Annotated in this window: 108 protein-coding genes and 1 pseudogene (2 of these 109 only partly in view); 78 read left to right on the forward strand and 31 right to left on the reverse strand. The window is 48.7% G+C overall.

All coding sequences use genetic code 11. The features are described from left to right. From BK126_RS19960 to BK126_RS19975, 4 genes are all read left to right on the forward strand, one after another. Positions 1-1,255 carry the 3' portion of a sensor histidine kinase gene (locus BK126_RS19960; protein WP_076314311.1) on the forward strand. Its footprint begins 122 nt before the window's first position, so the window shows 1,255 of its 1,377 coding nt (coding positions 123-1,377); the start codon falls outside the window, past its left edge; the stop codon is at positions 1,253-1,255. 75 nt (positions 1,256-1,330) lie between these two features. Continuing rightward, entirely contained in the window at positions 1,331-2,110 is a 780-nt protein-coding gene (locus BK126_RS19965; protein ID WP_076314312.1) for a PepSY domain-containing protein, read from the forward strand. 179 nt (positions 2,111-2,289) lie between these two features. Further along, positions 2,290-2,649 (forward strand): PepSY domain-containing protein, encoded by a 360-nt coding sequence (locus tag BK126_RS19970; protein WP_076314313.1) that lies wholly within the window; start codon positions 2,290-2,292, stop codon positions 2,647-2,649. A 236-nt stretch (positions 2,650-2,885) separates the two neighbouring features. Continuing rightward, positions 2,886-4,499 carry an alkaline phosphatase family protein gene (locus BK126_RS19975; RefSeq protein WP_076314314.1) on the forward strand — a complete coding sequence of 538 codons (1,614 nt, stop codon included), beginning with the start codon at positions 2,886-2,888 and terminating at the stop codon, positions 4,497-4,499. A gap of 1 nt (position 4,500) precedes the next feature. Here the strand turns inward: BK126_RS19975 and BK126_RS19980 are convergent, their stop codons facing one another. Next, positions 4,501-5,535 (reverse strand): Leu/Phe/Val dehydrogenase, encoded by a 1,035-nt coding sequence (locus tag BK126_RS19980; protein WP_076314315.1) that lies wholly within the window; start codon positions 5,533-5,535, stop codon positions 4,501-4,503. 242 nt (positions 5,536-5,777) lie between these two features. Between BK126_RS19980 and BK126_RS19985 the strand changes: the two genes are divergently transcribed. Both BK126_RS19985 and BK126_RS19990 read left to right on the forward strand, forming a co-directional pair. Beyond that, a complete protein-coding gene (locus BK126_RS19985; protein ID WP_076314316.1) occupies positions 5,778-6,293 on the forward strand; it encodes a DUF2179 domain-containing protein in 516 nt (171 codons plus the stop codon). Positions 6,294-6,591: 298 nt separating this feature from the next. After that, positions 6,592-8,025 (forward strand): pectate lyase family protein, encoded by a 1,434-nt coding sequence (locus tag BK126_RS19990; protein WP_076314317.1) that lies wholly within the window; start codon positions 6,592-6,594, stop codon positions 8,023-8,025. 127 nt (positions 8,026-8,152) lie between these two features. Here BK126_RS19990 and BK126_RS19995 read toward each other — a convergent pair whose 3' ends face one another. Beyond that, positions 8,153-8,842 (reverse strand): GAP family protein, encoded by a 690-nt coding sequence (locus BK126_RS19995; RefSeq protein ID WP_179085577.1) that lies wholly within the window; start codon positions 8,840-8,842, stop codon positions 8,153-8,155. A 176-nt stretch (positions 8,843-9,018) separates the two neighbouring features. Here BK126_RS19995 and BK126_RS20000 point away from each other — a divergent pair, with 176 nt between their 5' ends. The 7 genes and pseudogenes from BK126_RS20000 to BK126_RS20025 form a co-directional block, all read left to right on the forward strand. Beyond that, the gene (locus tag BK126_RS20000; protein ID WP_076314319.1) at positions 9,019-9,564 is read left to right on the forward strand and encodes a TetR/AcrR family transcriptional regulator; all 546 of its coding nucleotides are present in this window, start codon (positions 9,019-9,021) and stop codon (positions 9,562-9,564) included. Positions 9,565-9,875: 311 nt separating this feature from the next. Beyond that, on the forward strand, positions 9,876-10,643 hold the full coding sequence (locus BK126_RS20005) for a glycerophosphodiester phosphodiesterase family protein (RefSeq protein WP_076314320.1): 768 nt from the start codon (positions 9,876-9,878) through the stop codon (positions 10,641-10,643). A 322-nt stretch (positions 10,644-10,965) separates the two neighbouring features. Next, positions 10,966-11,169, forward strand: a complete 204-nt coding sequence (locus BK126_RS20010) for a cold-shock protein (protein WP_047912726.1) — start codon at positions 10,966-10,968, stop codon at positions 11,167-11,169. Between the two features lie 124 nt (positions 11,170-11,293). Continuing rightward, positions 11,294-11,509 (forward strand): cold-shock protein, encoded by a 216-nt coding sequence (locus tag BK126_RS20015; RefSeq protein WP_076314321.1) that lies wholly within the window; start codon positions 11,294-11,296, stop codon positions 11,507-11,509. Positions 11,510-11,658: 149 nt separating this feature from the next. After that, positions 11,659-12,657 (forward strand): glycosyltransferase, encoded by a 999-nt coding sequence (locus BK126_RS20020; protein WP_076314322.1) that lies wholly within the window; start codon positions 11,659-11,661, stop codon positions 12,655-12,657. 110 nt (positions 12,658-12,767) lie between these two features. Then, a complete protein-coding gene (locus BK126_RS29505; protein ID WP_177178727.1) occupies positions 12,768-12,908 on the forward strand; it encodes a hypothetical protein in 141 nt (46 codons plus the stop codon). 114 nt (positions 12,909-13,022) lie between these two features. Further along, positions 13,023-14,660: pseudogene (locus tag BK126_RS20025) on the forward strand (ABC-F family ATP-binding cassette domain-containing protein); the annotation flags it as partial. Between the two features lie 148 nt (positions 14,661-14,808). On the opposite strand, the gene BK126_RS20030 reads toward BK126_RS20025, so the two are convergent. Continuing rightward, positions 14,809-15,714 (reverse strand): DUF6612 family protein, encoded by a 906-nt coding sequence (locus BK126_RS20030; RefSeq protein WP_076314324.1) that lies wholly within the window; start codon positions 15,712-15,714, stop codon positions 14,809-14,811. A 128-nt stretch (positions 15,715-15,842) separates the two neighbouring features. Beyond that, positions 15,843-16,292, reverse strand: a complete 450-nt coding sequence (locus BK126_RS20035) for a DinB family protein (protein ID WP_076314325.1) — start codon at positions 16,290-16,292, stop codon at positions 15,843-15,845. Between the two features lie 200 nt (positions 16,293-16,492). Here BK126_RS20035 and BK126_RS20040 point away from each other — a divergent pair, with 200 nt between their 5' ends. From BK126_RS20040 to BK126_RS20050, 3 genes are all read left to right on the forward strand, one after another. Further along, positions 16,493-17,440, forward strand: a complete 948-nt coding sequence (locus BK126_RS20040; RefSeq protein WP_076314326.1) for a nucleoside hydrolase — start codon at positions 16,493-16,495, stop codon at positions 17,438-17,440. Positions 17,441-17,699: 259 nt separating this feature from the next. Further along, positions 17,700-18,167, forward strand: coding sequence for a signal peptidase II (gene lspA / locus BK126_RS20045; RefSeq protein ID WP_076314327.1), 468 nt, complete (start codon positions 17,700-17,702; stop codon positions 18,165-18,167). A 467-nt stretch (positions 18,168-18,634) separates the two neighbouring features. Further along, complete coding sequence (locus tag BK126_RS20050) at positions 18,635-19,552, forward strand: prenyltransferase (protein ID WP_076314328.1); 918 nt, start codon at positions 18,635-18,637, stop codon at positions 19,550-19,552. An 86-nt stretch (positions 19,553-19,638) separates the two neighbouring features. Here BK126_RS20050 and BK126_RS20055 read toward each other — a convergent pair whose 3' ends face one another. Continuing rightward, complete coding sequence (locus tag BK126_RS20055) at positions 19,639-20,166, reverse strand: nucleoside 2-deoxyribosyltransferase (protein WP_076314329.1); 528 nt, start codon at positions 20,164-20,166, stop codon at positions 19,639-19,641. Between the two features lie 130 nt (positions 20,167-20,296). On the opposite strand from BK126_RS20055, the gene BK126_RS20060 reads away from it, so the two are divergent. The 10 genes from BK126_RS20060 to BK126_RS29510 all read left to right on the forward strand — a co-directional run bounded on the left by BK126_RS20060 (position 20,297) and on the right by BK126_RS29510 (position 29,801). Then, positions 20,297-21,268 (forward strand): quinone oxidoreductase family protein, encoded by a 972-nt coding sequence (locus BK126_RS20060; protein WP_076314330.1) that lies wholly within the window; start codon positions 20,297-20,299, stop codon positions 21,266-21,268. Positions 21,269-21,575: 307 nt separating this feature from the next. Continuing rightward, complete coding sequence (locus tag BK126_RS20065; protein ID WP_379265235.1) at positions 21,576-22,784, forward strand: ABC transporter substrate-binding protein; 1,209 nt, start codon at positions 21,576-21,578, stop codon at positions 22,782-22,784. Positions 22,785-22,803: 19 nt separating this feature from the next. Next, on the forward strand, positions 22,804-23,670 hold the full coding sequence (locus tag BK126_RS20070) for a carbohydrate ABC transporter permease (protein ID WP_076314332.1): 867 nt from the start codon (positions 22,804-22,806) through the stop codon (positions 23,668-23,670). Continuing rightward, on the forward strand, positions 23,670-24,500 hold the full coding sequence (locus BK126_RS20075) for a carbohydrate ABC transporter permease (protein ID WP_076314333.1): 831 nt from the start codon (positions 23,670-23,672) through the stop codon (positions 24,498-24,500). The genes BK126_RS20070 and BK126_RS20075 overlap by 1 nt, the downstream gene beginning before the upstream one ends. Before the next feature lie 320 nt (positions 24,501-24,820). Continuing rightward, positions 24,821-25,714, forward strand: a complete 894-nt coding sequence (gene trhO / locus BK126_RS20080) for an oxygen-dependent tRNA uridine(34) hydroxylase TrhO (RefSeq protein WP_076314334.1) — start codon at positions 24,821-24,823, stop codon at positions 25,712-25,714. Positions 25,715-25,755: 41 nt separating this feature from the next. Further along, positions 25,756-26,388, forward strand: coding sequence for a helix-turn-helix transcriptional regulator (locus BK126_RS20085; RefSeq protein WP_076314335.1), 633 nt, complete (start codon positions 25,756-25,758; stop codon positions 26,386-26,388). 286 nt (positions 26,389-26,674) lie between these two features. Further along, positions 26,675-27,721 carry an ABC transporter substrate-binding protein gene (locus BK126_RS20090; protein WP_076314336.1) on the forward strand — a complete coding sequence of 349 codons (1,047 nt, stop codon included), beginning with the start codon at positions 26,675-26,677 and terminating at the stop codon, positions 27,719-27,721. 96 nt (positions 27,722-27,817) lie between these two features. After that, positions 27,818-28,741 carry an ABC transporter permease gene (locus BK126_RS20095; RefSeq protein ID WP_076314592.1) on the forward strand — a complete coding sequence of 308 codons (924 nt, stop codon included), beginning with the start codon at positions 27,818-27,820 and terminating at the stop codon, positions 28,739-28,741. Beyond that, positions 28,741-29,535 (forward strand): ABC transporter ATP-binding protein, encoded by a 795-nt coding sequence (locus tag BK126_RS20100; RefSeq protein ID WP_076314337.1) that lies wholly within the window; start codon positions 28,741-28,743, stop codon positions 29,533-29,535. Before BK126_RS20095 ends, BK126_RS20100 begins: the two co-directional genes overlap by 1 nt. A gap of 92 nt (positions 29,536-29,627) precedes the next feature. Further along, positions 29,628-29,801: a hypothetical protein gene (locus tag BK126_RS29510; protein WP_179085578.1), complete on the forward strand. Its 174-nt coding sequence runs from the start codon at positions 29,628-29,630 to the stop codon at positions 29,799-29,801. 3 nt (positions 29,802-29,804) lie between these two features. Here the strand turns inward: BK126_RS29510 and BK126_RS20105 are convergent, their stop codons facing one another. Both BK126_RS20105 and BK126_RS20110 read right to left on the reverse strand, forming a co-directional pair. Next, complete coding sequence (locus BK126_RS20105) at positions 29,805-30,386, reverse strand: hypothetical protein (protein ID WP_076314338.1); 582 nt, start codon at positions 30,384-30,386, stop codon at positions 29,805-29,807. A gap of 31 nt (positions 30,387-30,417) precedes the next feature. Then, entirely contained in the window at positions 30,418-30,951 is a 534-nt protein-coding gene (locus tag BK126_RS20110) for a hypothetical protein (protein WP_076314339.1), read from the reverse strand. Positions 30,952-31,249: 298 nt separating this feature from the next. Between BK126_RS20110 and BK126_RS29990 the strand changes: the two genes are divergently transcribed. The 4 genes from BK126_RS29990 (at position 31,250) to BK126_RS20130 (ending at position 39,023) form a co-directional block, all read left to right on the forward strand. Then, a complete protein-coding gene (locus BK126_RS29990; RefSeq protein WP_256702953.1) occupies positions 31,250-32,950 on the forward strand; it encodes a DUF6385 domain-containing protein in 1,701 nt (566 codons plus the stop codon). An 86-nt stretch (positions 32,951-33,036) separates the two neighbouring features. Beyond that, positions 33,037-35,208, forward strand: a complete 2,172-nt coding sequence (locus BK126_RS20120; protein WP_076314340.1) for a glycosyltransferase family 2 protein — start codon at positions 33,037-33,039, stop codon at positions 35,206-35,208. Continuing rightward, entirely contained in the window at positions 35,201-37,021 is a 1,821-nt protein-coding gene (locus BK126_RS20125; protein WP_076314341.1) for a glycosyltransferase, read from the forward strand. The genes BK126_RS20120 and BK126_RS20125 overlap by 8 nt, the downstream gene beginning before the upstream one ends. A gap of 19 nt (positions 37,022-37,040) precedes the next feature. After that, positions 37,041-39,023 carry a glycosyltransferase family 2 protein gene (locus BK126_RS20130; RefSeq protein WP_076314342.1) on the forward strand — a complete coding sequence of 661 codons (1,983 nt, stop codon included), beginning with the start codon at positions 37,041-37,043 and terminating at the stop codon, positions 39,021-39,023. A 26-nt stretch (positions 39,024-39,049) separates the two neighbouring features. Here BK126_RS20130 and BK126_RS20135 read toward each other — a convergent pair whose 3' ends face one another. The 5 genes from BK126_RS20135 to BK126_RS20155 form a co-directional block, all read right to left on the reverse strand. Further along, a complete protein-coding gene (locus BK126_RS20135) occupies positions 39,050-39,712 on the reverse strand; it encodes a class I SAM-dependent methyltransferase (protein WP_076314343.1) in 663 nt (220 codons plus the stop codon). Further along, on the reverse strand, positions 39,709-41,052 hold the full coding sequence (locus BK126_RS20140) for a glycosyltransferase family 4 protein (RefSeq protein WP_076314344.1): 1,344 nt from the start codon (positions 41,050-41,052) through the stop codon (positions 39,709-39,711). The genes BK126_RS20135 and BK126_RS20140 overlap by 4 nt, the downstream gene beginning before the upstream one ends. Positions 41,053-41,054: 2 nt before the next feature. Further along, positions 41,055-41,804 carry a glycosyltransferase gene (locus tag BK126_RS20145; RefSeq protein ID WP_076314345.1) on the reverse strand — a complete coding sequence of 250 codons (750 nt, stop codon included), beginning with the start codon at positions 41,802-41,804 and terminating at the stop codon, positions 41,055-41,057. 11 nt (positions 41,805-41,815) lie between these two features. Further along, positions 41,816-42,994 carry a hypothetical protein gene (locus tag BK126_RS20150; RefSeq protein WP_076314346.1) on the reverse strand — a complete coding sequence of 393 codons (1,179 nt, stop codon included), beginning with the start codon at positions 42,992-42,994 and terminating at the stop codon, positions 41,816-41,818. Between the two features lie 203 nt (positions 42,995-43,197). Further along, entirely contained in the window at positions 43,198-44,157 is a 960-nt protein-coding gene (locus tag BK126_RS20155) for an MraY family glycosyltransferase (protein WP_083656002.1), read from the reverse strand. 329 nt (positions 44,158-44,486) lie between these two features. Here BK126_RS20155 and BK126_RS20160 point away from each other — a divergent pair, with 329 nt between their 5' ends. From BK126_RS20160 to BK126_RS20190, 7 genes are all read left to right on the forward strand, one after another. Then, positions 44,487-45,806 (forward strand): ABC transporter substrate-binding protein, encoded by a 1,320-nt coding sequence (locus tag BK126_RS20160; RefSeq protein ID WP_076314347.1) that lies wholly within the window; start codon positions 44,487-44,489, stop codon positions 45,804-45,806. A 90-nt stretch (positions 45,807-45,896) separates the two neighbouring features. Beyond that, positions 45,897-46,775 (forward strand): carbohydrate ABC transporter permease, encoded by an 879-nt coding sequence (locus BK126_RS20165; protein WP_076314348.1) that lies wholly within the window; start codon positions 45,897-45,899, stop codon positions 46,773-46,775. An 80-nt stretch (positions 46,776-46,855) separates the two neighbouring features. After that, positions 46,856-47,656: a carbohydrate ABC transporter permease gene (locus tag BK126_RS20170; RefSeq protein ID WP_371264556.1), complete on the forward strand. Its 801-nt coding sequence runs from the start codon at positions 46,856-46,858 to the stop codon at positions 47,654-47,656. 260 nt (positions 47,657-47,916) lie between these two features. Beyond that, the gene (locus BK126_RS20175; protein WP_445321905.1) at positions 47,917-49,434 is read left to right on the forward strand and encodes a DUF4127 family protein; all 1,518 of its coding nucleotides are present in this window, start codon (positions 47,917-47,919) and stop codon (positions 49,432-49,434) included. Between the two features lie 30 nt (positions 49,435-49,464). Continuing rightward, positions 49,465-50,184 (forward strand): N-acetylmannosamine-6-phosphate 2-epimerase, encoded by a 720-nt coding sequence (locus BK126_RS20180; RefSeq protein WP_076314351.1) that lies wholly within the window; start codon positions 49,465-49,467, stop codon positions 50,182-50,184. Beyond that, positions 50,162-50,986 (forward strand): MurR/RpiR family transcriptional regulator, encoded by an 825-nt coding sequence (locus BK126_RS20185; RefSeq protein ID WP_076314352.1) that lies wholly within the window; start codon positions 50,162-50,164, stop codon positions 50,984-50,986. The genes BK126_RS20180 and BK126_RS20185 overlap by 23 nt, the downstream gene beginning before the upstream one ends. Positions 50,987-51,021: 35 nt before the next feature. Next, positions 51,022-52,608, forward strand: coding sequence for an FAD-dependent oxidoreductase (locus BK126_RS20190; RefSeq protein ID WP_076314353.1), 1,587 nt, complete (start codon positions 51,022-51,024; stop codon positions 52,606-52,608). Between the two features lie 122 nt (positions 52,609-52,730). On the opposite strand, the gene BK126_RS20195 is transcribed toward BK126_RS20190, so the two are convergent. From BK126_RS20195 to BK126_RS20205, 3 genes are read right to left on the reverse strand one after another with little or no spacing between them, the layout of a single operon-like run. Then, positions 52,731-53,558: a carbohydrate ABC transporter permease gene (locus tag BK126_RS20195; RefSeq protein ID WP_076314354.1), complete on the reverse strand. Its 828-nt coding sequence runs from the start codon at positions 53,556-53,558 to the stop codon at positions 52,731-52,733. Between the two features lie 15 nt (positions 53,559-53,573). Next, a complete protein-coding gene (locus BK126_RS20200) occupies positions 53,574-54,515 on the reverse strand; it encodes a carbohydrate ABC transporter permease (protein ID WP_076314355.1) in 942 nt (313 codons plus the stop codon). A 40-nt stretch (positions 54,516-54,555) separates the two neighbouring features. Then, a complete protein-coding gene (locus tag BK126_RS20205) occupies positions 54,556-55,815 on the reverse strand; it encodes an ABC transporter substrate-binding protein (protein ID WP_076314356.1) in 1,260 nt (419 codons plus the stop codon). A 358-nt stretch (positions 55,816-56,173) separates the two neighbouring features. On the opposite strand from BK126_RS20205, the gene BK126_RS20210 reads away from it, so the two are divergent. Next, positions 56,174-56,932: a GTP cyclohydrolase II gene (locus BK126_RS20210; RefSeq protein WP_076314357.1), complete on the forward strand. Its 759-nt coding sequence runs from the start codon at positions 56,174-56,176 to the stop codon at positions 56,930-56,932. Between the two features lie 78 nt (positions 56,933-57,010). Here the strand turns inward: BK126_RS20210 and nagE are convergent, their stop codons facing one another. Further along, complete coding sequence (gene nagE / locus BK126_RS20215) at positions 57,011-58,486, reverse strand: N-acetylglucosamine-specific PTS transporter subunit IIBC (RefSeq protein WP_076314358.1); 1,476 nt, start codon at positions 58,484-58,486, stop codon at positions 57,011-57,013. A gap of 332 nt (positions 58,487-58,818) precedes the next feature. On the opposite strand from nagE, the gene BK126_RS20220 reads away from it, so the two are divergent. The 5 genes from BK126_RS20220 (at position 58,819) to BK126_RS20230 (ending at position 61,947) form a co-directional block, all read left to right on the forward strand. Next, the gene (locus tag BK126_RS20220; protein ID WP_076314359.1) at positions 58,819-59,376 is read left to right on the forward strand and encodes a glycerol-3-phosphate responsive antiterminator; all 558 of its coding nucleotides are present in this window, start codon (positions 58,819-58,821) and stop codon (positions 59,374-59,376) included. Positions 59,377-59,401: 25 nt separating this feature from the next. Next, positions 59,402-60,895, forward strand: coding sequence for a glycerol kinase GlpK (glpK, locus tag BK126_RS20225; protein ID WP_076314360.1), 1,494 nt, complete (start codon positions 59,402-59,404; stop codon positions 60,893-60,895). Between the two features lie 95 nt (positions 60,896-60,990). Continuing rightward, positions 60,991-61,146, forward strand: a complete 156-nt coding sequence (locus BK126_RS29515; protein WP_177178723.1) for a hypothetical protein — start codon at positions 60,991-60,993, stop codon at positions 61,144-61,146. Between the two features lie 311 nt (positions 61,147-61,457). Further along, the gene (locus BK126_RS29995; RefSeq protein WP_256702954.1) at positions 61,458-61,589 is read left to right on the forward strand and encodes a hypothetical protein; all 132 of its coding nucleotides are present in this window, start codon (positions 61,458-61,460) and stop codon (positions 61,587-61,589) included. Position 61,590: 1 nt separating this feature from the next. Then, positions 61,591-61,947, forward strand: coding sequence for a hypothetical protein (locus BK126_RS20230; protein ID WP_076314361.1), 357 nt, complete (start codon positions 61,591-61,593; stop codon positions 61,945-61,947). Between the two features lie 242 nt (positions 61,948-62,189). Here BK126_RS20230 and BK126_RS20235 read toward each other — a convergent pair whose 3' ends face one another. From BK126_RS20235 to BK126_RS20255, 5 genes are all read right to left on the reverse strand, one after another. Beyond that, positions 62,190-63,197 carry a tyrosine-protein phosphatase gene (locus BK126_RS20235; RefSeq protein WP_076314362.1) on the reverse strand — a complete coding sequence of 336 codons (1,008 nt, stop codon included), beginning with the start codon at positions 63,195-63,197 and terminating at the stop codon, positions 62,190-62,192. A 147-nt stretch (positions 63,198-63,344) separates the two neighbouring features. Next, positions 63,345-64,184: a phosphonate ABC transporter, permease protein PhnE gene (gene phnE / locus BK126_RS20240; RefSeq protein WP_076314363.1), complete on the reverse strand. Its 840-nt coding sequence runs from the start codon at positions 64,182-64,184 to the stop codon at positions 63,345-63,347. Beyond that, complete coding sequence (phnE, locus tag BK126_RS20245; protein ID WP_076314364.1) at positions 64,181-64,972, reverse strand: phosphonate ABC transporter, permease protein PhnE; 792 nt, start codon at positions 64,970-64,972, stop codon at positions 64,181-64,183. Before phnE (BK126_RS20245) ends, phnE (BK126_RS20240) begins: the two co-directional genes overlap by 4 nt. A gap of 1 nt (position 64,973) precedes the next feature. After that, positions 64,974-65,741, reverse strand: a complete 768-nt coding sequence (gene phnC / locus BK126_RS20250; RefSeq protein WP_076314365.1) for a phosphonate ABC transporter ATP-binding protein — start codon at positions 65,739-65,741, stop codon at positions 64,974-64,976. A 77-nt stretch (positions 65,742-65,818) separates the two neighbouring features. Continuing rightward, entirely contained in the window at positions 65,819-66,748 is a 930-nt protein-coding gene (locus BK126_RS20255) for a phosphate/phosphite/phosphonate ABC transporter substrate-binding protein (RefSeq protein ID WP_076314366.1), read from the reverse strand. Between the two features lie 237 nt (positions 66,749-66,985). Between BK126_RS20255 and BK126_RS20260 the strand changes: the two genes are divergently transcribed. The 3 genes from BK126_RS20260 (at position 66,986) to BK126_RS20270 (ending at position 70,711) form a co-directional block, all read left to right on the forward strand. Continuing rightward, positions 66,986-67,642, forward strand: coding sequence for a GntR family transcriptional regulator (locus BK126_RS20260; protein ID WP_083656004.1), 657 nt, complete (start codon positions 66,986-66,988; stop codon positions 67,640-67,642). Between the two features lie 243 nt (positions 67,643-67,885). Beyond that, positions 67,886-69,541, forward strand: coding sequence for a glycerol-3-phosphate dehydrogenase/oxidase (locus BK126_RS20265; protein ID WP_076314367.1), 1,656 nt, complete (start codon positions 67,886-67,888; stop codon positions 69,539-69,541). 189 nt (positions 69,542-69,730) lie between these two features. Further along, positions 69,731-70,711, forward strand: coding sequence for a Gfo/Idh/MocA family protein (locus BK126_RS20270; protein WP_076314368.1), 981 nt, complete (start codon positions 69,731-69,733; stop codon positions 70,709-70,711). 86 nt (positions 70,712-70,797) lie between these two features. Here the strand turns inward: BK126_RS20270 and BK126_RS20275 are convergent, their stop codons facing one another. From BK126_RS20275 to BK126_RS20290, 4 genes are all read right to left on the reverse strand, one after another. Then, positions 70,798-71,109 carry a winged helix-turn-helix transcriptional regulator gene (locus BK126_RS20275; RefSeq protein ID WP_076314369.1) on the reverse strand — a complete coding sequence of 104 codons (312 nt, stop codon included), beginning with the start codon at positions 71,107-71,109 and terminating at the stop codon, positions 70,798-70,800. A gap of 153 nt (positions 71,110-71,262) precedes the next feature. After that, positions 71,263-71,799, reverse strand: coding sequence for an AbrB/MazE/SpoVT family DNA-binding domain-containing protein (locus BK126_RS20280; RefSeq protein WP_076314370.1), 537 nt, complete (start codon positions 71,797-71,799; stop codon positions 71,263-71,265). A 111-nt stretch (positions 71,800-71,910) separates the two neighbouring features. Further along, a complete protein-coding gene (locus BK126_RS20285; RefSeq protein ID WP_076314371.1) occupies positions 71,911-72,585 on the reverse strand; it encodes a CidB/LrgB family autolysis modulator in 675 nt (224 codons plus the stop codon). Beyond that, complete coding sequence (locus BK126_RS20290; RefSeq protein WP_076314372.1) at positions 72,521-72,952, reverse strand: CidA/LrgA family protein; 432 nt, start codon at positions 72,950-72,952, stop codon at positions 72,521-72,523. Before BK126_RS20290 ends, BK126_RS20285 begins: the two co-directional genes overlap by 65 nt. Before the next feature lie 164 nt (positions 72,953-73,116). Between BK126_RS20290 and cidR the strand changes: the two genes are divergently transcribed. From cidR to BK126_RS20310, 4 genes are all read left to right on the forward strand, one after another. Beyond that, a complete protein-coding gene (cidR, locus tag BK126_RS20295) occupies positions 73,117-74,004 on the forward strand; it encodes a cidABC operon transcriptional activator CidR (protein WP_076314373.1) in 888 nt (295 codons plus the stop codon). 100 nt (positions 74,005-74,104) lie between these two features. Continuing rightward, the gene (locus BK126_RS20300; protein WP_076314374.1) at positions 74,105-74,959 is read left to right on the forward strand and encodes a carbon-nitrogen hydrolase family protein; all 855 of its coding nucleotides are present in this window, start codon (positions 74,105-74,107) and stop codon (positions 74,957-74,959) included. A gap of 21 nt (positions 74,960-74,980) precedes the next feature. Then, positions 74,981-75,643, forward strand: coding sequence for a GNAT family N-acetyltransferase (locus BK126_RS20305; protein ID WP_256702955.1), 663 nt, complete (start codon positions 74,981-74,983; stop codon positions 75,641-75,643). 73 nt (positions 75,644-75,716) lie between these two features. After that, positions 75,717-76,388: a GNAT family N-acetyltransferase gene (locus tag BK126_RS20310; protein ID WP_076314375.1), complete on the forward strand. Its 672-nt coding sequence runs from the start codon at positions 75,717-75,719 to the stop codon at positions 76,386-76,388. A gap of 154 nt (positions 76,389-76,542) precedes the next feature. Here BK126_RS20310 and BK126_RS20315 read toward each other — a convergent pair whose 3' ends face one another. Further along, positions 76,543-78,441, reverse strand: coding sequence for an LTA synthase family protein (locus tag BK126_RS20315; RefSeq protein ID WP_083656057.1), 1,899 nt, complete (start codon positions 78,439-78,441; stop codon positions 76,543-76,545). 297 nt (positions 78,442-78,738) lie between these two features. Then, complete coding sequence (locus BK126_RS20320; protein WP_076314377.1) at positions 78,739-79,227, reverse strand: antibiotic biosynthesis monooxygenase family protein; 489 nt, start codon at positions 79,225-79,227, stop codon at positions 78,739-78,741. 232 nt (positions 79,228-79,459) lie between these two features. Here BK126_RS20320 and BK126_RS20325 point away from each other — a divergent pair, with 232 nt between their 5' ends. Together BK126_RS20325 and BK126_RS20330 are read left to right on the forward strand one after the other, a co-directional pair. Continuing rightward, positions 79,460-80,287 (forward strand): glycerophosphodiester phosphodiesterase, encoded by an 828-nt coding sequence (locus BK126_RS20325; protein ID WP_076314378.1) that lies wholly within the window; start codon positions 79,460-79,462, stop codon positions 80,285-80,287. Between the two features lie 187 nt (positions 80,288-80,474). Next, the gene (locus BK126_RS20330; protein WP_076314379.1) at positions 80,475-82,796 is read left to right on the forward strand and encodes an ATP-dependent DNA helicase; all 2,322 of its coding nucleotides are present in this window, start codon (positions 80,475-80,477) and stop codon (positions 82,794-82,796) included. Here BK126_RS20330 and BK126_RS20335 read toward each other — a convergent pair. Continuing rightward, the gene (locus BK126_RS20335; RefSeq protein ID WP_076314380.1) at positions 82,777-83,049 is read right to left on the reverse strand and encodes a hypothetical protein; all 273 of its coding nucleotides are present in this window, start codon (positions 83,047-83,049) and stop codon (positions 82,777-82,779) included. The genes BK126_RS20330 and BK126_RS20335 overlap by 20 nt on opposite strands. Beyond that, positions 83,039-83,788 (reverse strand): MBL fold metallo-hydrolase, encoded by a 750-nt coding sequence (locus BK126_RS20340; RefSeq protein ID WP_076314381.1) that lies wholly within the window; start codon positions 83,786-83,788, stop codon positions 83,039-83,041. Before BK126_RS20340 ends, BK126_RS20335 begins: the two co-directional genes overlap by 11 nt. A 398-nt stretch (positions 83,789-84,186) precedes the next feature. Here BK126_RS20340 and uxaC point away from each other — a divergent pair, with 398 nt between their 5' ends. From uxaC to BK126_RS20360, 4 genes are all read left to right on the forward strand, one after another. Beyond that, entirely contained in the window at positions 84,187-85,614 is a 1,428-nt protein-coding gene (gene uxaC / locus BK126_RS20345; RefSeq protein WP_076314382.1) for a glucuronate isomerase, read from the forward strand. Between the two features lie 316 nt (positions 85,615-85,930). Further along, complete coding sequence (locus BK126_RS20350) at positions 85,931-86,506, forward strand: MarR family winged helix-turn-helix transcriptional regulator (RefSeq protein ID WP_090724799.1); 576 nt, start codon at positions 85,931-85,933, stop codon at positions 86,504-86,506. After that, positions 86,503-88,230 carry an ABC transporter ATP-binding protein gene (locus BK126_RS20355; protein WP_076314384.1) on the forward strand — a complete coding sequence of 576 codons (1,728 nt, stop codon included), beginning with the start codon at positions 86,503-86,505 and terminating at the stop codon, positions 88,228-88,230. The genes BK126_RS20350 and BK126_RS20355 overlap by 4 nt, the downstream gene beginning before the upstream one ends. Further along, positions 88,227-90,080, forward strand: a complete 1,854-nt coding sequence (locus BK126_RS20360; RefSeq protein ID WP_083656008.1) for an ABC transporter ATP-binding protein — start codon at positions 88,227-88,229, stop codon at positions 90,078-90,080. Before BK126_RS20355 ends, BK126_RS20360 begins: the two co-directional genes overlap by 4 nt. Positions 90,081-90,245: 165 nt before the next feature. Here the strand turns inward: BK126_RS20360 and BK126_RS20365 are convergent, their stop codons facing one another. Further along, positions 90,246-90,770, reverse strand: coding sequence for a hypothetical protein (locus BK126_RS20365; protein ID WP_047911309.1), 525 nt, complete (start codon positions 90,768-90,770; stop codon positions 90,246-90,248). A gap of 153 nt (positions 90,771-90,923) precedes the next feature. On the opposite strand from BK126_RS20365, the gene BK126_RS20370 reads away from it, so the two are divergent. Beyond that, positions 90,924-92,231: a serpin family protein gene (locus tag BK126_RS20370; protein WP_179085579.1), complete on the forward strand. Its 1,308-nt coding sequence runs from the start codon at positions 90,924-90,926 to the stop codon at positions 92,229-92,231. A 101-nt stretch (positions 92,232-92,332) separates the two neighbouring features. Further along, a complete protein-coding gene (locus BK126_RS20375) occupies positions 92,333-93,124 on the forward strand; it encodes a diacylglycerol/lipid kinase family protein (protein ID WP_305954048.1) in 792 nt (263 codons plus the stop codon). 118 nt (positions 93,125-93,242) lie between these two features. Here the strand turns inward: BK126_RS20375 and BK126_RS20380 are convergent, their stop codons facing one another. Continuing rightward, a complete protein-coding gene (locus BK126_RS20380) occupies positions 93,243-93,860 on the reverse strand; it encodes a TetR/AcrR family transcriptional regulator (protein WP_076314385.1) in 618 nt (205 codons plus the stop codon). A 185-nt stretch (positions 93,861-94,045) separates the two neighbouring features. Between BK126_RS20380 and BK126_RS20385 the strand changes: the two genes are divergently transcribed. The 20 genes from BK126_RS20385 to BK126_RS20480 form a co-directional block, all read left to right on the forward strand. Beyond that, entirely contained in the window at positions 94,046-96,277 is a 2,232-nt protein-coding gene (locus tag BK126_RS20385) for an MMPL family transporter (protein WP_076314386.1), read from the forward strand. 177 nt (positions 96,278-96,454) lie between these two features. Next, positions 96,455-97,408, forward strand: a complete 954-nt coding sequence (locus tag BK126_RS20390) for a nucleoside hydrolase (protein ID WP_076314387.1) — start codon at positions 96,455-96,457, stop codon at positions 97,406-97,408. Positions 97,409-97,647: 239 nt separating this feature from the next. Beyond that, complete coding sequence (locus BK126_RS20395) at positions 97,648-98,370, forward strand: hypothetical protein (protein WP_076314388.1); 723 nt, start codon at positions 97,648-97,650, stop codon at positions 98,368-98,370. Positions 98,371-98,664: 294 nt separating this feature from the next. Continuing rightward, positions 98,665-99,009: a DUF2294 domain-containing protein gene (locus BK126_RS20400; protein ID WP_076314389.1), complete on the forward strand. Its 345-nt coding sequence runs from the start codon at positions 98,665-98,667 to the stop codon at positions 99,007-99,009. A gap of 225 nt (positions 99,010-99,234) precedes the next feature. Then, positions 99,235-100,275, forward strand: coding sequence for an ABC transporter substrate-binding protein (locus tag BK126_RS20405; protein WP_076314390.1), 1,041 nt, complete (start codon positions 99,235-99,237; stop codon positions 100,273-100,275). A gap of 11 nt (positions 100,276-100,286) precedes the next feature. After that, the gene (locus BK126_RS20410) at positions 100,287-101,228 is read left to right on the forward strand and encodes a nucleoside hydrolase (RefSeq protein ID WP_076314391.1); all 942 of its coding nucleotides are present in this window, start codon (positions 100,287-100,289) and stop codon (positions 101,226-101,228) included. After that, complete coding sequence (locus tag BK126_RS20415; protein ID WP_076314392.1) at positions 101,229-102,050, forward strand: ABC transporter permease; 822 nt, start codon at positions 101,229-101,231, stop codon at positions 102,048-102,050. It begins immediately after the preceding gene. A 5-nt stretch (positions 102,051-102,055) separates the two neighbouring features. Beyond that, entirely contained in the window at positions 102,056-102,844 is a 789-nt protein-coding gene (locus tag BK126_RS20420; RefSeq protein ID WP_076314393.1) for an ABC transporter permease, read from the forward strand. A gap of 21 nt (positions 102,845-102,865) precedes the next feature. Next, a complete protein-coding gene (locus tag BK126_RS20425; RefSeq protein WP_076314394.1) occupies positions 102,866-103,927 on the forward strand; it encodes an ABC transporter ATP-binding protein in 1,062 nt (353 codons plus the stop codon). A 200-nt stretch (positions 103,928-104,127) separates the two neighbouring features. Further along, positions 104,128-104,565: a hypothetical protein gene (locus BK126_RS20430; RefSeq protein WP_143757774.1), complete on the forward strand. Its 438-nt coding sequence runs from the start codon at positions 104,128-104,130 to the stop codon at positions 104,563-104,565. Positions 104,566-104,681: 116 nt separating this feature from the next. Continuing rightward, complete coding sequence (locus BK126_RS20435; protein ID WP_076314599.1) at positions 104,682-106,388, forward strand: adenine deaminase; 1,707 nt, start codon at positions 104,682-104,684, stop codon at positions 106,386-106,388. Between the two features lie 254 nt (positions 106,389-106,642). After that, positions 106,643-107,395 carry an HAD family hydrolase gene (locus tag BK126_RS20440; RefSeq protein ID WP_076314396.1) on the forward strand — a complete coding sequence of 251 codons (753 nt, stop codon included), beginning with the start codon at positions 106,643-106,645 and terminating at the stop codon, positions 107,393-107,395. A gap of 387 nt (positions 107,396-107,782) precedes the next feature. Next, on the forward strand, positions 107,783-108,262 hold the full coding sequence (locus tag BK126_RS20445) for a Dps family protein (protein WP_076314397.1): 480 nt from the start codon (positions 107,783-107,785) through the stop codon (positions 108,260-108,262). 173 nt (positions 108,263-108,435) lie between these two features. After that, entirely contained in the window at positions 108,436-109,602 is a 1,167-nt protein-coding gene (locus BK126_RS20450) for a nitric oxide synthase oxygenase (protein ID WP_076314398.1), read from the forward strand. A gap of 163 nt (positions 109,603-109,765) precedes the next feature. Then, a complete protein-coding gene (gene rocF, locus BK126_RS20455) occupies positions 109,766-110,680 on the forward strand; it encodes an arginase (RefSeq protein WP_076314399.1) in 915 nt (304 codons plus the stop codon). A 254-nt stretch (positions 110,681-110,934) separates the two neighbouring features. After that, positions 110,935-112,071, forward strand: coding sequence for an ABC transporter ATP-binding protein (locus tag BK126_RS20460; RefSeq protein WP_076314400.1), 1,137 nt, complete (start codon positions 110,935-110,937; stop codon positions 112,069-112,071). Next, entirely contained in the window at positions 112,061-112,882 is an 822-nt protein-coding gene (locus BK126_RS20465) for an ABC transporter permease (protein ID WP_076314401.1), read from the forward strand. Before BK126_RS20460 ends, BK126_RS20465 begins: the two co-directional genes overlap by 11 nt. Further along, the gene (locus BK126_RS20470; protein WP_076314402.1) at positions 112,869-113,672 is read left to right on the forward strand and encodes an ABC transporter permease; all 804 of its coding nucleotides are present in this window, start codon (positions 112,869-112,871) and stop codon (positions 113,670-113,672) included. Before BK126_RS20465 ends, BK126_RS20470 begins: the two co-directional genes overlap by 14 nt. Further along, positions 113,669-114,739 (forward strand): ABC transporter substrate-binding protein, encoded by a 1,071-nt coding sequence (locus tag BK126_RS20475; protein WP_076314403.1) that lies wholly within the window; start codon positions 113,669-113,671, stop codon positions 114,737-114,739. Before BK126_RS20470 ends, BK126_RS20475 begins: the two co-directional genes overlap by 4 nt. 342 nt (positions 114,740-115,081) lie before the next feature. Then, positions 115,082-115,343, forward strand: the start of a protein-coding gene (locus BK126_RS20480; protein WP_076314404.1) for a nitroreductase family protein. Its footprint extends 356 nt past the window's final position; the window shows 262 of its 618 coding nt (coding positions 1-262); it begins with the start codon at positions 115,082-115,084; the stop codon falls past the right edge of the window.

Genomic DNA, 115,343 nt, shown 5'->3' on the forward strand with positions numbered 1-115,343 from the left:
TGCAGAGGCTGAAGCAAGTGCCGTTGTGGAAGGAATAAAGAACGCAGCGGTGAGCGTTGCTCCGGATGATCTCCTTCGCGCTTTTGTTCCGGCCGATGGCATGCTCCGTCTGGTACGGATGTCGGGCGAGGGACCTGTCGTAGCGTCTCCAAACCAGCAGCATCTGGGTCGCCTTGCAGTGACATACCATCCAAACAAGCTATCACAGGTCATTGAGGTCGAAGGAGCGAGGTATGTATTTGTATCGATGCCGATTATCTGGGTAGACGGTGAGGTCGTAAATATACAAATTACTGAAAGTCTGGCGAGCGCAGATAACAATCTGCGTGTATTGCGTAACGTATTATTTTCCGTCACAGTAGCCGCACTGATTGCGGTCATTATTTCCAGCCGTCTGCTTAGCGGAATTATTATCAAGCCGATATCAAGAATGATTGATACGATGAAAAATATTGAACAGGGCGGCGGATTTAAATCCATTGATCTAGAGAAGAAATCCAAGGATGAGCTCTTTGAGATGGGTAACACCTTTAATCGCATGATGGACAGGCTGGAGATGAATTATGAGAAGCAGGAGCAATTTGTATCCAATGCCTCTCATGAGCTCAAGACACCACTAACGGTCATTGAGAGCTATGCGAGTCTGCTTAAACGCAGAGGAGCAGAGCGGCCTGATCTGTTCAATGAGTCTGTTGAGGCCATTCATTCTGAGGCGGTAAGGATGCGCGAGATGACAGAGCAGCTGCTGCTCATGGCAAGACAGACTGAATCTGCAGGAGTGAAGCTGGAATCCTGTAATATTGCCGACATGACGCAGGACACAGCCCGGTCCTATCAGACGGCCTATCGCAGAGAGGTGAATGTGCATATCGAAGCCGCTGAAGCTGATGAGCAGATGTTCGCGATTACGGATCTTAATAAAGCCAAGCAGCTCCTTATTCTGTTCCTCGATAACGCGAGGAAATATAGTGAAGAGCACATTGATATCTATGTCGAGAAGGAAGAAGGTCATATTAAAGTATCGATTCGAGATTACGGTATTGGCATGTCGGACAGTGAGCTTGCCAAAGTATATGACCGCTTCTATCGTGTGGATCAGGCCAGAACACGTAAGCAAGGGGGATCAGGACTCGGGCTGTCGCTGGCCAAAGAGATCGCCGGCCATATTCAGGCAGAGATTGAGCTGAAGAGCCGTCCTGGAGAAGGTACAACGGCGATATTACGCTTCCCCTCCTTTCTCAGCAAATTCTCATAAAGCTCCGCTATAATGGCATACATAAGCCATATATGGCTGTGTTGTGATATGAAACTTAAGAGGGGTGTTCTCCTAATGAACGTTAAAAAGTGGGGTTTATATGGCGGTGTGGCTGCAATTCTGGTGTTAGCGATAGGTCTTTATTATTTTCAGCCATGGAATAAATCAGATATTTTATCAGCGGAGGCTGTATCCGAGAGTGTGACTCAGCAGTATCCAGGAACGATAGAGGAAAACAAGCTGCAGGGTGACGAGTATCACCTGCGTCTCGTTACGAAGACGGGTGACGAATACCGCCTAACGGTAGATGCGGAGAGTGGAAGCATACAAACCATTGAGCAGATTTCAGAGGGGGAAGTGGATACACCGGTACCTCAGAGCAGAGAAGCTATCAAGAAGGCTGTCCTGGCCGATACTCCAGGAAAGCTGCTGTTACTGGAGCTTGTCTCTGATTCCCCTGAAGGAAAATATTACAAAGCTGAGGTACAGACGAAAGATCAGATCGTAGAACTAAGGCTTGATCCGTACAGCGGGGAGGTTCTCTCCCGATCTGAAACAAAGCCTCAGAATCCCGATTCAGACAATAAACAGCCAGCTGAAACACAGGAACCGATCCGTCTGATCAGTGAACAGGATGCAATCGATATCGCGCTAGCCGAGGTGAAGGGAGAATTCGAAGACATCGAGCTGCGTGCCAGAGAATCGGATATTCCTTATTATTTGGTTGAAATTGAGAATGTGAGCGGTGAGGAGATGATCGTTCAAGTGCTTGCCATTACGGGTACGGTCAAATCTGTTGAGCATGAGGATGATTTTGATGACAATGACGATGATCAAGATGATGAGAACCAATAATCCTTTCTTTAGTACTCAGTTAACTAATCATTAGAGACGATTTCATGTAGCTGAGAAATCACTTCATTTTCTCATCAAATTCTAATCTTACTCTTTCTTTGCTCTCATTTTGCAGGGGTAAGATGGTGTTGTAAGGGAGAAACGAACAACCCAATAACACGAAATGGAGCTGATGAGTAATGAAGAAACAAGTCGTATTGAGCGGAGTTTTGGCAGTAGGTTTGATCGCTGGAGGGACGGCAATCTTCGCCGCAAGTAATACGGGAACAGGAACTGCAAGTACAACGGGAAATAGCGGGGTATCCTCATCCTCCTTCAACCCGGACACGATGATAAACTTCGGTGAGGCGAAGAAAGCAGCGCTGAAGGCAGCTGGGAATAAAGGTCATATCGATGATATCGATTTGGAGAGATATAATAACAAAGCCTTCTATGATGTAGAAATCGAGCAAGGCGACAAAGATGTTACCGTTCATATCGATGCTTACACGGGCGGCAAGGTGCTGTCTGTAGACAAGGACGAGCGTGACGACGATTAATCGAGAGTGAGTTGGTTAACAATTACAGCCTTATTAGATGTAGATGCATGATGGAAGGCCCTCACGAGTGAGGGCCTTTTTTTGATTTGAATAGCTAGATTAACTTAACAAAATATCCCTAGTAAGTTTCTTTATGCTGTGGCGAACGATAACAATGATGAATGATGCAAATGTTGAAGTTTATGCTAATTCATACGTTATACGTGAATCGACGGATAGAGGGGGTAAAGTGATACATGAGAGATCTACTGTGCAAGGTAATGATCATGGTTCTTATTCTAAGCTTGGCAACAGGGTGCCAGCATCAAAGCTCGCAATCCGAGGATCAAGATCTGCTGCACGTGAAGTCGGCGGACAGAGTTCAATCCAAGAAGGTTATATTTCTGCTGGTCGATTCGTTAATGGCAGAAGCCATTGATCAGGGTATCCGGCAGGGTGAGCTGCCAAGCTTCAAATACTTAATCGATCACGGCCAATATTACAGGGATATGGTTACCTCCTTTCCTACGATGTCGGTTTCTATTGACAGTTCTTTGCTGACGGGTACCTATCCTGATGAGCATCAAGTTCCAGGACTCGTGTGGTATTCCGAACAGGAGAAGAGATTGATCAACTATGGATCAGGTCCTGCGGAGATCTGGAATCATGGCATCAACAGAACACTAGCGGATGCTCTGATACATCTAAACGACAAGCATCTGAGCTCGCAGCATTCCACAATCTATGAGGATTTGGCACGTAAACATCTAAAATCCGGTTCAATAAACGGGTTGATCTACCGAGGGATGTCGGATCATACACTTCAGCTTCCCGCTTGGGTGTATGGACCGTCTTCATTGCCGCAGCAAATCCAGGTCAAGGGCCCGGATCTGCTATCTTTGGGGTCGATCGCCAATCCATTAGAGAAATCGTCCGGGGATACAACTGCGCATAATTTGCCCGATGGTCTCCCTGATCGGATGGGTCTTACGAACAAATACTCTGTAGAAGCAGTAAAATATTTGGTGAAGCAAAACAAGCTGCCTGATTTTCTATTTGCCTATCTTCCCGATTTGGATCAAAAAATACATAAGAGCGGCCCGCCTGGACTAAAGGGAGTCAAAGAAGTAGACAAGCAGCTTGACGGAATCCTGCAGGCTTTTGGATCGCGCGAGACAGCGATGGATAAGTCAATTATTATCATTGCGGGAGACAGCGGAATGACGAGACTGCTGCCGAAGGATCAGAAATCGGTGATTGATCTGCCCGATCTGTTCACAGGTTATCAAGTTCTTCGTGCCGGTAAGGAAGTCAATGACGAGACAGATATCATTCTCGCTGTGAATGAAACGATGGCTTATGTATATCCAAACCTTGCTGTGAAGTCCTATGAAGAATGGGCTCGTCTGATGACGATAGACCCTCGTATCGATTTTGTATCATGGCAGGAGGGTGAATGGATTCATGTACGCCAAGGGGGAACGAACAAGGAGCTTATGTATCGAGCTGGCGGGAGCCTTGCCGATCCCTACCAGCAGAATTGGACGATTAAAGAGGCGGGGAATGTACTGGATTTGAGCATAGATGAGGGGCGTGGATCGTTAAAATATGGTGACTATCCTGATGTGCTCCGGCGATTGTCTAGTGCACTTCACTCCCATCCAGGAGATTTCATGGTCGTCACAGCCAAGCCGGGATATGAATTGGCGGATCGCAGCTCACCGACACATGAAGGTGGCGGCGGGCATGGTTCCATCCGCAAGGACGAGTCACTCATCCCTCTAATTATATACGGAACGGATCAGAAGCCGCCTGAACATGTAAGGATTATTGATTTGAAAGGATTTGTGCTGCAGCTGCTCGCGGACTGAATTAAGCAAACTTGGCTTCGGCAATGGAATCGGCTGCAGCAGCCGTTGTAATGCCGTTCTTGCGAGCATAATCGTACAGATACTTAAGGGTATGGGGTATCTTCTCTACGGCTGCAGCCGCCCCCCGTGCCCCGGTTCCGGCAAGCTCTGCGCCGGTACTAAGGATTCCTCCTGCATTAATGGCATAATCAGGAGCATACAGAATATTTCGCTGCTCCAGCATATCGCACAGCTGTTCATCAGCCAGCTGGTTGTTAGCTGCACCGGCAATAATCCCGCAGGACAGCTGGGGAATGCTCAGATGAGTAAGTGTTCCGCCCATCGCGCAGGGAGCATAGACCTCACAGCTATGCAGATGAATATCGTCAGGTGAGACGGCTAATGCTTTGAATTCACGAACAGCTTGACTCATTTTTCCTGAATCAATATCAGATACGATCAGCTGAGCCCCGGCCTGATGAAGGCGCCTTGCCAAGGCATATCCGACTTTGCCCAGTCCTTGGAGCGCGACGCGGACTCCATTCATATCACTCAGTCCATATTTATGGGTCAGTGAAGTCTGAATGCCAAGAAATACACCATAGGCAGTCATTTCGGCAGTGAAGTTTCCGGTTGCTCCGAGCGTTCCGCTCTGATCGGTCACATGCCTCGTTTCACGATGGATCTGGTCCATATCGTGTGGAGTCGTGCCAAGATCAACCCCGGTAATGTACTCTCCGTGTAGTCTCTCTATGAATCGGCCGAGTGCAGCAAATGCTTCATCCCGCCTCATCCCAGCATGCTCCATGACTACGGCCTTGCCTCCGCCGTAGGGCAATCCGGAAATAGCCGCCTTATAGGTCATGCCTCTGGCGAGCTTCATGGCATCCTGGGCTGCCTCCTGCTCCGAAGCATACGACCATAAACGGCAGCCGCCTAGTGCCGGTCCCAGCTTGGTGCTGTGCAAGGCGATAACGGCTTTGAGACCACTCTTCTGATCCTGACAAAATACGAGCTGCTCCATCCCGCGGTCCTGCATTGCCTTCCAGAGATCCATGGCTGATGCGCCTCCTCCGTTGTTCTATCTGCACCTTATATTTGTCTAATATATTCGCATCGTCTCTTGAAAGCGCATGGACAGATGTACCGATTATTGGTGCTTCGCAGGAAACGGCTTGATTCAGTATAATGATACAGGTGTAATACAATTGGATATGCTGTATTTAGGAACATCGGATAAGGCACCGAATAAGAAGAGCGTATTGGGGCTTACAGCTTGGCAGACAGGAGTGTGATGACATGGGCACAACGTTGCTTTTTATTTTTGCAATCCAGATTGTATACGTATCGGCTTATACGCTGAGGATGATTCTGACGCTGAAGGGCCAGAAGTATATCGCGGCGCTCATCAGTATGGTCGAGATCGTTATTTATGTACTCGGATTAAATCTGGTGCTTAGTTACTTGGATCAGATTGCCGCCTTGGTCGTATATGCGGTTGGCTACGGTCTGGGTATCTTGATCGGGGCCTGGATTGAGGAGAAGATCGCTCTTGGCTATGTGACAGTCAAAGTGATCTGTGACCAGGCAAGAGGAACGATTGTAACCACGCTTAGAGAAAAAGGCTACGGGGTTACCTCGTGGCTCGGCAATGGACGGGACGGAGACCGGCTCGTGATGGAAATACTGGCGAAGCGTAAAAATCAGAAGAGGCTCTACCAGTCCATTCTGGAGCTGGATCCCAAGGCGTTTATTATTACGGTGGAGCCCAAGCAGTTCCATGGAGGATTTTGGACAAGATCTATTAAGCGATAACAGACTGAACTCATCTCAAAATGAGGATACCAAAAACAATGAGCTAAAGATTGCATGAGTATAAAGAGACTAAAAGCTTGTAAAGTCCAAGAAGTCCAATGAATCTAAAGCCTAAGAGCCTGGCGAGCACCATAGCGGTGTGAGCAGGCTCTTTTTCTATTACAGCGCATGTGAAGAAATGATTATTTTCCTGCTGAAGGAGTGCATTATCTAGCCCACAGCTGTTCTGCTGATTATTGTTGTAATCGCTTTCAGACGTTAAATTGAGAGCAATTCGAAACAGAGGAGGCAAGAAATAATGAAAAGAAAGCACAAACCTTGGAGGACGCTGTTTGCAGCGGTCATTAGTCTCGCGCTGGTCATAACGGTTGTTCCTCTACAACAGACGGCTGCAGCAGGAATTACAGATTATAACCTGACAGGCTTCTCGGCCGGGAATACGGGAGGGGGGATTGTCAGCGAGACCGACACAGCAAAATATCGAAAAGTTTATAATGCCACAGAACTGGCGGCCGCATTAAAGAAAGGATCAGGTGTCAAGGTAGTGGAGATTATGAACGACCTTAATCTAGGCTGGAACGAGCTTCCTGCTGCGGCTCAAACGTCGCCTTTTGCCGAGCATAATGATGCCTTGACTCACCCTGTGCTGAAACAGACGGGTGTCAGCAAGCTGACCATTGACGGATTTAATGGACTTACGATCTTCTCTGCAAATGGAGCTACAATCAAGCATGCAGCGATCAGCGTGAAGCGCAGCCAGAATGTGATCATTCGAAATCTAGAGTTCGATGAGCTATGGGAGTGGGATGAATCCTCTAAGGGGGATTATGACAAGAATGACTGGGATTACATTACCCTTGAGGAGACCAGCAAAGTGTGGATCGACCACTGTACGTTTCATAAAGCCTATGACGGGCTGGTCGATTCGAAAAAAGGAACAAATGGTGTCACGATCTCGTGGTCAGTATTCAAGGGTGATGACAGAAGCGCAAACAGCTGGGTTACACAGCAGATCAATGAACTGGAAGCAAACCGCTCCTCCTATCCAATGTACAATGATCTGCGCAGCACCGCGGTAGGTCTGAGCAAGGACGATATTATTGCCATCGCAGCCTCTCAGAAAAAAGGACATCTCGTCGGCTCGACTTCATTTGACTCCGGAAATCCAAGTCTATCGATAACATTGCATCATAATTACTACAAGGATATTCAAGATCGCTTGCCGCGCCTCCGGGGCGGAAACGCACATGCCTATAACATCGTTATGGACAGTGGAGATGCGAGGCTGGCCAAGCAGCGAATTACACCGGCGATGGCTGCTGCCATCTCATCCAAAGGATATAAGTTTGATGTAACGAGCAATGGAGCTATCTCAACCGAGGGAGGCGCTGTGCTCGTTGAGAAATCAAGCATCATCGGCATCCAGTATCCAATGCGCAACAACCAGACGGACCCATCCGATGCTTCGTACACAGGTAAAATTCGCGCCGTTGACACGATGTATTCACTTGATGGCTCCTCCTTCCGGGGCAGCAGTGATACAGCTGGCAGCCCGCTCGCACCTGTGCCTGCCCCAATTGTTCCGTTCAGCTGGAGCGGGATAACCTCGCTGCCTTACAGCTACACGATGGATGATCCTTCGACGCTCCAATCGAGACTCACGGGAGCGGCAGGAGCGGGAGCAGGCAAGCTGAGCTGGAGCAAGGACAATTGGCTGAAGACGGCTTATTAACTCTTGCACCAAGCTGGATGTTCCGTAAGCGTTTTGGCTTTAGCTGCACGCAACTGTTCCAGCTCAACTTCGTCCTTTTGTTTCATCCAGAAGTAATGGTTTGTCGTTACTCGTAGCGAAGAGACTCCTAGATATAGTGCAATAATCTTCTTAAACAGTCGGTCAACAACCAACTTGAGAAACCTATTAGTAAAAGCGGCATTGCAATGGCTATTGTCGCGTTCATCACACGTTTGAATTTCACTTCGAATAATTGGTATCGGCTATTGTCCAGTTTAACAAACACAATATAGACAAGGATCATAGGTAAAATATATAGAAAGCTGTATATCAGAAGAAACAAAGGCTCTATTGTCGTCTGGTTCTCCAGTGTTGCGAGCGTGGCAATAAATGCACCGTACGGTAACGCAGTAGGCAGGTCGACTAAGGTTGACCCAGCCGCAAGGAGAAGTAACGACACGGGATTTACAAAGCGTGCTGACCGCCCGACCCAATCTGGCAGCGGAACTTTTCGTTTCCACCTCATCCACGACCGCCATGCTAAGGTAATGCCGAAACCCAGCATAAGAACGGCTGCTGCCAATTCCAGCCAGCCAATGAAGGGTTCCACTTTAACCATAATGCTCATTATAAGAGGCGCAACAAATCGTTCCGCTCCCCAGAGAGACAGAAGGCCAAACAAGAAATAAATGAAAAAAGTAGCTCCGATATAATACCAGGCATGCTGTCGCCTCGTTACCAGCGGCATGAGAAGTATCATAGTGGCGATCGTAGACGGATTCAGACTATCCAGCAGCCCCCATCCAATCATCGACATGATAATTGTCACCATTGTTCCATCTCCAAGTCGTAAGTGAAGTTTTGATGATGAAAAAATAATACCGTCCAGACGGTCTTTTTGTCAAATTCAGCCCTCCTTTTCCTATTTTGACCTCTTTAGGGTTTCATGCTATAGTATGGGCACAATTATGGAGAGTCGGGGGCTTAAAGAGAATGGGGCGTTCCTTAGAAACACAGCAAAAGCTGATTCGCGCAGCACATGTTGTTATACGGGAGAAGGGGATCGGCGGGTTTACGTTAGAAGCGGTTGCCAAGCAGGCAGGCGTCAGCAAAGGTGGGCTGCTTCATCATTTCCCGTCCAAGGATGCCTTGATTGAAGGCATCCTTGAGGAGGAAATGAATCAGTTCGAGCGACAATTGCAACAGCGTTACGAGCTTACAGAGAAGAAACGCGGTGATTTGCTTCGCGCCTATATTTCATTGTCGAGTGAGCCATTGGATGCGCAATTCGGCTATTTTGGCCTAATGGCAGCTGTTGGTATTAATCCGACTCTACTGGATCTGGTGAAACGTAAGCAGAACGAGTTAAACGAGCGCCTCGTGCAAGATGCCAACGGGAGTGCCGAAGCGGACCTCATCCTTATGACGCTCGATGGTTTGCTGTTTAACGATCTCTTTCAATTAAACACGCTAAATTCGCAGCGCAGAAGCAGAATGTTGCGTTTGTTGTATGCATTGGAGAACATGAAACTTACTTAATTTGCTGGGACATTAAAGTCTTTCTCAAGTGTACCAATCCCAATGGCTGCTTCGTTTGCAGAGAGTTTCAAGGCAGCTCTTACGATGTGCTAATCAGTCATACGCGATATTATTCTCGCGCATATATTCTCCTGCCTTCTGATCCACCTTATTTATTGAGATCACACAGCCTGGTGAGCATCGCAGTACAGAGCTCGCTGGGCTTTTTCTATTAAGTTATACATGCTCTTCATTTTCAGATAATCGTCTCTTAATAAATCTTCGTAAGATGTATTTAGAGGTTAGATGTTGATAAGGAGGCTGTATAGAAAATGATTGAGCAACTGGAATCCGCAGCAGGCATGGTCGTCGCAGGACATCGGGGGTATAAATCAGCTTACCCCGAGAATACACTGCTATCCTTCAAGCGTGCTATTGAAGTAGGTTGTCACATGGTGGAGTTTGACCTGCGTATGTCAAAGGACCGTGAAGTCGTCGTTATTCATGATGCAACAGTGGACCGCACGACGAATGGGAGCGGTGAAGTGAGGGAGCAGACCCTCGCGGAGCTGAAGAAACTGGATGCGGGAGGCTGGTTCGCTCCGGAGTTCGAAGGCCTTAAAATCCCTACATTTCAAGAGCTGTGCCAGCTGCTTGCCGGATATCCGGACATCTTGCTGAACGTGGAGATCAAATCCAGCCCGGATGCGAAGGATACCGCCGATGCTGCAATAGAGCTGCTTCATGCATATGAACTGTATGAGAGATGTGTCTTCACCTGCTTTGATGCTGAAATTATCGCTTACCTCTATGATCACTATGGGGCCAAGACTCAGGGGTTCAAGGCGGAGGTCATGCGTAATTTTGTGCATGGGGAGAACGGCACATACTCCAAAATGTGGGTTATCGGGATAGAGATGTCGCTTCTTCATCGGGAGGATGTACAAGCATTTCGGAATAGGGGTCTGCAGGTGTGGAGCTACTGTCCGGACACAACTGACAGCGTCCTCTATGCGGTCGGCTGCGGAACACCGATCATGACCTGTAATGACCCGCTTCCTGCGCTGCGCATTAAACAGCAGCTCGAGGGTACGGTTTAAAAAAATGCCAATTGCTGTGGTATGATAAAGCCTGATCTGGGGAATGAATGAAGAGGCGGCGAAATGGCAGAGTCATGCCACAGCTTACTTTTTTAAGCGAGTGCACTACGTCAAGAAATCAACAAACGCAATCTAGTTTGGTAAATAAAGTAATTTTTTCTTAATTTCTATTGCGTTATTGATTTGAATATGGTAATGTATACGAAACGGTGTAATTCACATTTTGGAAAGAGCTTCATTTCGAAATGGCACTTTTTCCAATATGTGAATTTTTTTTATGAAAATAACCATATTAATATAAGAGTAAAGGAGAATGACCCTAATGCAAACAGGTACAGTTAAATGGTTTAACGCAGAGAAAGGCTTCGGTTTCATCGAAGTTGAAGGCGGAAGCGACGTTTTCGTACATTTCAGCGCAATCACTGGCGAAGGTTTCAAAACCCTCGACGAAGGACAACGCGTTGAATTCAACGTGGTAGAAGGAAACCGCGGACCACAAGCAGAGAACGTAGTAAAAGTATACTAAGCCGACCTGCTAAACTGCCTTTAACTGACAAGTTGAAGGCAGTTCTTGTTTTCACTCCAAAATAGCGAATGCGGGATAGACGGAAATGAGCCGTTTATTTGCGTAGATAGGAGGGGAAGTATTCATGTACAGACGTCAAGTAACAGAGGAAATCCCCGAGGAAAACACAAAAGTGTGGTCATGCACCAATGATGACTGCAAAGGCTGGATGCGGGACGACTTTACGTTCGAGAGCGAACCAAGCTGCAGTCTATGTTCCTCGCCAATGGAGCGGCAGATGAGAATGCTGCCTGTACTCTCCAACGCAACCAGTGATTTGAAAGCAATGAAAAAAGGTTAGTTTTTTTGTATGTATGTTGATGCAAAATGGAATACAAGAAATAGCATAGCTCTGTAAGTGTACCGCGATAAGGTAAGGTTACTCCTTCCCCTATGGCGGTTTTTTCATGCTATATTTATCGATAAGACAACGATAGGGGGAGAAGGCTATTGGATAAGGTTGGACTTGTAATGCGCAAAATTCAGTTTGCCGAAGCACAAGGACCTCGGGTTTTTGCAGACAGGCTGCAGAGCATCGGACGGGAGCTGGGTGTCGAGATCGTATTTATATCGCCGGAGCGGCATGTCAGCGGATATGACTGGGTGCAAGGCTATGAGCATGAAAAGGGAGATCTGGTCAATTATGATATCGTGCTGGATCAGCTCTATTCTCAAAACATAGAGCATGTGATTTATACGGTATCCGGCTTTACTTTTCTGAAGATGTTTCTCGATAAGAGCGTGCTGTTCCCGCACAGCTTCCCCGATCCTGCGCTGACCGGCTATGAGATGATGAAGCCGTTCTATTCCATTGTGGACAAGGCGATCGTGCAGACAGAGTTCTTGAAGAGTGAGATGAACTCAAATTACGGCGTTCAGGACATTACCGTTATCCCCATCGGGTTCGATGAAGAACTGGCGAAGAAGCATTATGATCCGTCTGCCGTCGTGGATAACCGGGTCATGTGGATTGGGCGGGATGAGGCAAACCGCAGGCCGGATCTTGTGCTGGAGTATGCAAGACAGAATCCGGACAAGGAAGTCTTCATGGTGTTCGGTGGACGCCGGTATGAGGAGAGCATGAAGAAGTATGATATTCCGGATAATATTCAGCTTCGCTTTGCCCTGACTCAAGATGAGGTGTTCGAGCTGATGAATTCCTCCAAGGTGTACTGGAGCTCTTCACGCTTTGATACATTTGCCATGCCGCTGACAGAAGCACTGGCCATGGGCAAAATGGTGGTGAAGCCCGAGCATCCCTGCTATGGTCATATCAACTCTACCCATGCCTTCAGCGGGAATGACCGCAATTTCTTCGAGCTGGTGAACATGGCCTGCGCTTCTCCGCGCAGAACGTCTGAGGATAACCGGGACTATGCCTTCAGTGCATTCTCCAGAACGGTAATGAAGGAAGGCTATCGCAGGTTCTTTGATACATGGCTTAAGTAGCTGACAAAAGTAAAGAACAGCTATAAACATTTTTTCCGCACGAGCCGGGTAGGGTTATCATTCTTTTTGTGGTATATTAACAATAACTTTGATGAGAGGAGGTGAGGCAGGTGAATATTGAATGGGTAAACAACCGCTTGAGCCAGCTGCCAATGGTGCTGTCTGGCATCTTTTTCAGAGGTTTCGAAATACGGGAGAAGTCTGTCCAATTGTCCCATATCGTTACCCATTCGAGAAGATGCCTGCCATAACCTCCAGAACGGATCAGATTTGTTTCCGATTAAGGAGTCGCGGGGCTTGTTCCCGCGGCTCTTTTTATTTGCGGCTAAGGTCAGGGTCTTCTACACCATAGGAGGATCCTTAAGATGATCATAATGAACGGTCAAAATATACAAAAATACCACGGCGCCAATCTGGTGCTGAATGATGTAACCATCGAAGTGCATGAAGGCGAGAAGGTAGGACTGATCGGTGCGAACGGAAGCGGCAAATCAACACTGCTGTCTCTTATTGCAAGATTGGAGAAGCCCGATAAAGGTCTGCTTACGGTGAAAAAGGAAGCCCGGGTCGGGTATTTGCCGCAGATTCCAGCTGCATTTGAGAAATTGACGGTTTACGAGGTGCTGTCGCATGGCTTCAGCAGGCTTGCTGACTGCCGTCAGAGGATGTCCCGGATGGAGCAGCAAATGGGTGATCCGGCTGCAGCAGCTGATCCGGATGCACTTGAACGGCTGCTGCATAAATATGCTGTGCTTCAGGAGGAGTATGAGCGGGGCGGAGGCTACGAGATCGATGCCAGCATTGATCAGGTGGCGACAGGACTTGGCATTAAGAAATTAATGTATTCGAGGCCCTTCGATACACTATCCGGCGGGGAGAAGACTCGAATCGTGCTCGCATCCCAGCTGATTATGAAGCCTGAGCTGCTGCTGCTCGATGAGCCGACCAATCATCTGGATCTGAAGGGAATGGAGTGGCTCGAGCAATTTTTACGGCAATACTCAGGGGCGTGCATCATTGTATCACATGATCGCTTTTTCCTTGATCGGGTGGTGACCCAAATCGTTGAGCTGGAGAACGGTGAAGCAAGCACTTTCTTGAGCAGCTATACCGGCTATGTTCGTATGAAGGAGGAGCGTGTACTTCAGCAGTTTGCCGAATATCAGGAGCAGCAGAAGCAGGTCAAGAAGATGAAGGAAACGATTCGTCAGCTCGAGGAATGGGGGCGGATCGGCGGGAATGAGAAGTTCTTCAAGCGTGCTGCTTCCATACGCAAGGCTCTGGATCGAATGGAACAGGTGAAGCGGCCGGTCCTGAATCCGAAGCATGCTTCCTTTGATCTGGGGACGAGAGACCGCTCCGGACAGGTCGTGTTACTATTCGAAGCGCTGTGTAAACAATTCGCGGATAAACAGATACTTCAGAATGTGGAGGGAATGATTGAGTTTCGGGATAAAATCGCCCTTCTCGGCACTAATGGTTCTGGCAAATCCACCTTTTTCAAGCTGCTGCTTGGTGATGAACAGGCAGATGAGGGATACATTGAATGGGGAAGCGGTGTCACCATCGGCTATCTTGCTCAGCAGGAAGAGATGAAGGAGCCCAAGAAGACGGTGCTTGAATTTTTCCGGGAAGAGACAGGTATGGAGGAAGGCGCTGCAAGAGGGATACTGGCGAAATATATGTTTTATGGACCGGATGTGTTCCGGGAGATCGGGAAGCTGTCAGGTGGTGAGTGGTCGAGACTCAGACTTGCCGTGCTCGTAAATAACAAGCCGAATGTTCTGCTGCTCGATGAGCCGACGAATCATCTGGACATTGCTTCTAGGGAGGCGCTTGAGGAAGCACTTGAGGACTACCAAGGGACCGTACTCGCGATCTCTCATGATCGTTATTTCATTAATCGACTGGCGGGCAAGGTATGGGAGCTGCATGAAGGGGCTCTTGATGTATACCTTGGCAACTATGACTACTATGCGGAGAAGAGAAAAGAAAAAGAAGATGGTGTGTCATCAATCATCTAAGTTAAAGCACAAAGAACACCTTCAAGACAGACTTCCGGCAAAAGCTTCAAAAGCAGAAATTTGCCGGATTGTTCTTGTCTTGAAGGTGCTTGTTCTCTGTATATTTTAGAAATTTTACTTGCTGATATTATTGTGATGCTGAAGCATCGAGAACTTCTTGTGGAATATCAATTTTGTCCAGTTCATTATACTTGGAGAAGGAGCCGTCCATCGCCATAAGAATACTTACATTCTGACCTTCCATTTCCATGCTCATCTCCATGTTGTAGGTCATATCTGCAGGATAGTAAGTTTCTTTGTTCACGCTATAGGACAGATCAATACTCTTAATATCCATCTGCTCCATCATGGCTGCCATTTGCGGATCGGTTGCACCTTGCTGTGCAATCATTTCTTGAGCAAGGTCCTTAACGCCATCACCGGACAAATTCGCTTTCAACCAATATACATCGCCCTCTTCCGTTACTTCGATCTCGTTCGCGATGCTGTTCAGCTGATCATACTGTTCGGCAGCACTGCCTTGGGACTTAAATTGCTCGACCAAAGGTCCAATGGACTCCTGAGGGAGCTTCATCCATGAACCCTCTACATGGGAGTAAACCGCGTCTTCGGTTATGTATTGCTTGATCTCCTGAGCACCGCTTTCTGCAGGCAAAGAGGTAGATATTTCTTGATATACAGCAATGGGTGAGAGAACCATGTCCTGCTTCATGTTCATTTCTACATCTTGAGTTTGCTCTTGACCGTCAACTGCCATCGTAATATTTTGCGTGATATTTGTGTCCATGGAGTAGCTCTCTATGCTGCTGCTGGTTTCAGACACCTGCTTCAGAAGCTCCTCCGCTGTTGGAATCTCTGCTGACGTTTCTTCTGCTGGTGCTTCTGTCGATTCCTCGATGTTATCTGCACCTGTTGTCGCTTCTGTGTTTGCCTCATCCGTAGGTGTGACCTCCCGGCTCTCATTCTCTGCGCCGCAGGCCGCCAGCATAAGGACGAGAATCATTCCAATCATTGAACATTTCCACTTTTTCAAAATATGAGACCTCCTAAAATTTTATCTCCATATTTACCCATATGCAAGGCGTGTTAATCAGCCTAAAATAGCAATATCCGAGTCGAAGGGGACCCGGATATTGAATAAATCATAGTAAACAATTTAAATTACATAAAGAAAGGAAGCTCTTTCACACCAGCAATTCGCGCATACGTGAGTAATTGGCCCTTATGATGAATTTCGTGATCCAGCGCTTTACTTAAGAACACATGAGCAGGTGCAGTTTGGCCGAAGAACGTAATTTCTGCCTGCAGCTGCTCGTTTGTTATGGAAGCAAGAATCTCCTTCGTCGCTTCTGTATACTCATGCACAAGACGTTGTACGTCTTCGAGTGTTGTCCATTCATCTTTGGTTTGCGAAGGGGTGAATTCCCCCTTGCTGACCATGTTCGCGAACATTTGTGTAGAGCTGGCGATGTGAAGGACAAGCGTTCCGTAGCTCATTCCGCCTTCCCATGGGGTGAAGTGAACAAGATTATCCTGATCCAGTGTGACCAGCTTATGTAGAACCTCGCGATGGGTCAGCCAATGCTGTGTGTAGCTATCCATATTTAACATATAAAATCCTCCTATTAGTTCTTCTCCGTAAAAGATGTTAACGATTTATGCATGAAATTGCAAACGTATCTGAATGAAGTTATTTGTGTATGGGAGATGCTATGAAGCATAAGTTATTTTTCGCTTGCAGGTCGTAACGCTATAATGGTTCAATAAGGAATGATGACAACATGAACAAGACAGGTGAGGGGGAACTACATATGAAGAAAGTCATTATTGATACGGATACCGCCGGTGATGACACGATTGCGATCCTGACGGCTCTCCATTATTTTGACGTGCAGGGAATTACGATTACGGGCGGTAATGTGGAATTTAACCAAGAGGTCGAGAATGCACTTTACACGGTTCAGGTTGCGGGCAAAGGCGGACAAGTACCTGTGTACAAAGGGTATGAACGGCCAATGCTTACCCTTGGTTCAGGGCAGCACCGTTATGTCGATGATGTTCATGGGGATGACGGAATGGGAGGTGCTCATTTTCCATTAGCAGATCAGCGCCCCGAGTCAGGACATGCGGTAGATTATATCATTGAAACAGTGCATGCGAATCCGGGACAGATTCATCTTCTAGCGATCGCGCCGCTGACCAATATTGCGATGGCTATCCAAAAGGATCCGAGTATTGCACCCCTAATCCCTCATATTTATATTATGGGTGGAGCCAACAATTCGCTGGGTAACATCACACCGGCGGCTGAGTACAACTTCTATACAGACCCTGAGGCAGCTCAGATCGTGCTGCATTCGGGTATTCCTATGACCATGGTAGGCTGGGAGATGTGTACTCGCTATTCCATCATGGATGATCAGGATCATGAGGAGATTGCGGCACTCGGCACTTCTGGGGCGCAATTCTTTATCGATATCAACAAGGTCGTTATGCAGTTCAACAAGTCGGTGCATCGGCTGCCTGGAACAACGCATCCGGATACGCTGCTCATGGCCGCTGCTGCTGATGAATCCATTATGACAAGAACGGGTCAATATTTTGTAGATGTTGAAGTGGGCGGTCAGTACACTAGAGGGTACAGCGTCGTCGATATTAATGGACGGCTGGGGCAGACACCGAATGTACGTGTATGTGAAGAGATCGATCGTGAAGCCTTCAAGCGTATGCTGCTTGATGTGCTCTCATCCATTAAATAGAAACATGAGGTGATCAAGGGGCTTCTCTAACTTATAGATGAAGCCCCTTTTTTGCTGGTTAGAAAGATTGGATGTACAGGATTTGGATTTGCACAGACCGGCTGTGTTACAGTGAAGTAGATAGGAATAGAAGCAGTCAGCTAACACGCAAATACATAACGATTAGGAGTAAGAGGCGCGGATTGCAGTATAAACGTAGTTTGAAGTTTTTATTTCAGGTTATAGATATGGAGCAGCAGATGAGGAGAAGGAGGAAATAATGCTATTTTATATTACGGCGATCGTTATATTGATTATAGACCAGGCTAGCAAGCTATGGGTCCGAGAGCATATGGACATTGGCGAAGTCATTCCTGTGGGAAATATTGTCCATCAATTAGAGCATTACGAAAACTCGGGAATGGCATTTAGTCTGTTCCAGGGGTATGCACGATTATTTGGCGTAGTTGCGCTTGTTTTTATTGCTTTTATTCTGTACTACAGGCATAAGGGAGAGATTCAAGGCCGGCTGATGAATGTGGGGGCAGGCTTTCTGGTTGGAGGTGCGGCGGGGAATATGGTAGATCGATTCTTCCGAGGCACAGTAACCGATTTCCTTAAATTTTCGGAAGAAGGCGGGATACTGAATTTCGCAGATGTAGCCTTGAATGTTGGTGTATTGCTGTTTATCGCAGGCGCAATACTTAGCTGGATGAGATCCCGGAGGGTGCAGCGCTCACATTTTTGACCCTGTGCCCAGGCAAGACTTCCCCCGAGCATCCCCCACAAGTCTTCCCCTGCAGAGAGGTTTTTGGATGTAGAACGACTTTTGCCGGAGGCAACCGGAGAGATACAGCCAAAACACCGCTCGCCCACACAAGACTTCCCTGAGCAGCTCAAGCCAAGCCTTCCCTCTCCAGAGAGGTTTTTGGATGTAGAACGACTTTTGCCATAGGCAACCAGAGAGATACAGCCAAAACACCGAACCGGCACAAGACTTCCCCGAGTAGCCCAAGCCAAGCCTTCCCTCTCCAGAGAGGTTTTTGGATGTAGAACGACTTTTGCCGCAGGCAATCGGAGAGATACAGCCAAAACACCGAACCCAAAAATTTTCCGATTACAACTCCGCTGATTTGGTGTATAATCAAACATTGTGTGAACGTTGTCACAAAGTGTTGAGATTATTGTCATATTAGGAGGCTTAAAAAATACATCATGAGTAACTGGACTTTTTTTAAACGAATGACTCGATTATTTTCAGTGACCGTCATGATTGTTCCTGTTGTTCTTGGCACGATTACAGCCTATGCGTTTGATAAGGAGTTCAACTTTCTGTTGTTCTTGCTGACCTTGGTCGGGGCTGTATCCGCTCATATATTTTCGAACATGGTCAACGATCTGTGGGATTACCGTAACGGTACGGACACAGAGGCGGCTGAAACAGAAGGAGCAATATCAACGAATTCTGGATTCCTGACGATGGGAACCATGTCGGAGAAGAAGTTTGCTGCAATTACGTGGGGATTTCTTATTCTGGCTGCCGTGTGCGGGCTGATTCTGACCATCGTCAGCGGCTGGCCGATTCTGGTACTTGCCCTGATTGGTGCGCTTATCGCATACTTCTATGTTGCACCTCCGATTAAATTCGGCTATCGCGGCAAAGGCTACAGTGAGATTGGTATCTTCATTTCATTCGGAGTACTGCCTGTGCTTGGGGCGTATTATGTACAGACAGGTGAATTTGCAGTTGCACCGCTGCTGCTGTCGTTGCCTGTCGGCATGCTGACCACGATGCTGCTGTTTAACCATCATTTTCTGCATTGGCGTGCGGACCGTGAGATTGGCAAGAAAACGCTGGTCGTGATGTGGGGAGAAGAGCGTGCGCTGCGTCTGTCCAAAATAATGACGGTTCTCGCCTATGTGCTCTTGATTGTAAGTGTCGTGTTTGGGGCACTGCCTGTGTATGGGCTTCTGGCCGTTGTCTCTGTCATACCTATGTACAAAGTATATAAATCTCTCGGCAAAGTAAACCCGTCGGAGGCCTATCTTCCGCTTATGGGAGCTTCACAGCAATCCTCGGTGCTCTGCGGTTTGATCATGTGTATTGGACTATTGATTCAAGGAATGGCATGAAATCATTAGAAATCATTAATAATAATATTTGCTACTAAAAAAGAACGTTCATGGCGAACGTTCTTTTTTTGACTTCATCAGCGAGACTACTCAGCATCCATACCCAGATCTGTACGTAGTCTCTTTAGCGCATCCTCTAATGTCCCCTCTACGATAGTAACAGGAATGCCGAGCATGAGATTGGTGGGCAGATCGAAGTTCTCAATCGTCATCCCGTCTTCATACAGTCCTGTCACTGGATCTGTCGCAGTTGCCAGCTTCTCCCCCATCGTACGTGCATCAAGAACATGGGCATACAGCTTCTTGCCAAGTCCGTATCCAAGCCCGCATTCAAATACGGTGCCGGAATCCGGCTCCTGCCCGCGGAAGGGATTCAGATTGGCGATGATGATATCGCATTTCTCGATCAGTCTCACATTGCCTTCGAATATAGCGACCGCCGTCTCATGCCGTGTAGGCTGGGGTTTAATATCCTTGTCTAGTGGAAAAATACCTTCAAATCCATATTCAGCGCACAGCGCCTTCATGTGTTGTCCCAGCTCGGAAGCATCGGTACGGAACACCTCATAGCCAGCCATATAGACACGGAGAGGTTTTGTTTCTACGGAGTTCATGTTGTCGCTGCACCTTCACTTTCTTCAATATGAGTAGGAGATCATATAAAATATATTATATTATCATGTGTCAACAGGGCATGAGTATATATTCAAAAAATATATAATCCTTAAGGGAGGATGAATATAAATGAAAGCTTCAGTATTTAGGGAATTTGGTGGTCCTGAGGTGCTGCACATTGAAGATGTGCAGACGCCTGAACTTAAGCCGGGCTGTGTGCTTGTTCGAATGAAGGCCGTCGGTCTAAATTATGCAGATGTGTATCGCAGAAAAGGAAATTATCATCTGGAGGGGGAGCCGCCCTACATATTAGGCTACGAAGGAGCCGGTATTGTGGTGGAGACTGCAGACGATGTTACAGGCTTGCCGCCAGGCAGCCGTGTGGGCTTTGCTGATGTTCCACATGCAAATAGTGAGCTGGTATTGGTTCCTCAGGAGAAAGCCATTAAGCTGCCTTCCGAGATTACGTATGACCAGGCAGCAACCGTGCTGCTACAGGGTATGACGGCCCATTACTTGTTAAATGACAGTTATCCTGTACAGGCTGGGGATGAAATTCTGGTGCACGCAGCTGCAGGTGGAGTAGGTCAGCTGCTTGTCCAGCTTGCCAAAGCAAAAGGGGCAAGAGTATTAGGGGTTACTTCTAGCTCGTCAAAGCGTGACATTGCTCTGCAAGCGGGAGCTGATGAAGTTCTGCTGTACAATGAAGGCAATTGGGTAGATCAAGCAAGGCAATGGTCGTACAAGCAGGAAGGTGTCAGAGCGGCCTATGACTCGGTTGGAAGTACGTTAATGGACACTTTCCGAGCAGTTCAAATCAAAGGCCATATCGTGTTCTACGGCATGGCCGGAGGTAATCCTGTTCCAGTCGATCCAAGGATGCTGATGGATACGTCGAAAACATTAACCGGTGGAGACTTATGGAATCATGTGACAGATCATGCCGACCGTGTGCGGCGGGCGAACGACCTATTTACAGCCATTACAAGCGGAGACATTAAACTAGCTGAACCCATGAAATTTTCGCTTGATCGTGCAGCAGAAGCACATCAATGGATTGAAAGTCGGCAAAGCACAGGAAAAATTCTGCTCATTCCCTAAACGAGTCTGTTTCAAAAAATTAAAGGTTCTAAAAATTCAACTATACAAAATTCATTATGCAGGTGTTTAAACCAGGATACGGGTGTTTAATAAATATCACTCGTTTTTTTCTGGTTAATCGAAACCGGTTTCGGTTGGCAAGACTGCAATGGAACTAAATACATATACCTTAAAGTTAGACATTTATAACCATTGGTCATTAAAAACGAGTGTGCTATGCTTTACACCGAGTGGAAATGTAAGCACTTTTATCAGAACAAGATAGAGGGGGTACACCATGAGATTTCAATGGCTTAAGAGTTGTAAAATGCTCCTCATTGCCGGTGGAGCGGCATTAATGCTTACCGCATGCGGCAGCAGTGAAGGGGCCTCCGGCAAGGTCCAGATTGAATTCTTTCAGAACAAGCCCGAGGCGAAAGAATCCTTCGACAAGCTTGTAGAGAAATTCAATCAGGAGCAGTCTGAAATTGAAGTGACACAGGTCAATCCACCGGATGCAGAAACGGTGCTTAAGACCCGGCTTGTAAAGAATGATGTTCCGGATATTATGGCGCTGGGAGCAACGGATACATTCTCCTTGCTGTCTCAGAGCGGTATTTTCATGGATCAGACCGATCAAGAAATGATCGATCTGATCAATCCGAGCTATATTCAGATGGTGAAAGACGTAAGCGGTCTTGAAGAGCTCACAGGGATTCCATTTGCAACAAATGCAAACGGTATCATGTATAACAAGACGCTGTTCCGCGAGATGGGGCTTGAGGTTCCTAAGACTTGGGATGACCTGATTGCGACAGCGGAGACAATTAAAGATGCAGGTAAAATACCTTTTTACCTAACCTATAAAGACGACTGGCAGACCAACCTTGCATTTAATGCACTCGCCCCGAACTTGGAAGGGATCGACTTCTATTTGAAGCGCAGAGATGGCGAAGTGACGTTCCAGGAGCGTTACCGCGAAATAGCGGAGAAGCAGCTGAAGATTCTTGATTACGGGCATAGTGATAACTTCGGTAAGACCTATGCGGACGGTAACCGTGCCTTCGCGAACGGGGATGCCTTCATGTATATCCAAGGCACGTGGGCAATTCCAGAGATACGCAAGGCCAACCCGAATATTGAGATCGGATTCTTCCCTTTCCCGACCGGAAATGACCCTGAAGAGATCAAGCTGGTTAACGGGATAGACACGCTGCTTACGGTCTCTGAAGATACAGAGCATCAGGCTGAGGCCATTGAATTTATCAAATTTTTGCTGCGTGAAGATAACATGAAGCAGTATATTGATGAGCAGAATTTGTTTGCGGCAGTAGAAGGAGTAACGCAGGATGATTCGAGCGTAGCTGAGATCCTTCCTTATATCGAGAGAGGCCAGGTCACCGACTTTGCTGACCACTACATTCCGTCTGCTGTTCAGCTGAATTCAATCGTACAGGAATTTTTGCAGGTCGGAGACATTGATGCTTATCTTAAGAAACTCGACGAAGAGTGGGATAAGGTAGCAAATCGAAGATAGGATACGAGGAGGAACAAACATGAAGAATCGGCTTACTCCGTTCTACTGGATGACTTTGCCGGCCGTAGCACTGTTCTTTGTGTTTATGACCCTGCCTGCACTACAAGGGTTGTATTACTCATTTACGAACTGGAACGGCTTCGGTGATCAATATGATATGGTTGGATTTAAAAATTACATTAATCTGTTTGCAGATGAGAACGTCTGGAATGCATACGGATTCACCATTAAATATGCCATTGTGGCGACCATCTTCATTAACATCATCAGCTTGCTGATTGCGCTGGGGCTGAATGCGAAGATCAAATACCGGAATTTCTTCCGGGCGATTTACTTCCTTCCGAACATTTTGAGCATTCTGATCGTCGGATATATTTTCAACTACCTGTTCTCGAACGTATTCCCGATCTGGGGAGAGAATCTAGGATTGACCGCCCTATCAACCAATATTCTGGGCAGCCAGGATCTCGCATGGGTTGGGGTTGTATCAGTCGCGATCTGGCAAGGGATTGCATTCAACACCATCCTGTATCTTGCCGGGCTGCAGACCATTCCAACGGATCTGTATGAGGCGTCCAATCTGGACGGAGCGAGCAAATGGCGCGAATTCTGGAGTATTACCTTCCCGCTTATCGCACCATTCTTCACGATCAACATGGTGCTTGCCATGAAGAACTCGCTTATGGTCTTCGATCTCATCGTAGCCATGACGAACGGTGGACCAGGACGGGCAACACAATCCATTGCGCACTTGATCTATACCGGCGGTTTCGAAGGCGGCGAATTTGCTTATCAATCGGCGAATGCCATCATTTACTTCATTCTGATCGCCATTATCTCGATTATTCAGCTTAGATTTCTGCAGAGAAGGGAGAGTGACATGTAATGAGAAAATCACGCTCACGCACCAATTGGCCGATTACGCTGCTCGTCGCGCTCGGTACGATTGTGATCCTGTTCCCTCTCTACATGACGCTAACGATTGCGATCAAAAATCCGGAGCAGATGCGTCAATCCGTCTTCTCCTTTCCCGCAGATATCCAGTGGGATAACTTCTCTCGTGCCATCGAGATGACAGGCTTCTTCAACGCGCTGGGTAACAGTGCGATTGTTACGATATCGACGGTGGTCCTGACATTGCTGACCAACTCGCTTGTCGCCTATGCGATCGCGCGGAACATGAACCACAAATTTTTTAAAGGGCTGTACTTCTATTTTGTCAGTGCGATGTTCATTCCATTCCAGATTATTATGCTGCCTGTCGTTAAGCTTACTTCAGGGCTCGGCATGACCAACCTGCTGGGACTTATCCTGCTGCACACAGTATATGGTCTGGCCTTTAACGTATTTATCTACGTGGCTTATATTCGTTCAATTCCAATCGCTCTGGAAGAAGCGGCCAAGGTCGATGGAGCAACAACATGGGGTACATTCTGGCGGATTATCTTCCCGCTGCTGGCACCGATGAGTGCAACGGTCGGAATTCTGACCTGTCTGTCCACCTACAACGACTTCCTGCTGCCGCTCATTATGATCAGCGATCAGGATCAGTATACACTGCCGCTTGTGCAGTATATCTTCCAAGGACAGTTTAATACGGACTTCAACCTGGCCTTTGCTTCGTATCTGATGGCCATGCTGCCAATGATCCTCATTTATATTTTTGCACAAAAATGGATCATCAATGGTGTAACTCAAGGGTCGGTCAAAGCTTAATTCATCATAATACACCAGCGGAATCGCATGATTCCCTGGTGTTTTTTATAGGTCATGCTTTTTGAAGCGTCCTTATGTGTCTGCAGAAAATAACGGATGCTTTTCCAGCAAGCCACAGCCCCCTTTTTATACATAAATATTGACTAAGCTTCGTTGTTTTTATAGACTTAATGTATACATTGCCCGAGAACTGACGGTAGCGGCGGAAGGGAATCCCTTTTTTGCGGCTGCTTCTTGTCGTTTATGAGGGTAACGAACAAATTCAAGTTGTCTAATTCATAGCTTGGAACTATAAATAAAGACAGGTGGAAATGAAGAAAATGAGTAATTCTAATTATCGTGTATTGTTGTACTACAAATTTGTCCAGATTGAGGATCCTGAGGCTTTTACACAGGAACATTTAAAATACTGCAAAGACCTTGGTCTCAAAGGACGGATACTGATTGCCAAAGAAGGAATTAACGGCACCGTATCCGGTACCTACGAGCAGACCGAGCAATATATGAACGACATGAAGGCCAATCCGCTGTTCAGCGATATTTGGTTTAAGATTGACGAAGTCGAAGGGCATGCATTCAAGAAAATGTTCGTTCGTCATAAGGAAGAGCTCGTTACCTTCCGTTATGATGAAGAGCTTGATCCGAATGTAATTGGCGGCAAACGCCTCAGCCCGAAAGAGTTCTATGAGCATCTTCAACGCGATGACGTTGTTGTCATTGACGGTCGCAATGATTATGAGTATGAGATTGGCCACTTCCGCGGTGCAATTCGTCCAGACGTCAAATCCTTCCGTGAGTTTCCCGAATGGATTCGTGAGAATTTAGGCGATATCAAAGACAAGAAAGTCATCACTTACTGCACAGGCGGCATCCGCTGTGAGAAGCTGACCGGATTCCTGATCAAAGAAGGCTTCGAGGATGTAGCCCAGCTTGAGGGCGGTATTGTGACTTATGGTAAAGACCCGGAAGTACAAGGCCGGTTGTTTGACGGAAAATGTTATGTATTCGATGAAAGAATTTCCGTGCCAATCAATCAGACGGAAGAGGATATTGTCATTGCTTCCTGCTACCACTGTGGAACAACGCATGACCAATATGTGAACTGCCCGACATGCAATCTCCAGTACGTATCTTGTGAGGCATGTGAGGAAGAGCATCAGCATTTCTGCTCTGATGCTTGCCGGGAAGAGGCGCACGCGAAGGCAATATCTTAATCAGATCCGCATCTTCACTGACAAGAAAGCAGGTGGTTGTAATGAGCGCGCCCAAAGAGAAGTCCACACGTCAGCGAATCCTTCACATGCTGAAGGTTCAAGGTCCCTTAAGTGCTCGTGAAATTACAGCTGAACTGGGCATTACGGAAATGGCGGTCCGCAGGCACCTGGCAACACTGGAGAAGGATGGACATATTGCGACCAGCGAAATCCGGCAGACAGCCGGTCGCCCTTCTGCAGTATTTGGTCTTACTGACAGTGGAGAGGGGCTGTTTCCGAAGACGTACCCGAAGGTAACGCTCGATCTGCTAGGCGAGCTTGCCGAGGAGTCGGGTGAAGAGATGATCGACCTGTTATTCGAGCGGAGAAGGAACAAGCTGCACCAGCGGTATGCCACGGAGATGAAGGGCAAGGACCTGGCTGGCCGAGTTCGATCTCTTGCCCGCATCCAGAATGACAACGGATATATGACCGAGCTGATGGAAGTGGAAGAGGGCTTCGTGCTGAAAGAATACAATTGCCCCATCTCCGAAGTGGCAGATGCCTATGGACAGGCCTGCCGCTGTGAGTTGGAGCTGTTTCAGTCCCTGCTTGAGGTTTCAGTATCGCGCACGGAGTGTCTTGCTAAGGGCGGCCGATGCTGCACTTACAAGATTTCGTCTTGTGAAAATTAAATATAGAATAAGTGTCATATATGGAGGCGTCCAGCAGAAATTTCTGCTGGACGTTTCTTTTTTTTAACATACAATAAAAGTATTAATTGACGAATAGTGCAGGCGCCCTTAATATTAGGGAAAAGTTGTATCGACCACGCGTCAATAATTTCCAAAACAGGAACCAAACACGCCATATTGCTTTAGTGCAGTTAAATATAAAAGCACTAATGCTATTATGTGACGCAGTATGTAAGAGGTATTTAATGGAAAATGGGGACATGTAGAAAAGAGAGGGGAAACAAAGATGAGCAAAAAATGGTGGATGTCATTAATGGTAACGGCTTCAATCGCCCTGGTTGCAGGGTGCGGCAGCGATCCATCCGGCACAGAGAGCGGAACTTCAGGTACAGCGGGAGGAGATGAAGGGGCTGCAGAGAAGACCTATTCTATTTCTATTTCTCAGTATGTTGAGCATCCTTCACTGGATGCAACACAGGAAGGGTTTATTGCAGCGCTCAAGGATGCAGGACTTGTAGAGGATGAGAATCTAAAGATTGATTATAACAACGCACAGGCCGATGCAGCGAATAACAACTCCATCGCCCAGAAGATTGCAACGGACAGCAGTGACCTCGTTCTTGCGATTGCTACACCTTCCGCACAAGCTGTCGTAAGCCAGGTGAAGGACAAGCCGGTATTGTTCGCAGCAGTGACGGATCCGCTGGATGCTAAACTGGTCACCGATCTTAAGAAACCGGGCGGTAATGTCTCTGGCGCATCCGATACGAATCCAGAGGCCATTGTGAAGCTGGCAGAATTCATTGCGACACAAATGCCGGATATTAAATCGGTGGGACTTGTTCTGAATGAAGGTGAGCCAAACGCAGTTGTCATGGCAGCTAGCGCGGAAAAAGCATTTGCCGCGCATGACATCGAGCTGGTGAAAGCAGCGGCAACAAATACGTCGGAGGTTCAACAAGCTGCTGCTTCACTCGTTGATAAGGTAGATGCACTATATATCACACTGGATAATATTGTCGTGAGTGCCGTGGATACTATTATCAAGACGGCTAATGACAATGACCTTCCTTTCTTCTCTAGTGATCGGGATACGGTAGAGAAGGGTGCCTTTGCTACTGTCGGTTTCAAGTACTATGATCATGGCTACCAAGTAGGCGAGATGGCAGCTGACATCCTGCAGAACGGAACGAATCCAGGAGATCTTGAGGTGACTGTACCGGACAAGTTGGATCTTATCCTGAATCTGAAGGCAGCTGGAGAGCAAGGCATAGAAGTTACAGATGAGATGAAGGCTGCTGTAGAGGATCAAGAGAACAACATCATCGAGTAACCTAATTGAGGTTAGTATGCTGAATGCTCGGAAGCAGGGTGGACGACATACCACCCTGTTTTTTTGTAAATAGGAGGATAACACATGTTAGAAACGATGCTTAGTCTGCTGAAATCGACTCCTGGAGCCATTGAACTGGGACTCTTGTATGCATTAATGGCTCTCGGTGTATACATTACGTTCCGAATCCTTGATTTCCCAGATCTTACGGTGGATCAGAGCTTTACGACAGGTGCGGCAATTGCTGCAATTATGATTACGAACGACTTCTCACCTTGGCTTGCGACACTTGCAGCCTTTGGAGGGGGGCTGATCGCCGGAGCATGTACAGGTCTCTTGCATACAAAAGGTAAGATCAACGGTCTGTTGTCTGGTATATTGATGATGATTGCCCTGCATTCGATCAACATGAGGATTCTGGGTGCGCCGAATCTGTCTCTGCTGGGTGTTGACAATATTTTCTCCAGCATGTCTGTTCTGCTGTTCATGTTCATTGTAGCGTTTGTTGTTAAAGTGCTGCTTGATGTATTCTTCAAAACAGATCTGGGTCTCGCTCTCCGCGCAACAGGAGACAATGAGCGAATGATTCGCAGCTTTGGAGCCAATACCGATACAACCAAGCTGGTAGGTATCAGTCTGTCTAACGGGCTGGTGGCTCTATCCGGTGCGTTCCTGGCACAGTATCAAGGGTTTGCGGATATTAGCATGGGGATTGGGATGATTGTCGTTGGACTCGCATCGGTTATTATCGGAGAAGCGATCGTGGGCAAGCGGAGCATCTTCCTCGCGACACTGTCCGTTATCATTGGTTCTATTGTATACCGCATCGTCGTTATGATCGCGCTTCGAGTCCCTGGATTTGAGACTTCGGATTTGAAGATTATTACGGCTGTCATTGTTATTCTGGCGCTTCTGATTCCTTCTGTACAACGCAGTATTCGTCAGAAGAACATGGCGCGGCGGAGAACGACAGAGCTGCTGTCCGGCACGGGTAGTAAATCGATGGGAGGTGACCTGTAATGCTGCATATCAATCACGTATCCAAGCTGTTTAATCCAGGTACCGTGGATGAGAAGATTGCGCTTATGGATGCCCATCTAACCTTGAATGAAGGGGATTTTGTAACAGTCATCGGCAGTAATGGCGCAGGTAAATCGACTTTGATGAATATTATATCGGGTGTAATGAAGCCGGATGCAGGTGAAGTGCAGATTCGGAATCAAACGATCAGCCAGTTGCCTGAATACAAGCGAAGTCAGTGGATCGGCCGGGTGTTTCAGGACCCGATGGCAGGAACCGCGCCAATGATGACGATTGAGGAAAATTTGGCGATGGCCTACCGGCGCGGGAAATCTCGCGGCTTATCCTTTGGCATCAACCAGAAGACGCGGGCACTGTTCCGAGAACAGCTGGAGAAGCTTGGAATCGGTCTTGAGCATCGAGTTAGAGCAAAAGTCGGCTTGCTGTCCGGGGGTGAGCGTCAGGCGCTCAGCCTGCTTATGGCAACGTTTACGGAGCCGGAAATTCTGCTGCTGGATGAGCATACGGCTGCACTTGATCCATCAAGAGCTGAGCTGATTACGAATATTACCGAAACGCTGGTCCGTGAGATGAACCTGACCACACTGATGGTTACTCATAACATGGAGCAGGCTATAAGGCTTGGCAACCGGCTTATTATGATGGATAAAGGCCGGATTATTCTTGACGTCAATGCCGAGCGCAAGAAGACATTAACTGTACCGGAGCTGCTTCAGGAGTTTGAGCGAATCAGCGGAACGAAGCTGTCAGATGACCGGGTTGTGCTCGGTTAAAGCTATATGTATTAGACCTCTTAAGCCCCCTCACGGCCCTCTCGTGCAGGGGGCTCTTTGATGAATACTGGTTTGGCCTGGGTACAGGCGCGATGGGAATCGGTCTCGGCATTGCCGGGCTGGGGCTTGTTCCAAGCAGCAGCTCTTCATGGATGATCACTGGACTTGCACTGGTTATCGGGCTGGGAAATGGTCTGTACATGGTCACGAACCAGACCATCATGCAGAAGGAGAGCACAGAAATGAAGCAAGCAGCAATACAGTAGAGACTAAGCTTCCCACCACATCACATTGGCTGTAGAAGCGAGCAGGCCGGCTACAGATAGAGAACCGCTGACTGTTAAGGTGTAGGACTGGCCAGGCGGCACAATGAAGCGACCGATTTCATCGAAGCTGAAGGGACCTGCAGCGAGCGGCATGGACAGAACCGGTGTTCCGCCTGTAGACGCAGCGTTAGAAGACCTCGCTGTCATCAGAGAGGTACTGCTGCTAGCGAAATTCGTGTTCACTGGAGTCAGCAGAGCCGGGCTTCCAAGGGTTCCATTGCGTACAATAGCCAACGTCCCGGTGAAGGAGGAGAGGAGGTTAAGAGCGACATTGATACCTCCGGTTATACGGGAAATATAAACGTTTCTTCCGCTGCCCGCAGGGTTCGTAATTTGAACAGTGATAATAACACTACCGCCAAGCAGTCCCAGTGTAGTCGAGTTTGTGGCTCCCGCAGTGAATAGGGCTCCTGCTCGGCCTGCACTGGATTCGGGAGGGGCGCCAATCGCAGGGGCTTGATAGGTATTCACGTTACGATCCGCAAGGGGTTTGTTCACAGATCCGAAGATATGGTCGTTTGGCACACAGATCCCTCCTTTACGAATGTATTCATACTCAGACCTCCCACCAAGTCAGGTTGATGGAGCCGGTAAGTGCTCCAGGGCCGATGCTAATGGTTACTGAACGTCCGGGAGGAACGATAACAGATCCGCGCAGCTGAATATTGTACGCGCCAGCCGTAAGAGGAATACTCATCAGGGTGACCGGCGAGCCGGTTACGGTTCCTGTTACCTGCTGTGTTGTCGCTGCACTGGTCACACTGCTTCCGAAGTTGTTGTTGGCCGGAACAGGAGCCGTACCTCCGGTAAGTATCCCGCCATTATACACAATAAGTGAAGCGGCGACTGTGCTGCCTCCGATGATCTGGGATAGATACAGCGTGCGGGAGCTTGCTGCAGGGTTAACGACTTGCAGCAGCAGATTTGCGCCGCCACCTGCGCTGACATTTCCTGTGGTCAGGGTAAACAGCCTGCCGGCAGAGGCTGCGCTGAGATCAGGCATTGATTCAATAGCAGGCGACACATAAGTATTGGTCTGCTGTACATAAATGGGCTTGTTGGCTGTATTGAATACAGAGTAATTCGTCATAGGATCCTCCTCCCTTGCATTATGAAGATTTAATTTGTTAGCAGCTGCCGTTCACGACTACCTTGAATTATATATATGCGAAGCCTGGCGGACGGGTTTGGGTTGTCTCTCTATATTGCGCAGGAGAAAATGAAGAGGCTCATAAAAATAAGTGGATATCAGACTCTAGATGATGAATGAGTTAGGCATCATTTCCCGGCTTGTGCCGTTACCGCGTGTCCCTCCACTTGCATACTGTACGGTAGCACTTTATATGTGTGAACCCTTGGTTAAGCGATAAGGAGGTGCGATGTGAGAAATGCCTAACTTTTCAACCTTTAACTTGAATCCGGATAATTTAAGGAGTTTAATTTACGGAACTGATGATGCAAATGTCAGCCATCCGGTCAGAACAGATACAAGCGGCAACCTGATTGGCGTTATATTGGACGGAACCATCAGTAATATGCCAGGCATATCGAATGTGACGATCACTGCCGGGACGCTCACAAGCCTGCTGGATGGAACCATCTCGAATGTGATGGGAGCTACCATTACAGCCGGGACCATTACGAGCGTACTCGGAGCGACGATTACAGCGGGTACGATCACAAGTGTACTGGGCACGACAATTACTGCGGGTACACTAACGAACCTGTTGGATGGGACCATTACAAGCGTACTCGGAGCGACGATTACCGCCGGAACGATCACAAGTGTACTGGGAACAACGATCACCGCAGGAACCCTAACGAACCTGCTGGATGGAACGTTGACGAGTGTGCTTGGAGCGACGATTACAGCGGGTACGATCACAAGCGTACTGGGTACGACGATCACCGCAGGAACCCTGACGAACCTGCTGGATGGAACGTTGACAAGCGTACTGGGAGCGACGATTACAGCGGGTACGATCACAAGTGTACTGGGAACAACGATCACCGCAGGAACCCTAACGAACCTGCTGGATGGAACGTTGACGAGTGTGCTTGGAGCGACGATTACAGCGGGTACGATCACAAGCGTACTGGGAACGACGATCACCGCAGGAACCCTGACGAACCTGCTGGATGGAACATTAACGAGTGTGCTCGGAGCGACGATCACTGCCGGTACACTAACGAACCTACTGGATGGAACGTTGACGAGTGTGCTTGGAGCGACGATTACAGCGGGTACGATTACAAGTGTACTGGGAACAACCATCACCGCAGGAACCCTGACGAACCTGCTGGATGGGACGTTAACGAGCGTGCTTGGAGCGACGATTACAGCGGGAACGATCACAAGTGTGCTAGGCACGACGATCACGGCGGGAACCCTGACGAACCTGCTGGATGGAACCTTAACGAGCGTGCTTGGAGCGACGATCACCGCAGGAACGATCACAAGTGTACTGGGAACAACGATCACGGCGGGAACCCTGACGAACCTGCTGGATGGGACGTTAACGAGCGTGCTTGGAGCGACGATTACAGCGGGAACGATCACAAGTGTGCTAGGCACGACGATCACGGCGGGAACCCTGACGAACCTGCTGGATGGGACGTTAACGAGCGTACTGGGAGCAACGATCACCGCAGGAACAATCACAAGCATACTCGGAGCAACGATCACCGCAGGAACGATCAACAGCCTCCTCGGGGCGACCATCACCGCCGGTACACTTAGCAGCGTCACCTCCATTTCACAAAAAAGCTTCACAGAAACGCAGGTGCTCGGCATTCCTACAGCAGATACGTTCACCCCGCTGGGTCCGGTAAGCACCAGTGTATTCGGAACGTACTCCTTCTTCGTATATAATGCAGGCCCTGCAAACAGCGTGGATGCAAGGGTAGAGATCAGCGCCAACGGAACGAACTGGTTTGCCGATGTAGACACGGTTACCGGTATTACTGCAGGGTCGGTAGACGTGCTTGTGCCTCAGCGTTTCCTCAAATACACACGGCTTGCATATCGTTCGAGTACACCGGGTGCTGCAACGACAATTGATGTGTTTTTCAACGGACAAGGAACATAAGACAGCCTTATTTCATATAGGTACAGGGAATCTCTATGCACGAAAGAGCCTGTACCTTTTTTTGCGTGTAAAGGAGGAAAGACAAGTTGAAACAGCCTACACTGGGTGTTCACATGATTATACGTAACGAGGAAGCACGTCTTGCGAATTGTCTTGCATCCATTCAGCCCATCGCGGATGAGATTGTTGTTGTGGATACCGGGTCTACAGACAGATCTGTGGAGATCGCCAAGCAGTTCGGAGCAGCTGTCGTATGCAGCACCTGGCAGGATGACTTCGCAAAGGCACGGAATGAAGGGATATCACTGGCAGGGACGGACTGGATTCTAGTGCTGGATGCAGATGAAGAGTTGACGGATGGTCAGAATGAGATCAAGGCTTTTTTGCAGGAGACATCTGCTGACGTCTGTACGATACAATTGGAAAATTGGACGGGAATGCAGCCTGAGGATCGAACGTTCTATGAGGCAGAGCGACTGTTTCGTAATCGATGCGGTTTTTATTATAAAGGAATCATTCATGAACAGCTTGTTCGTAATGACAACATGAGGCAAGAAGGAGGATTGAAAGCTCGTATCGGCAAAAGTCCGATTCGTGTGCAGCATTATGGCTATCTGCCTGCAGTTTTACAGGAGAAACAAACCGCTCGGCGTAACCTTGGCCTCATTCAAAAAGCGTTAGAACTCGATCCAAAGGATACGTTCCATCTCTATAATCTTGGGGTTACCTGCTGTCAGCTTGGCATGTGGGAGCAGGCGAAGGAAGCCTTTGAGGTGTCACTGCAGGATTGTCCAGTATCTGCACCTTACCGTGCGACACTGGTCCGTGATCTTGCCAAGCTGCTGCATGCACTGGAGCTGTATGATAAGGGGAGAGCTCTGTTATTGACGGAGCTGCTGCATTATTCCGATTATGCAGAGCTGCATGTTGTGCTGGGAATGATTGAAAAGTCACAAGGCATGATGGATCTTGCCTATGCGTCTTTTCAGGCGGCGCTAGAGGTGAAGCCTGCCGGTTCCTATGTAACGGATGCGGGAATGAACAGCTATGTGCCACAGGTACATATGGCAGATATAGATAAGCATAAAGGGCGCTGGGCACGGGCCGAAGAGCGATATTCTGCCAGTCTTGAGGAGTGTCCTGGCTACATACCTGCCGCGATTGGCCTTGCAGATCTTCTGCAGCTTCAAGGGGAGAAAGACGCAACCATTGCTCAGCGCTTACTACAGCTCATGACACCGACGGATTCAATATTGCTGTACAAAGCAGCCTATGCCTTGAGCTTGTGCGGGGCATATGAAGCTGCGTTGTCCGTTCTGCCGGAGGACCGGATTCAAGCAAGTGATGAGGCTTGGGTACGTTTATGCCTCATGCAGACTGAACATTACCCGTGGGCAGCCGGACGTGCACAGCAGCAGATCCGCTTGCTGCAGCAAGCACAATCGGCTGCTCGCGAGGAAGCCAAAGATACAGCCATGATCAGAACTGAAGGGGAAAGAGAAGCAGACACAGAGGCAGAGGCGACGATATTGGATATGGCAGTAATTGATTGGAGCTTATCCGAATGGCGGATAGGGGCCAGATTGCCGGATGCTCTTGTGACGGTACTTGGCGAACAATCAAGAGTGTATCTTCAGATGGAAGCTCGATTGTTTCACTACGGGCTGCAGAGCAGCGAAGATGGAGCGGATCCGGGTGCTGCGAATCCTGCAACGGATGAAGGAGGAGCGGCTTCAAAGGAAGCTAGAGCCAATGAAGCCGCTCTGTCCGCTCTAGCCGTCCGCTTGTGTGAACGGGCAGCAGAATGCGGCTGGAAGAAGCTTGTTCTACAAATGAAAGCGGCCGGACTTATCACGACAAGACAAAGCGCAGGTATTCTATATCGCTCTGGTTACCGCTGGAGTGCGGCAGACCAGTATCTGGAGCTGCTGGCTCAAGACCAGCTGGATGCCGATGGGGCATTTGAGCTTGCTGAATTAATGTACGATCAGAAGCTGTATGCCAAATCAGCGGCATTGTTCGATAGAGCGATTCAGCTGAATCCCCAGCATCAACCATCCCGTGCCGGTGCAGCAGCGAGTTACTTGCAGCTGGCCCGCAACACAGCGATCCAGACACTGAATTCAGCAGGGCAGCTGCGAGGGGCTTCCCAGCTTCAGAGTCATGCTCAGAAACTGAGCGATTCTACTCTTCAATTGATGGATCTGGGATGGCAGACGCGGCGATCCGGACGGGAGCGGAGGAATGAGCATGTCTAGTGGCCGAATCTCTTTATGTATGATCGTGAAGAACGAAGAACGGAGCTTACCTTCTTGTTTGAACAGTGTACGAGGGGCGGTTGATGAGGTCATCGTGGTCGACACGGGCTCCACCGATCTAACGGTAAAGCTTGCGAGACAGCAAGGTGCTGCTGTAATTCCATTCGAATGGTGTGATGACTTTGCAGCTGCCCGTAACAGGGGGCTTGAGGCTGCAACAGGAGATTGGATTCTGTTTCTGGATGCCGATGAAATGCTGGATGACAGGGCGAGGGAAGAGCTCCCGCTATGGGCTGCACAGGAGGGAGTAGATGGATTTTTCCTGCAAATTCACAATTATACCGGCAACGGATCAGGCGGCGTCACCATTAATCCTGTACTGCGGATGTTTCGCAATCACCCGGAGCATCGCTTTGCTGGACGTATTCATGAGCAGATCGCGGAATCCATTGTGAATCACAATCCCCAGGCGCATTTTCATATGACAGATATGATCATTCATCATTATGGCTACAGCGAAGAGATTGTGCTGGAGAAAGACAAGGTCAGCCGAAATACACGGCTTCTTCAGCAGGTGATTCATGAGGATCCAGACAATCCATTTCACCGGTATAACATGGGGGTTGAATGGCTGAGGATTGGCCGACTGGAGGAAGCATTGAGCTCGTTTCGCAAGGCGTGGGAGGGTCTTGATCCAATAAAGGCCAGCTATGCTCATCTGGTGCTTAAATACGAGATTCGATGTCTGCAGGCGCTCGGCAGATGGGAGGAAGCGGAAGCACAGATTACGAAGGGGCTGCAGCTGTATCCGGATTATACCGACTTATTGCACTGCCGAGCCTTGACCGAGGAGGCATTTGGCAGGGAAAAGCAGGCGGAAGCCGCGCTCAGGGAAGCACTGCGTCTAGGTCCGGCGCCGGATCTATATCATACGGAAGAGGGAATCGGCACCTATCAGACGCATTACCTGCTGGGATTAAATGCAGAGAAGCGGGAGGCACTGGATGAGGCGGTTGACTGTTATGTGAAGGCGATTCGCTGCAAGCCCAGCTTAACTCCACCGCTCTATCGGATATTTCGGATTATGCAGGCTGCGCTTCAGGAGGAGCATATTCCGGAACTGCTTAAGGCACGGTTTTCCTTCTCGACACCGGAGAGCACATGGAAAGTGATTCATATTCTGAACGAATGCGGATGCTATTCTTCTGTAATCCCAATGCTGCATCAGCTGGAACAAGAGAGTCCTCCGCATGCGCGAAAACAGATTCGTGTCCATCGGGTGGAGGCGATGTGGAAGGCAGGGGAATGGAAGCAGGCTGACCGATTGCGGCGCAAAGCCCATATTCCGTCCTCCTCTTCTCGATCTGAGCTTATGAACTGGAGCATGGACATACGGAGTAAGGAAGAGGCTTATCAAGATCCGGCTATTCGGCTGCTTCAGAATAAATGTTCCTTGTCGGAAGCACTGGGCGGCGGAGCAGAACAGGGTGCAGCTGCAGACACAACCCGAGAGGAAATACCGCAGCTCTGGAGCTCATTCGCAAGCTTATGCCAGGCAGCAATGAATGCCAAGAGGCAGGAGCTGTTCTCATCGGTTCTAGAAGGCTGGATTGAAACGGTAGAGCAAGGCTTGCAAGAAGGAGAATTCACTTCTGTGTCCGGCGTCAATATGCTGCTGCATACGATGATCAGCGCAGCTGACCACCATTTGGCCCATATGAGCACCCTTCAGCGTGAGCAGGAGCATCGAGGCAAGGACTGGCGGATCATCCAGCGGCTTCGGCTTACATTGCCATGGAGTGATGGGCATTAGTGATGGGGAGAGAGCGGGCATGAATAACAGATCACCGATTTCCTTATGTATGATTGTTCGTGATGAGGCGCTGTTTCTGGAGCAGTGTCTGGCTTCGGTGTCGAGCGTCGTCTCCGAAATGATCATCATCGATACCGGGTCCACCGACCGGAGTGTCGATATCGCTAGAGCGTATGGGGCAACGGTTGTCCATATGGAATGGCAATCAGATTTTGCTGCAGCTCGGAATGAATCCCTTCGACATGCGGCACAGCCCTGGGTTTTGATTATGGATGCGGATGAACAATGGGTCGAAGGACAGCAGAGCCGGCTGTTTTCATTATTGCTTGAAGCAAGTGATGGGGTATACGGATTTGAGGTGGAGATCAAGAGCCTGCTTGGTCGTTCTGGAGAGGATTCTGTAACGGACAGTGTCTGCCGAATCTTCCGGAATGATACGAGAATCAGGTTCAAAGGGCGGATTCATGAAGAAGCGGCCACTTCTATACTCGCACTGGGAGCAAGTACGCTTAGAGCCTCAGGGCTGCAGCTCCTGCATTACGGGTACCTTGATCACATCGTTAAACGGAAAAATAAAAGCGAACGGAATTTTCAGCTTATTAAAGAGGCTTTAATGCAGGAGCCGGATAGCAGAATATTGCTCTATGCTCTGGGTACAGAATATTTTCAGCTGGGTGATTATGATGCTGCGGTACGCATACTGGAGCCGCTTCTGGATGAGTTGCCGACAGAGGCCGGATATGCCTCCGATGTATTTCTTAAGACGATATTTGCTTTACGGGAAAAGGGAGAGCTGCATCAAGCGGTAGAGAAGGTGGAAGAAGGGGTATCCAGGTATCCAGGGTTTGCCGATTTACAGGAGCTGAAGGCGGTTCTGCTTATGGATCTGGGGAGGGACGATGAAGCGCTGGGTGTACTGACTAACATCAGTCGTAGCAGGGAGTATACCTCCGTATCAGGAGCAGGTACGTATCGTTCCTCATATCTGACAGGAGTCGTCTATGAACGCAAGGGTGAGGGAAAGCATGCTTGTGAAGCTTATGAAAAAGCTGTGGAGGCGAACCCTGATTATGTGCCGGCGTGGCAGCGCTGGATTCCGCTCGCTGTATGCAGCGGTGAGCTCGCTCAGGTAGAACGTTGGATTCGAAAAAGGGGACTTACAGAGAAGGCGCAGCAGGTTGTTCTCCAGCAAATGCTTGATATGCAGCAATCTGTATGGGTATTGAAACAGAAATGCTGGCTACAAGAAGCCTTTAGTAAAATGCCCTGGGCAGAAGCCATCCTGCTGGCTCAGCTTGGGGAACGGCGCGTTGCTGCAAGGCTGCTTGAACCTTGGCATACACATCAGGACATGGCGGCAGAGATCGGCATCTATCTGCAGGCGCTCTGCTCGGATGCTGCCGGCAGAGGGCAGCTGCGCAGCGGCGATCCTGACCGATCTGTGGCAATGGAGGATGCACGCTGGATGGGGAAGCAGGCTGAAGCATTCATCCGGCTGGGGGTATGGACTGGTTTCGGTGCCTGGCTGCCAGAGGTGAAGGAACCGTCTGCTGTGCTGGTTCAGCTGTCTCCTTCTGCAAGAATTGGGCTGCTGCTTGCTCCGCTGTCCGTCCGCAGGCAGCTCTACTCCTGGCTGCAGGAGCAGAAGGAGGTTGACCGAGAAATGCGGGAGAGGACAGCGGCATCTGAACAAGCATACCTGAATCGAACGTCAGAACACGAACCAGACACCGCCCGACTGGAAGTAGATTCTTCCGACCGAGCGGTGCCGACTGTGCAGCTGTTTATGCGGCTTGCCTTGAGAGCCAGCTTCAAGGAGAAGGAGGCAGGTCTGGATCTCCCGAGCTATGAGCAAGAGGCAGCACGGATTCTGAAATATAAGCCTGCATCTTCTATAGAAGCGGCTCAATACGGATGGAACGCCTTAGAGCTGTTCATGAAGCAGAATCCTCAGCGCGCTGAAGACAGATTCCAAGCAGCAGCCCAGCTCATGCTGTTATAAAGTGATGAGGTGTGGCGGTCTTACCGTCACACATCATCCTTATGTCTTTTTTTGATAAGTGCCCGGAAGCAGTAGATGACTGGACCATACATGGTTGTGAATATCGCATCGTCAGGCCGTTCGGTGCTCAGTGGACCCACGATCATAAGACCTGCTTCAGACAGGAGAGCGGCAAGCTGTTCTGGTTCAATATCGGGCACATCCACAGTAAGCACAAGTCTGCCGTCGGGTCTCAGCACCCGGGCAAATTCCTTTAGCGATTTCAGCCGTGTGGGGTGATCTAAATGCTCCAGTACAGAAATGCAGAAGACCGTATCAAATTGCTCATCCGGATAAGGCAGTGCAGCTAAATCGGCCTGAGCCCGCTCCACATTCTCGATGTAGCGCTCTGGCAGAATTCGCGATATATGAATACCAAAATCGTCCGCGACTGCGGAACGGATCGCCTCATTGGATAAGATGCGCGGGTCCAGATCACAGGCATATACTTTATGCACACGGTCAACGAGCCAGAATTTAAAAGGATGAGGAATGCCGGAGGCAGCATCCAGCACAGTATCTTCCGCATGAGCGAATTGACGGGCCCAGGCATATTCATATGGTCTGCTCCACCAGGCTGGATGCAGTGGAACAAGCACCGTGTCCATTCGTTCATCATCACGCCGTACATATCTTGATTCGATTGTCATCGCAGCAGTATACGCTCCTTCCGGGCCTTGCGGCTGAGGTGGTGTTGGAGCACCGTTTTCCAAGCCAGCTCCCATTTGTGATCATCATAGGCAAGTGCAGTTTGTCTAGCCTGATTACCCATCCGCTCCCTAAGCTCATCATCATCGATCAGCCTGCATATGGCGGCGACTATGTTCTCTTCTACGGGAGGAACAGACAGTCCATTGAACCCGTCCTGGACGATATCATTTAATCCTCCGACATTGCCCGCGACAACGGGGAGTCCGCAGCTCATCGCTTCAAGGCAGGCATAGGAGGTTCCTTCCGAGAAGATCGTCGGAATGACAGCGATATCCGCCTGCTGATAGGCCAGCAGCATTTCATCAAATTTATAGCTCTTCGCATATATGCGATCTTTGTGTGGATGATGCTTTCTCCATATCTCGAATGTCTTCCCGATCGTACTGCCTTCAACCCGTTCACCTGCAAATTCAATGGTGAGTGTGGGGTAGGCGCCCAGCAGACGGTCACTGGCCAGCATCATAGGAATGATGCCTCGTTCCAGGCTGATTCTTCTCGGGAACAAGAGCCGTATACTCTTCTGGTTAGAGCTGTCGTCAGCGTCCTGCAGGTCCGGTGCTTCTATTGCAGCGTTGAGATCGGCTGGAGAATTGAATTCCCCTTCGTGTTCTTGATCTTGTTGTTCTCCATCCTGCTCTTCATCTCCATGATGAAGGTAGGCCGTCCGGCCCTTCACTTTCTTGCGCAGTGCTTGTTCATCAATCGTCTTGTCGGCATCGGTGTCTCCGAGCATCAGGTGCACAGGCTTGAAATATTCTGTATCGACACTATTCGGAATGAGCACAACCTGATGGGGATCCTGATAGGTGCATGCAGCCCGGCAGTAGGTGAGAAAATGTGAATCTACCGACACAAGGGTGTCGAGCTGGTCCAGCGCCCTTTGAATCGAGCCGGCAATCTCGCGTTTGGCAGCCGCCGGAAGGTTGTGTCGATCCCAGTTAATACCGTGGCAGATACCGAGACTGCCTGGCGCATAGTTCAGCGGGTGCCATATACAGCTGGCGTAGATGAGTGGGCCACGGGCGCGAGAGGCCATTTCGTCAAAAGCTTGTGGGATGTGGTCCGGATCATAAGGGTAACCGAATACCTCAATCTCTTCTATCGTTCTATGGAATGCCTCGTAATAGGAGAGCTGGTGCACTTCCGGGATATGGCCGATATCACGTATGACCTGGCACAGCCGAAAAATATACCGTTCCAGTCCGCCGCCAAACAGCCGTTCGAAGTCACGATTGTAGCCATCTGCGAAGCTGTGCGTAAGCACACTGATATACCCCATGCTTAGATCTCCTCCTTCCACTCCACAAGGCTTGGGGATAGATCCAGAATGGATTCATACTGTGCGATATTCCCCCATTTGCCTTCAGGATCAAGCTTTTTGTAGCGGACGTACTTCTGAACGCGCTCCTCAAGAGGGCCGGCCCAGCCCAGATGCTTGATCCGCAGATCGGTCGTTAATCCCTGCAGTGCGGCACAGGTGGCGGGAAGGCGGGGTACATGATGCGCTTTTTCGGGATAGAGATAAGGGAAGCCTGGAAAATAGCGGACAAGCGTCATCGTCTGACGGCGATGCGCCTGCCATAGCTTATCCTCCCGATAATACTGTCTGCTCCCCCACATATCATATAGTCGGAAGCTGACCCAATCGTAACGATCCTGGTTAATCAGGTTTCGAATACTCCGCTTCGCACGCTCTTCATACAACTCATCGGCATCGACGGCAAGGATCCAGTCTGGTGAAGTGGAGGCCGTCGTCTGCCACAGGATCGAGCGGAGCTTCCACTCCTCATCAAACAGAGACGAAGCCAAAGTAACCAGCTTCTCTACCTTGTCGAAGGATCTGCAGATTTCAAGCGTGTGGTCTGTGCTTGCATCATCCACAATCACGATATGATCAACAAAGGTAGAGAGATCCTCCAGCACTTCCTCCAAATATCGGCCCCCTTCATTACGAACCTGAAGCATGGCCGTCAGCTTATTATTTTCCTTCTTCCTCACAGGAGATATAGGTGGTGAATTGGATATCGTCATCGTCTTTCGGCTCAGCTCCCTTGCTCCAGAATGCGAAGCTTCTCATCGAGTGCATCCAGTGCAATAATCTGCACAAGCACATCCTCATCGCCCTCGGCTGCTTCCATGAATAGGCGGATTGCGGTGTGCCGGTCACCTCTCATGGCTTCTACACTGCCTGACAGTATGCGGAATTCCCTTCGGTCCTGCTCCGTTTGCAGATCGGAGGCTGCAACCTCTCCGAGTGCTTTTTCGAGGCGGCCGGTTTCCCGGTACAGCTGAAAGGATAGATGTCTTGCATTCTGCTCTGGCAGCAGGTCCAGCATGGATAAGGCTGCGCGATAATCATCGTTGAATCGATAGATATGGAAGAGGGCAGTCGTCTCTTGCCCATCCGCCATTAACTGAAGAAGTGAGTGGTATCTGTTCGTGTCAGTATCACTATAGGCTGTAATTCCGTAGGTGCTGACAGCCTGAGTCAGATTGCCCTGCTGTGCCTGAATGGCCGAGAGGAATCTGTAATGCGTGATGAGGGCGTTATTTCTACCCTGCATGACAGCCTGCAGGAAGGCCTCCTCCGCATAGCGAAGCGCATTCTTATCCTCCAACAAGTACCTATAGACGGACAGCAGGAAGGAGATCGTCTCATGAGGACCGGATTGTTCCCGTAACGATTCGTAATAGGCAGCTCGCTCTAACCACTGACGTCGATGAATGGATGTTGTCTCACTGTGGACAAGCTCATGGACGGCCTCCTGAAAAAGCACATCATAGACAGCAGATTCCTCCTGCAGGAAGAGGGCGGCACAGCCTCGGAAGGCCCAGTCCAGACATTTCATCTCGGAATCAGAGCATACAAGACTGGATATCGCCGTCAATTGCTGCATACATGCTTTATATAGTCCTTCATCTGATTCATCAAGATGGGCAGCCTCGTATGTAATTATGTACTTCGGATGCATGGACGCCGCTGCATGTACCCAGTATGGATGGGCCACGAAGGCGATGGTATTCTCATTCCAGAGCTGAGCCAGCGCGCTCCTGAGTACATAATTTAATTCCTCAGGTTCGGAGTGTTCGTGGAATTCCTCCTTTGGCCGGCTTGTAACATAGTATACAGGGGCTGACTCACAGAGAAGGGCCAGGAGTCGCTTCAGTATCGGATCTGCGATGTTGGGTGGTGGAAATATGACAAATTGAAGAGTGTCCAACTTCATCCGCTCCTTCAACAGCTGTACTGATACACAGGCTTCTGCCTGCATCTATATACTGTATGGGAGCAGAGGGCAGTTCATGAACAATTTCTTATGCTGGGCATATCGGACTGGCGGCCTTCCAGGCACACAAAAAAGAGCATGATCTGAGTGGAGGAGACTCATGGATCATGCTCTTTGTTGGATATAAACCTACGCTCTTAGATCTGTACCAGCATCAGAATGATCGAGGACAAGCAGAGACATACACTTACGAGACATAAGACGGCCAGAGTCTGCTTGTGGGTCAGACCTGCTCTTAGCAATCTGTAATGCGCCTGACTCGCATCTGCCTGATAGATCGCTTTTCCTTCAAGGAATCGCTTGATGACGACGAACAGGTTATCGAAGATCGGAACACCTAATGCCAGAATTGGAATCAGGATGGATAGAACCGTTGCCTGCTTGAATGCTCCATCCAAGGCGATGACGGCGAGAATAAACCCGAGGAACGTCGCTCCCGCATCTCCCATAAATACTTTGGCCGGGGGTTTGTTGAATTTAAGATAGCCTGCAGTTACACCGACAAGTACGATCGCAAGCATGGCCGAGTGACTCTGACCCATCGTCAATGCCACAATGAACAATGTCGTGCCTGAAATGGCAGATAGTCCTCCCGCGAGCCCGTCCATTCCATCGGAGAAATTAATAACTGTCGTAACACCGAAGATCCACAGAATGGTCAGTGTAAACTGCAGCCAGACCGGAAGTGAGATGTATTCCTCGCTGAAAGGGTTATAGAACCCGGTAAAACGAATGCCTGCTAAATATACAATAACGGCAGCTGATACTTGAACGAGCATTTTGGGCAGAGCGGGAAAGTCCTTGCCTCTGGTCTTGTACCAATCATCAACGGTTCCAATAACGAGCAGGAGCAGTCCTCCGGCAAACAAGGCTGCCGTCTGCCATGTATATTCGCCTGAGAACAGCAGATAGGCGATGAAAAATCCGGCAAAGATCGCATAGCTTGCGGTCAAAGGGATGGGCTTCTTGTGCAGCTTGCGCTCCTCATTCTCTCTAGGCTTGTCCACGAAATCGATCTTAAGAGCAAGCCTGCCTAATGGAGGAATGAGCAGCACAACAATGAGCAGGGATACGATAAAGGCACCAGCATACAGCATGGAACAGAAATCACCACTTTTCAGCATATTTTTGACAGAAAATGATTCCATTTATTCAAATTATAGCTTTTTTCTTCAGGGATTGTCGATTGTTTTCTCGATTGTTTTCTTCAGCCTTTTATATTCCGAGTAACAAGAGCGTGTTAGTACAAAAGAAAAAATATTCCGCTTTTTAAATAAATTTAGGAAAAAATCTTTTTTATTTTGGTTTTCTTTGCTATAATTTCCCACAAAGAGAAGCGAAAGGTAAAACTTCCTTGCTTTTTAACACATCATCACGTCTTTCTCTTCGCAAATGACTCTTGTCGATTATGAAGGGGGAAAAAGGAATGAGAAGAAGCAGAAGAGGTTTCAAGCTGTCGTGTTTAACCCTGTTGTTGCTATCCCTATTGCTTAGTGCATGCAGTGGCGGAGGCGGTAATAACGGAGCGGACCCTGCACCAACGCCTGCTGATCCGGGTTCAGGAGGAACAGAGGAAGCCAGTGAGCCGATTGAGCTTGAGTTCTGGACGATTGCCCTTCAGCCTACGTTTAACGACTATTTTAACGGACTGATTGAGGAGTACGAGGCAGCACATGAGAATGTGACGATTAAATGGAGTGATTTTCCGTTTGATGCGATCACCCAGAAGCTGTTGACGACAACAGCCAATAATGAAAGTCCGGATGTCGTGAATCTCAACACCGAATTTGCGAGTCAGATGGGCACCAAAGGTGCGCTGACCGACCTGAACGAACACCTCACAGATGAAGAGAAGGCCGTATATTTTGACGGAATCTTCAATTCCACCATCATTAACGACAAAGCTTATGCCCTCCCATGGTACACCGGTACCGAAGTGCTGTTTATGAACAAGAAAATAGTGGAGGAGGCTGGACTTGATCCGGCAAATCCGCCGCAAACCAGAGAGGAACTGGCAGAGTGGGCCCGTACGGTAAAAGAAAAGACAGGCAAAGCCGGTTACGCGGTGCAGCTCGTTTCGAAGCTTCTGCCCATCGACGGTATCCAGATCCTGAACGAAGACAAGACCGCAGCTGCCTTCAATACACCTGAAATGGTGGCTATGATTGAGAACCTGAAGGGGTTAATGGAAGAAGGGCTGGTCGTGAAGGAGGATGCTGAATTCTCCAAGCAGATCCAGTTCTACTCGGCAGAGCAGACGGCCTTCGTACTCGCTGGACCAACCTTCATCAATTTTATCAAGACATCCGCACCTGATGTGTATGAGAACACGATTGCTGTATCTTTGCCGACAGGTAAAGCCGGCCTGAGATTGTCTAACTCTATGAACATTGTCGTCCCTTCCAAGACCGAGCATCCGGAGGCAGCAGCTGAGTTTGCCAAATTTATTACCAATGCAGCCAATCAAACCGCCTTCTCCAAAGTAGCCAATACACTGCCTTCCACGAAGGAGTCCGTTGAGGATCCGTTCTTCAAGGAATCTGATGGATCTCTTGAAGCTGAAGCGAAGCTGGCATCGAGCCAAAGTCTTACCGAAGCGACAGACTACATGGTCGGGGTACCAAATGCAGGAGATATTAACTCTGCAATCGCACGCGGACTGCAGGAAATCTTGCTGAACGGTAAAGAAATTCAGGCCACGCTGGATGCTGTAGAGGCCGAAGTGAACAATATCCTGAAGCAGTAGTGCCACTTGAGTGTAAGGAGAATTGGAATGCATTAAATGAGGCAAGAAATACGTTTCTTGCCTCGTCTAATTCACAAGGGGGGAATGCAAATGAGGTGGGTTCGTTCTGAATCTTTTGCAGCCTGGGCATTCATGACCCCAGGTTTGCTCATTATTGCCGTATTTGTATTTTGGCCGATTATTTATGGAATACCGCTGTCCTTAACGAATTATTCCGTTATTGGGGAAACAAAGTATGTTGGTTTGGATAACTTCAAGAATGCGTTTCTGGATAAGAACTTCACCATCTCCTTATGGAATTCACTGCTGTACGTTATCGTGGTTCCGTTTATCCAGATCTTTTCTATCTTAATGGCGATTCTCGTGAACAGCCGTATACCTGGAATTAAGCTCTTCCGTGCGGCGTACTACATTCCTGTCGTTACCTCCATGGTTGCTGTAGCCCTGATTTGGAGCTGGCTGCTGAGCAGCAATGGGGTGGTCAACTACCTGCTGATGCAGGTAGGAATTATCAGTGAGCAGGTATCCTGGCTGTCGACCAGTGAAACGGCACTGGCTACGCTCATGTTTATTACGATGTGGAAAGCACTCGGCTATTACATGATGCTGTATCTTGCAGGTCTTCAGGGCATTCCGAATGACCTCTACGAGGCAGCGAGAGTAGATGGGGCCAACCGAATGCAGCTGATTTGGTCCATTACCCTGCCGCTCCTGCGTCCGCATATCTTTTTTTGCTCCTTGATCTCTGTTATGGGGGCGGTGCGCGTATTTGATGAGGTCTATATTCTGACCAAGGGTGGCCCAGGAACATCGACGCTGGTATCCAGCGTGTATATATTTGAAAAAGGTCTGGAGCAGTTCAATTTCGGCTATGCCTCTGCGCTGGGACTCATTGTGAGTGTACTGATCGGCGGACTCAGTGTCATCGTGTTTAAGCTGAATCAGAAGGGCGGTGTCAATTCATACTGATGGAAACAGTCGAGTTAACCCAAGCTGACAAGTTGATCGAGACGAGCAAGCGCAAGAAAAAAGTAGTCAACGGATTGCGGATGGCGATTACGTACTTGCTATTGCTCCTCCTGGCTATCTTTATGATGGGACCGTTCTTATGGCTGCTGAGTGTGTCACTGATGCCGGGGCGTAATATTTTCTCTTCGCCGCCTGCAATCTTCCCGACCTTTATTGATTTTGATAACTATGTGCAGGTATGGCAGTTTATGAACTTCCCAAGGTATATCTGGAACACGGTTGTAATTACGGTGCTGGGTGTAGTGTTCAATATTGTATTGTCATGTATGACGGGGTATCCGCTCGCCGTATTCCGATTTAAGGGCCGTAATTTCGTGTTCGTGACCTTGATTGCAACGATGATTATTCCATCCTCCACCGCGATGATCGTACATTACCTGACCATTCAGGATTTGGGACTAGGCGGCTCGTACCTGGGCGTTGTACTGCCTGCAGCGGTGTCTGTCTTTAACATCTTCCTGATGCGGCAGACGTTCCTAAATATCCCGATTGACGTGCGTGATTCTGGAAAGATTGACGGCGCCTCCGAATTTCGGATTTGGTGGCAGCTGATTCTGCCGCTGGTTAAGCCAGGGATTGCCGTTATTGCCCTGCTGGAGTTCATGTCGTTCTGGAACAGCTTCCTGTGGCCAATGGTTATTCTGGATGACCCATTAAAGTACCCGCTTGCGTCCGCACTGACGACGCTGAACGGACAGTTCTCGTATAACTTTGGCTGGATCGCCGCCGGTACGATGATCTCGGTGATTCCGATCATCGTCGTGTTCCTGTTCACACAGCGATACTACATGGAGGGTATCGCCGGAGCAGTAAAGGGCTAAGGTTTTCTCTATCCCTGGAGGGAGATAGAGTTACGCCGAAGACTAAAAGGTTTTCATGTAATTCTGATCTTTCATCCCTTAACAAACTAACTAAATATCAAGGCAAGGGTGACGCGAAGCAACCCGCCACCCCTAAGCGCCAAGCGAGTGTTCTGGATTCTGAGCGACTTTTGGCTTTGAATGCATGAACAACTCCGAAGCAATCACTTCGCATTCAAAACAAGTCGGAGCGAAGAAGTCAGAACAGGAGCGTGATAACCATGCATACGATCTTCATCCCACTCGACGAAAGACCCTGCAACTACGAATTCCCGTACATGCTGGCAGAGGGCACGGAGCTTACAGTAGAGCGGCCACCATTGTCGATATTGGGACTTAAAAAAAGACCGGGCGATATTGAACAGCTGTGGACTTGGCTTGAAGAGAAGGCCGAAGGTGCAGGAGGCGCTGTCATCGCACTGGATACCCTTTTATATGGAGGAATTATTCCTTCGAGACTTCACGAATTCACGGAAGATGAGCTTATTGGAAGGCTAACAAGACTGCGCAAGCTCAAAGAGAAGCATTTGAATCTCAAAATTTTTGCATTTCAGCTCATCATGCGCTGTCCGCAGTACTCCATATCAGATGAAGAGCCGGACTATTATGCGGATTGGGGTCGTGAGATTTTCCGCAAAGGCTATATTAGTCATCGGAAGGAGCTGAAATTAGCTACCGAAGAGGAGCTAGAAGAGCTTCAGGACATTAACAAACGTCTGCCGAAGGAGGTGCTGGATGATTATCTGGGAAGAAGGAGGATCAACATCCAGGCTAATCGGGCCGTACTGGACTTGGTGAAGGATGGGGTCATTGACTTCCTGATCTTCCCGCAGGATGATTCCGCACCGTATGGTTATACGGCAAAAGATCAGCAGGTGGCGAGACAGCGGATCAGTGAGCTCGACTTGGAGCTAAAGGCGTACATGTATCCAGGAGCTGATGAAGTCGGCTGTACACTGATAACTCGGATGTTGAACGAGACGAAGGGACTAAAGCCGCTGGTGTATCCTAGACTATCCTCTATACAAGGTGCATTTGTTACACCGGTATATGAAGATCGTTTTTTCTACGAGACACTAAAGTATCAGATCACGGCAGCAGGAGCCTTAATCGCTTCCAGTGCGAGTGAAGCAGATCTCATCCTGCTTGCCAGCACCCCGGGGGAGACGATGATGGAGGCAGTGTCGCAGGAGCATCCATTCTTCAGCTATGATGTGTACCGCAATTTAATGGAGCTGATCGAATACGGAAGCTACATGATGAAGGAACAAGGCAAGGCGGTAGCCGTTGCCGATGTAGGCTATGCGAATGGTGCGGATCTCAAGCTGGTCAAAATGCTGCGCCAAAAGGGCATACTGTTTGATCTGGCAGGCTATGCCGCTTGGAACACCAGCTCGAATTCACTTGGAACTGTTATCTCGCAGGCACTCATTTATACGCTGTACGGACGAACGCAGGAGCACCTCGATTTTCTCGCGCTACGTTATGCGGAAGATGCATGTTACTGTGCGACGGTCCGCAAGGAAATGAATGCAGGAGTTGTCGAGGAATTGGGTTACAATAAGTTTTTGCTGGATGGGCCGCGTGGGAAAGTGGCGGAACGCGTCGAGCATCGGCTTACTGAAGTGCTGGAGGAGAAGATCAATGGTCCGGCGGGCCGAGTTGAGATTGTTGATTGTTACATGCCGTGGAATCGTACCTTTGAAGTTGGACTGAAAGTGAAATATCATGCCGTATGATTCAGGCAGGAGTAACCAGGAAGAGGGTGTATGCTAGTGATTCCCGTATTGAAGCAAATACGATATGGACTGATTGCATCATGCCAAGCTTTACCGGGTGAACCGCTTCATGGTTCGGAGACGATGGCGAAGATGGCCAAGGCAGCGGAAGAAGGCGGGGCAATCGCGATTCGAGCGAACAGTGCTGAAGACGTGAGAGCGATCAAGCAGGCAGTGGGCCTTCCTGTCATTGGAATCGTCAAAAGAGATTATCCGGATTCGGAGGTATATATTACGCCCACGACGAAAGAAGTCGATGAACTGATTGAGGCGGGAGCGGATATGATCGCTCTGGATGCTACGCGAAGAAAGCGGCCGGGCCAGGTTACGCTGGAGACGATGGTGGAGTATATGAAGTCTCAGAATATGCCGGTGATGGCCGATATCTCTACGTTAGCTGAAGGGCTGTACGCCGCGTCCCTCGGTGTCAGCTGTGTGTCAACCACCTTGTCGGGTTATACATCGTACTCTCCGAACCTCGCAGGTCCTCATCTTGAATTGGTCAAGGAGTCTGCGGAGCGGCTTGCCATTCCGGTAATCGCGGAAGGGAGAATCAGTGAGCCGGCTCAAGTGGAGGAGGTGCTTCGGCTCGGTGCATATGCCGTCGTGGTCGGTTCCGCTATTTCCCGTCCTCAATTAATAACGAAGCGGTTCGCGGAAGCCGCACGGAAGGCAGTGATTTCAATCCATGGAAATGAAAGATCGCATTAATACCTACTATCCTTCGCTGACCAAGTCAGAACAAAAAGTAGCAGAATGCGTACTGCAGAATGCCGATGATCTCATGTATTACTCTGTCACGGAGCTGGCCGATTTTGCTGGGGTGGGGGAGACAACGGTCATGCGTTTTTGCAGGAAGATTGGATTCAAGGGCTATCAGGATTTCAAGCTGTCGCTGGCTCAGAACGCCGGGGCGAAAAAGCCGGGGGAGCAGGACGAGGACAGCAAGGACTTCGTCCGTATGGTCTACGAGAACAATATCGACATTCTGCATTCAAGCATGAGTCTCTTAGACAGAAGTAAGCTGGAGCAGGCAATTGAATGGATCGATCAGGCTGGCAATGTACAGTTCTTCGGCGTAGGAGCCTCCGGTATTACAGCGCTGGATGCCAAGAACAGACTGCTGCGGATCGGCAGACGATCCGAGGCGGTGGCAGACAGTCACATTCAGGCCATGATGGCAGTCAGTATGCGTGAAGGGGATGTTGCCTTCGGAATTAGTGTGTCCGGCAGTACGCTTGACACCAACGATATGCTGCTTAAGGCGAAGCAGAGCGGGGCGAAGGTCATTGCCATTACGAACTATGCCAAGTCACCGATTACATCCATAGCTGACCTCGTGCTGCTGACAGCGGGCAAGGAGATGCCGCTCGAAGGGGGATCTATTGGGGCTAAAATATCACAGCTGTTCATTATAGATCTCATCTGTGAAGGTCTGGCAAGAACAAACATAGCAGAAACAAAGAAGATGAAGGAAAAGACAGCAAGGTCCGTTATAGATCGAAGCTATTGATACAGGCAGGGCCTTAAAGGAGAGGAGACCAGGAAATGACGTTAGTTTTGCATGCAGATGTCATTGTAGTTGGGGCAAGTCTCGGAGGAACGATAGCGGCAAGAGCAGCAGCAAGAGCAGGTCTGAACGTTATTTTGACAGAAGAAACGGATTGGATCGGGGGACAGCTTACTTCGCAAGCGGTTCCGCCGGATGAGCACAGATGGATTGAATCCTTTGGCTGTACAGCGAGCTATCGCGAGTTTCGGGACCGGGTGAGGGAGTATTACAGACGGAATTATCCTCTTAATGATGAGGCGATGGACGATCCTGTTCTTAACCCAGGTAATGGTTGGGTGAGCCGGATTGCTCATGAGCCGAAGATTGCACTAAGAGTACTGGAAGACATGATGGCGGCATACGTCAACTCCGGACAAATTCGTATCCTCCATCATACGGTGCCGACTGGAGCGGATTGTAAGGGTGACCACGTGCAGAGCGTCAATGTAAGACAGGTGTACACTGGCGAGGAACTCGTGTTGACAGGTGAATACTTTCTGGATGGTACCGATAACGGGGATTTGCTGCCGATCGTGGGCGCAGAGTTTGTGGTAGGTGCTGAATCAGGTGAGGAGACCGGAGAGCCGCATGCGTTATTCCGGGCTGATCCTTGTGATATCCAGTCGATTACGCATGTCGCGGCGCTGGAATATGTGGAGGGCGGTGATTTTACGATTGAACGTCCTGTATCCTATGAGTTATGGAAGGCTTATACGCCGCTGCCGGATCGGATGCCTCTATTCAGCTGGTACGCAGGAGATGCGAATGACACCACGAAGCAGAAACAATTTACGATGTTTCCCAATGATCAAGGAATTACTCCGTTATGGACGTACCGCCGAATTGTAGACCCATCCCTATGGCGGGAAGCGTTGCCGACAGGAGAAGTGACGCTGCTCAACTGGGCGCAGAACGATTACTACTTGGCACCGATCATTGGTGTTGGAGCACAGAAACAGCGGGAGCACGAAGAACAGGCGCGGGATCTGACACGCTCACTCGTTTACTGGCTGCAGACAGAAGCACCTCGACTTGATGGGGGCGCAGGTTATCCCGGAGTCAGGCTTCGCGGCGATGTTCTGGGCACATCCGATGGTCTGGCCAAAACAGCATATATCCGAGAGTCGCGAAGAATCAAAGCACGCTACACGGTTACCGAGCATGATGTCAGCAAGGCGCTGCGCGGTGATCAAGGTATCAAACGATACAGAGACAGCGTTGGTGTCGGCAGCTACCATCTGGATCTGCATCCGACAACCAAATCGCTGAGATCCTTTTACATACCTAATTATCCTTATGAGATCCCGCTTGGCTCGCTCATTCCGATTCGTATGAAGAACCTGCTTCCTGCCTGCAAAAATATTGGGATGACGCAGATCGCGAATGGCTGCTACCGTCTTCATCCAACGGAATGGAACATCGGCGAAGCAGCCGGCTATCTGGCAGCTTACTGCCTGAGACAGGGCATCCATCCTGTTCATGTATATGAATCAAGCGAGCATCTGGAGCAGTATCAGCTTCTTCTTACGGAGCAAGGCGTTGAGCTGCACTGGCCGGATGAGGTATATGATACGATGTACTAAATTTGTATGGTAGACAACATGATAAGCGTCCCCACTTCAGCAGTAATGACGTGGGGACGCTTATTATGGTTTGTAGAATATTTACTTAATTCGATTCTATTAAGTTAGCTGCGAGATCAAGGTTAGTCCTTGATTGCTCCTGCCGCAATGTCTGATATGAACTGCTTGCTGATGAACAGGAACAGGATGATGAGTGGAACGATGGCCAGCAGTGTTCCGGCAATGATCATGGCATAATCGGTGTTGTACAGTCCATTTAGCTGGGATAAGGCAATTTGAAGGGTATACTTGCTCTCGTCCGTCAGCACGATGAGCGGCCAGAGATAATCGTTCCATACGCCAATGAAAGTAAAGGCACCGAGAAAGGCAAACGCAGGACGCAGAATCGGCAGAGCCACATTAAAGTATAGTCGGAAGAAGCCGGCGCCATCCATCCGTCCTGCATCCAGCAGCTCCTTCGGGATCGAGCCCTCTGCATATTGCCGAATCCAGAAGATCCCGAAGGCATTGACCATGCCGGGAATAATGAGTGCTTTGTAGGAGCCGACCCAGCCGAGCTCAGCCATAATAACGAAGGACGGTACGAGCGAGAGCTGGGTTGGTACCATCATCGTGGCAAGCAGCAGAACGAACAGCCACTTTTTGCCCGGGAATTCAAATTTGGCAAAGGCAAAGCCGGCGAGCGAATCGAAGAACAATACGAGAATGGTGACAACAGCTGAGACAAACAAGGTGTTAAGAAAGGCTCCGACAAAATCAATCTGTTCCATGACCCTCGTGAGATTGTTCCAGAACTCTCCCCCAAACCACAGCTTCGGAGGGAAGGAATAGATATCTGCCGTCGTTCTCGTCGACATGACAATCAGCCAGTAGAAGGGGAACATCGAGATAACGAGACCAATGGCTAAGCCGACGTATAGACCGATAGATTTGAGTCTTGCCTGTATCATGAAGCCTCACTCCTTCTAATTGGATGATTTGCCTTGAACGAGCTTCCAGTTAATGATCGAGAACAGTGCGATGAGGATGAACATTCCCCAGCCGACAGCTGCACCATATCCAAAATAGTTGTTAATGAAGGATTCACGGTACAGATACAGGACAATCGTCATTCCTGCTCCGCCGACCCCGCCATCATTGCCGAGCAGGATTTGCGGCTCGGTGAACAGCTGCATACCGCCGATCGTAGAGGTGATGACCGTGAACAGGATTACAGGACGGAGCAGGGGTATCGTGATACGGAAGAAGGACTGGATGCCTGTTGCACCGTCAATCTTAGCCGCTTCGTACAGCGTCTGCGGAATGGCCTGAAGGCCCGCCAGATAGATAACGGCATTGTAGCCTGCCCAGCGCCAGATGACCATCGAGGCGATTGCCGTCTTGATTCCCCAGCCGGTATCCAGCCACTGCACCATGGGAATCCCGAAGAGATTAAGAATGTAGTTGAATATGCCGTAATTGTTCGAGAACAGGGCGGCGAAGATAATAGAGACTGCAACAATGGACGTGACATTGGGCAGGAAGAAGCCGACCCGGAAGAAGGTCTTGAATTTAACGAATGGAGCATGAAGCAGAAACGCAATGACAAGGGCGATGAACAGCATTGGAATGGTGGAATAAATCCAGATAATGAAGGTGTTCCCAACCGCTTGCCAAAATTCTGGATCCGTCACCAGGTAGCTGAAGTTATTCAATCCGTTATACGTCATTTCACCGATGCCGTCCCATTTCTGGAAGGCAAGATATAGAGAGAATCCAATCGGGAATAGACCGAATATAGCAAACACAATATAAAAAGGCGAAATGGCCGTGTATACAGCTCGATTCTTCCAGATTTCAGACCATAGCGATTCTTTCTTGGCTGCAGGCACATAGGATGAGCCTGTTTTCGGTTCCAAAGATTGCATATCGGTAGCCTCCTTTTGTGAGTGAGGAATACGTGCAGATCTATCGCTTCAACTCCCGCTCGACCCTTTGCAGTGCTTCATCGAAGGCCGTTTCCTGATTCAGATTGGAGATGTTCTTCAGCCAGCGGGTCATGATGCCATGCACTGCAGGGTAGCGCTCGCCGAAGAAGGAGACTTTGACATTGTTCGCCGATGCAGCGAATACTTCTCCGGTAACCTGACCGCCAAAAAATTCTTCTTCCTTCTGAACCGTATCGCTGTCAAATACACCCGGTGTAGCAGGGAAGAGATTGAGGTTCGATAGGGCTGTCTCTTGGTTCTCTGGGTTTTGCAGCCATTTGATGACCTCGAAGGCTTCCTGCGGGTGCTCACTGGATTTAGGGATCGCCAGGAAGGAACCGCCGACATTTCCATCTCCGCCTGGTGCCCTTGCTACCCGCCATTTCCCTACGCTGTCTGGAGCCGCTTCAAGCAGTGGCTGCTTCATCCATACGGCACCGACATAGGAAGCAATCTTTCCTTTGCTGATTCCCGCATTCCATTCCGGTGTCCAGTGCTCAGCATTCGCAATGAGGCCGTTATTGGAGAACGCAACCGCTGTATCCCACGCGTATTTGATCACTTCGTTCTGATCCCCGATGTATTGCCCATCTTCGGTAAAATATTTCTGCTCACTTTGTGAAATGATCTGATTGTAAACGTTATCAATATTGTCGGTCATAAATATCTTGCCATCAAAGGTCTCCTTGACCTTAAGGCCTGCATCCATATAATCTTCCCAGGTTGAGAGGGCCTGGCTGACCTCATCCGGATCGGTTGGTAGTCCGGCCTGCTCGAATAGATCTTGGTGATAGAAGAGTGCGGTGGGACCGGTATCCATTGGAAACGCGATCATTTTACCGTTTGGCGTCACTCCTTGCTGCCACTTCCAGTCAAGGTAAAGATCCTCGACCTCGGCAGCTCCGAGCTCATATAAATCGTAGAATCGGTCCTCACTTGGAAAGAGCTCCATGACCCAGTCGTTCAGGGCAACGATGTCGGGCTCTCCGGATTTGGCGGCTAGCGTCGTTTTCAGCTTCGATTTGAAATCACCGCCGATTTTTTGAGTGACCAGGTTAATGTGGGGAAATTGTTCTTTTGCTTTGGCGAGAAGTCCATCATCAATACTTCGATTCCAATACCATAATGTAAGCGTTATCTTTTTGTCAGATGCGGAAGAATCCTTAGATGCACCGAAGCTGCAACCGCTCATGACAAGCACAACAATGAGACTGACAATAATCAAGGACGTCCGTTTCATAGGTTTTCCCCCTTGGTAGTCTTCGTTTGTTTTTGTTACTCGCATAACTATGGATATGAGACAAGAAGAAAGATATGAAGTTTTTCTGCAGAATCTATGATGTTTGTTACATAATACCATAAAATCCCCGAATTGTTCGTAACAGAATCAATTTTATATGCACCATTTTAACAATTTATAAAATATTTATTATTCATAGCAGTTTACTTTGATTTATGTTGACAGTTATGACTAATCTATTCTATACTTACTTACGTAAAGTAACTAAAGGAAAAATGGCACATACCCTGTGGCGATTAATACGATAAATAAATGGTTCCAGCAGCGTACAAGTAAGACCTGAATAGGGGGAGCATAAATGATCACGAACGATACGATTCAAATATTGAAAAATAAAATAAAGACGATCAGCGGCAATGAAGGCGAGAAGCACATCTATCTGGTCGGTCCTGTACAGCTTCCGGTGAACATAGAGGATAATACACTACAATTTAAGTGGTACAGCTGGATTACCTCAGAGAAGCAGATGGATGAGCAGGAGCTTATCGCCTCTCTTGCCCATGCGCAGCTTGCTGATCAGCAGCAATCGAGTGTACTGGTATATGGGGATTTTGAACACCACCCGGATGCGATGATACGGATGCACAGCATTTGTCACACAGGTGATATCTTTGGTAGCAAGCGCTGTGACTGCGGCTATCAGCTGCATGAGTCAATGAAGATGATCGCTGCTCACGGGGCAGGCGCAGTCTTCTATCTGGCCAATCATGAAGGACGTGGTATTGGCTTGTTCAGCAAGACGATGGCTTATCTCCTTCAGGAGGAAGGCTATGATACGGTCGATGCCAATCTGGCGCTGGGCTTTGCCGATGATCAGCGGGATTACAGTGAGGCCATTCGTGTACTGAGAGCGCTGAGAGAAGAGCCGGTACGCCTGATTACGAATAATCCGCGCAAGCTGGCATCGCTTCAGAAGGCGGGAATGTCGGTAAGCGGCAGAGTTCCGCTCTGGGGAGACCGCTCTGCCTATAATGATAAGTATTTGAAGACGAAGGTCAGTCGTTCCGGGCATCTAGAAGAGCATGCGGAATGGATTCAAGATGTGCGTTTATCCTAATCATCCTATAGAGTTTCGAATAAGAAACAATGAAAAAAACCTGCTGAAAATTTCAGCAGGTTTTCTTATATTGCGGATCTACATTTTTTTCTTGATTTCGTCCTTCAGCGCTTCAGATTGGGTACCGAAGATCACCTGAACAGCACCGTTGCCTAGACGCATAATTCCCGCTGCGCCCAGCTTCTTGAGCCCGGCGTCATTTACGACCTTCTCATCGCGAACGACAAGCCGCAGCCTTGTAATGCAGGCATCAATGCTCTCAATGTTATCAGCGCCGCCGAGCTGATGAAGCACTTGATCTGCCTTAGTTTCTCCTTCTGCAGAGACAGCAGTTACTCCTGGCTTATCAGAAGCATCTCCCGTTCCTGTTCCTTCTACAAGCTCATCATCATCTTCACGACCTGGGGTTTTCAGATTGAATTTGACGATGACGAAGCGGAACAGGAAGTAATACACGACTCCAAATGCAAGGCCCACCGGAATGAGCAGCAGTGGATTCGTTGCGAGCTTCATATTGAGCAGGTAGTCAATCAAGCCTGCGGAGAACGCGAAGCCCAGCTTGACGTCAAGCATATACATAATGAATCCGGATAAACCGGTCAGAACGGCATGGATGACGTACAGTACAGGCGCCAGGAACATGAATGAGAACTCCAGCGGCTCTGTAATCCCTGTCAGGAAGGAAGCAATGGCCGAACCGATAAAGATGGAGCCTACCATCTTCCGCTTGGACGGTTTTGCGGTATGAATCAGCGCGAGTGCTGCTGCCGGCATAGCGAACATCATGATCGGGAAGAATCCGGACATGAACATCCCTGCCGTTTTGTCCCCTGCAAAGTAACGCGTCAGGTCACCATTCACAACCTCTCCAGCTGCATTCGTGAATTCCCCAATCTGGAACCAGGCAATGGAGTTCAGAACGTGGTGCAGACCGATCGGTACGAGCAGCCGGTTGGCGGTACCAAAGATAAATGCCCCGATACCACCAAGACTCACTACCCAATTACCAAAAGCAGCGATGGCATCCTGAATTGGACTCCATATCATCCCGAGCAGTGCGGCAAACACAATGGTTGCGACTGAGGTAATAATCGGTACGAACCGTTTACCTGAGAAGAAGCCGAGCCATTCGGGAAGCTTGAGTGTATGGAACCGTTTGTATAAATAGGCAGCCAGCAAACCGGTCATAAATCCGCCGAGCACCCCGGTGTTGAGCACAACATCGTCCGGGATATAGCCGAAGACCAGCGGAACCTGCTCCAGAACCTTCACCAGAATGAGATAAGAGATGACGGCAGACAGCGCTGCAACGGCATCCCCTGCGAGACCAATAGCAACACCGACGGCGAAAATAATCGGAAGATTGCCGAAAATCGTTCCAGCACCCGCATTCAGAAAGGGGGTAATGAACTGATTGATGAAACCGCCTACAGCTCCGAGCGGAATATCCTGTTGGTAGTCTATTAAAGCAAAAGCTTGGAGAATACCCGCTGCAGGCAAAGTAGCGACCGGAAGCATCAGCGACTTGCCGAGCTTTTGAAGACCTTGTAACATGCTTACTGCACTCCTTTTCGATGAGGATTTTGCATAAATTAATTGAGCTTTCTAATTAGAGAGCTAAGCAAAGTCCTTAATAGATGAAAATAGTTTTCGTGAAAACGGTTAAAAAATAGAAAAATATTTTTGCGACACTTGCTATTATAACGATATTTGCGGAAGATGGAATAGGACTTTTGCATCTTGCAGGTGCCTTGTATTGACTTCTTCACTTCAACCGGATAGATTAACTATGAAAAAGATCACTAAAATCAAGGCTTTGCGCCCGTTTTCTTTGAAAGCGCTTCATGCGTATATGCCAACAATTACCTTTATTAGGGGGAGGGCATATGTCTTTTCATTCGCTGCCTATATTACCTGCAGTCAAGAGCATGAGAGAGCTGGAACGCGTATTGCACAGTCCTTATATGTATATTGTTCTGCTCGATTCTCATGTCGCTCAGCTGAAGAATATTGTCAAGCTCGCTGAGCAGCATGGCAAGAAGATCCTTCTTCATGCCGATATGATCAATGGGCTCAAAAATGACGAGTACGCTGCCGAGTTTCTATGCCAAGAGATTCGTCCCGCCGGTCTCATTTCGACCCGTGCCGGTGTCATCCGTGTAGCCAAGCAGAAGGGGCTGATCGCGATTCAACGCGTCTTTTTACTTGATACCATTGCACTGGAGAAGAGCTATGTACTAATTGAGAAGACCCAGCCCGACTATATTGAAGTTCTTCCTGGTATTATGCCCCATATTATCAAAGAAGTTTCATCCAGAACTGGAATACCTATATTTGCAGGTGGTCTCATTCGAACCGTAGAGGATGTCGACAATGCCATTCAAGCGGGAGCAACATATGTAACCACATCTAATCAGGAGCTTATCGCTCATTATCAAAAATAGCATTGGTTAACAGGAGGTAGAGCAGATGGAACAGTACATCATGTCATTAGATCAAGGAACAACGAGCTCGAGAGCCATTCTATTCAATAAAAAGGGGGAGATCGTATACACCGCACAGCGGGAGTTCCCTCAATATTTTCCGCAGCCCGGTTGGGTAGAGCATAATCCCAGTGAGATTTGGAGCTCAATTCTTGCTGTCATTGCAACTTGTCTGGCAGAAGCGGAGGTGAAGCCCTCCCAGATTGCCGGTATCGGTATAACGAATCAGCGGGAGACAGCGGTTGTGTGGGAGAAGGACACCGGTCATCCGGTATACAACGCGATTGTGTGGCAATCCCGGCAGACAGCAGATATCTGTGCCGACCTGAAAACTCAAGGTCATGAAGATATGATCCGTCAAAAGACGGGACTGCTCATTGATCCGTATTTCTCCGCCACCAAGGTCAAATGGATATTGGATCATGTGGAAGGGGCAAGAGACAGAGCGGAGCGTGGCGAGCTGCTGTTCGGGACAATAGACAGCTGGCTGATCTGGAAGCTGTCGGGAGGTACAGCTCATGTCACCGATTATTCGAATGCTTCCCGGACCATGATGTATAACATTCACGACCTGGAGTGGGATCAGGAAATATTGGACCTGCTTGATATTCCAAGATTGATGCTGCCTGAAGTGCGCGGATCTTCCGAAGTGTATGCACATACGGTTCCATATCATTTCTTTGGCTCAGAGGTTCCGATCGCAGGCGCTGCAGGAGACCAGCAGGCTGCACTATTTGGTCAAGCCTGTTATGAAGAAGGCGCAATTAAGAACACTTACGGTACGGGCTGCTTTATGCTGATGAATACAGGCGAGCGGGCCATCCATTCACAGCATGGGCTTATTACGACAATCGCCTGGGGGATCGATGGCAAGATTGAATATGCTTTGGAGGGAAGTATCTTTGTCGCCGGCTCTGCGATTCAGTGGCTTCGTGACGGGCTTCGCATGATCAAAGATTCCAAGGACAGCGAGTTGTATTCCTCCCGTGTGGATTCTACCGACGGCGTATATCTGGTGCCTGCCTTCGTTGGACTGGGCAGTCCGTATTGGGACAGTGAGGTTAGAGGCGCCGTATTTGGGCTGACACGCGGTACGAGCAAGGAGCATTTTATCCGTGCCACGCTGGAGTCACTGGCCTATCAGACCCGGGATGTACTGAATGCGATGCAGCAGGACTCCGGGAATCCCCTGGCTAAGCTGCGAGTTGATGGCGGCGCGGTGAAGAATAATCTGCTGATGCAGTTCCAGAGTGATATTCTGGGTGCTCCGGTCGAGCGGCCGGTTATTAGTGAGACCACGGCGCTCGGAGCGGCTTATCTTGCTGGTCTTGCCGTTGGATTCTGGAGCAGCCGGGAGGAGATCTGTGAGCAGTGGGCGTCAGAGCGGATATTTGAGCCGGGGATGGCTGAAGAGCAGAGAGAGCGGCTGTATGCAGGCTGGCAGAAGGCTGTGGAGGCGGCGATGGTGTTTAAGATTTAGAGATAGTATTCAGTTAGCGCTGTAAGTTCCCAATGATTTGGTACAGTAAATGACAAAGGTGTTTCATTCACTGTTAAAGTGAGGTGGGCATAATTATGTTAGCTGTTATCATATTGCTTCAGATTATCATCATTGGTTATTTGATTAAAATTGATGGAAAGCTTCCGAAGAGGGACGTTGTCGCCGATGCTGTACAAGAAGCAATGGAACGAGATGAGAAAATTCGTAAAGAAAAGGAACGAAGTCAATAAACAAATTGGTATGCAATGATTGGCGGTTCTTTTGCTGCTCCGGTAGTGAATATTCCGTACGATCGTTCTTGGACAGGGATGGCAGTGAATTGTCTCTAAGGAAGCCATTCCTGTCCAAATACGAACGCTGTCGCTTCTCCCTGAATATTTCACTCCCTCCGCAAGTGGAACCGCAAGTAGAAGCAGCCCTCCCCTCTCAAACGGGAGGGGAGTAGTAAAGTCCGGCTCGGCATTTCGCCGCCGGACTTTGTTGTGTTCAGGGTTCATTGACTTGCGTAATGAACCGGGCAGGGCTAAAAGAGTTAAGAGCGTTGCAAGAGCGGTGTAAGAGCGTTGCAGGAGCCGTGCAAGGGCAATACAAGAGCGGTAAAGCGGCGGGCGGTTCTTGTGCTGCTCCGGTAGTGAATATTCCGTCGATCGTTCTTGGACAGGAATGGCAGTGAATTGTCTATGAGGAAGCCATTCCTGTCCAAATACGAACGCTGTCGCTTCTCCCTGAATATTTCACTCCCTCCGCAAGTGGAACCGCAAGTAGAAGCAGCCCTCCCCTCTCAAACGAGAGGGGAGCGTAGTAAAGTCCGGCTTGGCAATTCGCAAGCCGGACTTTGTGTTGGTACGGTTCATTTGACTAACGTAATGAACCAGGCAGGGCTAAAAGAGTTAAGAGCGTTGCAAGAGCGTTGCAAGAGCGTTGCAGGAGCCGTGCAAGGGCAATACAAGAGCGGTAAAGCGGCGGGCGGTTCTTGTGCTGCTCCGGTAGTGAATATTCCGTCGATCGTTCTTGGACAGGGATGGCAGTGAATTGTCTCTAAGGAAGCCATTCCTGTCCAAATACGAACGCTTCGCTTCTCCCTGAATATTTCACTCCCTCCGCAAGTGGAACCGCAAGTAGAAGCAGCCCTCCCCTCTAAAACGGGAGGGGAGAGTAGTAAAGTCCGGCTTGGCAATACGCAAGCCGGACTTTGTGTTGGTACGGTTCATTTGACTAACGTAATGAACCTAGCAAGGCTAAAAATGGGGAAGGTTCATTTCTCAGTAATGGTTTATACCAGGAATTTGTTCTTAAGCTGTGTTCTTTCTTCCTCGGTAATGCCAAGGCCCTCGTGGAGGTAGTTCTCAAATGTTCCATAGTTATCGTCGATCGCTTCCAGCGAAGCTCGGATAAAGGCAGCCTTCATCATTTCTGGAATCCCGTTTTTCAGTTCAGGCATTTGGTCCATGTATTGTTTATAATCTTCCTCTTTACTTGAGGACAGGAATCGCTGCATGAGTCCATCGAGCGCCAGGTTGGTAAGCTCATAATCTTCAATAACGACCTCGCGAGGCACTCCAAGTGTTAAGAGAATCAGTGCACATACGACACCCGTACGGTCTTTACCCGCAGCACAGTGGAACAAGGAGGTGTCGCGATCTTCTTTCAGAAGCTCATGCAGGATAAGCGAGCATTTATCTGTGTTCAAGATCATCGCCTTATAGCCTGCATTCAGGTCAAGTCCAATCTTCTGCATTTCTTGCGGACTTGCTTCGGCCATAAAAGGGATATTCGTGTTGATCGCTTTACCGATGGCAGGGCTCGGGCGGCTCGCGACTTCAAAATCACTGCGAAGATCACAGATCCAATCAATTCCGAGAGCATCTGCGGTCTTCAGGTCCTGCTCACTAAGTTCATGCAGATCTGCGGAACGCAGGAGCATTCCCCAGCGGGTTGTCCGTCCGTCCTCTGTAAGATATCCGCCCATATCACGGAAATTGACCACTCCATCGGTGTGAATCATACGGTCGGTTACGGTAGTGACGGAGCCGTCATTAAACTTTACATGATAATAGCTTCGCCCAGGGAACGGCGTTCTTGTAAAGGATGCACCTACCGGCTCGATCTGAACATCAAGCGGTGTGCTGTTGTTCTCATCAAATTCAGGGCTGGCTGAGAGGTAGATCGCTTCGGCCTTCAGGCTCTCTGGCATATTCCAGGCGAGCGTAATGATATTATTGCTGGTATATTTCGCTTGTACAATCGGTCCTTGCTCCAATGACGGGTTAAATGTAGACATAATAAATCCCCCTTTAGATTTCGATGAACATAACAGGTTCAAAATTCATTAAACCAACTCATAAACTGAATCGATTTCACAACTCATTAAATTAAACAATTCGATCTATACATCCTCTGGGTTAAAGCTATTTAATATAATATGGATTTAACTCTTACGTGTTTTCAATTTCATTTTATACCTATTCGCAATGAACTCCACGCTGAACACCATGACGAAGACGACCAGGCCGACAAACAAAGCTGCCGCAAAATTGTACGATTTCATCGCATGCGTCATTTCAAATCCGATCCCGCCGGCACCGACTGCACCGAGGATGGTGGATTCGGCAATACCGCCTTCGAGCTGGAGCACACACCAGGCGATGAACGCCGTTTTCACTGTAGGCAGAATGCCCTGCATTACGATCTGCAGCCAGCTGGCTCCGGTTGCCCGCATCGCTTCAAGCACACCCTTGTCGATCTCTTCAAGTGACTGGGCAAATACTTTGACGAGCATGCCTGCGGCAGATATGGCGATGGCCAGCACACCTGGAAGCGGTCCAAGGCCGACAGACACGATGAAGATGAGCGCCCACACAATGGTAGGAATCGCACGCAGCAGAGAGGCTGCGCTTTGGATAACCCAGGCAATCAGCGGATGTGGTGTCAGGTTGCTGGCTGCGAGAAACGACAGGAAGAACGCAACGACTATACCCAGCACGGAGCCAATAATGGCCACTTGCAGTGATTCTACGGCAGCGAGCAGAACATGCTTCCAATCGGAGAAGTCGGGAGGGAACATCGTCCCCATATAACCCCACAGCTTCGTGAAGCCCTCGGCAATCTTGGCATAATCAAACTGCAGCTGCAGGAGACTGAATATAAACAGTACAGCGACCAGCGGAAGACCGATCACAACCAGCTTATTTTTCTTCGGCTTCGGCGGCTCGACCGTCGATGTCAGCACCGTAAAGGATGGTTTAGGCCCGTTTAGCTGCATACTCATATGATCCGCTCCCTTACGCGATTGGTAATCGTTTCAACGACAAGGACGATGACGAGCACGAGCAGAACGGCCATGCTGGCTTCCTGGTACTGAAACAATTTCAATTTGGATTGCAAAATAAATCCGAGACCGCCGCCGCCCACCATACCGACGATCGTGGAGGCGCGAACGTTAATTTCAAAGTTGTACAAGGTCCAGCCAATAAAGCCAGGCAGAAATTGCGGAATGACGGCTTGAGACAGCACTTGAAAATAGCTTCCGCCCGATGCACGGACGGCCTCAACCTGTCCCATATCAATCTCTTCAAGCACCTCGGCAAAAGAGCGGGTCAGCATTCCGATCGAGATCAGAATGAGGGACATCGTTCCTACGACTGCGCCGAGTCCAAATGCAGCGACAAGCAGGATCGTCCAAATAATGACCGGGATATTCCGGAAGAGCGACGTTGCCGCCCGAACGAATACCTGCAGGTAAGGATGCGGGCTCGTTGTCGCCGCAGCCAGGAAGGACAATAGTCCAGCAACGATTGAGCCGATCACCATCGCAACAACACTCATATATAACGTCTGCAGCGCAGGCTCTACGAGCTGGGACAGGGATGAGAAGTCCGGCGGCAGAAAGTCGAAAAAGATAAATCGGAAGCTCTCACCAACGCCTGTAAACAGAGCTCCGAGAGTAAACTCAGCACCGATGGAGGACCAGATGATGAGCGCAAGCAGCACGATAACAAACAGAATCGTTTGAGTGCGTTTCATTTTACGGGCAGATTGCATTTGTGCCGCATTCATGTCAGGCAGTCTCCTTCGCTTGAGTATGGGTCTGGTTGTAGATCAGCCGGATCATCTCGTCCGTAAGCTCATCTGGTGTTCCATCGAATACTTTGGTTCCTTTATGAATGCCGATAATACGGGATGCATATTTCTTCGCGATATCTACCTGATGCAGATTGCATAGACAAGCGATGCCTTCCTCATTACAGATCGTGTACAAATAGTTCATGATCGTTTCCGATGAGGCGGGGTCCAGACTCGCGATCGGCTCGTCAGCAAGAATCAGATCGGGTCTTTGGGCAAGTGCACGGGCGATACCTACCCGCTGCTGCTGTCCGCCGCTCAGCTCGTCGGCCCGCTTGTACATCTGTTCGAACAAACCGACGCGCTGCAGCATCTTCTTCGCCGCTTCTGTATCTGATTTGGAGAAGAGGCCAAGGGCTCCCTTGAACGCACTCATGTACCCCAATCGGCCATGAAGTACGTTTCTTAGTACGGACACACGGGTGACCAGATTATATCCCTGAAAAATCATACCCATATGACGGCGCAGCTCGCGCAGCCTTTTGCCCTTGATCCCCATCGTTTCGCTGCCTTTAAACTGGATTTTGCCGTCCGTTGGCTCAATCATCCGGTTCAGGCTGCGAAGCAGGGTGCTTTTTCCCGCTCCGCTCGGCCCGATGACAACAACGAATTCTCCCGGATTAATTGTAAGATCGAGGTTATCAAGCGCCTTCGTGCCGTCTGGATATACTTTGGACAAACCTTCCACTTGTAGTAGTGTCATATTAAAAATCCTCCCCACTTTTCAAATACTCAGCTTATTTGAATCCAATTCATCGTCGCTATGAATTACGAAATTAATTATTTGCTTAACAGTTCTTCTGGAGACATATCAAGTGCCTTAGCTACATCACGAATGGGATCAAAGTCGCTGTCACTGCCTTCCACAAAACGAGCAGCGCCCACACTTTCCAGGAAACTAGGGTTTTTCTCATGGTAACCGACCATAAGCTCACGCAGCTGTGTTACCAGTTCTTCAGGCAAATCCTGACGATACAAGAGCGGTGCACCGCCGACAATCGGCTCTGATTCAGCAATCACACGGAAATCATCTTCACTCACAAGACCGGATTCTGCCATCATAGGTACCATGAGGCTTGAAGTACCGATCGCATCTGCATTGCCGTTAGCCAGCGCAAGCAGGGATTTGTCATGTCCACCAGAGAAAGCAACACTGCCGAAGAAGGAATCCAGCTCTTCATTCGTCAGGCCAAGCTCGTCCATCAGTGTTGCACGCGGGTACAGGTTCCCGGATGTGGATGCCGGATCAGCGAACAAGAAATCCTTGCCTTTCAGATCCTGCACCGTTTGATAAGGAGAATCCTTCTGAACCAGAATGACAGTATTCGATGGTTGATCACTTTCTGAACGGACAAGCAGCTTGGCGTTGGCGCGTTCTGTAGCAATAATATATCCGAAGGGTCCGATCAACCCGATTTCAATTTTGCCTGCACGCAGTGCTTCAATAACCATGTTGTAATCTTCAGCTACAAAAATTTCGGCGGGAATGCCGGTTGCTTCTGTAATATCTGCGGCCAGCTGATCCTGCGAACGGTTCATCTCGCCTTCTTCACTTGGCATCATACCGATTCGAATGACCTCCGGCATGCCTCCCTCACCTTCACCAGAGGTTGAGCTTGCTTCGGCACCGCAGCCAGACAGAATAACGAGCATAAGTATAAGTGATACGATTAAGCTTTGACGACCTTTACGACCCCTATTTTTTAACATGTTATATCCTCCCGATATTGAAGTTCATATTATGTGGTACACAAGTAGGATACAAGTTGAGTGTAAGAAGAATGTATCGGTAATTTTGAAGATTTGTAAAATATTCGGCAGGGTTGCGGCCTTTCTTCGCGTATTGTTAATATGAGGTAAAATGATATCGAAAATATAGATATTTTGTTTGAACTGTGATAACAATCGAGTGTGAGTATAAGTCATGGGCAGAAAGGGACTACATAAATGATGAAAAAAAACTCGCTGGTTGATACGGCATACACGTTGCTGCGTGATCAAATCGTTCGCGGGGAATTAATGCCAGGGACGCTGCTGTCAGAGAATGAGCTGTCCGTAGATTTTCAGATGAGCCGGACGCCTGTAAGGCATGCCATCGCTCGTCTGGAGTCAGAAGGATATGTAACAGCACTCAAGAATCGCGGAATACTGGTCAAGGAAATGAACAGCAAGGAATTCATCGATTTGAATGAACAAATTCAGTCTATGCTCTTCTACTGCTTCCAGGTAATGAAGGACCGCAGCAGAGATATTTATATAGATCTAGAATCACTGACTGCCCATGTAGAGGCACAGCGGACTGCAGAGCAGAATAATGATTATGCGATATATATCGAGCATCACTTTCTGTTTATGAGGGAGATCGTAGCATCCATTGGCAACACTGTTATGCTGAGCACCTTTGATTCCTTTAAGGATAAACTGGGGATGTATGCGATTGTCCGGTTCAAGCTAACGCCTCACATCAAGCACTATAGCGCGATCGGCATCAACCGGGATACGCTGAAAGTGCTCAAGGAGCAGAATTATGAAGCTGCCCAGGAGGTTGTGCTGCAACTGGGCCGTATAACAAGGGAGAGAATGCTGGCTACTGGACAGTTTTAAGGAGAAGAGAGCCAAGCATTTATTTTTCGTCAAGAGGGATAGGAATACACAGATGGTTTAAGATATACAGTTAAAGGTTTGCATTACGGTTAACCCGTGTTATGATAGTCGTAACAAGTTAATAGTTGTCAGGAGACGAGGAGAGACCGCGAATACATTATTTGGCACCCTGCCATTGATGTTTATTTCGTGGTCTCTTTTTCTGTTTTCTGTGTGTAAATATAAGAAGCGGAGGTCATAGATATGACAGGATTTGCTGAACTGAACAGAACGGATGCCATAACGGCGATGAGTAAGGAGAACTTTGATCTATTGATTATAGGCGGTGGTATTACAGGGGCTGGTATTGCACTAGATGCCGTAACTCGGGGGATGAAGGTAGCGCTCGTCGAAATGCAGGATTTCGCCGCAGGTACATCCAGCCGTTCCACGAAGCTTGTGCATGGAGGGCTGCGTTATTTGAAGCAGATGCAGATCGATGTTGTGGCTGAGGTCGGGAAGGAGCGCGCCATCGTTTACGAGAATGGACCGCATGTAACGACACCGGAGTGGATGCTGCTCCCTTTCTATGAAGGCGGGACATTCGGTAAGTTTATGACATCCATTGGACTTCGTGTTTACGATTTTCTGGCCGGGGTGAAGCGAAGCGAACGCCGGGTCATGCTCAGCAAGGAGAAGACGCTCAGCAAAGAGCCCCTGCTGAAGAAAGAAGGAATGCTGGGCGGCGGCTACTACGTGGAATACCGGACGGATGATGCACGACTAACGATTGAAGTCATGAAGGAAGCTGTGAAAAATGGTGCTCTCGCCGTGAACTACGTCAAGGCAAATTCATTCATTTATAAAGACGGCAAGGTGTGCGGTATCCAGGCGAAGGATCTGATCGGAGGCTCCGACTTTACCATACATGGGGCGAAGGTCGTCAATGCAACCGGTCCTTGGGTCGATCAGTTGAGAGAGAAGGATCAATCGAGGCAAGGGAAAGTGCTCCAGCATACCAAAGGCATTCATCTTGTCATTGACCAAAGCCGGTTTCCACTGAAGCAGGCGATCTATTTTGACACACCGGATGGAAGGATGGTATTCGCCATTCCACGTGACGGCAAGGCGTATGTGGGGACGACGGATACGGTATATAAAGAAGAACTCGCGAATCCTACGATCGAAAAAGAGGATGCTGAGTATGTTATCAAAGCGATTAACTATATGTTCAGTGATCTGAACATTACGATTGATGATGTCGAATCCGGCTGGGCGGGGATTCGCCCTCTTATTTTTCAGGAAGGAAAGAGTGCCTCGGAAATATCACGGAAGGACGAAATTTGGCAGTCTAACTCCGGTTTAATCACGATTGCGGGAGGCAAGCTGACTGGTTATCGCAAGATGGCGGAGAGCGTTGTGGATCTGACTGCGAAACTATTGCATAACGAAGGAAAAGGGCCTTTCAAAGCATGCCAAACGGTTCGTATGCCGATCTCAGGCGGACATGTCGGCGGAAGCACGGGCTATCCTGCGTTTGTTCAGCGAATGACAGAAATCGGTATGCGGCATGGACTGACCCAAGCGGATGCAGCACGTTTGTCACAGATGTACGGGTCGAATGCAGAACGGTTATTTCAGCATACGGAAGGCATTGAACCTTCTCTTGGCATTCATCTGCCAATCGAGGTGCTCATGCAGCTGAATTATGCAATGAAGGAAGAGATGGCGGTAACGCCAGCCGACTTTTTCATCCGCCGTACAGGGGCACTTTTCTTCCATATTGACTGGGTTAAGCAATATAAAGCTCCCGTCATTGAATACATGATGAAGGTGAATGGCTGGACAGACGTCGAACAGCAGATCTACACACAGGAGCTGGACCAGCTTATTGCAGAGACTAAACCGGCAGCAGGCTGAGACGATTCAGAAAAGATCATGATTAAGATGCCCTCTTCAGGAGGGCATTTTTTATCGGTGTATAGATAGAGTTCGCCGGTTAAATTTGTTATTCTTAATAAGGAAAATGATGATAACATGCGGAGGCGTTTCATGGGTTGTGGTTCTCAGTGAAACCGTTATCTTAATTAGAAAAGGGGAATTGGCGAGATGACACTCAGAATTGGAATTATCGGCACGGGCTGGTTCAGTAAGGTGCACGCCGGGCTGCTGCAGCAGATGGAGGGTGTACAAGTTCAATCCATCCTTGGGACAAGCTCGGAGAAGGCAGACCGAATGGCAGCAGACTATGCTGCAAAAGGTTACGATCAGCTGACAGATATGCTGGATGCTGAACAGCTGGATGCCGTATATATTTGTGTTCCGCCTATGTCTCATGGGGAGATTGAGCTTGCGCTCATTGAGCGGAATATTCCATTTCTCGTTGAAAAGCCGCTGGCAACGGATCTTCTATTACCGCAGAAGATCGAGGCTGCCATTCGGGAGAAGGGGCTGCTGACATCGGTGGGCTATCATTTCCGTTATCAGGAGACGGTGGACCAGCTGAGGCTGGATCTGGCCGGACATACCATTGGCATGGCGAACGGAGCATGGAATGGAGGCATGCCAGGAGTCGCTTGGTGGCGGCGTCAGGAAGGATCAGGCGGACAATTTATTGAGCAAACGACACATATTGTAGATTTGCTGAGATATGTGGCCGGAGAAGTGGTGGAGGTTCAGGCTATGTACGCAAACCGCAGCCTTCACGAGCTGCATGAAGGTGTAAGCGTACCTGATGTAGGAACGGTCAATTTGCGGCTTGAGAGCGGAGCCGTAGCAAATATTTCCAACACATGTATTCTACCGGATGGTGTACCGGGTAGCAGTGGGCTGACCTTCTATTCATCTCATGGTGTATGGGATTGGAATCCGGAGAGGCTGCAGATTGCGCAGCCCGAACCTGCAGGGATGACAACAATAGAGAATAAGGGCAACGCATACTTGCTGGAAAATGAAGCCTTCATTCATGCCCTGCGTACAGGTGATCGAAGCCGTATCCGTTCCGATTACTCGGACGCGGTTCGTACACAAGCAGTCACCGTGGCTGCCCTGAAATCTGCGCAGACCGGAGAACGTGTTTCCCTTTTATGATCCTCATTAAACATACATGACAATAGCAAACAGCCCTGGGACAGATTCTTATCGATCGATTCTGCTCAGGGCTGTAACTCATAAATTTATATAATCCACTCGGTGGACCATTCGTAAATTTCTTTAATGACCGGTTCAATGGCATGGCCCTTATCCGTGAGCTCGTACTCGACGCGTGGAGGAATCTCCGGATACATCTTACGGGTGACAATACCAGCGACCTCCATCTCCTTCAGTCTTTCGGACAGCAGCCGCCCGCTGATAGCCATAGCTGCTTCCAGCTCCGTAAAGCGTTTCGGGCCAGATAATAAATGATACATAATGAGGACAGCCCATTTCTTGCCTAAGAGGTCCATTGCCTGGGTAATCGGGCATCGCTCGTTGTTTTGGGGCTCCATGAGATCACCTCGAATTATAATAGAACAGAATCATACTAATGGATATAACTCTATTATACCTCTTAACTCAATAAATTCGAGTCAAGCTGTGAATAAAAAAAACGAAACCCTCTCGATCTACCGAGAGGGTTATAGTAATTCATATTAATATGACTAGAGGAGCTTCTTGAGCTGAGATACACGGCCTTGACTAATACCTAACTTCTCAGCGATTTGATTCTGCGAGATACCTGGATTGCCTTCTATAATTTCTTTCATCCTGCGAAGCATTTGGGCTGTCTTGGGACGTACGTCACGGGCAAATTCATCCGATCCCGTTGAATAAAGATGTTTATGTACAGTTGATGATCCTGCGAATTTCGAATCTGTAAATGGGGATAAGCGGTGTTCTTGGTTGGAATTAGTCGAACCTTGTCGATCAGACTCAGGCATGTCCACCGAATGATCCGTGAATTTCAGTTCCTGAGCGCAGCTCTTACAAATAAATTGTTCCTTGAAATACATCTCCGTGTCCACATTTCCACAAAAAATGCATAGAGTAGACTTGTATTTACGAAGAATTAATTCTTTACCTTCAATAAAAAACTCCAGCGGATCTCCGATATCGATCTCCATGGTGTCACGCATTTCCTTGGGAAGTACAATTCGGCCAAGACGGTCGAGCGCTCTTTTCATACCGGTTCTTTTCATGGGTAATCTCCCCCGCTAATCAGCAGATATTATCATTTCTTCATTTTAAGGGAAGAATGTACTGCAATACAATAGGTTTTTTCAAAAATTAGCCAATATAATAGACTAATATTATAGAAATACCGAAAATAGGGGGGAGACCATGAGGGTAATGAGAGCGGCGAGAACCATGGATATACTCGAAATGGTACCTGTCAGCGGGCTGTATTCGAATGCTTTGGAAGTCCCGGTACCGTGCGCACTTGTACCAAAAGCGATTCCCCTGGCAATCTCTCCATCGATTTTCAGCCATTTTACTACATTGGGTCCGATCAGCAGCCCAGTGAGACCTGTAATGACAACGAAAACGGCGGTTATTTGCGGAATTCCGTCGATCATTGTCGAAATATTCATGGCTATCGGTGTTGTGATGGAGTGAGGGACGAGACTGGTTTCCAGCGCTGTGTCCAGATTAAACCATTTTGCGGTAACCATAGTGGAGATGATGGCGGTGAGCGAGCCGCTTGTAACTCCAATGGCGATCTCTCGCCAATTCTTCTTTAAAGCATCGAAATGCTTGTAGAGCGGTATTGCAAAAGCGATTGTAGCAGGCTGAAGCAGCAGTGTAATCAAACTGCCGCCCTCGTTATATGACTCATAAGACGTACCGGTTAGAAGCAGAACGACGACAATTACCGCAGGTACGATAAGCAGCGGGGAAAGGTAGACCTTAGGAAATTGTTTATACATTTTTTTGGCCAGCAGATAGATGGCTATGGTGAACAGGAGACACAGCAGGGCTGTCATAGGGTTTATTCTCCTTTCTCTTGGTGATTGCCTGAGCCGCAAGCCCGGATAGTGCCATGACGATAAATGTGCTGATAAGAATCACGAGCAGAATGCTGAGACCGCTCTGTTTCATGAGATCTAGATGGTTCATGATGCCGACAGCGGAAGGAATGAAGAATAGCAGCATTTCAGCCAGCAGCCAGCTGGCACCGGCCTCGATCCAGCGCAGCTTAACGATACCGGTCTTCAACAATATGAATAGCAATAGCATGCCAATGATGGAGCCGGGGATCGGCAGCTGTAAGAGCTGTACCAACCCATTCATCACAAATGAGATGACGAGCAGAATCACGACTTGAAATAGGATCTTTCCCGTTTGCTTCATAAGATGAGTCCGCCTCCTTTATATTAAAGTGATAATAATGTCTTCCATTCTCCTAGAATGTATACTAGTTGTTACTGAAATTTTACATGATTCATTTTCATGAGTAAAATGCATATTAAGCATGCCTGTCATTCCATTTTTCTATAGAAGGTGATTATTAATCCATGGATATTCGGCATTTGCAGTATTTTCTAGAGGTGGCGAGGCAGCACAGCTTCACGAAGGCAGCGCAGGTGCTGTTCATCACGCAGCCAACGATCAGCAAAACGGTAAAAAGTCTGGAAGACGAGCTTGGTGTGACCCTGCTTGACCGTTATGGCAAGAATGTGAAACTGACCGATGCAGGTGAAGTATTTGCCCGTCAGGCCCAGGAGATTGTGACTTCATTCCACAATTTATCCTCTGAGCTGGATGACCTGATGAATTTGAAGAAGGGACATATCCGGATCGGACTCCCGCCTATGATCGGCGCGTCTTTTTTTCCTAAAGTGATTGGAGCATTCTATAAGCAGTATCCGAACATTACAATTCAGCTGTTTGAGGATGGCGGGAAGAAAGTCGAGAATGATATTCTATCGGGCGCGCTGGACGTGGGGGTGACGGTACTGCCTGCAGATGAGGATTTATTCGACAGCTATATTTTCGTTGATGAATCCCTGAAGGTCGTGCTTCACCCCACACATCCACTTGCAGAACAGGATGAGATTCAATTGGCCGAGCTTAGCGAGGATGGATTTATTTTGTTCCGCGAGGATTTCTCACTGCATGACCGGATTATTGGAGCCTGTCAGAAGGCAGGATATCAGCCGCGAATTATATATGAGAGCGCACAGTGGGATCTGATCAGCAACATGGTTGCCGCCGGACTCGGGGTTGCTCTGCTGCCGGAGACGATCTGCAGAGAGCTTCGCCAAGAGGAGGTAAGGATCCTTAAGCTGAAGGAGCGGATTCCGTGGGATCTCGGCATGGTGTGGCGGAAGGACCGCTACCAGTCATTTGCGGTACGAGAGTGGATTGCTTTCTCAGAGAAAATGCTTAAGCCTAAGCACTAAACAGAAGGGATATTCCCTGATACAATGGCTTTGAAGTGACGATTCAATACTTAGACCATGATCCACATCGAACTTTAGATAAGTGAAGGAGGAAGCCCGAATGAAACTGCGTGTATCTGCCGTACAATACAAGCTTCAGACTATTACCAGCTTTGAGCAGTTTGCAGCCCAAGTGGAGCATTATATAAAGACAGCCGAGGAATTTGACGCCGAGTTTATCCTGTTTCCAGAGTTTATGACAACACAGCTGATGTCGATCGGCGATGAGAATAGAAATGCACTTGGGATCGAGGATTTGCCGAATTTTACGGAGGCTTACGAGGCTTTGTTTACACAGCTCGCCAAGCAGTACAATGTCCATATTATTGCAGGCACTCATGTGATCAAGAAGGATGACAAGCTGCTGAATACCGCACATCTATTTTATCCGAATGGCCTGATCGGCCGGCAGCCGAAGCTGCATATTACGCCTACGGAAGTGAAGGAATGGAATATGGGGGCAGGTGAGGGATTAACGGTATTTGAGACGGATAAAGGAACGATTGCCGTGCTGACCTGCTACGATATTGAGTTTCCTGAAATTGTTCGTATGGCCAAAGCCAAGGGAGCGGATGTGATCTTCTGCCCTTCTTGTACGGATGACCGTCACGGATTCTATCGTGTTCGATACACAAGCCATGCGAGAGCTGTAGAGAATCAAGTATATGTGGTTCTGACCGGAACGGTCGGAAGCCTGCCGACCGTTGACTTCATGCGGGCCAATTATGGTCAGGCTGCGATTATTACGCCGAATGACATTCCGTTTCCGCCGCGCGGAATTATGGCCGAAGGGGAAATCAATGACGATATGATCGTAACCGCGGATCTGGATCTTGACCTGCTGTATGAAGTGCGTGAGCGCGGAGCGGTAACAACCTGGCGTGACCGCCGGGTGGATCTGTACCCAGACTGGTAGAAAAGGCAGGTGAGCTTGGCGGTGTATCGTAAAGAAATGTATATCCTAAGTGAGGGTAAGCCGGTTCCTGCCGTCGTTCGGAATTATACCGAGAACGACTTTGATGAGCTGATTGCGATTCAGGCAGAATGCTTTCCGCCTCCATTCCCACCGGAGCTGTGGTGGAGCAGAGAACAGCTGAGCAGTCATATTACCCTGTTTCCACAAGGGGCACTTACGGTTGAGGTAGACGGCATACTAGCCGGTTCAATGACGGGGCTTCGAACGATGTTTGACCCGGCACATCCCGAACATACCTGGGCAGAAGCAACTGACGAAGGTTATATTCGAAATCACCAGCCGGATGGTGATACACTATATGTCGTGGATATCAGCGTCCGTCCTGCTTATCGCAAACTCGGCATTGGACAGCTGCTCATGCAATCCATGTACCATGTCGTTATACAGGAAGGTGCTCAGCGGCTTCTGGGAGGCAGCCGAATGCCCGGGTACCATAAAGTGGCGGACAGGATGAGTGCTGCGGATTACCTGTCTGCGGTCGCCTGCGGTGAGCTTCGTGATCCCGTCATTTCCTTTTTGCTGCGCTGTGGACGAACACCTGTGGCCGTCGCTGAGAATTACCTGGATGACGAGGAATCCTGTCACTATGGAGCACTGATGGAATGGCGCAATCCGTTTAAATAAAACTGAATTATGCGCAGAATCGTAAAATGAGAATGCGGGCTAGTTAATTAAGGTGAACGAGGAGGTAGTCATAATGGAATATATTCGTATTGTCTCGATCAAGGATCCGCTCTTTGCACAAATGCATAAGCTGATGCAAGAGGTGTTTCCCCCGGAGGAAGTGCTTGAATTCTCACTGTGGGAGGAACCATTAAAGGACCCGGGTATCCGGGTATTTGTGGCGGTGCTGGACGATCAGGTAGTTGGAGCTACGGAGTATCGCTATTATTCGGATTGGAATGTAGCGATGACTGATTTCACGATTATTGGGCATGATGGACTTGGGATTGGACCGTTTCTGGCCAATGCACGCCGGCGCGATCTGAGAAGCTTGGCGCAGGCGGAAGGCAAGGAGCTCTTCGGCATGTTTGCCGAGATTTATAATCCCTACATATCGGATGAGCATGAATTTGGCGGCATCAAGTCGATGAATCCTTATGTACGTAGAGAAGTGCTTTCTCATCTAGGTTATAAAAAGATTGATTTCCCTTATGTTCATCCTTCATGGCAAGGTGATGGACAGGCGGTCGGCGGCCTTGATCTGTGCTTCATGCCGGCAGATGAATCACAGAAGGGGATCTCCAGCAAGCTGGTGGCGAACTTCCTGAAGCGCTATTATGCAGTGCTGCCTGTCAAGCCGGCAGAGTGGACTTCCATGGTGGATAAGCTGGAGGAGCAGGAGGAGCAGGCGCTGCTTCCGCTCTAATTGGGCTGACAATAGCGAAGCTGAATGATCTGCGGACAGTTATGACGCCTAGCTCGGAGCGGATGTCTGATCCGGTCCGCATATAGAATAAATATAAGCCTTCTGCCAGCGGCAGAAGGCTTATTTCTTATCATTATATATCTACTTAATTAAATTATTCCTCTATGTCAGAGCGCTCAGGCAGCTGTGACACATAGCTGTATGAATAATGCATTAGGGCAAGCGCTCGTTCGTACTGATCTTGGCTTACGTCAGGAGCTTCCGTTCCTGATGCTTCCTTCGCGAGCAGAGGGTCTTCAGGCGGCACAAGAGAATCTATAAATTCCTTTGATGCTGTTTCTTCAATCTCGGGCAGTTTATACTGCTTGCCATCCTCAAAGCCACTGCCGGGAATGAACATTCCCTCCTGACTGATGAATGATCCGGTTGGCAGATAATAGCGCTCAGGAAGCAGATTCGGCTGTCCGCTCAGCAGATCCTGTCCGAAATGAATATAATCGTCCATTGAGATGCCCAGCAGGCTTGCAACCGTCGGTACAATATCGACCTGCCCGCCAAGCTGATCTACTCTTGCACCTTCTACGGCACCTGGGGCGGAAATAACGAGCGGAATATTGATCATGTCTGCCATGGAATATTCACGTCCGAATATTTCCTTCATCAGTGCTTTATCATCGGATTCAAGGGAATAGATGGGCAGACCCAGGTGATCGCCATACACAACGATGAGACTGTTATCCCAGACGCCGTTCTTTTTGAGCTGGTCTATAAATAGGCCGAACTCGTAATCGGCGTAATTCTGTGCTCGAATATAATTGCCGACCAGCGTACCCTCGAAACGTTCCGGCAGGTCCATCTTGTATCTGTCCTCAGGCAAATGGTAAGGATGATGGGCAGACATCGAAATCACCTGTGAATAGAAAGGCCGCCCTTCCTCTTGCAGAGCTGCCAGCTCCTCTGCTGTCTTACGGTACAGCACGGCATCTGATGCCGCGAATGCAATCATATCTTCTTCCCCGAAAAAGTCATATTCATAGTAATCTCCAAAACCGAGAGCCGAGTACATCTCCAGCCGGTTCCAGAATTCTACATGGTTTGTATGGAAAGTGGTTGTATTATAACCGTTCTCCGTAAGCAGTCTCGGCAGACTCGGCACCTCATAATCCGCATATTCCTGTGAGGCGGCTCCCCGCGGAGGGATGTAATAGGAAGAATTGACGACAAACTCGGCGTCGGATGTATTCCCTTGACCGACCTGCTGATAAAAATGCGGGAAATACAAGCTTTCCTGCGCCAGTTTATTCAGATTAGGCGTAACTTCTTGGCCATCCACATTCAGCCCGACCAGGAAATTCTGGAAAGACTCGAGCTGTATGATAATCACATTGCGGCCCTTGGCTGCATCCCAGTAGCTGGAAATGATGGACTCTGGTGCATCGATGCCTTTGAGCTCATTAATGCTCTCCTGGGTAATCTCCTTCTGAGGCACGGGGTCCTCAGGCCGGTCTGAGGCAATCAAGAAGGCCTCGTAATTGAGTATACCCATGGATTCCGCTTGATTCAGCTCATTCATACTTGCCCGGTTCGGCCAGATGTTAAATACGGTAATGATGGCCGAGATGACGAATATGCTGACAGCGGTTCTCTTTCCAAGCCGTGGCAGCTTCTTCGGGGTATAGAATACCTGCTTATTCTGACGAATGCGGCGCTGAATGAAATATACGAGCAGCACAATGATATCTACAAAAATAAGCAGATAATAAGGAGCGAGCAGTGAGAAGATACTGCTGTTGACCGAAGTTACCTGATTAACCTGGGCAAGAGCATGGTAGGTAACGATAACTCCGTAATATTTGTAGTACATAATAGCAGCAAAAAAGATGACCGTTATGATGAGATTCGTCATCATGTAATACCCGATCTTTCTCTTGTCAGCGAAGCGTTCAATGATGGCAAAGATCAGCCATACAAAAGGAATCTCAGTCAAGAGAGGCTGCCAGAATGGGATATCATCAAATATGGCGTACCAGGTAAGGTAGCTCTTGATCAGCATGATTAAGGTAAAGAAAACAAACGGCTTGGTTAAGAATGTCTTCCAAGCGAAGCGTTCCAAATGTACCGCCTTCCTTCCACTTGCAAGCAGTCTGCAATGTAAAATAATGGTATTAGTATACAATAAGATCGAGTGCTTGTTACAGCACTGCAATAAAATATTATCCTATGGATTTAAAAAGTTGTCAAAAGCCGCCAAGTGGGAAATGAATGTAAAATAGCCCGCATTCACCAGCCCTAAAGGATCAGGATCAGGTAATGCGGGCTTACATAAGGTTATTGTTCAACATTCATTAGGTTATTGAACCGTGTACGTCGTAATAAAAGAAGGACGGGCAAAGATTGAAGGAGCTTGAGCCTTCAGACCTTCTTGAGAATCACGTTTCTGATGTGCATGGGCAAAGGCCTGGGATTGCTGCCAAGCCTCAAAGCTTGCTTTGGAATCCCATGCGGTAAGGATGACATACGTATCGCTGTTCAGCGGACGAAGCACGCGGATACCTGCAAAGCCTGGCTCATCTTCTACTTTTCGAGCACGGTTCATAAATCTCGCTTCAAATGCTTCTCTTCCATCGTCTGTGACCGGAATATTGTTCATGACAATAAACTTGCTTCCGCTAAGGCTTCCGCTTGCATCAATCGCTTCATAGGCAGGAATGGCCGGGTCGTTGTCGACCATAGCATCGAGTTCGATCACATAACGTGTGTCTTCATCATTCTGAAGCGTGAAATAAGGGTGCTCCTTAAGTGCATCCGATATTGGTGATGACAAAAAATATAGATACATCGCTTTAGACCTCCTGTTATTTAAAATGTTCAATATCCAATATAGCATAGCTTATTCTCTTCTCTATTTACTAAACAGATCAATGGAAACAATAACGATACAGGTATTATGAAATGGATTCCGGGTATATAACAGTAAACTCAAAATCTTTACATTCATATACAGCAGATGATGATAGGTCTTTACATTCTCCTGTTATGTTGAGGTAAAAAAAAGGAGAGGTGAGTCGGGCGTGGTCAAAACCTTGAGAACTTTGCTTATCGCTTCCATCATCGGAATTGGTGGAGATACAGATCATATTGCCGCTGCCAACTCGGCTGATCCGGTAGTTGTTGCCCATCGGGGAGCAGCGGGGTACGCGCCGGAGAATACGATGGCTGCTTTTGAATTAGCATACCGAATGCAGTCAAGTATGATCGAGCTGGATGTACAGCGGAGCCTGGATGGAGAGCTCGTCGTCATTCATGATCTCACATTGGATCGGACGACAAGCGGGACGGGAGAAGTCAGAATGCATACGCTGGAGGAGCTGAGAAGCCTGGATGCAGGAAGCTGGTTCGGAGGAGAGTATAGCAGCCAGCAGATTCCTACGTTCGAAGAGGTTCTGGCGCATTACAGAGGTAAGAATATCGGGTTTCTCATAGAATTGAAGGCACCTGAGCTGTATCCCGGCATCGAGAGACAAGTGGCGGACTCCTTGATCAAGTACGGATATGACAAAATGGGGCCCGGGCAGGTGATCGTTCAGTCCTTTAACCATGAATCCATGGCGACATTCCATGATATGCTGCCTACCGTACCGACGGGTGTGCTGATCGAGGATCCTGCAGATTTGGATAACGACAAGCTGGATGAATACCGAGCCTATGCTTCGTATGTAAATCCACATATCTATGCAGTAGAGCATTCACTTGTTCGTCAAATCCATGCTAGAGGAATGAAGATTTATGCTTGGACACTGCGCAGCCGAGAGGAAGCGGACTACCTGCTTGATCTAAGGGTAGACGGAATTATTACCGACTATCCCGATTACGTGCCTTATAAGGAAACGAAGAAGTAAAGTGAATTTAAGTGAATTCATGCGAATTGTTCATAGAACCCCTCTCTGGCTGCTATCGTTCAAGTGGTCGTAAGAGGGGTTTTTGTCGATCTTTTACGAATACGGATAAGCTGCTTAGAGAACTGGTATCTTCACCTTCATTTTGATACAGTGAGAAGACGAAAATGAACAGGAACGGGTGAAACGCATGCCATATGAAATTTCTATATCTGTCAGACCTCTGGTGGAGTATGTATATCGAAGCGGCAGCATTACGGGCGGATTCCGGACGAATGCGACGATGCACGAAGGGACCCGGATTCATCAGAGCATTCAGAAGACCTATGCAGATACGGATCAAAAGGAAGTATTTCTCAAGGGCCAGATCCCCTGCGGAGATCTTCTATTCAAGGTGGAAGGGAGATGCGATGGACTTATTCAGCTGGACGGGGCATGGACGATTGATGAGATCAAGTCGACAGCAGCTCCGCTTGAGGACTTGGGTGGCGGGCTTCCGGTTCACTGGGCACAGGGTAAAATGTATGCTTATATGTATGCCAAGGCAGAGGGACTCTCAAGCATGCAGATTCAGCTGACCTATGTACGGACAGGCAGCGGTGAGCAGAAGAGAATGCTGGTTACCCACTCTATAGAAGAGCTTGAGATCTTTGCACGAGAAGTTGTTGAAGCTTATGCGCCTTATGCGGAGATGCTGAGGGAGCATGAAGAGAAGCGCCAGCCGTCCATTGAAGCGCTAGGCTTTCCTTTTCCTTCCTACCGTGCGGGACAGCGCAAGCTGGCAGGTGCTGTATTCAAAACGATCTCCGAGGGTGCCGGGCTGATGGCGAAGGCGCCGACAGGAATTGGCAAGACGATGTCGACTTTATTCCCGGCTGTCAAGGCAGTCGGAGCAGGACATATCAGCAAAATCTTCTATTTGACGGCACGGACAACGACCCGGGCAACGGCGGAGGAAGCCTTTGCGCGAATGCAGGCACAGGGGCTGTATATGAACTCGGTGACAATCACCGCCAAGGACAAAATCTGCTTCAAGGAAGAGGAAGCATGTGATGCCGGGCAGTGCAGGATGTGCGAAGGATATTACGACCGGATTAACGGGGCGGTCCTTGATATTATGAAGCACGAGACGATCATGACTAGGCCGGTTATTGAAGCATATGCCCGCAAGCACCAGGTGTGCCCGTTTGAATATTCGCTCGACATTGCTTACGCGGCGGATGCGGTCGTATGCGACTATAATTATATTTTTGATCCCCGAGTGTCCTTGAAGCGCTTATTTGAGGACCAGAAGAAGCAGACGGCCGTACTGGTCGATGAGGCTCACAATCTGGTCGATCGAGGCCGGAATATGTTCTCGGCGGAGCTCGTCAAATCCGTCTTTCTCGGGATCAAGGATGAGTACAAGACGGCTAATGAAGGGGTATCCCGAACGGCCGGAGAGGTTAACTCGTTCCTGTACGCAGTCAAGAACAACTGTAACAGCGAGGGGCGGATCATTCAGTCTGAGCTGCCGGAAGAACTGATCAAGCGGCTGGAAAAGTTCGTAGAGACAGCAGAAATTGAGCTGGTCTCCGGCTCTTCTGCAGATCGAGTCAGTCTCGAAGCGCAGGAAGAGCTGCTTAGCACGTATTTCGCGGCCCAGAACTTTATTCGAATGGCTAAGCTCTATGATGATCACTACCTGACATATGCGGAGATCATCCGCAGTGACTTCCGAATCAAGCTGTATTGTCTCGATCCTTCGGAGCTGCTTCGGCAGGCAGGCAAAGGCTACCGGTCTATCATTCATTTCTCTGCCACGCTGTCACCGATGAATTATTACCGGGATATGCTGGGTGCTGGCGAAGAGGATTATACACTCAGCATTCCTTCGCCGTTCAGCAAGGATCAGCTCGATGTACGGCTGGTACCGCTGTCGGTCAGATACAATGACCGGGAGAGGTCGAAGGGAGCCATCGCCAGACTTCTACAGCGGATCGCGGAGGAGCGGCCGGGGACAAATCTGCTCGTCTTTTTCCCGTCCTATTCCTATATGCAGGAAGTGTATGAAACCTATACTCAGGATGAAGGCAAGGGTGTAGATGCCATCATACAGCAGTCTTCCATGAGCGAGGAGGAGAGAGATGCCTTCCTGTCCGGCTTCCAGCCGAATCCTGAGCGCACGCGGCTGGGGTTTGCAGTGCTCGGGGGCGTATTCTCCGAAGGGGTTGATCTTCCCGGCGACAGGCTGAACGGTGTAATCGTCGTAGGTACGGGTCTGCCTCAGATTGGACTGGAGAACAATATGCTGCGGGATTACTTCAACCAGACCGGGAGAAACGGGTTTAATTACGCTTATGTTTTCCCGGGAATGAACAAAGTGCTTCAGGCAGGCGGGAGACTCATCCGTACGGAGGAGGACGAGGGTGTGCTCGTGCTGGTCGATGACCGCTTCGCACAGGAGCCTTACCGTTCCTTGCTGCCTGAAGAGTGGAGGGAGTACAAGCAGATTAACCCTGCTTCGATCTAGTGTAGCTGTGGACGAGCTTGATGAAGTAGAAAAGGAAGATCCAGGGCAGGATGAATTTCGTCATCCACTCAACACAGCTCATTAAGATCGAGAGAGTTACTGCAATGCTAATCCCCAGAGAGCTCATGATAATACTTATGGTGAGAATGACCAAAAGAATAACGATCATGACAATATAGAAAGAGTTTTTAGATAGCAGGTCTGTCGAAGTATGCTTCCTATTTACTGAATGCTCCTCCGAATTATTGTTCATGCAGCCGAATCACCTCCAGCGGTTCTACGAGCTTCGAAACAGCATTCTGGTTAAATTGTTTGCGGGCATCAGGTGACGCATAACCGTCGTGGTAATGCATGAGCAGCGTTTTGGCCTGGATCGGCAGCGGTAGAGACTTGATGTCGTCCAAATGGGTATGCGATGAGATGGTCACGTCCTGCAGATGGCACTCATAGAAAATAATCTGCACATCATCAGCAATGCGCTCAAGCAGCTCGGAATCCATCGTCGCATCACCGCTGTAATAGAATAGCCCGGGAGCATACAATCCACAGCTCAGCATGCCGGGTACATGCTTCGTGAGCGTAAGCTCATATGTAACGCCTCCAATGCTGAAGGGCTTCTGTTCCCGCAGCGGAACCAGCTCGAAATAGTCTTCCAGGGTGCGCTCACCCTGTACGGTATAACGCATGCCAGGCTCTAGCGAGCGCCAGAGCGGCTCCATTAAATCTTCGTGGATGTAGAGCCTAGGCTTCTGCTCACCAAATACTTGTGCGTAATAACCGAGCTGCTGCAGGCCATTGATGTGATCATCGTGCAGATGGGTAATAAACACGTCCTTGATCTCATCCAGCTTGATTCCCATCTTATACAGCACCTTCGCGTTCGACTCAGGAAAGTCAATAATGAGCCGAGTGTCATTATACAGGATCATCGCGCTGTTGTGGTCTTGTTCGAAGCTGAACATATCTCCCGTCCCCAGAAATGTAATTTGCATTTGTCCGATACACCTCATTTTCTTTTTTCTTCAATTATACCGTTCCCAATATAGAAGAACGTTAAAATTCAGAAAAAGTTATTCACCTGAATCCATTTCATAATACCTTTAGCTGCTTCAATCAAGGGTATATAGATCATCAGAATCTTTCCTGAACCAAATTCTCTATTCAATTCTCCGGTTCATCACAATGCCGACATGTCAGTCAACAGTCATTTACATTGCATGAATTCACGAAAAATGTCAGTGAGCGCACGCACATGTCCATTCAGTAAACATTTTTGTTAGCGTTCTCATTTTATTGTTGAACTTTCTTGGGAAAGGGTGTAGGTTAGAGTTTGAGAGTATAAATAAACCTGAACGAACCAAAATCAACCTTAAGGGAGTGGGCAAGGAAGATGAAGTCTTTTTTGGATGAGCAATTTCTACTTACGAATGATACAGCGATTGAGCTGTACGAAAAGTATGCAAAGGATATGCCGATTATTGATTATCACTGCCACCTGAGTCCCAAGGAGATTTATGAGAATAAAACGTTTCGCAATATAACCGAAGCCTGGCTGTACGGCGATCATTACAAATGGCGGCTGATGCGGGCAAACGGGGTTGAAGAGAAGTATGTAACAGGAGGCGAGGGAGTCAGTGATTACGATCGGTTCCTCGCTTGGGCAAGAACGGTGCCGATGACGATCGGCAATCCGGTATATGCGTGGTCACACCTGGAGCTGCAGCGTTTCTTCGGCGTCTATGAGCTGATTAACGAGAAGAATGCACCGGTCATCTGGGAGAAAGTAAATGCCAAACTGAACGGAGAAGGCTTTGGTGCTCGTGATCTGATTACCAAATCCAAAGTAACGGTAGTCTGCACGACAGATGATCCTGCGGATACGCTGGAATATCATACCGCGATTCGGGACTTGAATGGTTTTGATACCGCGGTGCTGCCTTCATTCCGTCCTGATAAGGGGCTTGAGATTAACCGCGAAGGGTTCGGGGAGTGGCTCTCCCGCTTGGAGCAGACTGCTGGACGTTCAATTACGAACTACGATACGTTTCTTGAGGTGCTGGAGGCAAGAGTAGATTATTTCCATTCTGTTGGAGGACGTGTATCCGACCATGCGCTCGACTATGTACCGTATGCGGAAGCAACCCGCGAGGAAGCAGCTGGCATCTTCGCCAAGGTGTTAAATGGCGAGAAGGCTAGTCTGCTGGAGGAGCAGAAGTATAAGACTTACACACTGATCTTCCTCGGCAAGCTGTATGCGGCACGCGGCTGGGCAATGCAATACCATATCAATGCAGCAAGAAACAACAACTCACGTATGCTCGGACTGCTTGGCCCGGATACTGGTTATGACTCCGTCAATGACAGCCCGCTTGCCGGTCCGCTGGTGAAGCTGCTGGATGGACTGGCTAGTGAGGATGCGCTGCCAAGAACGATTCTGTACTCGCTCAATCCTCGTGACAATGAAGTGCTGGCTGCGATCGCTGGCAGCTTCCAGGGTGACGGTATTCCTGGCAAAATCCAGCTCGGTGCGGCATGGTGGTTCAACGATACGAAGGATGGCATGCTCGCCCAGATGAAGGCATTGTCTAACGTCGGTCTGCTCAGTCGATTTGTCGGCATGCTGACCGATTCAAGAAGCTTCTTGTCCTATACACGGCATGAGTACTTCCGCCGCTTGCTGTGCAATCTGCTTGGAGAATGGGTAGAGGACGGAGAGGCGCCGCATGACCTTGAGCTGCTCGGCAGTATTGTACAGGGCATATCCTACGAGAATGCACGGACTTATTTTAACTTTGAGAGTGCATACAGCAAGGTATAGTAGAGTAAATGCTGGTGCTGAAATGAATGCGGTGAGCAGTGAGAAAAAGTTATGGATGACAGATCCGCGGAGGGACGGCTGTGGCTATAGAGCCACAGTCGTCTTTTTTTATATGGAATGAAGAGAATGTGACGGTCCAAGAACAGCCAATATATAACTTAAGGATCAGCAAAATCCTGCAAGGTTCCGGTTTGACACTTAGGCGTGCAAAAGCATATAATCTGCATGGATTTATAATTAATTAGGAGACCTAATTAATTCGATCTATCGCAATATCGCAATGATTTTTGTTCAAATAAAAAAAGTGGGTGAGGCATTGAAAGAGAAGGATATACTTGCACAAAATCTACTCTTTGCATTTATGAGATTTAACCGCAGCAATTGGAAGCAGCCTAAGACGGAAGGCCGCAATCCGAGCGAAATTGTGCTCCTGGTTACTTTAATCCGGGGGAAGGAAACGCCTGAGAAGCACGATCCTGCTGTGGTCGGGCGGATGATTACGGATTTTCAAGAGAATGGACCAACGACCAAGGATCAGCTTGAAGGGCTTAAGATATCCGAGATCAGTGAAATTATGCGGGTCAAGGCGCCGACCATTACTCCTGTCATTCAGGGACTGGAGGAGCAGGGCTTAGTCGAGAGAAGAATGGATGAAGCCGATCGCAGAGTGATGCGGATTACCATCACTGAAGCCGGGCGGGAGGCTGTCCGGGGTGTTCACCGCGAGCTCATTAGCAATATGAAGGAAATGATTGAATATCTAGGTGAAGAGGATAGTGCTCAATTAGCGAAATTACTGACTCGGGTGTACGAGTATAAGGAACAGAAGCGGACAAGCACTGACCCGCACTGCAAAGATAGATTTTCAACAAAAGGAAGTGATCACACATGATGAAACTGCTGCGGATGCTGAATCCGTATAAGGCGGGTGTATCGATCGTCGTTTTTTTGCTTCTGCTGCAATCGTTATCTGATTTATTCTTGCCTACACTAATGTCTGATATCGTCAATTTTGGAATACCAGAGGGGGACGTTTCTTACATATGGAGTATTGGCGGTGTAATGCTCATTGTTGCACTGCTGGGTACTGTATGCTCTATTCTTGTAAGCTTCCTGTCCTCCCAGGTTACAGGCAAATTTGCACGTGATCTTCGCAGCCGTTTGTTTAGACATGTTGAGAATTTCTCTCTTCATGAGTTTGACCAGGTGGGAACAGCTTCGCTCATCACCAGAACAACAAATGATATTACTCAGGTTCAGAACGTGCTGCTGATGATGCTGCGGATGATGATTAGTGCACCGCTGATGTTTATAGGTGGTCTTGTAATGGCCATATCCCAAGATGCGAAGCTGTCTCTTGTTCTTGTTGTATCGCTTCCAATCCTTGCAGGAGCCATTGCCCTGATTGCCTTCAAGGGGCTGCCGCTCTTTAAGGCCATTCAGAAGAAGCTGGATCGTCTGAATCTCGTTCTGCGCGAGCAGCTGACAGGCATTCGGGTCATCCGTTCATTCAATCGTACCGGGTACGAGAAGGAGCGCTTCACCGAGGCCAATGGTGACCTCACAGATACCGCGATTAAGGTGAACAAGATTATGGCCTTCATGATGCCGGTTATGATGCTGGTGATGAACTTCTCTGTCATCGCTATTATTTGGTTCGGCGGTCTTCGGATCAACACGGGAGAGATCCAGGTAGGGAATATGATGGCGTTTATTCAATATGCCATGCAGATCATGTTCTCTCTGCTGATGGTGTCGATCATCTTCGTCATGCTGCCCCGGGCAGCAGCTTCTGCGGCTCGGATCAATGAAGTGCTGACAATGAAGCCGGAGCTTGCAGATCCTGAAGTGTCCAAGCCTGCAGGTCAGCTGCATGGAACACTTGAATTCGATAACGTGTCGTTTAAATATCCAGGCGCTGAGGAATATGCACTTAAGGATATCAGCTTCACGGCACAGCCAGGAGAGATTACTGCCATTATTGGCGGCACAGGGTCAGGCAAATCCACGCTGCTTGCGATGATCCCGCGCTTCTATGATGTCACCGAAGGCAGTGTTCGCGTCAATGGCATCGATGTAAAAGATATTTCTCAGCAAGAGCTGCGCTCGAAGATCGGATATGTCCCGCAGAAAGCCGTACTATTCACAGGTACCATTGCAGACAACATCCGTTACGGCAAGGAGGATGCGACCGAGGAAGAGATTCGGCATGCTGCAGAGGTCGCTCAGGCCGCAGAATTTATCGGCGGGATGGAAGATGGATATGAGAGTATCATCTCGCAAGGAGGCAGCAATGTATCTGGGGGACAGAAGCAGCGTCTGTCTATTGCGAGAGCCTTGGTGCGCAGACCCGAGATCTATGTATTCGATGACAGCTTCTCCGCTCTAGATTATAAGACGGATGCCAAGCTTAGAGCTGCTCTTGTTGACGAAACCGTCAACTCAACAGTCATTATCGTTGCCCAGCGGGTAAGCACGGTAAGAGATGCAGATCGGATTCTAGTTATGGATGAAGGCGTAGTCGTAGGCAGTGGAACTCACGACGAGCTGCTCCGAAATAGTGAGGTATACCGAGAAATTGTGTCCTCACAGCTGTCAGAGGAGGAGATTGCATGAGTCGTAAAAGTAAAGCTTCGCAGAACACGTCCAGCATGGCAGGGCCGAAGCATCCAGGGGGCCATCCCGGTCGTGGACCAGTTGAGAAGGCCAAGGATTTCAAAGGCACAATGAAGAGGCTGGTTCGTTATCTGAAGCCGCAAAACACAATATTAATCGTTGTGTTTATTATGGCTATTCTGAGCACGGTGTTCACGATTGTTTCGCCTAAATTAATGGCGGTGGCGACAAATATTTTATCCGAGCCGCTGTTTGATCCGAATGCGGCTATTGATTTCGTAGAGATTGCCAGAATTCTGATGTGGCTTGGTGCCTTGTATCTATTGAGTTCGCTGTTTGCCTATATACAGCAGTATCTCATGGCCGGCGTCTCGCAGCGTGTTGTATTTGAGATGCGGGAGCAGATTAACGACAAGCTGTCACGGCTTCCGCTCAAATATTTTGATGGAAGAACACACGGGGAAATCCTCAGCCGGGCTACAAATGATGTCGATAATATCAGCAATACGCTGCAGCAGAGTCTCGCGCAGTTCATTACCTCGTTTGTAACATTGGTCGGTGTCATCGTCATGATGCTGACGATCAGTCCATTGTTGACACTGATTACAGTGCTTACGCTGCCGCTCAGCTTAATTGTGGTGGCCATAGTCGCTTCCCGTTCACAGGGATATTTTGTGGGCCAGCAGAAGAGACTCGGCGAGCTGAATGGTCATGTTGAAGAGATGTACACCGGGCATAATGTCATTAAGGCATTTGGACGGGAAGAGCAGTCGATCCGCGATTTTGACAAGATCAATGAGGAGCTCTATGAGACTGGCTGGAAGGCCCAGTTTATTTCTGGTCTGATCATGCCGCTCATGATGTTCATCGGGAATATTGGCTATGTGCTGATCTGTGTGGTTGGGGGAATTCTCGTATCGACACGGTCACTGGATGTCGGAAGTATCCTGGCGTTTATTCAATATTCACGTCAGTTCTCTCAGCCGATCAATCAGCTGGCTAACATTGCGAATGTCATCCAATCCACGGTGGCTTCGGCCGAGCGCGTGTTCGAGCTGCTGGATGAAACAGAAGAAGTGCCTGAACAGGATACAGCCCGTATTTCAAGCAAGGTGCAGGGCGCAGTAACCTTCGAGCATGTGAAATTTGGCTACAGCGAAGACAAACCGCTCATAACCGATATGAACGTCGATGTGAAGCCGGGACAGACGGTAGCCATCGTAGGACCAACAGGGGCAGGCAAGACAACACTTATTAACCTGCTCATGCGCTTCTATGAAGTACAAGGCGGCACCATTAGAATCGATGGTGTGGATATTACCGATATGCCGCGGAGCAGACTGCGGAGCATGTTCGGCATGGTGCTGCAGGATACATGGCTCTTCAACGGCACAATCTATGACAACATTGCATACGGCCGTGAGGGAGCTTCGGAGACAGAGGTGCGGCAAGCAGCTGTTGCAGCTAGAGCAGATCATTTTATCCGCACACTGCCAGATGGGTATCAAACGGTTCTCAATGAAGAAGCATCGAATATCTCACAAGGCCAGAAGCAGCTGTTGACGATTGCTCGTGCTATTCTTGCGAATCCTTCCATCCTTATTCTCGATGAAGCGACAAGCTCGGTCGACACCCGGACAGAGACCTTGATTCAGCAGGCGATGAATGAGCTGATGAAGGATCGCACCAGCTTTGTGATTGCCCACAGACTGTCAACGATTCGGGATGCTGACGTTATTCTCGTCATGAACCATGGGGATGTAATTGAGAAAGGGACCCATCAGGAGCTGCTTGTGGCAAATGGATTCTATGCAGAGCTATATAACAGCCAGTTTACAGAGGTAGGCTGATTAACGTAAATTTTGGCAAGCTTAGGCTGTTATGAGATGGATTCATCTCAATAGATAAAACACACTGTACTCTCTTGAATGAGCAAGAGCGCTCCTCCCAAGAGGTACCGTGTGTTTTTTTTGTTCTCGCAAGCAGCATGATTATGACGGACAGCTTGGATCAGGTCATACTTTAACCGTGTCTACAATAACAGCGTCTGCCGGTATTTCCAGCTCTTTCGCTCTTCTCTGCTCGATCAGCTGTCTGGCGACATTATAGCAATCCTCTACATGCTTATTGCCAACATACCGCATGGCAGAGAAGCTCAGCGCTGCAGATAAAGCGTGACCGGCGATCGGGATAATGCGTGCCGCTTGTTTGGCCGCCATCCGTACGCCAACCTTCTGGAGCAGCTTGATGACGAGCTCCCGGGTGATGAGCTTACCGATTACCGCGCTCCCCATGGACATAACAAGTCCATACACTGCAGCCTTGGATTCTGCATCCATACCGCTGAGCTGCTTCTCGGACAAGCCAAATTTATCATTTATGGCAGGCAGGAGCTGCATCAGCATGCCTACATCCGCGACAACATCTGTTCCGGGAATCGGTACAAGCGCAGTGCCGCCGGATGCGAAGGCTCTCGTATTTACCATGGAACGGCATTCTTTGCGAATGGCTTCAAGTTCTTCAAGCGTTGCTGGAATCATAGAAACACTCCTCCTCGTCGATGGACATCATTTTACAGCTTCATTACCCTATTGAGCGCTCTAAGACACGCTAGAAACAAAGAAAAAATCCCATTATATATTGGAACTATTCTGCTGCCGTGAGAGTCTACCTAAAAAAGGGGGATGATTAGGATGCTAATGACGAAGAGAGAGAAGGCAGTGAATCGATCGTTTCTGGCCATTATGCTTGTGCTCGGTTTAAGTGCTTGTGCACCTCAGGCAGACATGGGGGAAGAAATCCCGCAAAGCCTGTCCACGTTACCTGCTAAGGTCGATCAGATGAGTACAGAGGAGCGTGATCGGCTGGCTGCAGCACTAGATCCGGTACTGATTAAATCGCAGAATACACTGGGTATCCAGCTGATGGAGGAGCTTCGAGATCAGGAAGCTGCACCTAAGAATGTATTGATCTCACCCTACAGTATTGCCTCTGCCTTAACGCTTGCTTATACCGGCTCCAATGGTGTAACGGAGCAGGAAATAGCAGAAGTACTTGGGCTTACTGGCTTAAGTATGGAAGAGGTGAATGAGGCCAGCCGGATATATATGCAGCTTCTGAACAGCCCTGGTCAAGGGGTGGAGCTGATGACAGCAAACTCGGTCTGGGTAGATGCGGGCTATACCTTAAAACCGGCGTTTCTTGAAACGGCAGGAACCAGCTATGGAGCTGAGATCTTGGAAGCAGAGCTGTCTTCCGAGGAAGCCATGAATTCCATCAATACCTGGGTCAGTGAGAGAACAGAAGGTCTGATAGACAAGATGCTGAGCGAGCCTCTGGACAGCGCGGTGAGAGCTTATTTGCTGAATGCCCTGTATTTCAAAGGAACCTGGCTGTACACCTTCGATGAGAATCTAACCAAGGAGGGAGCTTTTACAACCGGGGATGGTACGGAGCTGAACATACCGATGATGCACGATACCAATCCGTATGGGTATAAGGAGTCAGAGGACTGGCAGGCCGTTCGTCTGCCTTATCGTGATTCAAGCATGAACATGCTGGTGATTCTGCCGGCTGAGGGCAAGAGCTTGGATGACACCATGAAGCAGCTGATACAGCAGCCTGAAGTATTTGCCGCTCCATTCGATGAACATCGGATTCAGCTCTCCATGCCGAAATACAAGGTCGAATATGAAGCAGGGCTTGTGGACCCATTCATGAATATGGGGATGAAGTCGGCTTTTGAAGATGCTGACTTCTCACGGATGTCAGAGGGCGATTTATTCATCAGCGATATACAGCATAAAGCCGTGCTTGAAGTGAATGAAAAGGGCTCCGAGGCAGCGGCAGCGACTTCCGTGGCTATGGCAGAATCAGGGGCAATGGTCGCAGATACCAAAGTGATGAATATCAATCGGCCCTTCTTTACAGTTATTGAGGATGAGGATACGGGAGCCTGGTTGTTTGTGGGGTCCATAAATGATCCAAGGGGTGCACAATAAAGCGATCCGTTCATCGTCTGCAGCGCTGAGCTTGTTTTATTTCTTCCTCATTTAGGGTAGATATAAAAGTAAGATGTGATTTTGGTGGGGAGGAGATAAGCATGGATATTCAAAAAGCTCTCCTCATCCATAACGAAGCGGCGGGTTCGGCAATGAGTATGGTCGGCGGAGCGGTGTCTGCGCTGGCCCCTGTTATTCCAGAGCTTGTTGTCATGAAGACACAGGCAGCGGGCGACGGGGAGAAGATATGCCGACAGCGGGGCGAAGATGTGGATGCGGTCTTTATTTTGGGTGGAGACGGTACAGTTCATGAATGCATTAACGGGCTGGCACAGCTTCATCGTCCGCCTGTAGTAGGCATATTGCCGGGCGGGACCTGTAATGATTTTGCACGTACGCTCGGTATTCCGATCCATGTGCCGGAGGCAGCGGAGGCTTTGATTCACGGAGATGCGGTAAGCCTGGATCTTGGAATGGCTAACAATCGGATATTCACCAATTTTTTCGGTGTTGGAATCATAACAGAGACCTCTGCGAATATTGATCCCCTACTCAAAGGATCACTCGGCAAGCTCAGTTATTTCATCAGCACACTGCAGACGATTCGGGCTGCCGAACCTTTTCGTTATCAGCTGAAGACGGAGAGCACACAGATCGAAGATGAGGCTGTGATGATCTATGTATCGAACGGCAGATCTCTAGGCACCAGCACACTGCCATTTGCCAAGGATTCGCTTACGGATGGACAGTTTGATGTGCTCATCATACGCGAGGCGGGTATCCCTCTTCTACGGGAACTGCTGGCAAGAAAGCCCGAAGGCAGGTGGGAGCCGCATAATGACAGCCTGAAATATTTCAAGGCGAGTCATATTCATTTGGAGACAGAAGTATAGATGCCGGCAGATACGGATGGAGAAGTCTATCTCTCTGCACCGGCTGAAATAAAAGTGCTTGAGCAGAGACTAAAATTTCTAATGCCAAGGAACGGAGACTCGTGATGAGCTCCGTTCTTTATTGCTGCGCAGCACCTTGCAGGAACAATTGAACCAGCGCTTGTGCAAGATCAAGCGGGGCTGGGTACTGGATTCTTGTGTCCTCCCGGTTGCCAAGCATCAGCATTGCAGTGAAAGCCTGGGCGAGAAGCATGGCATTGCCCTTCTTAAGCACACCTTGTTCCATAGCCTTCTCAAAATGAACAGACATCACTTCATAGATGCGGTGTTCTGCATCTCGAATTTCCTTGATCTGCTCTGGGCTCAAGAATGCCTCAGCTTCACGCATAATTGTTTCCATTTCGGCGTGTGGCCTAGCGATCTTGGCCTCGGCAACGCGAAGCAGCCCTTGTTCAAATGTATCGGCTTCTTCAAGGAACCTAGCTGTATGCTTGTACCCATTCGTCAGCATGGTCGTCACAGAGATCTTGAAGAGCTCAGGCTTGCTAGTGAAATGATAGTAAATGGATGCCTTGGTCACATTACATATTTTGGCGATTTGAGCAAGCGATACCGGCTCGTAACCGTTCTCCATGAAGAGTATAGAGGCCGTCCTGAGTATCGTCTCCTGAATCGGAACTTGGTCATGGGTTTGCTTGGGTCTGCCCGGCGTACGCGGGGTTTGTGTATTTTTCATATGAAACCTCCTGTGAACAGTTTATGACAAGATGCGGATTTTATCAAAATTAAACTTGATAATTAACCTTCCGGTATATATAATTGCTTTGATCATATTCTTAAATACTTCCTTATTCAAGTTAAATGAGTCGGTGTTATGAATTGAATTCAAAAAAAAGCAATCTACAAAAAGGAGAGACTATAATGCATGAATCCGGCCCGAATTATGGTAAATGGGTTGCAGGAAATCGAAGCAAGTGGATTACGCTCCTCGTATGGATCGTCCTCGCTCTCGTTCTTAACCTGACGCTGCCTGCCGTAGGAGAGCGTGAGAATAACAATGCGGAGAACCTTGCCGATGACAAGGCATCCGTACAGGCTGAGCGCCTTGCTGCTCAGGAATTCCCGAATAATACAGGTGTTCCGGCACTGATCGTGTGGCACCGGGAGGGTGGGCTGCAGGATGAGGATTTAACCAACCTTCAGCAGCTTACCGAAGAACTGACAAGCGAGCCTGTGGCTAATCAGAGCCAGGTTGTTCCGCTGCATGAGCTGCCGCCACCGGCACTGGATGCCCAGCTGTCTGAAGACCGCAGCACGATTATACTCCCTATGTTCTTTGATGAAGCTGCGGATGCGGCTGCTCTGGAGGAAGGAATCAAACAGCTGGAGGTCAAAGCTGAGGAGTTATATGGCGAGAGTCCTTTTGAAGCTGATATCAATGGTGACGAGCTGAGTGCGCGTGTAACCGGACCCGTCGGCATCTCCATTGATGCTACCGGGTTGTTCGAGGATGCGGATGTATCCTTGCTCATCGCAACGGTTCTCATCGTACTGATTCTTCTGTTATTGATCTACCGATCTCCAATCTTGGCGATCATTCCGCTGATCGGTGTTGGATTTGCCTATTTGGTGATAAGTCCTTTGTTAGGCATACTGGCTGACCAGGGCATTATAACCGTGGATTCTCAATCCGTTTCCATTATGTTGGTGCTCCTGTTTGGTGCAGGTACGGACTACTGCCTGTTTATCATTTCAAGATTTCGTCAGCTGTTATGGCAAGAATCCGATAAGAAGAAGGCTTTGTTCCGAGCGATTATGAATTCCTCGGGCGCGATCGCCATGAGCGGGCTGACCGTTGTTATTTCTCTGTTTTCGCTGCTTATCGCGGAATATGGGGCCTATCAGCGTTTCGCGGTTCCATTCAGTCTATCCATTCTGATCATGCTCATCGCCAGCCTGACGCTGATTCCTGCACTGCTTGCTATTTTTGGCCGTGTGTCTTTCTATCCATTCGTGCCAAGAACGCCTGAACTTGCTGCTGATCATGCGAAGAAGAAGGGTAAGCCGGCTCCCGCTCCACGTAAGCAGAAAGAGAGCAAAATCGGTAATATTGTCACAACACGTCCATGGACAGTTATCATATCGGCAGTAGTGCTGCTAAGTGTGTTCGCTGCCTTCGCACCGCAGGTGAAATATACTTACGATCTGTTATCATCCTTCCCGGAGGATGTACCTTCACGCGAAGGCTTCAAGATCATTGGAGAGCAATTCTCTGAAGGAGAGCTTGCTCCGGTCAAGATTATGGTGGATACGAAGGGAGAGGCTGTAGACCTTCCTGATCGTCTGGCCGAGCTTGACTATGTGAACGTTGTTTCTGAGCCGCAGCAAGGAGCAGAGAACAGCCAAATTGCAGGGTATGATGTAGAATTGACGATCAACCCGTATTCCATGGAAGCCATGCAGCACATTCCGGATCTCAGAGCAGAGGCCGAAGCGTCTCTTGCGGCAGCTGGCATTTCTAACCCGGAGAACAACGTCTGGATCAGTGGACAGACCGCTATGCAATATGATTCTGAGGTAACTAGTAATCGTGACTCCGACGTCATCATACCGGTTGTTATCGGATTGATCAGCTTGCTCCTGCTGTTCTACCTGCGTTCTATCGTTGCCACCATCTACTTGATGGCGACCGTTATTCTGTCGTACTTCTCGGCACTTGGCCTTGGCTGGATTATTATTCACTACGGTCTTGGTGCAGATGCGATTCAAGGAGCGATTCCGCTGTACGCCTTCGTCTTCCTTATCGCGCTTGGACAGGACTACAACATCTTTATGGTCTCAAGCATCTGGCAGAAGCGTAAGCAGATGCCGCTCAAACAGGCCATCAAGGAAGGGGTCGGAGAGACCAGCTCAGTCATTACTTCGGCTGGACTTATTCTGGCAGGGACCTTTGCTGTCTTGACAACATTGCCGATCCAGGTGCTTGTGCAGTTCGGTATCATTACAGCGATTGGTGTGATGCTGGATACCTTCATCGTAAGGCCATTGATTGTACCGTCTATAACTACGGTGCTGGGGAAATGGGCCTTCTGGCCAGGCAAGCTGACTCGTGAGGAAGAGTCCCAGACGGCAGTTAAGCAAAAACAAATGTAAAAAAATATATAATAAGGGGCTTGTTAGCAGAAGTGTGAAGCTAACGTGCCCTTTTTGCATAGGGGCAGGTAGGAATATCAGATGAATGGTTGCAATTGCCTTAAGATAAGACTTAAGATGAATGAAGTTTAACCAGATATTTAAGCATCAGACTAGACAAGCAGGGGGATTTACAACATGACAAAGAAGGCAAAAGTATATCTTAACCATGACGGCGGTGTTGATGATCTTGTTTCACTATTTATGCTGCTGCAAATGGATAACGTAGAGGTAACGGGTGTATCTGTTATTCCGGCAGACGGTTATTTGGAACCGGCAACAGATGCAAGCCGCAAGATTATAGATCGATTCAGCACCTATCCGGTGGAAGTGGCAAAATCGAATTCACGCGGTAAGAACCCTTTTCCAAGCGACTGGAGAATCCATTCTTACTTCGTAGATGCACTTCCTATTCTGAACGAGTCAGGCACCATGGAAGCCCCATTGTCGGAGCTGCCTGCACACAAACATATCATTGAGACACTGAACAATACAGAAGAGAAGACCGTGCTCCTCTTCACAGGTCCGCTAACCGATCTGTCACGTGCGCTTGAGGAAGCGCCGGAGATAGAAGAGAAGATTGAGCGTCTGGTCTGGATGGGCGGTACATTTGAGAACGGGAATGTTCAGGAGCCAGAGCATGATGGAACAGCGGAATGGAACGTGTACTGGGATCCGGAGGCCGCATACCAAATTTGGAAGACGGGCATTGAGATTGATCTTGTGGCACTTGAGAGCACAAATAAGGTTCCACTCACCCCTGCTGTGCGTAATCTGTGGGCAAAGGACCGTAATTACGAAGGTGTAGACTTCCTGGGTAACTGCTATGCCGGAGTGCCGCCGCTGGTATATAGCGAGACGAACTCCACCTATTATTTGTGGGATGTATTAACGACAGCGGCTGTGGGTAGAGAAGACCTGGTTACACGGAAAGTGGTTCATTGTTCTGTCATTCCAGAGGGTCCAAGTCAAGGACGTACCGTCATCGATCCGAACGGTAAGCCAGTAAATCTGGTATATGATACGAACCCGGATGCCTTCTTTGCCTATCTGGTAGAGCTTGCGAAGAAAGCAGCACCTAAGCGTTATTAATACCTGCTTTAGAGAATAAGAGTGCTGATGGTTCCCGAACTGGCTGTTCTTGGTCGGAATCATCAGCCCTTTTTTTTGTGCAAACCTAAGTCCTGGCCTCTCTATCATCTATGTTTTTACTCAAGGCACTGTTTTGGTAAAATGAAAGGATACGTCTTAAGCATCACAGCAGATTAAGCACGGAGCTGATGACGGGAAGTCACCTTCAGGTGTTGACGAGAAAGGATATTTTACGAAAAATGAATGATAAGCTAGTTATATGTATTCCAGGTCAGTGGAAGGATCGGGACAAGCTGAAGCGTTCGGTTCAGAAGAAGAGTCGGGGCGAGTATGTGCTGGCTGAAGATTTGCTGATGGATACGAAGCACAATCGTGCGTTTGAGGTTCGATTCCAGGAGCATGACGCCAAGCTGTCAGAAGCCTTCTATTATTCGGAACGAGGCATGATGAATGAGAAGGCATTGCATAAATTGGACAAGCATACCCATGTGCTGCATCTGATGAGCTATATGGGCAGCCTGGATGCTGTACAAAAAATCGTGCCGGCCGTGCAGCTTCTGTTGAAGAGCGGCGGGCTCGCGGTGAAGATTGAGAATTCAGGCAAAGCCTATACATCTGAGGAATGGGACAAGCTGACAAGTGAAGCTAGAGTCGACCAGCTGCTGCATACCTTTGTCAGCTATCGGCAGAATGAACAATACTACTATTCCTGCGGGATGCAGATGTTTGGCCTTCCCGAAGCAGCGATCAGCATAGATACGGATCCGGATGCCTCTATGCAGGTCATGTCTCAATTCTTGTATGGCCTGCTGACGCAGACGGAAGAAGAGAGCAGCGCAGGCAAAGAATTCAAGATTTATGGTAGAACGTATGCGAGCCAGTATGAACCCGAATGTTTTAATGAAGAAGAACCTTATTTGTACAACCCAAGTGGCATGTACGTACTTACTGAGGTCGGCTAAAGATTCAGGAATAAGTAAATGAAAACCTTCCATTAGAGGCACACTACATTTATGGGCACTAACGGGAGGTTTTCTTGGTCATAGCAAGAACCTTATAAAGTAGGCATGGATAGCAGGAGTCCAGCGGTTCCGAATAAAATAAGCGAATGACCCTCGGCAATGTTCGTGTTTTAATAACCTTTTATGTAAAATATTCCTCATGTCTTGCTTGAATACGAATGATTATGTATAATCAAACCTGTGAGATGTCCGAATGTACGGTAGTATCTTTCGAATAGTAAAGGTGGTATCTGAATGCAGCTGGACACGAACGAGAACAAGAAGAAGATGTGCCAGATTTATAATGAAGTATCTAAGGAGCTATTCGGATTCGGCACGACCCTCCTGAAGGCTAGTGTTGACGATCGGATTGTTACCTTCTATGCGAAGCACCGCCGTTCACCTCGTTCGGCTGCTCTTGAAGGGGAAGCCCCTGAACTCAAGCAGGAAGTTGATTTTCGAATGTCTCTTCTATATAAGAAGATATTTCGGGACAAGCTTGAGGAGCAGATGAACCTTGAGATAGAAGCATTGCTGAGAGATTATGACGCTCCGACGCAGATTGCGATTACGACGCTGATCGTGCGCGAAGAGTCCTGACAATAGGGTGTGGATTGGGTCTACAGCTCAATCAATTCCCATATATAACGGCAATCAACTTCGGATCAACTCTGGAGGAGAACCAGTGAATTTATAAGCGGGTGTCGCTATTTCTTTGTTTACGAAGAAAAGTGTTCTTGTACATTGACAAGGATGCTTTTCTTTTTTTTGTTTCATTTTGGGCCATATTACAAAAGACAAAAGATTCTGAGGGGGATATTTACAATGAAAAAGGTACTGACAGGAATTACGAGTGTTGCACTGGCTTCCATGCTGCTAGCAGGCTGCGGCGACGGCGGCGGAGCGGCAAAAGAAAAACTGGTCATATCGACTTGGGGCTTCTCGGAAGAATTCTTCAATGAGCAAGTATACGCTCCGTTTGAAGAAGAGCATAACGTTGATATTGTCGTTGAGGTCGGTAACAACGCAGAACGTCTGAATAAAATCCGTCAGGGGACTTCACAAGTCGATATCGTGTTCCTGTCTGACTATTATGCACAGCAAGGGATTGCAGAAGGATTGTTTGAAACGATCGACCGTGCGAACATCCCGAACATCGAACAAATCTATGATTCAGCCAAAGCACCACTAGGTGAAGATTACGGTCCAGCCTATACTGTTGGGCAGCTGGGCATTGCTTATAATCCGAACCTGATCAAGAACGAAGTGACATCCTGGAGTGATCTGTGGAGTGATGAATTCGCCGGAAATCTAACATTGCCGAACATCACAGCAACAGCAGGCCCTATGGTGCTTGATGCAGCATCCACCGTAGCTGGCAATACCGCATTCAATGAAGATGCTGCTTTTGCCGAGCTGACTAAGTTGAAGGATGGCGTGGTGAAGTTCTACAGCCAAACCTCAGAGTATGTGAACATGTTCGCTCAAGAGGAAATTGCGGGCGGACCGATCATGGAAATGTACTTCAAGGATATCCAGGCTGCTGTGCCTGAAGCGAAGTTCGTAACACCTAGTGAAGGTGCGTACGCCGTAATGAATACAGTAAATGTCGTAAAAGGATCGAAAAATAAAGAGCTTGCAGAAGAGTTCATTAACTGGCAGCTTAGCGAGGAAGTGCAAACCGCTTCTGCTAAAGCTAAGGTGGATTCCCCGGTTAACGTGAACGTGAAGCTGACAGAGGAAGAAGCAGAGGGCATCACTTACGGCGCAGACGTGGTAGATCAGTTGAAGCTTCTGGACATGGAGTTCGTTAACAACAATGCAGCTGTATGGACAGACCGCTGGAACCGTGAAATTGCTAACTAAGGAGGAGTCTTATGAATCCGATTCTGCTGGATGTAGACACAGGTATTGATGATGCACTCGCCATCATGCTGGCGGTTCAAACTCGCAAAGATGACATTGCGTGCATTACGACCGTATGCGGCAATGTGTCGCTGGATCAAGCTACAGAGAACACATGTAAAATACTTGAGTTCATGCAGGCCGATCAGATTCCTGTATATCGCGGCTCGGAGAGCCCCCTTATCCGCAAATCGCATTATGAGCACCGCGTGCACGGACAGGATGGTCTAGGCGGAGCACTCAAGGAGTTCACAGCCAAGAAGCAGGCAGACAGCGGATTTGCCCCCGACCGTATCATCGAGACGGTCATGGAGAGACCGGGGGAAGTGACGCTCATTATGACAGGGCCACTGACCAATCTCGCGCTTGCGCTGCTCAAGAAGCCGGATCTCGTCAAGCATGTCAAAGAAGTGATCTTCATGGGCGGTGTCGTGAAAGGGATGGGCAATGTTACGCCGGTTGCGGAGTACAACACGTATGCCGATCCCGAAGCGGCGCGTATCGTACTGCAAGCGGGGTTCCCTAAGCTCACTCAAGTAGGACTGGATGTGACACGCCAGACGCTGCTGACGGAAGCTCATATTGAACGTCTCACCATTCCAGCGATCAAGGATTATGTCGCGCAGAGCACAGCGATTTACATCAAGCGCTATGAAGAAATGAATGGAGTGCGTGCTTGCGCTCTGCACGATCCGCTTGCAGTAGGAGTGGGGCTTAATCCAGACCTTGTAACAAGGAATGCGTATTATGTTGACGTAGAGACGGCGAGCCGCTTGTGCGACGGACAGATGGTCTGCGACTTCCAGAATCGACTGGGGCATGAAGCGAATGTACTGGTCTGTGAGGAAGTGAATCAGGCTGCTTTTCTGGAACAATTTATTGAAGCACTTAACAAACCCATTGGAGCCTCTTAAATGAAGAATAAATATGCTTATTACCTTCTCTTGCCGGGTTTCCTGTTTCTGACGCTGTTCATGGTGGTTCCGATCGTGCTGACGATCGGCTCTACCTTTGTGCAGGATGGGAGCCTGACACTTGTGGGGTACCAACACTTTTTACAAGACACTTATTTTCTGAAAATATTGTGGACTACGCTGCAGGTCAGTGTACTGACGACGGTGCTATGTATTTTGCTCGGATTTCCGACAGCCTACTATATTGCCAAGCGCAGTGCCCGTAAGAAAGCGATCCTGATTGCACTGGCGATCTTCCCGATGCTGACAAGCCCGGTCGTTCGTTCCTTCAGCTGGATGATCATTCTTGGCCGCAAGGGACTCGTCAACAACGCTTTGATGGGTATGGGTCTGATTAATGAGCCGCTCGACCTGCTCTATACACCGATCTCGATCACGATTGGTCTCTTGCATCTGTTCCTGCCGATTATGATTATTTCACTGGTGGGTGTGCTGGAGAATATCGATACCGATCTGATCAAGGCAGCGGAGAGCCTTGGAGCTTCCCGGTTTACAGCGTTCAGACGCATCGTGTTCCCGCTGGCAGTTCCGGGCCTTGTGCTGGGTTCGACGCTTGTGTTTGTCGGCAGCTTGACGGCCTATACGACACCTGCGCTGCTGGGAGGTAAAGAACGGGTCATATCCACGTTCCTGTATCAGAATGCAATGACGCTGAATGATTGGTTCCTCGCGTCGGTTATCGCAACGATTATGATCGTCATTACGTTTATTGTCGTCGGTCTGATGAACAAGGCGGCGAACAAATTAAATCCGAAGGGGTAAACAACATGCGGGAGAAAAATATCGGGCTCAGCCTGATCAGTCTTGTGGTCTTCATCTTTCTGCTGGGCCCGCTTCTGATTATCGCTGCCAGTTCATTTGAGCCGGGGACGGTGCTGAAATTTCCGCCGGAGGGCTTTTCCCTCAGGTGGTATCAAAATATTTTTGAGCAAGGAAGCTTTGTACGAACCTTCATGATTTCGGTTATCATTTCGCTGGCGGGCAATGTGCTCGCACTGCTTATCGGCGTACCGGCCGCTTATGCAATCAGCCGGTTTCGGTTTAAAGGCCGGGATGCGCTGAATGCCATCTTCCTATCGCCGGTGCTTATACCGGGAATTGTACTTGGTTTTACACTCATGCGTTATTTGATCGTCGTGTATCAGCTTCCGCTGTATGCGGGACTGCTGATTGGTCATACGGTGATCATGCTGCCGTTTATTATTCGGGTGATCGGCTCCAGTCTGTCGAACTTCGATTTTGCAATCGAAGAGGCGGCACTGAGCCTGGGTGCAGGACGGGTTGCGACCTTCTTCAAGGTCGTTCTGCCGAACATTAAATCCGGTATTATTGCCGCGATTCTGATCGCCTTTTTGGAATCATTCAATAACGTTGACATTTCCGTCTTTATGACCGGCCCAGGGGTAAGCACCCTGCCGATCCAGATGCTCACATATGTAGAGAATTATTTTGACCCGACGATCGCGGCGATATCCGTGCTGCTGATGGTTGTTACCGGCGCATTTATGTTCTTGATTGAACGGATGATGGGTCTGTCCTATTTCACGAAACGCTAATGACAGGAGGCACTTCAGATTATGGCATTGCTAACTTTAGACAAAGTCTCAGTGGCCTATGACAACAATTATATACTCAAGGATTTTGATCTGGCGCTTGAAAAAGGACAGCTCATCTCCCTGCTCGGCCCGAGCGGCTGCGGCAAAACGACAACACTGCGTCTGATCGCAGGCTTCTTGGAAGCCAAAGACGGCAAATTTACATTTGACGGTAAGGATTACACACGGGTGCCGGTGAATAAGCGTAACTTTGGCTTTGTGTTTCAGAGCTATGCACTGTTTCCGCATTTGTCGGTGTATGAGAACGTAGCATTTGGACTGAAAATGCGGAAGGTCAAGGATGACGAGATCAAGAAACGTGTGATGCGTATTCTTGAGGTGGTCAGCCTGGCGGGATTTGAAAAAAGACTGCCGCAGGAGCTGTCGGGCGGTCAGCGCCAGCGGGTGGCGATTGCCCGTGCGCTCGTGATCGAGCCGGATCTGCTCTTGTTCGATGAGCCGCTGAGTAACCTCGATGCGAATCTGCGGGTAAATATGCGTGTGGAGATCCGGCGTATTCAGCAGGAGCTGGGGATTACGACAGTATATGTATCGCATGACCAGGAGGAGTGCTTCTCGATCTCCGACCGGGTAGCAATTATGAATAAGGGGAATGTGGAGCAGCTGGAGCGCCCCGAGACAATCTTTAAGTATCCTGCGACCGAGTTTGTAGCACGGTTTATCGGCTTCCATAACTTTGTCGAGTTTGATGAGCGGAGCGAGCAGGATGGAGTGATTGCACTGCGTGTCGGCGCCCGTCAGTTTACCGCAACGAAGAACCCAGGCACACTTACGCCGGGAGCGCGCAAAGGAGCAATCCGCCCGGATGATCTGATCGTGACTGCGGCAGATGGGGGAGAATTGCCTGCGAATGCACTGCCGGGTGTGGTGAAGGTGAGCACGTACCTTGGACGCAGCTACCAGTATGTCGTGGAGACCGAGCTGGGCGACTTTACCGCGAACCAGGAGATGGAGAGCGCGTACCTGAGCGGCCAGAGAGTGAACCTGATCTTTCCGCCGGAGAAACTCGTACTTGTGCAGTAATATTTTGAGTTTGGTTTGGCCTATTTTTATCTTTTATCTTTTGTTTTTGTCTCTTGTCTCTTGCCTTTCGTCTTTGTGTCAGTCGCATGACAAAGGAATGCCGCTGACACGCCGGAGGAAGCGGAGCCCGAAGGCACTCTGTTCTTGCACTTTTGGGACAGTCGAGCGAAGCTTCGCTGGCCCTCGCCGGAGCGGACGAAGTGCGGAGGCAAAAGAGATCTTTCCCGCGCTTGGGGGACAGAGAGCGAAGCTTCGCTGGCCCTCGCCGAAGCGGACGAAGTGCAAAGGCAAAAGAGATCTTTCCCGCGTTTGGGGGACAGAGAGCGAAGCTTCGCTGGCCCCGCCGGAGCAGACGAAGTGCGGAGGCAAAAGAGATCTTTAGCGCACTTTGGGACAGTCGAGCGAAGCTTCGCTGGCCCTCGCCGGAGCGGACGAAGTGCGGAGGCAAAGGAGATCTTCCCGCGCTTGGGGGACAGAGAGCGAAGCTTCACTGGCCCCCGCCGAGCAGACGAAGTGCGAAGGCTAAGCGCCTCTACGCACAAGAGCCATGCGGGCAAAGCAGCCTGACGGAAATATTCGTCAGGCAAGCTCGCATCGCGGCTCCACGCTCCATCGTAACCATAGCAAGTTTGAACTAAACTAACGAACCGCCAATTCCGGGTGTCCAGAGGGCAGAGTCCTCTGGGGCCCTCCCTGTCAGGGAGGGTTTGGGAGGGTGACCTTCCGGAGGGTGATTGTAAAAGGGGTTCCTGACGTGAGAATAGATCAATTAATCTTGAATGTAAAAATTTACAATAGTTACTATAAAGTGTTTGAAGAGGGCAGTGTGGCTGTATGCGACGGACGGTTCTTATATATCGGACCGCGCGGGGAAAAAATGTTCACAGCTAGCGAAATTGTGGATGGCCGCGGCCATTACATGATTCCTGGACTGATTGATATCCATCTTCACATCGAGAGCACGATGGTGACACCAGCGACGTTCTCCTACGGACTGCTGCGCTGCGGGGTCACGACGATTGTACCTGAGCCGCATGAGATGGCAAATGTATTCGGCATTGAGGGTGTGCAGGAGATGATGGAAGCGAGCAAGGAATGCGCGGTCGATATGTTCTATGCGATTCCGAGCTCGGTTCCGGCTACACCGATGGAAACAACAGGCGGCAGCATTGAGATCGAGGACATGGACAAGCTGATGGCAACAGGCGAGATTATTTGCCTTGGCGAAATCATGAACTATGTTGATGTCATTAACAAGCCGGACAGCAAGACAAACCGTATTCTGAAGCATATGAAGAAGAACTATCCCAAGCTCGTCATCGAAGGCCATACACCGAAGCTGATGGGACTTGATCTGCATCGTATGATCTATGCGGGTGTAGATTCTGACCATACACACCAGAGTATTGAAGGGATGAAAGCCCGTATTGCCGCAGGGATGTTCATTGAGCTGCAAGAGAAGTCGATGACCCAGGAAGTGATGGATTATGTAATTCATCATCCGGTATCCTCTCATTTCTGCTTTGTCACAGATGATGTGATGCCAGATTCCTTCGTGGAAAAAGGACATCTCGATCATATCGTGCGCAAGGCGATTCGGATGGGGATGAAGCCGGAGGATGCCATTTTTGCGGCGACCTATACGCCTGCGAAGCGGATGAAGATGGATGATCGGGGGAGTATCTCACCAGGCAAGATTGCCGATTTTATCCTTGTATCTGATCTGTATCAGTTTGATGTGAGGCAGGTATACAAAAGCGGCAAGAAAGTATTCGATCTGTACGAGAATGATGTGCAGAAGAGTGAGACCGGGGCGTTCCCTGCTCATTTTTACAGCAGTGTGAAGCTTGCGCCTCTAAGCCTGGAAGACCTGACAGTGAAGGTGGATGTACCGGATGGTCCTCATCAAGCACGGGCCATGATGGTTAAGAATGGTTCGACCTTCACTCAGGAAGCGCATGTCGATGTGACTGTTCAAGACGGCGTGCTGCAGTGGGAAGATACAGGCTATGGTCTGATTTCTACGTTCGAGCGCTACGAGAAGAACGGAAATCATGCATTTGGACTCATTGGAGGCGATACGATCAAGCGCGGAGCCATCGCGACGACGTATTCCCATGACAATCACAATCTGCTGATCGTCGGAGCCAACCCGGAGGACATGCTGCTCGCTGCGAACACGGTAATCGATAGCCAAGGCGGTTTCTGTGTGGTAGAGAATGGAGAAATCCTGTCTCATGTGGAGCTTCCGGTAGGTGGAATCCTGACGGAGGAGCCGCTTCATATTGTGGCACATCAGGTGAAGGAGCTGCGTGAAGCGATGCTGTCGCTCGGGTATGTGCACTATAATCCGATTATGTCGCTCAGCACGCATTCACTCGCCGTCAGCCCAGCGTTAAAAATTACGGATCACGGACTAATTGATGTAAACGAGGGTAAGATTGTTTCTCTAATCGTTTAAGCGCTGATCGTTGCTATAGTGAACCGAGACAAAAAGAAATAGACCGCCCTTTGTGAGTGAGGATCACGGTCTATTTCTTGAACTTGCGCCCACTGCCGACCGCTCTTACAGCGGTATGTTGTGCAGGGAGTCGTGTGTAGGAGCACGGCTCCCTTTTTCTATTCTGATCTTAACTTAATTTAGACTTCAACAAACAAAATCACCTCTGTTAAGATAAACTAGTAAAAAATATGGATCTGGAGGGACAAGCTCAGATGGAACACATCTGCACCGCAGCAGAAGCAAGCCCAGCAGCCAAAGCTGTATTTTTTGATGTGGATGATACTTTGTATGATCATCTTACTCCACTGCGAGAGGCTTTAATACAGAGGCTTCATTTGCCGGAGACACTGCCGTACGAGGAGATCTACCACCGATTCAGGTACTACAGCGACCTGTTATCCGCGGAAAAGAACCTATCCGCCGTCCCTACACCAGAGGATATGGCAGACATGCGCAGACGCCGGTTTATGCTCGCCCTGGCCGAATTTGGAGAATTCATCAACGAGGAGCAGGCAGAGGCAGCGCAAGCGGCGTATCTCGATATGCAGTTTCAGATTAAGCCATTTCCGGGAGCTGTTAAGCTGATTCAGCAATTAAAGAACCATGGAATTCGGGTGGGTCTAATTACGAATGGGCCAGAAGAGCATCAGCTGGCGAAGATCAAGGCACTTCAAATGGAAAGGTATGTGGATCAGCAGCTGTTCTTCGTCTCAGGCGGAGTAGGGTATGCGAAGCCGGATGCGCGGCTGTTCCAGCATGTGAACAACGTTACAGGAACGTTGCCCGAGAACTGTTATTATGTAGGCGATTCATGGAGAAATGACGTCGTCGGTGCGATTGCTGCAGGCTGGACGGTACTATGGTTCAATCACCGGAGAGCAGAACCCGAGTCAGAGCATAAGCCGCATTTTATTGCTGATAACTATGAGCAGCTCGGAAATATGCTGAAGAAACAGCTGTACTAATAGAATGAAACTGAAATGGCAGATATGTATAAACATCGGGGCTTTCGCTAAAGAGTAGAGCGGGAGCGTCCGATGTTTTTAGTATAGCGGCAGCGCAACAAGAAAAAAAATTCTAAAATTACACGAATCAATTTCATATATCATTAAAAAGGTAGAATTGAAACTATATATACTCTTGATTGAAGCAGCTAAAGTTATTATGAAATTGATTTACATAAATTATTTTCAATAAACACTTCCTTTTTCTAGAGAACATGTTATAATGATATCAGGATTTAGATTAAGTCTAAATTGAAATATAAAGTGATCACGAACATCGCAATAAAAAATTAGCAATGAAATAACTTACTTAGTAAATTAAATTCTAATTTAAAGGAGATAACGAATATGACAACAACTCAAACAAACCAAGCGAACCAAGTGAAAGATGAGCAATTTCTGCACAGCTCCCTGAACCGCCAAATTGCTGGCTGGTCCGTGCTCTATACGAAGCTTCACAATTTCCACTGGTATGTCAAAGGACCTCATTTCTTCAAACTGCATGAGAAATTCGAAGAGTTCTATAACGAAGCAGCAGAGAACCTTGATGTTGTAGCTGAGAGACTGCTGGCCATTGGCGGACGTCCAGCAGCTACGATCTCTGAGCACTTGAGCCTTTCTCCTGTTGAAGAAGCAGCACAAGGCTTGAGCGCGGAACAAATGGTTCAAGCGATCGTAGAAGACTATACTACAATGGTCGAAGCCATGGCAGAAGCGCAGGAAGCAGCGGAGAATCTTGATGACCAAGTGACCGCAGATATGCTGATCGGCATGCAGGCATCCCTGCAAAAGCAAGTTTGGATGCTGAACGCTTTCTTGGGTAAATAAGCAGGATCCTGCTCAATAAATAGACACATGAAAGTGTCCAACTGATGAACTTCCTCTTGCTCTTGTAGTTTCATGGATACCAGATGGGTATAATGGAACTAATTCAAAAGTCACGCTTGCCATTGAAGTGTTAGATGGTAAGATGACGGTAGAACGAGAGGTCGGCAGGTCGGATGACGAACAAGACTGCACTTATTAAAGAAGCGGAAGCTTTTATATATACAAGCTATGAAGAGCTGGGTCTGAGCCGTGATACGGCAGAGACCCGGCTTATTCGTATTCGAGAGGATATCGAAATAACAGGCACCTATGAGCATACGACACAGGAGCTGGAGTATGGAATCAAGCTGGCTTGGCGCAACAGCAACCGCTGTATTGGTCGGCTGTTCTGGGAGTCGCTTCGCCTTGTGGATGCACGTGATGCCACCACGGCCGAAGAAGTGGCTGAGCTGTTATTTTCCCACATCCGACAGGCAACAAACGGAGGCAAGGTGATTCCTATGCTCACCGCCTTCAAGCCGATGAATGCAGCTGGGGAGGCTCCGATTAGAATATGGAATCACCAGCTTATTCGATATGCTGGCTACGAGACAGAGCAAGGTATAATCGGCGATCCTGCTTCGGTGCAGCTGACCCAAGAGGCGCAGCGTCTCGGCTGGGAAGGAGAAGGAACTGCCCATGATGTGCTCCCGCTGATCATCGAGATCCATGGTGAGATGCCGAAGCTCTTCCCGATTCCGAAGGAGCTGGTGCTGGAAGTGCCGATCAGTCATCCGGAATATTCTGCGATCGCAGAACTCGGCATGAAATGGTATGCGGTTCCCATGATTTCGGATATGCGGCTGGAGATAGGAGGCATTCATTACCCGGCAGCTCCGTTTAACGGCTGGTATATGGGAACAGAGATCGGTGCACGAAATCTGGCAGATACGTTCCGTTATGACATGCTGCCACAGGTAGCGAAGCTAATGGGGCTGGATACCTCCTCTGAACGAACACTCTGGAGGGACAAGGCTCTTGTCGAGCTGAATCTGGCGGTGCTGTATTCGTATAGAGAAGCTGGAGTCAGCATAGTAGATCATCATACGGCAGCGAATCAATTTGCGAGGTTTGAAGAACGGGAAGCAAATGCAGGACGGCATGTTACAGGTGACTGGGTCTGGCTTATCCCGCCAGTCTCGCCAGCGACAACGCATATCTTCCATAAATCCTATGACAACACGACGCTTAAGCCGAATTTCTTCTATCAACAGGCCCCTTATCCTGCAGATCGGGAAGTGGCAGACGATACAACACAACGGCAAGAGACTGTTTCTTCAGTAAAATGCCCTTTTCACTAGAACGGGCTCATTCTCATCATTCATTTGAACCGTCAGGTTTATTCCTGGCGGTTTTTTGTGTGCTCATCGTAGGGTGCGAAGGAAGCATGTCATTCATCGGCCTGTTTCGGAATAGATATAGTGGTAAGCTCTCGAATCACCTTACACGAGGGAGGGGCAAGGAATGGACAAAAGCCAGCTGATTTCTCTGATTAAAGTGCCCTTTGGTTACGGTGCGGGCCGAATGGGCAGTGAGCTAGGCCCTGAGCGTCTTCTGCGATGGGGTCTGATAGAGCAATGGAAGGAGCTTGGGTATGTGCTTGATGAGCCTTCCCGTATTTTATTAAAGGATCAATGGAGCGATAAGAGCGATAAGGCAGTGAGTGTACCTTTGAAAAATGCTTCTAAGGTGTTGTCCATATGTACGGCATTAGCCAGTGAGGTTAAATTGAAAAGAGACGAAGGACATTTTCCATTCATTCTCGGCGGGGATCACAGTATTGCAATGGGCTCACTTGCCGGGCTGACGGCGGATGGAGGGAGTCTCGGTGTCATCTGGATGGATGCCCATTCTGATCTCAACACGGAGGAGACGACGCCATCAAGGAATATGCATGGCATACCCTTAGCTGTCGGATTGGGCAGGGCTGCGCTGAAGCTGTCTCACATCTGTGAAGGCGCCGCAGACATTGATCCTTCCAAGACGGTGCTGATCGCGGCCAGAGAGCTGGATCCCGGTGAGAAGGAGCTGATTAAGGAGCTGGGAATTCATTGCTATACAATGCATGAGATTGATAAGCTCGGCATACAGAAGGTGATCGATGAGGCAGTGGATATCACTAGCAGCGGAACTGATGGTGTCCACCTCAGCTTCGACATCGACAGCATAGACCCGACAGAGGCACCGGGAACAGGTACGCCGGTCCAAGGCGGATTATCCTATAGAGAGGGTCATTTTGCCATGGAGCTGCTGTATGAAGCCGGGATCATTACTTCCTGCGATTTTGTAGAGGTGAATCCACGGCTGGATCGGAATAATCGGACCTCGAAGCTGGCGGTGGATCTGATCGGGTCGTTATTTGGTAAACGGATCTTGTAACCATCAATTACATTCAATTTCACGCCTGTGTCTTGTACTTGGGTTAGAGCATCTCGTGGAGATTTAAGTCCATGGAGGTGCTTTTTTCTGCTTTTTTCTGAAAAATTTTCACGATTGGTCAAAAAAAGAGGTTGCGCATTGGGGTGGATTATATATAATGGTTTCGATGTGTGCCCGAACGGATATAATGACATATGCAAAATGAACTCGAAGGCGCAAGGCACATCCCCTCAAAAAAGGAGGTTTTTTATTACATGACAAATCAGGAGTCTATCATCCGTTTCGAGAACGTCACAAAACAATATGATAGCGACGATCCGATCCTTAAATCGGTCAGCTTTGAAATTGAGAGAGGTAAATTCTACACCCTGCTTGGACCCTCTGGCTGCGGAAAGACGACGATTCTTCGACTCATTGCCGGATTTACCGAGCCGTCGGAAGGAAATATTTATTTTAACGGCAGCATTATTAACCGGGTCCCGGCGCATGAACGTCAGGTTAACACGGTGTTTCAGGATTACGCACTCTTCCCTCATCTGAATGTGTATGAGAACGTAGCGTTCGGTCTTCGAATCAAGAAGATGAAAAATGCTCAGATCAAGGAGAAGGTCAGCGAAGCGCTTCGCTTCGTCAACCTTGCAGGCTACGAGAACCGGGAAATTACAGAAATGTCCGGCGGTCAGCGGCAGCGTGTGGCGATTGCCCGTGCCATTGTCAATCAGCCGGAGATCATCCTCTTGGACGAGCCGTTGTCAGCGCTTGATCTGAAGCTTCGTACCGAGATGCAGTATGAGCTGCGTGAGCTGCAGCAGCGGCTGGGCATTACCTTTATTTTTGTTACGCATGATCAGGAAGAAGCACTTGCCATGTCCGATGAGATCTTCGTTCTGAACGAAGGTGTCATTCAGCAGAGCGGTACACCGATCGATATTTATGATGAGCCGATTAACCGATTTGTCGCTGATTTCATTGGAGAGTCCAACATTGTGGCTGGAAAGATGAAGGAGGACTATCGGGTCGAGTTTGCAGGCAAGATATTTGAATGTGTGGACAAAGGACTTAAGAAGGACGAGCCGGTTGAGATCGTCATTCGTCCAGAGGATCTCGAGATTACGACGGCCGACCATGGTAAGCTCCAGGTACGCGTAGATTCTCAGCTGTTCCGCGGAGTCCACTATGAAATTTCCAGCTATGATGATGCAGGGAACGAGTGGCTCGTGCACTCTACGAAGCGCGCTGTTGTTGGAGAGACCATCGGGCTCTATTTCGACCCGGAGGCAATCCACGTCATGCGTTTTGGCGAGACAGAGGAGGAATTCGACAAGCGTCTTGAATCCTATGGCGATCTGTCCGAAGGAATTCAAGGACAAGGAGTAAGCCATGAATCGTAGCATGGGAACCCGCAACTTCTACCTGATCCCTTATATGCTATGGATCGTGCTGTTCGTCGTTGCCCCGATTTTGCTGATCCTGTACTACTCCTTCTTTAATGTTGAAGGACAGTTCACATTTGAGAATTATGCCAAGTTTTTTACACCGGTTTATTTAAAAATGACACTGAGCTCGTTCTGGTATGCGCTGCTCATTACGATCTTCTCGCTACTGATTGCTTATCCGACCGCCTATCTGCTGACTCGGACGAAGCATAAGCAGCTGTGGCTTCTGCTGGTCATTCTGCCGAGCTGGATCAACCTGCTGCTGAAGGCGTATGCGTTCATCGGGCTGTTTGGAACGTATGGGTTCACCAATGCGCTGCTTGAGACGATTGGAATTGGAACACAGCAAATTCTGTTTACGGATTTCAGCTTTATTTTTGTCTCGGTATATATCTTTATTCCATTTATGATTCTGCCGATCTTTAACGCAATAGAGGAGCTTAATCCATCTCTCATCTACGCAGCAAGAGATCTGGGGGCATCGCCTTTTACCACGTTCCAGCGGGTGATCTTTCCGCTGACCTTAAGTGGTGTGAAGGCTGGTATACAGGCTGTCTTTATTCCCGCGTTATCACTGTTCATGATTACAAGACTGATTGCAGGTAACCGTGTGATCACGCTGGGTACAGCCATCGAACAGCATTTTCTCGTGACACAGGACTGGGGAATGGGAGCCACCATTGCCGTCTTCCTGATCATTATTATGATCGCAATTATGTTCATCAGCGGTCAAGGAAAGCGGGGTGTGCCTCATGGGAAGAAATAGTAAGCTCTCTAATCTGTATCTGTTTATTATCTTCGCCATACTGTACCTGCCGATCTTCTATCTGATCTTCTACTCCTTCAACAGTGGTGGAACGATGCAGAACTTTGAAGGCTTCACACTCGAATGGTATGAAGAAGTGTTTGCAGACACAAGGCTGCTGATTATTGTACTGAATACGTTTGTCATCGCCCTGCTATCCGCGGTAGTATCCACCATATTGGGTATTGCCGGTGCACTTGCGATTTATCAGGTTCGGCGCAAGCGCAGCAAGAATACCTTGCTCTCACTTAATAACGTGCTTATCGTGAGCCCGGATGTTATTATCGGTGCCTCCTTCCTGATCTTCTTTACAATGCTGGGCATTCAGCTCGGGTTCAGCTCAGTGCTGCTGTCCCACATTGCGTTCAGCGTGCCAATTGTTGTCTTGATGGTGCTTCCTAAGCTGCAGGAGATGAGCCCAACGCTAATTGACGCAGCGAGAGATTTAGGTGCCTCTGGCTGGCATGTACTGACAAGAGTCATTCTGCCGTTTGTTAAACCGGGGATTTTTGCCGGATTCTTTATGGCTTTGACTTACTCACTGGATGACTTCGCTGTGACGTTCTTTGTTACAGGCAATGGCTTCTCAACACTCTCAGTTGAGATCTACTCACGTGCAAGGCAGGGGGTATCCCTCTCCATCAATGCATTGTCGACACTGTTATTCCTGCTTACCATTGTGCTTGTTATTGGCTATTACTTCATTAACACCCGGCAGGCCAAGCTTCAAGGAAAGGGGCTGAGACCATGAAGCAGCTGGTACAGACGTTCAGTGTGGTGCTGATCGTTGCGTTTCTGCTGATGTACCTTACATCGGTTCTCAACTCCAGTGAAGGCTACTCCGGCGGCAATACCCTTACGATCTATAACTGGGGCGATTACATCGATCCTGAGCTGATTACGGAGTTTGAAGAAGAGAGCGGACTTAAGGTTATCTATCAAACGTTTGATTCCAATGAGGCGATGATGACGAAGATTCAGCAGGGAGGTACGACGTATGATATCGCGATACCCTCTGAATATGCCATCAGCAAAATGAAGGAAGATGATCTTCTGCTTCCGCTGGATCATTCTCAAATACCGAATCTGAAGTATATCGATGAACGATTTATGGATTTGTCCTTTGATCCCGGGAATGAATACTCTATTCCTTATTTCTGGGGGACGGTGGGCATTGTGTTCAATCCGGAGCTGACAGATCTCACCTTCAAGAGCTGGGACGATCTATGGGATCCGAGTCTGAGGAATCAGATCCTGCTTCTGGATGGGGCAAGAGAGGTCATCGGGATGGGGCTCAACAGCTTGCATTATTCACTGAATGATACCTATGAAGACCATCTGCAGGAAGCACTCGCGAAGCTGTCCACCCTTACTCCCAACGTCAAGGCTATCGTAGGGGATGAGATCAAGATGCTCATCGCCGGCGAGGAGGCCGCGGTGGGTCTCGTCTGGTCCGGTGACGCATCCGAAATCATGAGCGAGAATGAGAAGCTCGACTATGTTGTTCCGGAAGAAGGGTCCAACCTGTGGTTTGATAACATGGTGATCCCGAAGACGGCGAGCAACATAGAGGGAGCACATCAGTTTATCAACTTCATTCTGGATCCCGAGAATGGGGCAAGAAATGCTGAGTACGTCGGTTATTCAACGCCAAATGCGGCAGCGCTTGAGCTGCTGCCTGAGGATATCTCTGGAGATGAGCGGTTCTATCCTGATGAGGAGCTTACCGGGAAGCTGGAGGTCTATGATAACCTGGGCAGACGAATGCTGTCCCATTACAATGATTTATTCCTGGAGTTCAAAATGCATCCGAAATAAGCTTGAATACGAAGACCTGTTATCCACATGTGGATAACAGGTCTTTTTCTCTCTTTAACAACTGAATAATTATGCATTTATTGTATATGGCAAATTTAAGCTGCTATTTTGATCAATGGCTATCTATCAAATTTCTTATCCATCAAGAGTAATCTATTATACATACTTATTTTCACTTACTAAATAATATATAATAGGATTAATTTCATAATACTTTGAGCTGCTTCAAACAAGGGTATATAGCTTCAAATCCACCTGGTTAATGATTTATGAAATTGATTCAATGAAGTACAAGCTTGTGGATACATATGAATCATAATTTAAGAAAGTAGGGTTAACACAATGGGAGAGCTGCAGACGGTAATTAAAGAAAGGCGTTCCGCTATGAAGTTTAAGGAAGGAGCAGTGATTAGCAAACAGGAGCTTGAGAAGCTGTTCTCGCTTAATAAATTTGCTCCTTCGGCGTTTAACTTGCAGCATGCGAATTATCTGGTACTTCAGAGTGCGGAGGACAAGCAGAAGGCCTATGAAGCATCCGGCCAATATAAGACCTTGACCGCCTCCGCAGTCATTATCGTGCTCGGGGATACCAAGGCTTATCAGC

This window comes from Paenibacillus sp. FSL H7-0326, from assembly GCF_001955535.1.
Lineage (GTDB): Bacteria > Bacillota > Bacilli > Paenibacillales > Paenibacillaceae > Paenibacillus > Paenibacillus shunpengii.

Bases quoted from the DNA above. Each gene is read 5' to 3' on its own strand.
- BK126_RS19985 (WP_076314316.1), top strand. From the start codon at position 5,778: ATGGGCACAACGTTGCTTTTTATTTTTGCAATCCAGATTGTATACGTA.
- BK126_RS20365 (WP_047911309.1), bottom strand. From the start codon at position 90,770: ATGATTCCAGCAACGCTTGAAGAACTTGAAGCCATTCGCAAAGAATGC.
- BK126_RS20110 (WP_076314339.1), bottom strand. From the start codon at position 30,951: ATGACGAATTACTCTGTATTCAATACAGCCAACAAGCCCATTTATGTA.
- BK126_RS20135 (WP_076314343.1), bottom strand. From the start codon at position 39,712: ATGACAATCGAATCAAGATATGTACGGCGTGATGATGAACGAATGGAC.
- BK126_RS20185 (WP_076314352.1), top strand. From the start codon at position 50,162: ATGGAAATGAAAGATCGCATTAATACCTACTATCCTTCGCTGACCAAG.
- BK126_RS20235 (WP_076314362.1), bottom strand. From the start codon at position 63,197: ATGTCTACATTTAACCCGTCATTGGAGCAAGGACCGATTGTACAAGCG.
- BK126_RS20210 (WP_076314357.1), top strand. From the start codon at position 56,174: ATGATCACGAACGATACGATTCAAATATTGAAAAATAAAATAAAGACG.
- BK126_RS20415 (WP_076314392.1), top strand. From the start codon at position 101,229: ATGAAGAATAAATATGCTTATTACCTTCTCTTGCCGGGTTTCCTGTTT.
- BK126_RS19990 (WP_076314317.1), top strand. From the start codon at position 6,592: ATGAAAAGAAAGCACAAACCTTGGAGGACGCTGTTTGCAGCGGTCATT.
- rocF (WP_076314399.1), top strand. From the start codon at position 109,766: ATGGACAAAAGCCAGCTGATTTCTCTGATTAAAGTGCCCTTTGGTTAC.
- BK126_RS20360 (WP_083656008.1), top strand. From the start codon at position 88,227: ATGAGTCGTAAAAGTAAAGCTTCGCAGAACACGTCCAGCATGGCAGGG.
- BK126_RS20160 (WP_076314347.1), top strand. From the start codon at position 44,487: ATGAGAAGAAGCAGAAGAGGTTTCAAGCTGTCGTGTTTAACCCTGTTG.
- BK126_RS20320 (WP_076314377.1), bottom strand. From the start codon at position 79,227: ATGTATCTATATTTTTTGTCATCACCAATATCGGATGCACTTAAGGAG.
- BK126_RS20075 (WP_076314333.1), top strand. From the start codon at position 23,670: ATGAGAAAATCACGCTCACGCACCAATTGGCCGATTACGCTGCTCGTC.
- BK126_RS20405 (WP_076314390.1), top strand. From the start codon at position 99,235: ATGAAAAAGGTACTGACAGGAATTACGAGTGTTGCACTGGCTTCCATG.
- BK126_RS20065 (WP_379265235.1), top strand. From the start codon at position 21,576: ATGCTCCTCATTGCCGGTGGAGCGGCATTAATGCTTACCGCATGCGGC.
- uxaC (WP_076314382.1), top strand. From the start codon at position 84,187: ATGAAGTCTTTTTTGGATGAGCAATTTCTACTTACGAATGATACAGCG.
- BK126_RS20255 (WP_076314366.1), bottom strand. From the start codon at position 66,748: ATGTTAAAAAATAGGGGTCGTAAAGGTCGTCAAAGCTTAATCGTATCA.
- BK126_RS20330 (WP_076314379.1), top strand. From the start codon at position 80,475: ATGCCATATGAAATTTCTATATCTGTCAGACCTCTGGTGGAGTATGTA.
- BK126_RS20145 (WP_076314345.1), bottom strand. From the start codon at position 41,804: ATGACGATATCCAATTCACCACCTATATCTCCTGTGAGGAAGAAGGAA.
- BK126_RS20175 (WP_445321905.1), top strand. From the start codon at position 47,917: ATGCATACGATCTTCATCCCACTCGACGAAAGACCCTGCAACTACGAA.
- BK126_RS20380 (WP_076314385.1), bottom strand. From the start codon at position 93,860: ATGAAAAATACACAAACCCCGCGTACGCCGGGCAGACCCAAGCAAACC.
- BK126_RS20275 (WP_076314369.1), bottom strand. From the start codon at position 71,109: ATGGAGCCCCAAAACAACGAGCGATGCCCGATTACCCAGGCAATGGAC.
- phnE (WP_076314363.1), bottom strand. From the start codon at position 64,184: ATGAGTATGCAGCTAAACGGGCCTAAACCATCCTTTACGGTGCTGACA.
- glpK (WP_076314360.1), top strand. From the start codon at position 59,402: ATGGAACAGTACATCATGTCATTAGATCAAGGAACAACGAGCTCGAGA.
- BK126_RS20265 (WP_076314367.1), top strand. From the start codon at position 67,886: ATGACAGGATTTGCTGAACTGAACAGAACGGATGCCATAACGGCGATG.
- BK126_RS20125 (WP_076314341.1), top strand. From the start codon at position 35,201: ATGTCTAGTGGCCGAATCTCTTTATGTATGATCGTGAAGAACGAAGAA.
- BK126_RS20085 (WP_076314335.1), top strand. From the start codon at position 25,756: ATGAGCGCGCCCAAAGAGAAGTCCACACGTCAGCGAATCCTTCACATG.
- BK126_RS20180 (WP_076314351.1), top strand. From the start codon at position 49,465: ATGCTAGTGATTCCCGTATTGAAGCAAATACGATATGGACTGATTGCA.
- BK126_RS20445 (WP_076314397.1), top strand. From the start codon at position 107,783: ATGACAACAACTCAAACAAACCAAGCGAACCAAGTGAAAGATGAGCAA.
- BK126_RS20260 (WP_083656004.1), top strand. From the start codon at position 66,986: ATGATGAAAAAAAACTCGCTGGTTGATACGGCATACACGTTGCTGCGT.
- BK126_RS20470 (WP_076314402.1), top strand. From the start codon at position 112,869: ATGGGAAGAAATAGTAAGCTCTCTAATCTGTATCTGTTTATTATCTTC.
- BK126_RS20050 (WP_076314328.1), top strand. From the start codon at position 18,635: ATGAGTAACTGGACTTTTTTTAAACGAATGACTCGATTATTTTCAGTG.
- BK126_RS20280 (WP_076314370.1), bottom strand. From the start codon at position 71,799: ATGAAAAGAACCGGTATGAAAAGAGCGCTCGACCGTCTTGGCCGAATT.
- BK126_RS20100 (WP_076314337.1), top strand. From the start codon at position 28,741: ATGCTGCATATCAATCACGTATCCAAGCTGTTTAATCCAGGTACCGTG.
- BK126_RS20440 (WP_076314396.1), top strand. From the start codon at position 106,643: ATGGAACACATCTGCACCGCAGCAGAAGCAAGCCCAGCAGCCAAAGCT.
- cidR (WP_076314373.1), top strand. From the start codon at position 73,117: ATGGATATTCGGCATTTGCAGTATTTTCTAGAGGTGGCGAGGCAGCAC.
- BK126_RS20385 (WP_076314386.1), top strand. From the start codon at position 94,046: ATGCATGAATCCGGCCCGAATTATGGTAAATGGGTTGCAGGAAATCGA.
- BK126_RS20315 (WP_083656057.1), bottom strand. From the start codon at position 78,441: ATGCTGATCAAGAGCTACCTTACCTGGTACGCCATATTTGATGATATC.
- BK126_RS20475 (WP_076314403.1), top strand. From the start codon at position 113,669: ATGAAGCAGCTGGTACAGACGTTCAGTGTGGTGCTGATCGTTGCGTTT.
- BK126_RS20465 (WP_076314401.1), top strand. From the start codon at position 112,061: ATGAATCGTAGCATGGGAACCCGCAACTTCTACCTGATCCCTTATATG.
- BK126_RS20095 (WP_076314592.1), top strand. From the start codon at position 27,818: ATGCTTAGTCTGCTGAAATCGACTCCTGGAGCCATTGAACTGGGACTC.
- BK126_RS19970 (WP_076314313.1), top strand. From the start codon at position 2,290: ATGAAGAAACAAGTCGTATTGAGCGGAGTTTTGGCAGTAGGTTTGATC.
- BK126_RS20355 (WP_076314384.1), top strand. From the start codon at position 86,503: ATGATGAAACTGCTGCGGATGCTGAATCCGTATAAGGCGGGTGTATCG.
- BK126_RS20395 (WP_076314388.1), top strand. From the start codon at position 97,648: ATGAATGATAAGCTAGTTATATGTATTCCAGGTCAGTGGAAGGATCGG.
- BK126_RS20140 (WP_076314344.1), bottom strand. From the start codon at position 41,052: ATGGGGTATATCAGTGTGCTTACGCACAGCTTCGCAGATGGCTACAAT.
- BK126_RS20090 (WP_076314336.1), top strand. From the start codon at position 26,675: ATGAGCAAAAAATGGTGGATGTCATTAATGGTAACGGCTTCAATCGCC.
- BK126_RS20130 (WP_076314342.1), top strand. From the start codon at position 37,041: ATGAATAACAGATCACCGATTTCCTTATGTATGATTGTTCGTGATGAG.
- BK126_RS20155 (WP_083656002.1), bottom strand. From the start codon at position 44,157: ATGCTGTATGCTGGTGCCTTTATCGTATCCCTGCTCATTGTTGTGCTG.
- BK126_RS20005 (WP_076314320.1), top strand. From the start codon at position 9,876: ATGATTGAGCAACTGGAATCCGCAGCAGGCATGGTCGTCGCAGGACAT.
- BK126_RS20420 (WP_076314393.1), top strand. From the start codon at position 102,056: ATGCGGGAGAAAAATATCGGGCTCAGCCTGATCAGTCTTGTGGTCTTC.
- BK126_RS20010 (WP_047912726.1), top strand. From the start codon at position 10,966: ATGCAAACAGGTACAGTTAAATGGTTTAACGCAGAGAAAGGCTTCGGT.
- BK126_RS20170 (WP_371264556.1), top strand. From the start codon at position 46,856: ATGGCGATTACGTACTTGCTATTGCTCCTCCTGGCTATCTTTATGATG.
- BK126_RS20335 (WP_076314380.1), bottom strand. From the start codon at position 83,049: ATGAACAATAATTCGGAGGAGCATTCAGTAAATAGGAAGCATACTTCG.
- BK126_RS20190 (WP_076314353.1), top strand. From the start codon at position 51,022: ATGACGTTAGTTTTGCATGCAGATGTCATTGTAGTTGGGGCAAGTCTC.
- BK126_RS20390 (WP_076314387.1), top strand. From the start codon at position 96,455: ATGACAAAGAAGGCAAAAGTATATCTTAACCATGACGGCGGTGTTGAT.
- trhO (WP_076314334.1), top strand. From the start codon at position 24,821: ATGAGTAATTCTAATTATCGTGTATTGTTGTACTACAAATTTGTCCAG.
- BK126_RS20310 (WP_076314375.1), top strand. From the start codon at position 75,717: ATGGAATATATTCGTATTGTCTCGATCAAGGATCCGCTCTTTGCACAA.
- BK126_RS20400 (WP_076314389.1), top strand. From the start codon at position 98,665: ATGCAGCTGGACACGAACGAGAACAAGAAGAAGATGTGCCAGATTTAT.
- BK126_RS19995 (WP_179085577.1), bottom strand. From the start codon at position 8,842: ATGTCGATGATTGGATGGGGGCTGCTGGATAGTCTGAATCCGTCTACG.
- BK126_RS29510 (WP_179085578.1), top strand. From the start codon at position 29,628: ATGGGAATCGGTCTCGGCATTGCCGGGCTGGGGCTTGTTCCAAGCAGC.
- BK126_RS19965 (WP_076314312.1), top strand. From the start codon at position 1,331: ATGAACGTTAAAAAGTGGGGTTTATATGGCGGTGTGGCTGCAATTCTG.
- phnC (WP_076314365.1), bottom strand. From the start codon at position 65,741: ATGACACTACTACAAGTGGAAGGTTTGTCCAAAGTATATCCAGACGGC.
- BK126_RS20340 (WP_076314381.1), bottom strand. From the start codon at position 83,788: ATGCAAATTACATTTCTGGGGACGGGAGATATGTTCAGCTTCGAACAA.
- nagE (WP_076314358.1), bottom strand. From the start codon at position 58,486: ATGTTACAAGGTCTTCAAAAGCTCGGCAAGTCGCTGATGCTTCCGGTC.
- BK126_RS20450 (WP_076314398.1), top strand. From the start codon at position 108,436: ATGACGAACAAGACTGCACTTATTAAAGAAGCGGAAGCTTTTATATAT.
- BK126_RS20205 (WP_076314356.1), bottom strand. From the start codon at position 55,815: ATGAAACGGACGTCCTTGATTATTGTCAGTCTCATTGTTGTGCTTGTC.
- BK126_RS20270 (WP_076314368.1), top strand. From the start codon at position 69,731: ATGACACTCAGAATTGGAATTATCGGCACGGGCTGGTTCAGTAAGGTG.
- BK126_RS20300 (WP_076314374.1), top strand. From the start codon at position 74,105: ATGAAACTGCGTGTATCTGCCGTACAATACAAGCTTCAGACTATTACC.
- BK126_RS20015 (WP_076314321.1), top strand. From the start codon at position 11,294: ATGTACAGACGTCAAGTAACAGAGGAAATCCCCGAGGAAAACACAAAA.
- BK126_RS19975 (WP_076314314.1), top strand. From the start codon at position 2,886: ATGAGAGATCTACTGTGCAAGGTAATGATCATGGTTCTTATTCTAAGC.
- BK126_RS20195 (WP_076314354.1), bottom strand. From the start codon at position 53,558: ATGATACAGGCAAGACTCAAATCTATCGGTCTATACGTCGGCTTAGCC.
- BK126_RS29515 (WP_177178723.1), top strand. From the start codon at position 60,991: ATGTTAGCTGTTATCATATTGCTTCAGATTATCATCATTGGTTATTTG.
- BK126_RS20035 (WP_076314325.1), bottom strand. From the start codon at position 16,292: ATGTTAAATATGGATAGCTACACACAGCATTGGCTGACCCATCGCGAG.
- BK126_RS20060 (WP_076314330.1), top strand. From the start codon at position 20,297: ATGAAAGCTTCAGTATTTAGGGAATTTGGTGGTCCTGAGGTGCTGCAC.
- BK126_RS20200 (WP_076314355.1), bottom strand. From the start codon at position 54,515: ATGCAATCTTTGGAACCGAAAACAGGCTCATCCTATGTGCCTGCAGCC.
- lspA (WP_076314327.1), top strand. From the start codon at position 17,700: ATGCTATTTTATATTACGGCGATCGTTATATTGATTATAGACCAGGCT.
- BK126_RS20370 (WP_179085579.1), top strand. From the start codon at position 90,924: ATGCTAATGACGAAGAGAGAGAAGGCAGTGAATCGATCGTTTCTGGCC.
- BK126_RS20425 (WP_076314394.1), top strand. From the start codon at position 102,866: ATGGCATTGCTAACTTTAGACAAAGTCTCAGTGGCCTATGACAACAAT.
- BK126_RS20285 (WP_076314371.1), bottom strand. From the start codon at position 72,585: ATGACAGCCCTGCTGTGTCTCCTGTTCACCATAGCCATCTATCTGCTG.
- BK126_RS20000 (WP_076314319.1), top strand. From the start codon at position 9,019: ATGGGGCGTTCCTTAGAAACACAGCAAAAGCTGATTCGCGCAGCACAT.
- BK126_RS20410 (WP_076314391.1), top strand. From the start codon at position 100,287: ATGAATCCGATTCTGCTGGATGTAGACACAGGTATTGATGATGCACTC.
- phnE (WP_076314364.1), bottom strand. From the start codon at position 64,972: ATGAATGCGGCACAAATGCAATCTGCCCGTAAAATGAAACGCACTCAA.
- BK126_RS20055 (WP_076314329.1), bottom strand. From the start codon at position 20,166: ATGAACTCCGTAGAAACAAAACCTCTCCGTGTCTATATGGCTGGCTAT.
- BK126_RS20070 (WP_076314332.1), top strand. From the start codon at position 22,804: ATGAAGAATCGGCTTACTCCGTTCTACTGGATGACTTTGCCGGCCGTA.
- BK126_RS20460 (WP_076314400.1), top strand. From the start codon at position 110,935: ATGACAAATCAGGAGTCTATCATCCGTTTCGAGAACGTCACAAAACAA.
- BK126_RS29990 (WP_256702953.1), top strand. From the start codon at position 31,250: ATGCCTAACTTTTCAACCTTTAACTTGAATCCGGATAATTTAAGGAGT.
- BK126_RS20290 (WP_076314372.1), bottom strand. From the start codon at position 72,952: ATGAAGCAAACGGGAAAGATCCTATTTCAAGTCGTGATTCTGCTCGTC.
- BK126_RS20165 (WP_076314348.1), top strand. From the start codon at position 45,897: ATGAGGTGGGTTCGTTCTGAATCTTTTGCAGCCTGGGCATTCATGACC.
- BK126_RS20220 (WP_076314359.1), top strand. From the start codon at position 58,819: ATGTCTTTTCATTCGCTGCCTATATTACCTGCAGTCAAGAGCATGAGA.
- BK126_RS20040 (WP_076314326.1), top strand. From the start codon at position 16,493: ATGAAGAAAGTCATTATTGATACGGATACCGCCGGTGATGACACGATT.
- BK126_RS19980 (WP_076314315.1), bottom strand. From the start codon at position 5,535: ATGGATCTCTGGAAGGCAATGCAGGACCGCGGGATGGAGCAGCTCGTA.
- BK126_RS20375 (WP_305954048.1), top strand. From the start codon at position 92,333: ATGGATATTCAAAAAGCTCTCCTCATCCATAACGAAGCGGCGGGTTCG.